The following is a 115,343-nucleotide window of genomic DNA, read 5'->3' on the forward strand; positions in this document are numbered from 1 at the left end:
AGTGGCTTGTACATCAGCTGCTGAATAACTGACATTAGCATTGGCTTGTTCAAAAGCCTGTAGCTCACCCTGTAGCCATGCCAAATTAAAGTCTTCACGACCAGTACTCTTGGGGTGAGGCTGAGCGAAAAATGCATGGGTCAACAGCTGGTGTAATAGTGGCTCAATGATGGTGCCAGATTGTGCCCAAGCGCCTTTTGCATCATAGTCATTATCTGTATGCAACGCCGTCCATGCATCTAACAATAGATTAGCAGGTCCAGTATCATAGCCAATGACATTATCTGCGCTATCTGTGTTGCTATCTAGGTTGCTGTCCACGCCATTAGTTAACGCTGGCAAGACGGTTATATTAGCAATACCGCCCAAATTTAGGAGCACGCGTGTGCTATCAGGTATCGCAAATAAGGCCTGATGAAACGCAGGTACTAGAGGCGCACCTTGACCACCAACTGCCATGTCACGACGACGAAAATCACTGACCACGCTGATGCCTGTACGCTCAGCGATGATATTGGCGTCGACCAGTTGCAAACTAAAGCCCATTTGCGGGCGATGACGGACGGTTTGTCCATGACAGCCAATCGCCAGTACTGATTCGGGGTCGGTATTTGATTGCTGCAATAAGGTATTGACCACTTCGCTTGCGAACTCCGCATACGCGCGGCTTGCCCAGCCAAACCAATCCAATTCACTGTTTGGTTCATTGACCTCCGGTACGAGTTGATTCACACCATTCGGCTGACATAACCCCAGTAGCACTTCACGTAGTCTTGGTGGAAACTCTTGACTATACGTCGCGAGCAGTTGCATTGCTGGTTGGCTATTCTCTTCATCAATAGTGTTTTCTTTGTTGGTATTTTCTTTATCAGCCATGTCGTTATTGAACTGACAAAGAACCGCATCCATCCCATCCAAACTAGTGCCTGACATCATTCCGATATATAAGCCATCATCAAAGCTTTCAAACACCGTTTGCTCAAGAGCGTCGGTCAGTGTGGCGTAGTTCGAACTATCATGGGTTAAGTCGTCGATATCGTCTGAACTATTATCCAAACCATTATTCATAAGCAAGTCGGCAAGGGCATTATGGTCAGTATCAGTAGTTGATGCGGGGTTGGTCATGGCAATTTACCTTAAAAAACGCTAGTATATCCGTCAAATTCTAGCATTTTTTCTTACCTTTTGAGCTTCTAAACGTCATAAGGTATAGAGCCGGTAACCATCACTTATAAAAACCCTAACGAAAGTAATATATAGAGAGTACCATGACCGATAAAACCTACACCCTAGAAGAACAACTGGCCCTCATTCAGCGCGGTACGCAAGAGATACTCTCCGAAGACGATTTGGTGGCTAAGCTAAAGCTTAATCGCCCGCTACGTATCAAGGCAGGCTTTGATCCTACTGCGCCCGACCTGCATTTAGGTCATACAGTACTGATCAATAAGCTCAAGCATTTTCAAGATTTAGGTCATGAGATTTATTTTCTAATCGGTGACTACACGGCCAAGATTGGCGACCCTTCTGGTAAGAACTCTACACGTCCGCCATTGACTGATGAGCAAATCAAAGCCAATGCAACAACCTATGCTGAGCAAGTATTTAAAATCTTAGACAAAGAAAAAACTCGCGTGGTCTTTAACTCTGAGTGGTTCAGTGACATGAGCGCCGCTGACATGATTCAGCTTGCCAGTCAGCAGACGGTCTCGCGTATGCTTGAGCGTGATGATTTCTCTAAACGCTATGCTTCGCAAACGCCTATTTCAATCCATGAGTTTCTGTATCCATTAGTGCAAGGCTATGACTCTATCGCGCTAAAAGCCGATGTTGAGCTCGGTGGTACCGATCAAACCTTCAATTTGCTAATGGGACGTACATTGCAAGGGCGATATGATCAAGAGCAACAAGTCTGCATCACGGTGCCAATCTTAGAAGGATTGGACGGCGTTAATAAAATGTCTAAGTCACTAAATAATTATGTCGCTATCTATGATGCGCCAGGTACCATGTACCAGAAAATCCTATCGATGCCTGATACCTTAATCCATCGTTACTTTGAGTTTTTAAGTTTCAAGCCGATGGAGCAGATCGAAGCCTTGATGGCGGAAATGGAAGCCGGGCGCAACCCACAAGAAATCAAACGTATCCTTGCCGAGGAATTGATTGAGCGTTTCCATGATGCGGATGCTGCTGCCAATGCGCATAAATCTGCTGGTAATGTCTTGGCAGATGGTGAGCTACCGGTTGATTTGCCAGAAGTGACATTAACGCTTGAAGCAGGTCAAGAAGCCTTATTTATCGCGCAAATCCTAAACCAAGCTGAGCTTGCCAAAAACGGTGCAGCTGCTAAAGATATGGTCAAGCGCGGCGCAGTAAAAGTCGACGGTGAAGTGGTTGATGGTGGGTTTAGTCTAACCTCAGGTCAGACGGTCGTGATTCAAGCGGGCAAGAAAGCCTATGCAAAAGTGACTGTTGCTTAAGTGCTTATTGCTCAAGTGCCTGCTCAATCTGTCATAGCGAGTGAATAACAAAATATAAAGAGTAAACTGTAATGATGACAAATCAAGCCACTATAACTCAAGGCATTTACCGCCATTACAAAGGCAGCTTGTATCAAGTATTGCATACCGCGCAGCACTCAGAGACTGAAGAGTCGCTCGTAGTCTATCGTTGTCTGTACGGTGAGTATGGGGTGTGGGTACGACCGCTTGCGATGTTTGCTGAAACAGTCAGCGTTGAAGGTAAAGAGGTACCACGATTTGAGTTGATTCAACCATTGAATGATTAGTACTGAACCACCACGCACGAGAAATTTCACCCAAAAAAAACGACCCGTTGAGGTCGTTTTTTGTTTTATATCTAGGTTTTAGATAGATGCGCCATTAGTTGTTCAAAAATGCAATCAATGCTTTATTGAACTCTTCGCTATGGGTCACATTGATACCGTGTGGACCACCTTCAATGACGTGTAATCTACTGTCTGCAATCATATCGTGAGAGCGTTCACCACTCGCTTCGATCGGTACAATTTGATCCGCATCGCCATGTATGACTAATGTCGGTACATCAAACGCTTTTAAATCATCGCGAAAGTCGGTATAGCTAAAGGATTTAACGCAATCAAGTGTCGCTTTAGCAGAAGCAAATGCAGCAATATCACGATTGTATAGGCGCATTGGCTTGCTGACCAGCAACTTACCATCTTTTGGGGTAAAGAAGTTCTTAGTAAAGTCATTTAAAAAGGCAATACGATCATTGCTAACACCATCCAAAAAACCTTGAATATCTGACTCTTCAAGACCACCATCAGGATTATCATCTGCTTTAAATAAGTACGGTGGGACCGCAGAGGCGAGTACCGCTTTGCTCACACGCTCGGAGCCGTATTTACCCAGATAACGCGCCACTTCACCGCCGCCCATAGAGAAACCAACGATGGTGGCATCTTGCAAATCAAGTGTCTCCATAAGACCTTTTAAGTCTTGGGCTAGGGTATCGTAGTCGTAGCCGTTCCATGGTTTGGATGACTGACCAAAGCCGCGTCTATCATAAGTAATGACTTGATAGCCTGCTGCGACTAGCGCAGGTAGCTGTGCTTCCCAAGCGCGACCACTGAGTGGCCAGCCATGGATGAGTATGATAGGTTTGCCTATACCTTGGGTTTCGTAATAGAGTTCGACGGATTGGTCGTCCTGTGTTGCAACGGTAGCGTAGGGCATGGTTTCATCCTTTTGATATTATTGTAGTCATATATTTTGTTGATGCTTATCAGTGACTGTCACTCGTAGTGAGTTATTAAGGATTTGCATCAGCGTTTAAGTATAGAATCAGCCCAAATGAATTGCTATGACAGGTTGTAAAGCTATAGTAGTGATTATAAAGCGGTTGTGTAAAACTCTAGTTAATCTTGTAGAAATTCTTTTAGGACTTTATAGAAGGCTATAGGTGCATCTAGTGGCACGGCATGACCTGAGTGTGGCAGTATGATTTCACTAGCATTGGGCAGCATTTGGGTGATTCTTTGCTGCCATTTAGGGTCATAGAGCGTTGATTGACCACCGATCAAACTGACGACGGGAATGGTGATGTTTTCTATACCTACCCGAAAATCATAAGGTATGGCGAGATAGGCTTGCAGGCAGCGCATTTTGTGTTTCCATGTTTGGTGATTATAAAATGCCAGTTTATGATCGTTTTGATGAGTGAGCGCTTGCACGATGGCTTTTGAGCGCGGGCGGCTGACAGAGAGTAAAGAAAATAATTTTTCAATGTCTGTCACACGGCGTTTAAGAGAAAAAGGCAAATGCGTAAAGCATTCGACTTGCGCATACGGTAGCGTCATATCAATAATTTCTTGGAAAACTGCAAACATCTCTGTTTGCCGATCACCAAACAATCCACCTTGCCAATCTGGTTGATTGTGAATCACAGGGCTTTGATCGATGTTCAAATAGCGGCTGATGTGAGATGTGCCAAAGTGGGTAAAATAAGACCACATCACCAACGCCCCCATCGAAATCGCAGCAACGGGCAGTGATTCTACGTTACGGTTTATGCAGACATGCTCAATGATGTCATCAATATCTTCAGCGTACTGATTGATAAAATCAAACGGCGTCAGCTCGATATTTTGTGCGGCACCAAACCCCCGAAAATGTGGCAGATAAAATTCGTATTTACCGATCAGTGGCAGTATAAAAGGTAAAAACTCTCGTGCATCCATACCATAAGCATGCAGCATCATGACGGGTTTGCCGTGTCCAATAACCGATACGGGTAGCGCTATACCATCCGCTGATTTGATAGTGATCGTCTGTAACTGATAAGGAGCAGCCAAGGCGCTAAGGTTTTTTTTCATAGAGGGATCACTTTGGGTTATGAAGCCACCTGTTTATTTGTTGAGACAGGTCGCTACAAAATGGGCTTTACCGCTGATAAAAGACTGTTATATTAAACAGTCATCTGACCATAGCACAAAATTTGGCGGGTGGTAAAAGCAGTAGCAATAACTGACAAGGGTAGAAGGGTATGGGCAAATCGATATTATCATTATTGGATAGTAGCTTGTATCCACAAGTCTGGGAGCAGCAGACCTTTACCAGTCCACAAGCACTTTTATTGTCGATGTTAAATAACGAGGTCACGGTTGATGCCAGCGCCTTTACCAAGCAGCTACTGGCGAATAATATTTATAAAGAATGGATCAATACCACGGTATTTGGACGGTACCTGCATCGCAACTTTACCGCCTTTTATCAGCAGACAGAAGACAGTTTCAATATAGATATGCCTTCGTTGTTCCGTCAGGAGCTAATGCGCCATACGCAGTATCTGCCGCTCACACAGGTGCTTTTTTTTGCAGGAGATATGCCAAAAAGTGTGCGACAGACCAAACTGCTTACCACTACTGTCAATCCAGCCACTGCGATCGTCAATGCTCAGAAAACATCCAAGACATCAGTCACCAATGCCTCCAGAGTAGTGATTAACCAAATTACCATCACGGGTAAGCAAGTATTGGGGTTTGCAATACGTCACAACAAACGCACGAGCGAGCGGCTGCGCAATGAAGTGTTGATTATGGACTTTCAGGACCTGCGTCTGGTGGGTGAGGTAACGATTGAAGACATAAAAAAAAGCAATATAGAGGGCTCTATATTGCTTCGGTCGTATGAGTTACGCTAATAAGTATATCGAGGAGCTAGACCTGTCTTAACTGTCTTGCTTGGCAACGGTTAAGCCATTGTAGGTTTGGGCCACTGGCATGACTTCTAAGCGATTGACATTAATATGCGCAGGTGACTCAATCAGCCACAGCAAAATATCGCCAATATCTTCACCCGTCATGGTCTTAAAACCATCATAGACCTTTGCCGCTTTGTCATCATCACCGTGATAGCGTACGTTTGAAAACTCAGTACCCGCAACTACTCCTGGCTCAAGATTGGTCACACGCACTTGCGTACCAAGCAGATCGGCACGTAAGTTTAGGCTGAATTGTTTTACAAATGCTTTGGTTGCGCCGTAAACGTTGCCACCAAAATAAGGCCAGTTACCTGCGATTGAGCCAACATTAATGATATAACCACTATCGCGCGCAACCATCGCTGGCAGGACAGCATGAGTCAACGCCATCAAACCTTTGACATTGGTATCATTCATACGCATCCAGTCATCGAGACTGGCTTTGTGTGCAGGCTCTGTACCGAGCGCTAATCCTGCATTATTTACGAGCACATCGATTTGCTTGAAACCATTAGGCAGATCAGCAAGAATTTGCGGGATAGAGTCTGTTTCACTCACATCCATAACCACGGGCAAAAACGCATCGCCTAGGGTATCTGCCAAAGCATTCAGTTTATCAAGGCGTCTAGCACAACCAATCACGCGATGACCGTTTGCAACCAAACGCTCTGCTAGCGCTTTACCAAACCCTGCGCTTGCCCCTGTAATCAATACGTTCATTATCTGTCCTTATTAGCGATACTGTCTACTTTTGCTATAACCCTAATGACGACTTTGTCTGTTTTGGTACTATTTATTAGATAACTGCTTACCAAAAATCTTATCGCCAGCATCACCCAAACCTGGGATGATATAACCATGCTCATCCAAATGACTGTCTAGCGCAGCGGTATAGATAGTCACGTCAGGATGCGCTTCGTTCACCAAGCGTACGCCTTCAGGTGCCGCCACGAGTACCAATGCTTTGATATTCGTACAACCATTTTTCTTGAGCATCTCGATGGTTGCTACCATTGAGCCACCTGTGGCTAGCATCGGGTCAATGATCAGCGCAGGACGTTTGTCCATATGGCTGACGAATTTTTCAAAAAACGGTACTGGCTGTAGCGTTTCTTCATCACGTTGTAGGCCGACAACAGAAATTTTAGCAGTAGGGATTAGATCGAGCACGCCATCAAGCATGCCAATACCTGCGCGCAGAATAGGTACGATAGTTGCTGTCTTACCGATGATTTGCTCACCAGTAATCTCGCCGCACCAGCCTTGCATTGGAAACGTCTCAATCTCAAAATCGCGACTTGCTTCATACGCCATCAAGCGCGCAAGTTCTTTGGTCAATGTGCGAAACTTATAAGTGCTACAGTCTTTTTCACGCATGAGACTGAGTTTATGACGGACTAGTGGATGATCGATTACCGTAATGTTCAAATCGTTGTTTAAGTCACTCATAGAATCTCTCTTGGTTTCTTGTCTGATGCTTGCGCAGTTGCTGCGGTTGCTATTAGTATAAAAGATACAAACACTTACCGCACTTTAACCCTATTTATCACGCGTAAATAGTAAAATTAACGCCTTCAAAATTGAGACAATCAAATTACTCTCACAGCTTTATGATGATATTGATTTAGCGCAACGACAATATTTACGTTCACAACGGCCATCAAAGCCTAAACAGTTCAGGCTAAGTAAAAGGATATCGCGCCATTTAAGTCAACTGATTGAACCGACTAAATTTGACTATAAGCGTAATGATAAGTGAGGTAGTGTTTAGACCTGCTATGATACCAAAAAAACTGCTTTTCTGATGAAGAATATCATGACTATAAAAACATCAATGACCCAAGATAAAGAGACAACGCTCACATCTACTAAAAACAAAGCTGTAGAAATTGAAACGCATCCTTTCGAGCCTGTGTTGCCACCGAACGCGACTATCATGATGATGGGTACTTTTCCACCGACTGCCGATAAGTGGGCAATGAATTTTCATTACCCTAACTTTTATAACGACATGTGGCGAATATATGGTCGAGTATTCTTTGATGATGCTGATTATTTTAGAGTAGGCGATGAGAAGCGATTTGATCCTGAACGTATCCGTGACTTTATGTTTGAGCGAGGTATCGCTTCATGTCCCACAGTAAAACAAGCCATTCGCGAGACAGGTAATGCGTCGGATAAAAACCTAACGGTAGTTACCCCCGTTGACTTAGATAGTATTTTGCCACAAGTACCAAAGGTAAAAACGTTGTTCACGACAGGAGGTAAGGCAACCGAAGTGCTGATCGAACTATTGAAAGAACCACTTGCCAAGTCGAAGCACCCCAAAACCAACCAAAGTATCAATTATCCTTACGAGTGGCAGAGTACAGATAACCAGAAAACTGATGTCAATAATCTAACCCTACATAGGTTACCGTCGACTTCACGAGCCTATCCGTTATCGCTGGATAAGAAAGTTGCTGCGTATAGAGCGTTTTTTGAGAAAATGGGCAAGTTATAAGGTAAGTAGAGTTATCCTAATACAAAAAAAGATCTGGAAATAGTAAAGGATCTATATCTGTTAAAGCAGAATATTCTTACTAAAAGGGAAGCACGTACCTATTCCTCTACTACATCAACCAATCGACCAATTCATAACCTATTGAAACTATTTATTATTTTTAATAGCTGTAAAATAAGTTTAAAAACATGTATAAAATTGGTTGACACAGTTATTAAACTCTCTATAATACGCCCTCATCGGACGGACTAGCGGCAGCTAATATGTAAATTACATATTAATAACGCAGTTAACCTGGTGAAACAAATTATAAAAAGTCTTGACAAATCAAATCATTATGATAAGATAGTCGGCTCGCTAGATAGCTTAACCGGAGACGGATTGGCTAGATGGCAAAAGAAATACCCTATATATCGATGACTGGACGACAGTGATTGAGACTATTTAAAAGCATAACTAAAGAACAACTTGTGTGGATTTTTGCTGATTCAGAATGCTAAAAAATAAAGTTGACTATCTTTTCTTTTCGGAAAGATTATTAACTATAAAAATTATCATTTAAGACAGCAGAAAAACTCAAAGTTAATTCATTACGAACATAATTTTTAGCGATTTTGCCAGATTAGATGAGCCAAGTTTAGAAGCTTCTTTAAAGAGCTTCATAGCAAGATTAAACTGAAGAGTTTGATCATGGCTCAGATTGAACGCTGGCGGCAGGCTTAACACATGCAAGTCGAGCGGAAACGATGGTAGCTTGCTATCAGGCGTCGAGCGGCGGACGGGTGAGTAATACTTAGGAATCTACCTAGTAGTGGGGGATAGCACGGGGAAACTCGTATTAATACCGCATACGTCCTACGGGAGAAAGGGGGCAACTTGTTGCTCTCGCTATTAGATGAGCCTAAGTCGGATTAGCTAGATGGTGGGGTAAAGGCCTACCATGGCGACGATCTGTAGCTGGTCTGAGAGGATGATCAGCCACACCGGGACTGAGACACGGCCCGGACTCCTACGGGAGGCAGCAGTGGGGAATATTGGACAATGGGGGAAACCCTGATCCAGCCATGCCGCGTGTGTGAAGAAGGCCTTTTGGTTGTAAAGCACTTTAAGCAGTGAAGAAGACTCTTCGGTTAATACCCGGAGACGATGACATTAGCTGCAGAATAAGCACCGGCTAACTCTGTGCCAGCAGCCGCGGTAATACAGAGGGTGCAAGCGTTAATCGGAATTACTGGGCGTAAAGCGAGCGTAGGTGGCTTGATAAGTCAGATGTGAAATCCCCGGGCTTAACCTGGGAACTGCATCTGAAACTGTTAGGCTAGAGTAGGTGAGAGGGAAGTAGAATTTCAGGTGTAGCGGTGAAATGCGTAGAGATCTGAAGGAATACCGATGGCGAAGGCAGCTTCCTGGCATCATACTGACACTGAGGCTCGAAAGCGTGGGTAGCAAACAGGATTAGATACCCTGGTAGTCCACGCCGTAAACGATGTCTACTAGTCGTTGGGTCCCTTGAGGACTTAGTGACGCAGCTAACGCAATAAGTAGACCGCCTGGGGAGTACGGCCGCAAGGTTAAAACTCAAATGAATTGACGGGGGCCCGCACAAGCGGTGGAGCATGTGGTTTAATTCGATGCAACGCGAAGAACCTTACCTGGTCTTGACATATCTAGAATCCTGCAGAGATGCGGGAGTGCCTTCGGGAATTAGAATACAGGTGCTGCATGGCTGTCGTCAGCTCGTGTCGTGAGATGTTGGGTTAAGTCCCGCAACGAGCGCAACCCTTGTCCTTAGTTACCAGCGGGTTAAGCCGGGAACTCTAAGGATACTGCCAGTGACAAACTGGAGGAAGGCGGGGACGACGTCAAGTCATCATGGCCCTTACGACCAGGGCTACACACGTGCTACAATGGTAGGTACAGAGGGCAGCTACACAGCGATGTGATGCGAATCTCAAAAAGCCTATCGTAGTCCAGATTGGAGTCTGCAACTCGACTCCATGAAGTAGGAATCGCTAGTAATCGCGGATCAGAATGCCGCGGTGAATACGTTCCCGGGCCTTGTACACACCGCCCGTCACACCATGGGAGTTGATTGCACCAGAAGTGGATAGCTTAACCTTCGGGGGAGCGTTCACCACGGTGTGGTTGATGACTGGGGTGAAGTCGTAACAAGGTAGCCGTAGGGGAACCTGCGGCTGGATCACCTCCTTATAGACAGCATTCGGTCAGCAAGAATTCACAACAAGTTGTTCTTTAGTTTAAGCTTACGTTTTAGGACGTATTAGGGTCTGTAGCTCAGCTGGTTAGAGCACCGTGTTGATAACGCGGGGGTCAGTGGTTCGAGTCCACTTAGACCCACCATTTATATAATGGGGCCATAGCTCAGTTGGTAGAGCGCCTGCCTTGCACGCAGGAGGTCAACGGTTCGACTCCGTTTGGCTCCACCACTACTTTAGTTAAGCTTAGAGTGCTAAATAAAAATAGGTATCAAATAGAAACAAGTGATTTGAACAAGATTACTTCTTTCTGTTTTATACAGAATCTGTGACTCGACGAGAGCATAGAGACTATTTAAAAACATAGATATGAGTCTGGGTTAGGAGGTGCGTGTTCACGCGCACTTCTTAACCTTAATAACTCACCTCTTAACGACATCAGTTGTTATCCCAGGGGTGAGTTATTAAAAAAGTAAAGAGAACTGAATCAAGCGTATAAACATAGGTGATATCGTTATCATAATTAGAGTGTATGACACTTTGGAGTCGAAAGACTACTTGGGGTTGTATGGTCAAGTAATGAAGCGCACATGGTGGATGCCTTGGCAGTCAGAGGCGATGAAAGACGTGACAGCCTGCGATAAGCTTCGGGGAGGCGGCAATATCCTGTGATCCGGAGATTTCTGAATGGGGAAACCCACTTACCATAAGGTAAGTATCCTAATTTATTAGGAAGCGAACGAGGGGAAGTGAAACATCTCAGTACCCTTAGGAATAGACATCAATTGAGATTCCCCTAGTAGCGGCGAGCGAACGGGGAGAAGCCGATTAGTACTAATGTAGAAGAACAGCGTGGGAAAGCTGACCGTAGTAGGTGATAGTCCTGTATTCGAAACATTAGCATTAACATATTAAGTAGAGCGGGGCACGAGAAATCCTGTTTGAAGATGGGGGGACCATCCTCCAAGGCTAAATACTCCTGACTGACCGATAGTGAACCAGTACCGTGAGGGAAAGGCGAAAAGAACCCCTGTGAGGGGAGTGAAATAGAACCTGAAACCGTGTGCGTACAAGCAGTGGGAGCCTACTTGTTAGGTGACCGCGTACCTTTTGTATAATGGGTCAGCGACTTATGTTCTGTAGCAAGGTTAACCGTTTAGGGGAGCCGTAGGGAAACCGAGTCTTAATAGGGCGATTAGTTGCAGGGCATAGACCCGAAACCGAGTGATCTATCCATGAGCAGGTTGAAAGTGCCGTAACAGGCACCGGAGGACCGAACCCACTGTCGTTGAAAAGCCAGGGGATGACTTGTGGATAGGGGTGAAAGGCTAATCAAACTCGGTGATAGCTGGTTCTCCCCGAAAGCTATTTAGGTAGCGCCTCGGACGAACACCATTGGGGGTAGAGCACTGTTTCGGCTAGGGGGTCATACCGACTTACCAAACCGATGCAAACTCCGAATACCGATGAGTGATATCCGGGAGACACACAGTGGGTGCTAACGTCCATTGTGGAGAGGGAAACAACCCAGACCGCCAGCTAAGGCCCCAAATTCCTAGTTAAGTGGGAAACGAGGTGGGAAGGCATAGACAGCTAGGAGGTTGGCTTAGAAGCAGCCATCCTTTAAAGAAAGCGTAATAGCTCACTAGTCGAGTCGGCCCGCGCGGAAGATGTAACGGGGCTCAAACTAGGAGCCGAAGCTGCGGATTTGAATTTGTTTTCAAGTGGTAGGGGAGCGTTGTGTAAGCCTGTGAAGGTGTGTTGTAAAGCATGCTGGAGGTATCACAAGAGCGAATGCTGACGTGAGTAACGATAATGCGAGTGAAAAGCTCGCACGCCGGAAGATCAAGGGTTCCAGTCCAACGTTAATCGGGGCTGGGTGAGTCGACCCCTAAGGCGAGGCCGAAAGGCGTAGTCGATGGGAAATCGGTTAATATTCCGATACTTGTTTATAATGCGATGGAGGGACGGAGAAGGTTATGTCAGCCTGGCGTTGGTTGTCCAGGTGAAAGGATGTAGGTTTATAGCTTAGGTAAATCCGGGCTATTTTATACCGAGATCTGATAGCAAGCTGTACTTGTACAGCGAAGTGGCAAATACCATGCTTCCAGGAAAAGCTTCTAAGCAATAGTTATAAACGAATCGTACCCTAAACCGACACAGGTGATCAGGTAGAGAATACCAAGGCGCTTGAGAGAACTCTGCTGAAGGAACTAGGCAAAATGGTACCGTAACTTCGGGAGAAGGTACGCTGTTGGTGGTGATAGGACTTGCTCCTTGAGCTGCTGGCAGTCGCAGATACCAGGCTGCTGCAACTGTTTATTAAAAACACAGCACTCTGCAAACACGAAAGTGGACGTATAGGGTGTGATGTCTGCCCGGTGCTGGAAGGTTAATTGATGGGGTTAGCGTAAGCGAAGCTCTTGATCGAAGCCCCAGTAAACGGCGGCCGTAACTATAACGGTCCTAAGGTAGCGAAATTCCTTGTCGGGTAAGTTCCGACCTGCACGAATGACATAATGATGGCAGCGCTGTCTCCAGCAGAGACTCAGTGAAATCGAAATCGCAGTGAAGATGCTGTGTACCCGCGGCTAGACGGAAAGACCCCGTGAACCTTTACTACAGCTTTACATTGAACTTTGACCTGACTTGTGCAGGATAGGTGGGAGGCTTTGAAGCCGAGACGCTAGTCTTGGTGGAGCCAATCTTGAAATACCACCCTGGTCATGTTGGGGTTCTAACTCAGGTATAACAATACCGAGGACAATGTATGGTGGGTAGTTTGACTGGGGCGGTCTCCTCCTAAAGAGTAACGGAGGAGTACGAAGGTGCGCTCAGACCGGTCGGAAATCGGTCGTAGAGTATAAAGGCAAAAGCGCGCTTAACTGCGAGACCCACAAGTCGAGCAGGTACGAAAGTAGGTCTTAGTGATCCGGTGGTTCTGTATGGAAGGGCCATCGCTCAACGGATAAAAGGTACTCTGGGGATAACAGGCTGATACCGCCCAAGAGTTCATATCGACGGCGGTGTTTGGCACCTCGATGTCGGCTCATCTCATCCTAGGGCTGAAGCAGGTCCTAAGGGTATGGCTGTTCGCCATTTAAAGAGGTACGCGAGCTGGGTTTAGAACGTCGTGAGACAGTTCGGTCCCTATCTACCGTGGGCGTTGGAAATTTGAGAGGATCTGCTCCTAGTACGAGAGGACCAGAGTGGACGAACCACTGGTGTTCGGGTTGTCATGCCAATGGCATTGCCCGGTAGCTACGTTCGGATGGGATAACCGCTGAAAGCATCTAAGCGGGAAGCCCACCTCAAGATTAGATTTCCCTAAAGAGCCGTTCAAGACTAGGACGTTGATAGGCAGGGTGTGGAAGCACAGCGATGTGTGTAGCTAACCTGTACTAATTGCTCGTTTGGCTTGACCATACAACACCCAAGTGGTTTGTAACCAAGTCTAATTAATCTGTCATAGACAGAAACATTTCGATATCACCTTTAACCTTGATTCAGTTAGGTTACAAGTTGATCGACCATAAACTAAACATTTATAGTCAAACAATAAAAACAACAGACTCATATCTAACCCCCTTTGCTGACGACAATAGCGCGATGGCCCCACCTGATCCCTTCCCGAACTCAGAAGTGAAACATCGTTGCGCCAATGGTAGTGTGGTTCGCCCATGTGAGAGTAGGTCATCGTCAGCTCTCTATTCTGAAATATCCCCCGACTAGTTATCTAGGCGGGGGATTTTCTTTGTCTAGCGAAAATATATTATACTATTATCTACTATCACTATCGTATCTTGGAGCAATGTATTATGGGCACCGCTATTTATTATACAGCTGAGCGCGCGACGCTTTTGACTGAAAAAGAGCAGGAAGATGTCATTTCTATTGTCGATAAGTACAATGAAAGCTTCAAGTATATAGAAGAGGCAGAATCTTTTGACCTTTATGCATATGATGATAGTGAGTCAGATGTGATACTCGCAGGAGCGACTAAAGTACCCTCTAGTATTGATATCGAAGTCCTAATGTATAGCATAAACCATTGGCTACACTGCTTAACTGAAATTCGTCTCGTAGTAACTGATGCAGAGTGGCATGTGCATGTGGACGATACTGATGCGGTGTGGGTAGACGACAGATGGCATATGGAAAAGTAGATTTACATTGCCTACATTTGTAATTTACTTTAGCCATTTTTAGTTTATTCCTAGCTGACAGAAAATCCCTCAACTTGACGCCGAGTTGAGGGTTTTTTTTATTTTCATTCGACTCATCTACTCGATATTAATTCGGCTGTATCAGTTATAAATAAGTGCCTAGTAGTGCCCCAAAGCTTCAATTCATTATTTAGCATATTATCAAAATGATTTGACTTATATCATTATAGCTGTTAATTTTAGACTATACTTTTCTTACAGGGATGTAAAAGATATATAAAAGCTTGTAAGTAGTTTAATTTAGTTTGAGTCGGATTATTTACTCGTGATGTTCTACTCCCATTCTTATAATTATCAAAAGGAATTGATAATGAAGTTAGCTCCTCTCTTTTCAATTGGCGCTTTGGCCGCTATTAGTCTTTTCGGCTGCTCCAATCAATCTGCTGATACCTCTGATGGTTCATCAGCGACTTCTCAAGAAACTACTGTTTTGCGCTTTTCGCATTTTTGGCCAGCCACTTCATCTATTAGCAAAGAAGTTTTTGAACCGTGGGCTAAGCAAATAGAGACAGATTCTGATGGTCGCCTAAAGGTAGAGTTGTATCCGTCGGCTGGTCTTGCCAAAGCAGATGTAACCTATGAGTCCGCTGCTAAAGGTACGATCGATATCGGCTCACAAGCGCACGGTTATACCAATGGTCGTTTTCCTTTAACTCAGATCACCGAGCTACCAGGACTATCTAACTCAGCCACTCAAATGGGCTGTATGCTTCAAACCCTTTATGATGATGGTACTCTTGCTAGTGAGTATGAAGACTCACATCTATTGTTTATGTATGGTGCGGGACCTGGTTCGCTTCATACCACAGATAAGCTGATTCGCACGCCTGAGGATATGAAAGGTATGCGTATTCGTCGTCCTTCTGCAGTCGCTGGTGATATTATTGAAAGTGCTGGTGCGTCCCCTGTAGGTCTACCTGCAAATGATATGTACACCTCTCTACAGCGTGGTGTCGTTGATGGTTTGAGTTTCCCTTGGGAAGCGGTGACAGCTTTTAAAATTGATGAAATTACTAAATATCATACCAACATTCCTTTTTATAGTTCAGCCCTCATGGTCACTATGAACAAAGATAAGTATGACAATTTACCTGATGACTTAAAGCAAGTCCTAGACAAAAACTCAGGCATGGCCCTAGCCAGTAAAGTTGGTGAAGTCTTTGATAAGCATGATCAGATGGCAATGCAAGCGGCCAAAGATAAGGGTGATGAAATTGTGGATATTCCTGATCCGTTAAATGATCCAAACTGGAAAGGACCGCTCGAAAAAGGCACACAGAAATACTTAAACGATGTTAATGCTTTAGGTCTAGATGCAGATGGCGTCTACGAAAAAGCCAAAGCCGCTAGTGCCGCCTGTAAAGTGGTATAACCCATTGGAGGTGTCACATGGCATTTTTAGTCAAGCTCAGCGTCCTAATCTCTAGATTGTGTCAGTTTATAGGCGGGGTGAGTCTTATCATCATCGTACTGACCACCATGCTAGACGTTACTGCACGCTACATCTTCAAGCTTAGCGGCGGTGAGCTTGGCTTCACCGTCAAGGGCTCCGTCGAGATTGTTTCTTACTTCATGCTATTTGCATTGCTTGCCGCCTTTGCCGCTTTCGTCGAGCGCTCGCAAATTATCGTTGATGTTTTTACCCAAAAGATGCCGCAGTCTATCAAAGGCTACCTTATGGGCATCTTCATGATGGGTTTTTTTGTCATCGGCGTCGTCTTCGCATGGGGGCTCTATGAGAGTGCCATTGACGCTGTCGAGTATGGTAAGGTCACCCAAGATCTTCGACTATCTATGATGCCTATTTATATGATTAGCGCGTTCTTAAGCTTACTACTTGCCATTCGCTCATTGATCGAATCCATTAACATCTTTAAGACAGGCGAATTCTTTGACGCCGAGGAGACAGGCGCATGAGTCCAGAGATTATCGGAGCCATTGGCCTAGTTGTCATGATCCTGCTTGTTATCCTACGCGTACCCGTTGCTCTTGCCATGTTAGGTGTGGGTTTGGTAGGTTTCGGTGCGGTTACCGCGCCAAGTGGGGCCCTACAAATGCTCAAAGATATCCCTGTTGATGTCTTAGCAAAGTATGACTTTAGTGCCATTCCCTTGTTTATTCTCATGGGCGTGTTTGCCACACACTCTGGTATGGCAGGTAAGCTTTTTGAAGCCACTAGAACCATATTTGGTGGAGTGAGAGGTAGTCTGGGTATTGCAGGTATAGGATCGTCTGGTATCTTTGCCTCTATCTCAGGCTCATCACTTGCCACTGCGTCTACTATGACTAAAGTGGCGCTACCGCAAATGGAGAAGTATGGTTATCAGCCGGGATTTGCCTGCGGTATCTTAGCCGCTGGTGGTACTTTAGGTATCATGATTCCACCGAGTATTGCGTTACTCGTCTATGCCATCTTAACCCAGCAGTCGGTTGGCGATATGTTTATCGCAGGTTTTTTACCGGGTATGCTGGGCATGGTAATGTACTCTATCACCGTGATGATCATGGTACGCTGGAAACCGCACTTAGCCCAGCGTGGTGAGAAAACCACGTGGAAAGCCAAGCTACTGTCGCTAACGGGTCTAATACCATTTAGCTTTATCTTTATTGTGATTATTGCCGGTATCTTCTTTGGATTATTTACGCCAACAGAAGGGGCGGCAGTAGGAGCATTTGTCTCTTGGGCTTATGCTTTTGCCAAAGGCATGCGTTTAGACGGTCTCAAGCAGTCATTGATTGAGACGTTAGCACTCTCTGCCGTAGTGTTCTTTATGCTATTAGGTGCAGAGGCATTGGGTTATTTTATCTCAGTGTCGCGTTTATCATATTCGTTAGCATCTTGGATTGGTGGGTTGGCTGTTAGTCCAATGATTGTGCTGATCTGTATCCTGTTCATGTACTTCCTATTAGGACTGTTCATGGATGCGCTAGCAATGCTAGTAATCACCATTCCCGTTGTGTACCCAATTATATTAGCATTAGGGTTTGATCCAGTCTGGTTTGGCATTATTGCAGTATTGACGGTAGAGCTTGGTTTGATCACGCCGCCGATGGGGATGAATATCTTTGTGATCAAGGCGATGGCACCGCACATTAAGTTGTCCGATATGTTCCGCGGGGTGGCTCCATTCATTGTCTCTGACGTGATTCGATTGGTAATCTTGGTGGCATTCCCTGCAATATCGCTGGTGTTGTTGGGGTAAGTCATACATAAAGTAACATAGATACACTGTTGTATACGGGGTATAACGCTAGAATGATTAAGAGACAGAAAGCCAAATGTATATTTTTATCGTTATTCTGTCTTATAAAAATTATTCTAAAATCATATGGATGCGAAAAATATTATGACTATTGCTAAAAATATCGAGATCAGCAGTACTTCTGAAACCAGCTTTGAAGATGCTATTCAACAAGGTATCGCAAGAATCTCTAAGACAGTCAAGAATGTTGAAGGTGCTTGGATAAAAGAGCAAAAAGTAGGCGTTACTGATGGAAAAATCAGCAAATATCATGTCATTATGATTGTAAGCTTTGTCATCGATGATGGTACTGATATCAGCTAAACGTTGATAAAGATAAAAAAGACTGCGATTGCAGTCTTTTTTTTGCACAAAAAAATGGTCATTAGTAGAACTACGATATACACGAGTAGCTACACGGCATACTTTTATATATAGTAAAATAAATCCTCTAATTCTCAATACTTATCATAGAAGCACATATTTATGGCTGTCGATTTTAGTAATACGCTCATTGTCGCAATCTCTGCAACGGCGCTTTTTGATTTAACAGAGTCGGAAAACTACTTATTAGCGTTATTCGAAGAGCGGCCTGAGAGCGCTATAAAAGAGTTTCGAGATTATATGACAGCACGTGAAAACGATACGCTAAATAGTGGTGCAGGCTATCCATTGATCAAAGCGTTGCTAAACTTGAATAAGTATTGTGAAAATAAGCAGGATTTAGAAACGGAAACGCCTTTAGTAGAAGTCGTTATCGTCTCAAAAAGTAGCCCAGATACAGGCATTCAAGTGCTGAATGCAATTTTAGAACGCGGTATCAATATCTCACGCTCGGCGTTTATTTCAGGCAGTCCTGTAGCGCCCTATATAAAAGACTTTAATGTTGATCTGTTTTTGACCACCAACCGTGACGATGCTCAGCAAGTGGCTGATGCCAATATCTGTGCTTGTGCCATACTAGACGCAACGCCTGTCAACACTTATGAATTGGATACTCAGCAGCTACGTATTGCTTTTGATGGGGACGCGGTACTGTTTGATGACTCGGGTGAGCTGCTGTACAAGCAAAAAGGATTGCGAGCCTTTCATGATCGTGAGGTGCAACTGCGTGATCTACCAATCGAAAAAGGCCCTTACGCTGAGTTGTTGATTAAACTATCAAATTTACAAGAGCGTCTACCAGCGGGTCTGAAATATTCTCCAATCAAAATTGCTCTAGTGACAGCTCGTAATGCACCAGCTGACTTACGTGCCATAAAAACCTTGAGAGAGTGGGGCGTCAATGTGGATATGGCGTTTTTTTTGGGAGGGCTTGAGAAGACAGCGGTGCTCAGAACGTTTGCACCGCATATTTTCTTTGATGACTCAATCAAGCATATTGATGCAGCACGTCGTTTCATACCTACGGCACTCGTTCCCTATCATTCAACATCGTTGCTGCATGGGGACAGTTACTTAACCTCCAGTAAGGATGCATCACCGCTGTCGTTCAAGCCTGCTGTACGCCCGTTATTTGCTATAAATCAATAAAGCACATATAGATGCGCAGAATATAAAACATAGGATGGGATATGGATTGGCAGCAGTTGCTCAGCTTGATCGTGACACGAATAAAACAAGTTATCGGCTTATATGCTTTTGTACTCATACCGATGTGGGGAATGTTTTTTCTAAATGAAGTGGTGTTATTTGGTCTGTGGAATATCTTTGGTATTGTACCGCGTACGTTGGATGTAGGCAGTATGATTGGGGTATTTGCGTCATGGACCATGCATGGCAACCTGTCACATTTGACCGGCAATACCGTGACATTATTGCAAATTTTATTTTTATTTGGGTTATTTGAGAAGAATGCTTATCGGACGATTATCAAGCTGATCATTGCTTCGGGGCTGGTCACTTGGGTGATTGGATCACCGTCTTCTATCCATGTCGGCGCATCAGGATTGTGTTTTGCCATGTTCGGTTACATGATAGGCGGCGCTGTGTTTGCTAGGCGCTGGGGTTACCTGATTGCTTGTATTGTGATGGGTGCTGGCTATTGGCTAACCATCAAGCAAGGATTGATGCCGCAGCAAGGCATCTCGTTTGCTGCACACTTCGGTGGTTTATGCGCTGGATTACTATTGGGAGCTAACTCCAAACATACGTATTCAGCAACTGATCGGCGCTAATAAAAGCAACTTACTATCAGCGTTTAATGGATCAGTATCGTCGTACTCAGCGTTATGGAGTCAGACGCTTGCATCAGTACAAACCCTAATAAATAAAAGGTCATTTGTGGTCAGTTCTCGCCATGCGGTAGTTTGTTTGACGTGTTCATCAATCGAAAGGTTACTGTTTTTCTGCGGTATCACATAGTCTGCCCGAGCAGGGGTGTCACAGTCGATCACTTGTAGGATCTTTTGCACACTTCTGCGCCTCTCAAACAGATACAAATTAACCAAATGCATATTTGGGTCATCTACTTGCACGCTAGCATTGCCAGTATCTGCCGCGATAAAACGTAATACTTGCGGCTTAATATAAGACCAGGGGCGAAACCACTCTGTACTTTCAGCAGTTTTGACAACATTGACCCCTTTGGGCAGTTGACTGACTTGCTGGTCATACCAGTTATACTCTTGATGTATTTGAAACCCAAAAATACCAATTGCAGCAAACAAGGGCACCAGCCATTTTGGCGCGCGTTTACCTGACAGTTTACTGAGATGCGCTATGATCAATGCCACCCCAGCCATACCGAATGCGGCAGTTATGGTAGCGATAAACTCAAAAAGCATAAGTATTCCTTAATGCACTAGATACTGGTCGTCAGGTGTGTTCAACAGTATACGCACAGTCTAAAAGTTATTCTAATAAGTAACAGACAAAAAATCACTCACCGGCAGTGACTGCTAGTGAGTGAGACAGAGTAACAGAATGCATGTCATCATTCGTCAAATTAATGATCGACTGCACCGCCAGCACCACGTGGTGAACGAACACTCTCGACCAAATCTTGAATGTGTAGCGGTGGTGCTTTGGTCGCATAAGAGACAATGAATGCGACGATGAAGTTAAGCAATGCGCCAACCGCACCAAATGATAATGGTGAGATACCAAATAGCCAGTACTCTGCAGTATCAGGGAAGTTGGCAGTACCGCTAATAAAGAACCAGCCTTTGAACACAAAGATATAAACCAAGATACTAATCAAACCTGTCAACATACCAGCGATAGCGCCAATATTGTTAATACGTTTTGAGAAGATACCCATCATCAAGGCAGGGAAAAGGGACGCACCAGCGATACCAAATGCGAGTGCGACAACCTGTGCTGCAAACCCTGGCGGATTCATTCCTAGATAGGTAGCGATGACAATCGCGACACCCATAGTGATACGCGCAACTCGTAGCTCTCCCTTATCAGTAATGTTTGGATTCAGGTTTCGTTTGATCAAGTCATGACTGATTGCTGATGAGATAGCAAGTAAGAGACCAGCAGCAGTGGATAGTGCAGCAGCAAGACCACCTGCGGCAATGAGACCGACTACCCAAGGTGGTAGCTGTGCAATTTCTGGATTGGCCAATACCAAGATATCAGCATTAACATCCAGCTCGTTACCAGCCCAGCCTGCATCGGCAAAGCGGCCATCAACTTCTGTATCGTGGGCGAGACGTGCGGTTTCGACAGCAGTCGTCGCAGCAGCTATATCGCCACCTTCGGTTTGGGCGTTGGTCAGTGCAATCTCTGCTGCACCAAGTCCACTATCATTGTACATCTGAATACGACCATCATTATTAAGGTCAGTATATTTGATTAGACCAGTATCTTCCCATGTTCTCATCCAGTCAGGACGTTGATCATAGTTGATAGCAGGCTCTGCAACCCCTTGTGGGTAGATAGTATCAACAAGGTTTAGACGTGCCATCGCACCAACGGCAGGTGCCGTAAAGTACAATAGTGAGATAAATACCAATGTCCAACCAGCTGTCCAGCGAGCATCGGCAACTTTAGGAACGGTAAAAAATCGAATAATAACGTGTGGTAGACCCGCTGTACCAATCATGAGTGATAACGTAAATAGCACCATGTTTAGCTTATTAGGTACGTCAGCGGTATATGCTGTGAAGCCCAAATCAGTGACTACTTGATCAAGCTTGGTCAAGATAGGAACACCAGATTCAATATGGTTTGAAAACAAGCCCAAACCTGGAATCGGATTGCCCGTTAATTCAAGTGAGATAAAGACAGCAGGAATCGTATAAGCAATGATCAGAACCACATACTGCGCAACCTGCGTATAGGTGATCCCTTTCATGCCTCCAAGAACCGCGTAAAAGAAAACAACGACGGCCGCGATAATAAGACCTGTGTCGTTATCGACTTCTAAGAAACGTGAAAATGCAACACCAGCACCTGTCATCTGACCGATAACATACGTGGTAGAGGCGATAATCAAACAAACAACAGCAATCATGGCAGCTGTTTTTGAATAAAAACGATCGCCAATGAAGTCAGGCACGGTAAATTTGCCAAACTTACGCAAATAGGGCGCAAGTAACATGGCTAATAGTACATAACCACCTGTCCAACCCATTAGATAGGTTGAGGCGCCATAACCACCAGCAGCAAGCAAACCTGCCATAGAAATAAAGGAAGCGGCACTCATCCAGTCAGCTGCGGTTGCCATACCGTTCACAACAGGGTGGACACCGCCGCCTGCTACATAAAACTCACTGGTAGATCCTGCACGAGCCCAAATCGCAATACCGAAGTATAGAGCGAATGATAGACCCACAAAAATAATATTAATGACATACTGGCTCATAGTCTATTCCTCGTCTACGCCATATTGTTTATCTAACTTATTCATACGCCAGGCGTAGAAGAAAATTAAAATAATAAACACCACGATGGATCCCTGCTGGGCGAACCAAAAGCCCAAGTCAGTACCACCAACCTTGATGCCAGCTAAGAGAGGACGTAGCAAGATGGCAAAGCCGTAAGAACATAGCGCCCAGATAACTAGGCTACCTGCAATGAGACGGATATTGGCTCGCCAATATCCAGATGGATCATTATGACCTTTCATAGGACAACTCCTTTTGTCTTCTAAAATAACCACTATATAAAAACGCCTTGAGCCATTCTTATGATAAATACCGTCATAAAAATAGACTGAGACCACTTTATATAGTACCAATGACGATGCACCGCCACATATGTATTTATCGGCAATTATTTAGCAAAATAAATACAGTTTCGGGCACGACATTGAACCCTTGAATACAACTATCAAATATAGGATTTATCGAGGAAGACAGAAGGGTAGGACTATCCGATGTCTTTTTCTTAATCTCGTCTTCCTGACAAGAGTTCTAACAATTTTAACGCTCTAAGTGCAAATGCAAACTGCAAATTATAAAATAGCACCAACGAATGTAGGGTTATCTTAGCACGATTAAATAAATATGATTATAAACAACAAATCATATCTAACGTCATTTTTGCCAAAAATTAGTTTGGAAAAGGTAGCGATAAGTAAGTGCATGACTGAAAGTGTACGACAAATATCCAGTATATGCATTTAATTTATTACTCAATATATTCTATATAAGATGATTTACAAAGATTATTTATTTCAAAAATAAAAATAAGGAACCAATAACCAAACGTGATGGTCGCACGCGACTGAATATCTATATCATGCACAGGACATTTTGGTATCGGACAATATGACAGAGTTGTTTAGTTAAGATTTTGATCAATCAAAATACGGTATCAACGCAAAATTAAAATGAATTATATAAAGTGTGAATAAGGAGTCCGCATGAATGAAGGGGTAATCGGTTGGTTTAATAGCATCGTCAATTATGGTGTTGGCATTATTTGGGGTAATAACGATTGGTTGATCGCGAGTAACCCTTGGTATGGGCTACTAATGTTCTTACTGATAGGTGCGGGTCTTTACTTCACCGTTGCTACACGATTTATCCAGTTTCGGCACTTTGGTCATATGTGGAAGTTGCTGCGTGTATCTAACCAAGGACGCAAAGATGGCGGTATCAGCTCATTTGAAGCATTGATGACGTCACTGGCAGCGCGCGTGGGTACTGGTAACTTGGCAGGGGTGGCAATTGCCATCTATTTGGGTGGACCAGGTGCTGTATTCTGGATGTGGATGACGGCGCTTGTCGGTATGTCGACAAGCTTTATCGAATCAACCTTAGCACAGGCGTACAAAGTACCGCACAATGATAATGTGTACCGCGGTGGCCCTGCTTACTATATCGAAAAAGGTCTGGGCAAGCGCTGGCTTGCGGTATTTTTCTCGTTGTGTTTGTTAGTGGCGTTTGGTTTGGCATTCAATGGCGTACAGTCCAATACCATTGCCCAAGCTACCAATGAAGCGTTTGGTATCCCGACGTGGATGACAGGATTGATATTGGTAGTATTGGTAGCGCCAGTGGTATTCGGTGGGTTACGTTCAGTGGCTCGTATCGCAGGCAAGATCGTACCCGTTATGGCGATCTTGTATATTTTGCTAGCACTATTCATTATCGTCACTAACTTTAGCCAATTCCCAGCAGCAATCGTATTGATTGTAAAATCAGCATTTGGTTTTGAACAAGCGGCAGGCGGTGTGATCGGTTATGGTATTGCACAGGCCATGATTAACGGTATCAAACGTGGTCTGTTCTCTAACGAAGCAGGGATGGGCTCAGCACCGAATGCTGCGGCAACGGCAAAGAGTCATCCTGATCACCCAGCAGTACAAGGGTTTATGCAGATGCTGGGCGTGTTTATGGATACGCTTATTATTTGTACCGCAACAGCATCAATCATCATACTATCTGGCGTGGTTGATCCCAATGTCGAGCAAGAAGGTATACAGCTGACTCAGTTAGCGCTATCGCAATATGTGGGTGACCTGGGTGTGATATTCGTCGCTATTGCTATTTTCTTCTTCTCATTTACCTCTATCATTGCCAATTATAGCTATGGTGAATCAAATCTTGAGTTTATCTCTGGCGAGAAGAATGCCAAAGTGATGATTATGATTTTTCGCTTTTTAGTGCTTGGTATGGTGTTTGTTGGTGCTGTTGCCAGTCTACCTGCTATATGGAACTTTGCTGACTTGTCTATGGGTCTGATGGCACTAGTCAACTTGGTGGCTATTTTAATGCTATCTCCTGTGGCGCTGAGAATCTTGCGTGACTATGAGCGTCAGGTGAAAGAAGGTAAGACAGGCGATCAGATTAAATTTAACCCTGATAACTTTGTAAAACTCAAAAATGAAGCCAACCGTGATGCATGGACAGATTAAGTAGCATTGATCAACGAAAGTGGTTTGTTCCAGGCATTAAAAAACCGCCTTTCTCCTACGAAGAGAAGGGCGGTTTTTATTGGAGTGCAGTTTTAATGATCTTAACTGCACCAGCGTGAACCAGAATTTATTCTGATTTACATGTTTGGATAGTTTGGACCACCGCCACCTTCTGGTGTTACCCAAGTGATGTTCTGTGAAGGATCTTTGATATCACAGGTCTTACAATGTACACAGTTCTGCGCATTGATGACAAACTTAGCACCTTCAGCATCTTTGACCACTTCATACACACCCGCTGGGCAGTATAGACGTGCAGGCTCAGCATACAATGGTAAGTTGATCGAAACAGGCACCGTTGGATCAGTCAATTTTAGATGCGTTGGCTGATCTTCTGCATGGTTAGTATTAGAGATAAACACCGACGACAACTTATCAAATACCAGTTTACCATCAGGCTTGAGGTAAGTAGGCTGATAAGCGTGGTTAGCACGCTCTAACTGATCATAGTCCGGAGTGTTATCATGTATGGTTAATGGCATCTTACCTTTTAGCAAATTGTGCTCGATAAAGATAAAAGCACCGCCCATGAACTGCCCCATACGATGCATCGCTGGTGAGAAGTTACGTGACTCATAGTTGTCTTGATATAACCAAGACTCTTTGTACATGGTGCTATAAGCAACCACTTCATCATGTTGACGATCTGCTTGTAGCGCCTCAAAGATCGCTTCGGCTGCGAGCATACCTGACTTCATCGAAGTATGAGTACCTTTGATTTTTGCTGGATTTAAGAAACCTGCATCATCACCCACCAATACGCCGCCTGGGAAAGTAAATTTCGGCAGTGAGTTAAGACCACCTTTGGTCAATGCACGTGCGCCATAAGAGATACGCTTGCCGCCTTCTAAGACATTCTTGATAACAGGATGTGTTTTCAAACGCTGCATTTCATCAAAGGGAGACATGTATGGGTTGTGATAAGACAAATCAGCCACAAGACCAAAACTTACTTGATTGTTTTCATCAAAGTATAACCACCAGCCACCAGTTGAGCCAGTCTCAGTCAATGGCCAGCCAAGACCATGCATGACAACGCCTTGCTCGTGCTTCTCAGGATCGACGTCCCACAGCTCTTTTAGACCAATACCATAGTGCTGAGCATCAGAATCTTTGTCTAGATCAAAACGGCTGATCAAACGCTTACCTAAGTGACCACGGCTACCTTCAGCAAAGATAGTGTATTTGGCAAGCAGCTCGTAACCTGGCTCAAAGCTAGGCTTGGCTTCACCATTGGCGGCCACACCCATATCGCCCGTCAGTACACCTCGTACCGAGCCATCGTCGTTGTACAAAATATCATCGGCAGGGAAGCCTGGGAACATCATGACTTCAAGCTCTTCTGCTTGTACCGCTAACCAGCGAACCACATTACCCAATGATACGATGTAGTTGCCATCATTGTGCATAGGCCCTGGAATCAACGAGTGAGGCACTTTGGTTGAGCGTGTGGCAGAGTTCAGATAATAAAAACGATCTTCTGTCGCTGGCACATTAAGCGGCGCGCCTTTTTCTTTCCAGTCTGGAATCAGCTCATTGAGCGCACGTGGCTCGATAACGGCGCCAGATAACGTATGAGCACCAAACTCTGAGCCTTTTTCGACCACACACACCATAAACTCATCGTTACCTGCTTCAATAGCGAGCTGGCGTAAACGAATAGCAGCAGACAGACCTGCAGGTCCACCACCAACGATGATAACGTCGAATTCCATTGATTCGCGCTCAATTTCAGGTTCCGCTGCCACAGGCTCTACAACTGGAGCTGCTGTCTCTGTTGCTACTGGTGCATCAGCATTCACAGTGTTGTCATCAACAACTGGCGCTTGATTGTCTTGCTCTTGCATACCTACTCCTAAACTTTAGTGGCTTATCTCAGGGCATCATTAGCTTAACAACTGAATAATAGACTTGCGGCGCTAACGTCACTCAGACATATGGCTGCCCGATAAAACTGTCTTTGCGGTATCAGTTAATACGTCGGTGTAGTGAATAATTTATTCAAGGATATCAACACATAACGTAAATTATGTCATTAACATAATAACCGCTTGACCATCTCAATAAAAAATCGTTACTCATTATAAAAGAAAAGTCCTACAAACACGATACGCATTTATGAGTATAGGTGTTAAGGTTATATTGAATAAACGAGTGTGCTTGAACAATATCGTTTCATCATACCCGAAACAAAAATTTATAGTAATAATAGATTTGCCAAACTTTGAATACTAAATAAAGGATTGAGCGATGAGCAATGATAATAACAAGACTAATGAAGATGTAAATCACAGTGCTGAAGCCCCAACTGACAAGGCCTCTAGCATGAATAATGTAGATGCATTAAGTCAATATCTCAAGTCTGCTGCTGGGGCGCGTGAAGGGCGTGCGATACCACCACTCGACAAATGGCATCCTGAAGATATTGCCGATATGGATCTGGTCATAAAAGCAAACGGTGAGTGGTGGCATGAAGGTGGACAAATGACCCGTGAGTCATTGGTCAGTTTGTTTGCGACTATTTTGTGGAAAGAAGAAAATAACGGCGTTACTGAGTATTTTCTGAAGACGCCAGTACAAAAAATACGGATTCAAGTCGAGGATGCCCCGCTTCTAATTAACGATGTTGGTATTGTCCATGAAGACGATGTGAGTTGGCTGGAGTTTACGACGACAACTGGTGATGTAGTGCGTTTGGATGATGAGCATCAAATCACACTACAGACGTATAATCCTAAAAATAATGATAAAGTGGTGCCTGCATATCACTCATCAGACGTTAAGCACAATGACCTTGAGAATGAAAATCTGGGAAGTGAAAGCCTCAAGAGTGAAAATACGGATCACAGTAAAAACGTCACGACCGATGAGCCAGTACGCCCTTATATGTTGGTTAGAAATGGCTTGACCGCGCTTATTGGACGCAATACCTTTTACCATCTGGCAGAGATTGGCGAATTGACAGAGTGCAATGGTGAGACCATATTGACTTTACAGAGTGGTGGACAGGCTTACTCATTATCTATGCCAGCTAATTGAGCTATTAAGCTGCAATAATGTAATAGATAGCAATCAATAGAGAGACGTCTATTGATTGCTATCTGATGGCGAATGTTATAGGTTTATAGCTTTTACAAATTATAGTGGTCTGATAATGGCTTGCTACGGTGAGATTCGCCGTACAATTAGGCTGTCTTTGGATCATGACCAAACACTGGAATCACACAAAGTGTAAGATATTTAATTGAGTGATGAGAACATTAATAACATGAAGATAATCACATGCATACAAAAGTAGCGGTAGAGTAGACATGGATACTACCGCAAATAACATCATGACAGTGGAGCCTGTGCAAGCAAATTCTCTAGCGCGCGTAAACACTTTAGACGGTAATTCTGTTAAAGACGCTAGGATTAATAAAGCTGTTATCAGTAAAAACAATATTGTCAAAAACAGTAACGGTAAAAACAGTATGACTGCCAATCGTAAAGTGCGTCATGCGCCAATAGGATTGTTTGATTCTGGCGTTGGTGGTTTATCTGTTTATCTGCATTTAGCTCAACAACTACCCGCTGAACATTATATATATTACGCTGATACCCTCAATGTCCCCTATGGCAACCGCGATAGCGAGGATATTGAGACGTTGACATTGAATGCGGTGGAATGGCTGTATCAGCAAGGTTGCAAGTTGATCGTTATTGCCTGTAATAGCGCGTCAGCTTACGCTTTAGACAGAGCAAGACGTTGCTACCCAGAGCTGCCTATTGTCGGCTTAGTACCTGCACTAAAGCCTGCTGTATTGGCCAGCAAGAGTGGACATGTTGCAGTGCTGGCTACCAAAGCCACTTTGAATGGCACGTTGCTCAACGATGTCATTAGCAATGTTGCAGACCCTAATGGCACATTGGTTACCAAATATTTTGATCCACAATTAGTGCCTTGGGTAGAGTCTGGTATGCCAGTGCAAGACGAAACCGCGCAGCGATTGCGTCAACGGATACAAGCGTTTGCTGATGATGGCGTGGATCAGCTGGTGTTAGGTTGTACACATTACCCATTTTTCAAAGCGTTTTTGCTTGATGAGATTGCACGACAGCAGCTATCGATACAAGTGGTTGACTCTGGGCAAGCGATTGCTGAGCGAGTCAAGCAGTTATTGGTAGCAAATCAGATGTCTGCAAGCTTAGATAGTGAAACAAAGGATTATCATTCAGAAGTGAGTAGTAAAACAAAAGTTGATATTAGCTATCCATTAACTTTTCATGCTACCAAATATAGTGATAGACTAGGCGCTTTAGTTGTGCGTTTACTTGGTAGAGAGACTGTGCTGCAATACCACACTGAGTAAGTGCTGATAGTACTATTTAAGCTAATCCTTACTCATTTTGTTGATTTATTTGAAACAAGCTGAGTGCAGTTTTGTTAGAATATGCTAGGCTGTGCAGAACAAGATATTTGTGCTCTATTTCATATTACACCTATTTATGCCATCACCTAAGCTCAGAGGTAATTGTGCCAAACCGCCGCTATCACCATATTCATGTTATATGCGCTGACAACGATCAATCGTTAGTCTTGGATAGCTTAGCGATATTTTTTCAAGCACGTGCATTTTTGACTTATGATGTGTCTAGCAAGCTCCCCAAAGCCTCTTTATATGGTCGTCAATGCATAGATTCCTGTGATTATGCGTTGATGATTATTGGAGACAGCTACGGAACTGTGCAGAAGAATGGTGTCAGTCAGATGCATCTGAGTTATCTAAATGCCAAAGCCAAGCTCAAACCATTATTAATCTTGGCAAAGAAACACCATCATGAACTGGATGTTAGCCGGCAACTACAAGAGCTCATCAAAACGGTATCTAAGCAAGACAATCAAATATATTATTATGAATCAGAAGATGATATCGAGCCGCTACTCGTCCAAGCCTACTACAACACATTGGCGAGTAATAGAGTAGAGGGTGGTTGGATAAGAGCCACTGAAGAGATGATCAAATTTAGCAATCAGACTGTTGCTGAAAGATTTGCTGATATTTTGGCAATTAATAAGAATACAAAAAAACAAGCCCCTGTAGAGGATAACTTTGCGGATGACAATGTCAGCCAGCCCATTGTATTGACAGAGACTTTCACTGTGAAATACACCGCTCAAGCCTATGAAGGTGGTAATCTAAAAGACGTGACTCGCGAAATTACTTTATCTTGGCAAGAGATATTGGTTGCTCTAATAAAAATACCTTCTACGTTTTCTAGCTACGGTCTACAAAACGCTATCAACCGTCTAATCGCACCAAAAGCTGAGATAGACATCAAGAATGATATGCCAAATGTTCACGCTGTCTCACGTTGCCAAATCGCTCAAGATGACTTAAACAATTTACAGCGTCAACTGGTAAGCGCAAATTGGATACAGCTGACGACCTATGGTACGCGGTTATCACAAGAGCTTTGGAAGCTCACTTTTTATGCAAAAAATTTACTAGTAAGTAACTCCTCCCAAACACACGAGTAAAGCCTAATCTTGGCATACACTAACCTTGTGACATTCAATAAAACATCCGAAAAAACACCACTTCTGTCTATGGCTACGTTTTGTAATACAAAGCATACGCGTCACTGGTTGTGAATCGACTCAGGACTCGTGATAATAAGAAGCATCAGATAACGATCTTATCTTTATTATAACTTGTAGCAATTAAAAATACATAAAATGCAAAACAACATTGATCTATTAAGGAGAACACATAATGAGTAACGATAAAAATGACAAGCTGTTAAGCGAGATTGATGGTCTAGAAAAAAGCATGCATGACGCAGATCAGTTTCACACGTTAGAAGAGCAAGTGGCAGACATGAAGCGTCGCGGTATTGATCCAAGCGAAGCCTACAAAGATTTGGATAGAAAAGCAGAAGACGAAGACTGGGGCGATGCCACTTGGAAAGAAAATGGTAAGTGGGAACCGAAAACTGCTGCTGATCTAGATGACAATGCTCGTGAAAATTGGGATGGTGATAACGGTAAGCCAAACCCACCACCTATTGTTTAGATCTGTAATGACTGACTTGGTTGATAAAAACATACTGTGATAGACCCACGATAACAGACACAAATTGATACATAAGAAGTGAAAAAAGCCACGCTATGATTAGCGTGGCTTTTTTAGTGCTCTAAGATAAAGCGGTTCAATACGTTATTATAACCCTTCATCAATACGAACCAGCTTAATCGTACCATCGGCACTAGTGGTGCGGCGATAGCGTGCATTGCTAGAGGGTGATGGACTGATCGATGGTTGAGACGAATAGCTATTAGGCGTTGTTTGTTGCTGAATCAGTTGCCCCATACGATCGGCTGGTGCAGGGTTTAATGGTCGACTGTTTATTGGTTGCCCGTACTGAGTTTGGCTTGGTGCTGAACTGCCAACGATAGCGCGATAGAATTTTTGGCCTGCGCGTCCGTCAGCTGGAAAAATACCACGGCTAGATTGATATTGTTGAATAGCGGTACGGGTATTGTCGCCGATGATGCCATCAACGCCACCAATATCATAACCAGTATTGAGCAATGCTTGTTGGATATCTTTTGCCTGCTGGCGACTGATACCAGGATCGTCTGTTGGCCAAGCGGTCATGAAGTCTGTTTTGCTACTATCTTCACGAGTGACCAAGTCTGATAAGTGCGCGATAGCTAGGGCGTAGTTTTCTGAGGCGTTATAAGAGTAAAACGTATCGAAGTTTTTGCCGACCAAAAACGCAGGGCCATCGATACCAGCAGGTAGCAATAAGCCAGCACTATTGAGGTCATAAGGTAGCGGGCTACCGTTGGCGAGGGTCAGCCCTTGATTGCGCCAGTGGCTGATAGATTTTTTATCTTTACGATTTGAGGCTGCCCAAAATCCATCAGGCAACTTGACTTCGTAACCCCAAGGCTCGCCCGTGCGATAGCCACGATTATCCAAGAAGTTTGCGGTAGAAGCGAGTGCATCAGGAACACTATTGACCAAATCTCGGCGCCCGTCACCATCGAAATCTACTGCCAATTCCAAAAAGGTGCTGGGCATAAACTGCGTCTGTCCAAAAGCACCTGCCCATGATCCTGTCATATCACCAGGTGCAATGTCGCCGTTTTGCACAATCTTTAGGGCATTAGCATACTCACCTTGGAAGTAGCTTTGACGACGATCAAAGCAAGACAATGTCGCCAAAGACTCGAACAATGGCTTTTTACCTAATGTCTGACCAAAATTAGACTCTACGCCCCACACACCCAGTACGTGTTCGGCTTTGACACCGTAGCGTGCCTCAATTTGTCGAAGCGTTGAGCCCCACTGACGCTTGGCTCGGATGCCATCTTCGACACGCTCTTTATCTACTAGCGATGACAGATAGTCCCAGACATCTTTTTGAAACTCTGGTTGGTAGTTAAGCGACTGAATAACGCTTGGATCAGGCTGGCTTGGGCGATAATTGTTAAAGGTATAGCTATTCACGCCACTAAATTTACTTGAATTTTTTAGACCATCCAAACACTGCTGAAACTCGCTATTAGATAAATCTGGTGCTGGTGGCTGAGCGGCTTGAGCAGTGCTTGCGAGACTAATGCCAACTGCAACACTAAGCAGTGACATGGTAGAGAAAGGAGTGAAACGCATGAAAATATCCTATAAACGTCAAAGTGGTTACCAAAAGGTAAAACGCGATATTAACGTAGAGTAACCAATCTAAACAGTAAAGAAAAGCTGCCGAAGTACCAAGATTATGAATGGTTACGATAAATTGACGATGGCGTGAGGTTGGGAGAGGGTTTAACTTTAACAGAACGCCAAGAGTCAAATAACATCTAATGGTTTTTGGTAGATATAATTTAACTACTCAGCCAATACACTATCTAATTCATTGATAAATGTACCAATTCGCGCCGCGTTTTTGCCCAAATCGCTACCACCAACCCGCGACTTGCTGCGTATATCTACTAGGCGCGCGCTATCGTTATCAGTCACACGGACGACAACGTCGTCTTTGAAGCCAAACCAAGCAGTCGTATCCGTCGCTTCGACAATACCGCTATCTACATCAATATTGACCAGCTCCCAGCCTAAGTTCTCAACAGCTTGTTTGGTTGCCTCAATCAATTCAGGTTGTGATTGATTATAGTGTAATGTTTTTAGGTCAGGATACGCTTTGCGCTGTTGCTCTGCAGTCTCAGCACCAGCGTAAGCAGCTGGATTAGGCGCGTCAGCACGTAGTGGGGCAATGGCCACAAATGTAGGCGGATTTGCTAAATCGGTAGAGATATCATGAATAGGCGGTACCTTTTTGGCCGTACTCATCATACTTACTGGAATAGCGATGGCAGTGATAGCCAATACTGCTGATATCAATGCGCTGCCAACGCTCGCTGTGTTTCGTTTAAATAAAAGCTGTATAACCAACAATACTAAAGCTGCAATACCCGCAAATACGCCAAACTTAAACCCTGCAAAGGCAGTCGCTAACTCAATCATGCCAAACTTATAGAGTGGGCCTGCGAGCGCGACCAGTAAGACAGCGATTAAACTTATCAGACCAACCAATATTTTCATTCCGCTTTTTCCTTGTGATTTAGTACTGATTAATCGCTGCGCAAACTGATTTATTTATGACTTAATAGCCAAGCATGCTCTGTGACGAGTAAATTAGGTGTAGACCCTATAACAGTAGGCACATTTGCCAGTTCACATATTTGATAGTGACTGCCATAGTACTGCTGTAGCTGTTCTTCACTGATAGAGAATGGCGGTCCATTTTTCTTGCTTTGATCATAATTCAATGTCATTAAAAGCTGCGGTGCGACATTATTGTCAATGCTATCGACGCTGACAGATTTGTTTACATTACCACTAAGCTGTCGTATCTGCTCACTATATTTTGTTCGCATATCAGCTGGTAGGGCAATTAATGCCGCTTTGTCATATACTGCATCGATAGGACCAACATCTGTAGGGGTAAGCGTAAAAATATCGGCAACCCATAATGTAATAGTTCGCCGCTCTTCACCTTCTATCAGTTGACCTTGATAGCATGTGATAGCTGGATTTTCTACATGTTGAGAGATAGTGTACTGGATATTTTGTTCAACAAAAAAATCCTGCACAGCTGTTTTAACCAGTTCAACACCGACCACATCATATCCTTGAGCAGCTAGCCAAACCATATCAATAGATTTACCACACAGCGGAACAAAAATACGGCTACCCGCCGATAAATCCAAATGTTTGATATATTCAACTAACAATGGATTAGCAGCCGATTGATTAAAACCAATGCGTTTTTCTTGCCAGCGTTTACGCCAAAACTCAGGGTTCATATGTGAGGTCTCTAACAGGATAGTGTATGTGGAAGGAGCGTTTACTATAAATATCAGCTATCGATATAGTAAACAATAATAAAAAGCCAAACACCTATCGTATAAGTGTTTGGCTTAGGTATTTCGCTAGCATCGTGTTAATCTTTTTGAATAATACGATGCTCAATTTCTTTAATTAAAATCAGCTTATCATATACTTGCTAAACTCTTTACGCAATTTTGCCAGCTTTGGTGGTATCGCAAAGTTACAGTAAGCCTGTCCTGGATTGCGATTAAAGAAGTCTTGATGCGCGTCTTCTGCTTGGTAAAATTCAACGGCAGGATGTACTTCTGTGACGACGTTGACGCCCATGTCACGTAGCTTATTGATGGTACGGTCGACCGTTGGCTTCTGATCTTCTTCAGTATAAAAGACCACGCTGCGATACTGACTGCCAACGTCATTGCCCTGACGATCCATCGTGGTGGGATCATGCGTGGCAAAGAAGACGTCGAGGATGACTTCTAGAGGAACAGTCGTCTCATCAAACTCGACTTTGATAACTTCGACGTGACCAGTTGTACCGCTACATACTGCTTCATAATTGGCAGACACTGCATCACCGCCCATATAGCCTGAGACAACAGATTGTACGCCTTTCACGGACAAAAATACCGACTCAGTGCACCAAAAGCAGCCGCCGCCTAATACGATTGTTTGCATAGTTTTTTCCTATTATTATAAATATGGATTAAGCACTGTATTTGGTTGTAATGTTCTCATTTTTCAATGCCTCATTAGTCCTAGCGCTATTTATTCAGCTTAGCAGGCAAGCCAAAGGCAATAAGTAACAAACAGTAATGTTATAATGAGCTTTTGCTATCTCGCTTGTTTATCAACTGACAGTGACAAGCGAAACTATCAAGTAAAATACATCAAGTAACGCCTAATATAAGTTCTATTATCAAAAATGAGTCGCCCCATGAGCCAATCGCAGCCTGCTATCAAACATGACACCCTATTTGACAAACCGTTTACCACGCCGCTGGATAAGGCGGCACGCTTTTCATTCGATGAGCAGGTGGTGGCATGTTTCCCTGACATGATTCGCCGTAGTGTCCCTGGTTATGGTCAAGTTTTAGCGATGCTACCAATATTTGCCCGTCGTCATTGCAAGTATCGTCAGCAGAGCGATAGTGGTCAGCGCGTTAGTCGAATTTATGATTTGGGCTGCTCACTGGGTGCCGCAAGTATGACGCTGGCGGGCGAGTTTGAGCCGCAAGACTTGCAGATTAAGGCGATTGATATTTCGCCTGCGATGACGACCGAAGCCACAACGTTATTAAGTGACAATTATCCTGAGCATGACATCGAAGTGATCACTGCGGATATTCGCGACGTGGAGCTGGAACCCTGCGACATGGTTATTCTGAATTTAACGTTACAGTTTTTGCCAGCAGCCGATAGAGTCGCGATATTAGAGAAGATATATGCGGCATTAAGCGCAGGCGGCATACTGGTATTAACCGAAAAAACCCATGCCTTTGATGAGCAGTATGATGCATGGTTGGTTGAGCGTTATTATGACTTTAAACGTGCCAATGGCTATACCGAGATGGAGATCAGTGGCAAACGTAATGCGCTAGAAAACGTGCTGATTACCGATACGCTAGATGAGCATCATGCGCGGTTAGATCAAGTTGGCTTTCAACGTCATTTGACGTGGTTTCAGTTTTTAAACTTTGTCTCTATTGTGGCGTTTAAATAAACCTTACTTTTAACACAGTTATTTCTTAGTCAATACGGTAACCTGTTTTTATGCTCAACGACACAATCACGCACGCCGAACGCGAATTATATTTAACCTTATTAGAGCTGGCTCAGCAGTATCCAAGCGCTTACGAATGGCTGACGCGACTGCCAACATGGTTAAATGCGATCAAAGATAAAGCCAACTACGCTCATGCGCCTGCTTACCAAGCGTCAGTGGCACGTCTGCCACATTTGACGGTCAATCACGTCGATTTAAATAGTGCTACATTGACGATTGATACAAGTTTGAATCAGTCTCAATATAAACAAACCACCGCATTACTAAAGCAGCTCATGCCGTGGCGTAAAGGGCCGTTTCATATTGGTAATGATGAATCAGGTATTAAGATTGATACGGAATGGCATAGTGATTGGAAATGGCAACGGGTCGCACCGCATTTGAGTAGATTAGATGGTCGCCGCGTATTGGATGTCGGCGGAGGCTCGGGTTATCACGGCTGGCGGATGGCTGGCGCAGGGGCAGATACTGTTATTATTATTGATCCCTCTTGCTTGTTTTATCATCAGTTTATGGCGATTCGTCATTTTGTTGGTGGCGCGGATGCTCATGAGACAGGTCGCTACCGCACGCATTATATTCCTGTACCGCTTGAGGCATTGCCTGAGCACAGTCAGTTATTTGACACCGTGTTTAGCATGGGGGTGCTCTATCATCGTCAGTCACCATTCGAGCATTTACAGCAGCTTAGAGGCCAGCTCGTAAAAGGTGGCGAACTGGTGCTTGAGACGTTGGTCATAGAGGGCGATGCCAATACAGTACTGGTACCACATGATCGCTATGCGCAGATGAATAATGTGTACTTTTTACCGTCAGTGGCGGCATTGACAGGCTGGCTAGAAAAAGCAGGATTTGTCGATGTACGCTGCGTGGATGTCGCCGTCACCTCAACTGAGGAACAACGAAAAACGGAGTGGATGACATACCATTCATTAACAGATTTTTTAGACCCTAACGATGCCGCAAAGACTATCGAGGGCTATCCTGCGCCTATGCGTGCGACTTTGATCGCAAAAAGATAGCAGGTACCGTACTGGACAATACTAGGAAAAATAAGGTATTAGTGACTGTTGGAATTGCGCTGTATGGACGTAGAATGGTCAAACGTTTGCTAAGAGCGAAAAGTCGAGTACGGGAATGTGTCGAGGCTTTGCTGGTGGCGCATGGAATCTGCCAACTTACGTGAGTAAGGTCGTAGAAAATAATAGGAATGCTCACTAGATAGCCGTTTAAGACGAATACCTGATATCTTATTGACCATATTGGTTATGCGCTATATGTGTTTGCTGCATAATCAACACATAAAAAATGACCGTTTACATCAGCCATTTTTTGAAAGCGACTTCCATGACTATCTTAAGTATGAATCCCACAGAGCCTGCCCCTAGTGCCAAAAATATCCAGAATGTACCTGCGCGCCCAGCGTCAGATTTTTTGGAGATATCCCACATAATAAAGAATAAAAAAGCGATGAAAATCGGCAGTAAGACGTACAGTCCCCAACTGGTGACCGTACTGGCAGCAATAGCAAACATGGCGTAATCCTATGAAGTAGTAACGCATCTCCTATATTTTAGAAGAGCCGTACAAACCGCTATTATAACGTGGAAGCAGATAGGTATAAACGACTGCCCAGTGTTGGGCAACAGGAACGCTACAATTGAGCGTGCCATTCGCTGAGTTGCTGTATGTGCGTGATATCAACTTTGCGTCGTTAAGTATAAGCGAGTACGTGACCAATTTTTTATTGTCATCAATTATCAGTCGTAGCTGTCATAACAGTAAGATTTTGGTGCTAATTTTAGTGCAAATGGTGCAATACATCGTAAAGATTGTTATATTTACAGGTTACTTATCTTTTTACGTTATTTTATCCCTGCAATGTCGGTCGCTATTACCATAAACCGTTATTAATCGCTCGTATTTGCACCGCTTTTGTTGTCTATTTAATTGAGTTCAGATCCCTATGTCACAAGCCCAAATTGATACGCTTGCATCCCTATTTAACGATGCGATTCAAACCCTACAAGCAGATGGTACGCTACCAAGTGATTGGCAAAATAACAGCCAAATCACCCGTACTAAAGATCTTAGTCATGGCGATTTTGCCAGTAACATCGCGCTCACTGCGGCAAAGGCTGCCAAAGCCAATCCGCGCCAACTCGCTGAAAAAATTGTCAGCGCGCTGCCTGAGAATCAAGATATCCGTCAAGTAGAAATCGCAGGCCCAGGGTTTATCAACGTATTTCTAAATTCAGAGGCTAAATTTTCAGTACTAGACGATATCTTTAGCTTGCAAGATCGTTTTGGTTTGAGTGACCAGTTTGATGGTCAAAAGGTACAAGTCGAGTTTGTATCCGCGAATCCAACCTCAAGCCTGCATGTCGGTCATGGGCGCGGTGCGGCGTTTGGTATGAGCGTATCTAACCTATTAGAAGCTATCGGTTACGACGTCACGCGCGAGTATTACGTCAATGATGCTGGTCGTCAAATGGACATCTTGGCGACCAGTACCTATTTGCGTTATTTGGCTCTCAATGGTGAGCAAATCACGTTCCCAGTCAATGGCTACCAAGGTGACTATGTCAGCGATATCGCGCAGACACTAAAAATGCAACATGGCGATAGTTACGTACATGATTTTACACAAGTTGCCAAGGACGCACCAGAAGATGCTAAGTTTGAGATCAATGCTGATGGCGAAAAAACGCTCATCTCAGGTGATAAAGAAGCGCATATTGATGGTTTGATTGCGAATAGCAAAGCCTTGCTTGCTGACAGCTATGCGCTATTCTTGAATGCGGCATTGAGTAGTATTTTGGCGGATATCAAAGACGACCTAAATGACTTTGGTGTGAGCTATGAGTGCTGGTTCAGTGAGCGCTCTATCGATAGTGAGATTGAGCCTGTACTTCAGATACTTGATGACAAAGGCTACTTATACGAAAAAGACGGCAATATCTGGTTCAAATCGACTGACTTTGGTGATGAGAAAGACCGCGTAGTGCGCCGTGCCAATGGTCAGTCGACGTACTTTGCTTCTGACATCGCTTATCACAAAAACAAGTTTGATCGCGGTTTTGATAAAGTCATTAACGTGTGGGGCGCTGACCACCATGGTTATGTGCCACGCGTAAAAGCGGCGCTGCTCGCGTTAGGTATTGATGCAGAGCGCCTTGATGTCGTATTGGTTCAGTTTGTAGCGTTATGGCGCGGCAGTGAAAAAGTACAAATGTCTTCACGCTCAGGGCAGTTTGTTACCTTACGCGATCTGCGCGCAGAAGTCGGCAATGATGCGGCGCGTTTTTACTATGTTGCCCGTAAGCCTGAAGTGCATATTGATTTTGATCTGGAGCTTGCCAAATCACAGAGTAAAGACAACCAAGTGTATTACATTCAGTATGCTCATGCGCGCGTCTGCCGCGTATTAGAAAAGCTACAAAGCAATGGTCTTGCGGTAGATGATACCGTTGGTTTAGCGCAGCAAGACCTGCTTAATGCGCCCAATGAAGATGAGCTGATTAAGCTATTGGCAGGCTATCCAGCAACGCTATTACGTGCAGCGACAGGCTATGAACCACACGTCTTGACTAATTATCTAAAAGAGCTTGCTGCATTATTCCACGGCTGGTACGACACCAATCGTATCTTGCCGGTCAGTGTCACATCAGGTGAGACGCCAAGTGCTGACGAGCTGGACTTAATGCAAGCGCGTTTGCGTTTGTCCAAAGCTGTTAGACAAGTATTAGCGAACGGCCTTGGTCTGCTAGGCTTGTCTGCACCCTCTGCTATGTAATAACTTTTTACTACGTGAAATAAGTGTAGACAGCTGATAGCATTAATTCGATGATGATAGTTAAATTCAGTAGGGAGAACGAGATCCATGCTAGCCAAAAAACCCAAAGGCGCAACAGAAAAGCGCAAATCAAGTAGCGTATCAGGCTTATTGTGGATGTTTGTTGGGGCCGTATTGACTCTTATGATAGGGGTGTTTATCTACCTCTCACCATTATTTAACTTTAGCCCCGCGGATAGTAGTGCTGAGAACGATCCTGACAGACAAGTACAGCCACGTGTGGATACTGATACTGATAATGGTGATTATGAGTTCTATGATATTTTGCCCAATCAAGAGATGGCAACCATCCCTGATGAAGATATCGCAGAAATCGATAATGATCAAATAGGGGATATCGACGAGTTCGAACCAGATGTTGTGGTGACTCAACCAGAAGGTACGTCGACCAATGGCGTAGACGGTACTGGTAGCTTTGGTAGTGCCGACAATGCTGCAGGTGATAGTGGTAATGATGCCGCGAACGATGATATTGTAATTGTTGAAGAAGATGCGACTTATGACGGAACGCCGCCAGCTAGTAGTAATCCTACAACTCGAAACAACACTGCAGGAGCAGGTACAGCAAGTATCCAAGCGGCTAAGCCTGCTGCGACTTATATCTTGCAGATCAATAGTTTTAGTGATGCAGATGAAGCAGATCGCCGCCGCGCCCAAGTGCTGATGGCAGGTGTTGATGCTAGAGTAATCAAAAACACCACAGGTAATGGCTTACCGATCTATCAGGTAATCTCGCGTCCGTTAAATAACCGTCAAGCAGTGACAACAGCACAGCAGCGCCTACAAAACAATGGTATTGATTCTATTATCGTTGAACAGCGCCGCTAAACGTGTACGTATCAGGTGAGTCTGTAAAGAAAAAAGCGTCATAATGACGCTTTTTTTATCTCTTTATTTTATCAAACCCTCATAACGATTTTATCCAATTGCAACGTTCACAAAGAGTACGGTTATGGCAGTATCTCACCCAGCGGCACCGCAAGTCGGCATTATCAGAGCATTCTTTCAAAAATATTTTATCGACGCCTTTACTGGTATGGCGTTAGGGCTATTTGTCACGTTGATCGCTGGTCTAATTATCTCTCAAATCGGTGGTTGGTTGGATCTGCCAGCACTGGTCGCTGTCGGCAAGCTTGCTTCGATATTGATGGGGGCAGGTATCGGTGTCGGTATCGCTTACTACCTAAAAGCACCAACGCTTGTGATGCTCAGTTGCCTTGTAGCAGGTATGCTGGGTGCGCATTCTGAGGCATTGATGGCAGGGACGCTATTTACGCCGCAAGAGGTTGGGCCTGCCACCTTTGTGGCATTACCGGGTAATCCAATAGGAGCATATTTGACCTCGGTGTTTGCCTATCGTGCGGGTACGTGGATCGCTGGCAAAACCAAGCTTGATATTTTATTGGTGCCTTTAGTAGTGTGCGGTGTTGCGTTATTGGTTTGTGCGCTACTCAACCCACCCATCGTGGCAGGGGTTGCGGCTATCGGACAGGGTATTCATGCGGCAACTGAATTACAGCCATTACTAATGGGTATTGTCATTGCCGTTGTGGTCGGTATCCTATTAACCTTACCGACATCGAGTGCTGCCATTTGTATCGCGATTGGTCTTGGTGGTTTGGCGGGCGGTGCTGCCGTGGTTGGCTGCGCAGCGCATATGATTGGTTTTGCTGTCGCTAGTTTTAAGGATAATGGCGTTAGCGGTGTGATATCTCAGGGTCTGGGCACCAGTATGCTGCAGATTCCCAATGTACTAAAAAAGCCATTAATTCTACTGCCTGCTGTCATTGCGAGTGCCATCGTAGGTCCTATCGCGACTGTCGGTTTTGAGCTGGCTTGTACCGCGACAGGAGCGGGCATGGGTACGGCTGGTTTGGTCGGGGTGTTCGGAGTCATCGAAGCATCACAAGAAATCATGAGTACAGGTCAGCTGTGGACAGCGATTATTCTATTAATGTTTGTATTACCTGCGGTGATTGCAGGTGTGGTTGCTTATATTATGCGCCGTATGGGCTGGTTGGTTGCTGGAGATATGAAGCTGCCTTAATACTCAAAATGTCGAATTAAGATATTACTGACAGTATCAAAACGCCTTGTGGTCTGCAGTTAACAACTCTCAAAAAGCCCAGCTATTATCGCAGCTGGGCTTTTTGTATACAGGGTCGTGCAACTGTCATGTTACAAAGGATGCTTATAGCCTATTACTCAACTGCTTTGGGCTTCTTATGGCGACGCGGCTTTAGCTTAAGAGAGAGCTGATGAAATTCAGTTAGGATTTGACTGTAGTGCGATGGAAATACCCGCTGAATGGCGTCAATCATTTTGGCATCATTACCAATTAAGCAGCGCTGCTGATTGGTCGCTGCTGCATGCAAAATAATCCAAGCGGCTTCACTGGCATCGAATTTTAAGAACTTATTAAAGCTTCTGATGGCTTTGGGTCCAGTGCTCATGCCAATATCATGGATGCTCTCGTTACCGCGCGCACTATTGGCAATATTGGTCTTGATGCCACCTGGGTGAATACAGGTTGCTGATACCCCGCAGCGCTGGATGTTTAACTCTTGGCGTAAGCTCTCTGTGAAGCCACGTACCGCAAACTTACTAGAGTTATAGGCAGATTGTGACGGCTGCGCTGTCAGCCCAAACAGACTTGAGATATTGATAATATGACCATGCTCCCTCAACTGACTCTGCTGCACACTGTTTTTTATCAAAGGTAAAAAGGCTTTAGTACCATAGACCACGCCCCAAAAGTTGATATTCATTACCCATTCAAGCTCACTGATACTGCTACCTTCAACCGTAGAGTAGAGCGCCACACCTGCGTTATTAAAGATAAAATTCACTTTGCCATGATCGCTCATGACACTATCAGCCCACGTTTCTACAGCTTTATTATCTGATACATCGAGTACAGTCATCGTAATGTTGACATCATAACCGCTGAGTAACTGTTTGGTCTCTGCCAGCTGTTCAGGATTGATATCTGATAGCGCGACATGACAGCCCATTTTTGCTAGATGAATCGCCAGCTCACGTCCCATACCAGACCCTGCGCCCGTGATGGCAGCGACATGATTACGATAATAAGCAGCAATATCAGCATCATCTAGTGAGTCTGTGTGGGAGGAAAATGGCAGGTGCTGGCGCAATGATGTCGCCATAGTAGTCACATGAGTGAGCATAATAAACAGTCCTTTGTATTATTAATAACGAGTATTCGCAGATGCTATAAATATTGGAGTGTAGCAATGGAATAAGGATCGAATCCGACTATCTACATTAGCATGATTCATGATGAGGTCTACTTGCGATTGATAAACGCGGCTGTCATTTTGTGAGAGATGGTCCATTATCTCTAAAATATGATGTCGCTACGTCTTATTACGATATGAAGCCCAATTGAGAGTTTTTCAGATAATTCAGATGATAAATAGGCATAAAAAAAGCGCCTCAGCTTATTTAGCTAGGCGCTTTTTTGAATAGCTCATTACTAATAATGAGTTATCTAAGGCTTGATATACATTAAGCAATTTTAGGGATTTTGCCTTCATTGATAACTTCTGCATCAACCATAACGGTTTTGGCGTTTTCCATAGAAGGCAGCTCGTACATGGTCTCAAGCAAAGCGTTTTCTACGATAGAACGTAGACCGCGCGCGCCAGTTTTACGCTCCATGGCTTTTTTAGCAATGGCATCAAGCGCTTCTTGCGTAAAGCTAATATCAGCCCCTTCCATATCGAACAAGTACTTGTACTGTTTGACCAGTGCGTTCTTAGGTTCAGTCAGGATTTGTACCAGTGCTTCTTCATCAAGCTCTTTTAGTGCCGCAAGTACAGGTAGACGACCGATCAGCTCGGGGATAAGACCAAACTTGATCAAATCCTCTGGCTCAACTTCTTGTAGCAAGTCTGAGCTGCGACGACTGTCATCTTTTGAGCTGACATCAGCGTTAAAGCCGATACCGCCTTTTTCGGTACGCTGCTGAATGACTTTATCCAGTCCAGCAAATGCGCCGCCCACGATGATTAGGATGTTGCTAGTATCAACTTGGATCAGCTCTTGCTGTGGGTGCTTGCGACCACCATGCGGTGGAATCGCAGCAACCGTACCTTCGATAAGCTTTAACAGTGCTTGCTGTACGCCTTCACCTGATACATCACGAGTGATCGATGGATTGTCACCTTTTTTACTGATCTTATCGATCTCATCAATATAGATGATACCTTGCTCAGCTTTTGCCACGTCGTAGTCAGAGGCTTGTAACAGCTTTTGTACGATGTTCTCAACGTCCTCGCCGACATAACCAGCTTCAGTCAAGGTCGTGGCATCAGCCATCGCAAATGGCACATCAAGTAGACGAGCTAACGTTTGGGCTAGCAATGTCTTACCAGAACCCGTTGGGCCTATCAGCAAGATGTTACTTTTCGCCAACTCTACCATAGCGTCATCAGCACCAATTTTGGCTTTTTTGCTGTCATTAGCGAGTGTTTGGCTAACTTTTAGACGTTTGTAATGGTTGTAGACCGCAACAGACAAGGCTTTTTTGGCAGCGTCCTGACCGATGACATACTCATCAAGCTTGGCACGCAGCTCCTTTGGCGTTGGTAGCTTTTTGTTGACCCACGAGGTATCCACGTCACTATCGTCATCACTATATTCTGCGCTATCGGCGATTAGATCCGTACATAGTTCAATACATTCATTACAGATATTGGCATCGTCGGCAGCAATCAGCTGCTGTACATCACTTTTGGCTTTGCCGCAAAACGAACACTGCGGGGTATTATCTTCTGCCATAAAAGGCGCTCCTAAAGTTTAAAACTGGTTAGTCTATTTGCGTCACATCGATGGCTATATTGGTTAAACGCTCATACCTGCTTACTATCTATCAGATATGAGCTATCAGGTATGAGCGACATATTGATCTACCATAATACAAACAGACTATAACTATTTTTATGATTGTACCCTCATTTGAGAGGCATAATACTTATCGGTAGATTACAAAGATTCAGGGCGACGCTCTAATACTTCGTCAACCAATCCGTATTCTTTTGCTTCATCAGCATCTAACCAATAATCACGTTCAACATCTTTTTCGATTTTTTCGATTGGCTGACCGGTACGCTCAGCTAAGATTTTATTTAGACGTGCACGAGTTTTGAGGATTTCACGAGCATTAATTTCGATATCAGTCGCTTGACCTTGCGCACCGCCTGATGGCTGGTGAATCATGACACGCGCATTAGCAAGTGAGTAGCGCTTGCCTTTTTGACCAGCGGCCAATAGGAATGAACCCATGCTGTAAGCACCGCCCATACAAATGGTCGATACTTCAGGTTTGATGAAGTTCATGGTATCAAAAATTGCTAGGCCTGCGCTTACTGAGCCGCCTGGTGAGTTGATATATAAATGGATATCTTTGTCAGGGTTTTCAGCTTCTAAGAATAGTAGCTGTGCGACGATAAGATTTGCCATATTGTCTTCGACCTGTCCGGTCAAAAAGATAACGCGCTCACGTAATAGACGTGAAAAAATATCAAACGAGCGTTCACCGCGTGAGGACTGCTCGACCACCATTGGTACTAAAGCGCTTTGAATGTTTTGCGCGCTTTGTACTTCATTGTGCGCACTCATGAGCATATCAAAATGTGGGTTAGCAGTGATGCGATCATAATCTGTCATAGAGAGGTCCTATCGATAAAAGTATAAAATAAAAATGGTTTGAGTAATTTTATTGTCTAGTAGGTTTTGAACTAATGGATAGTTTATAGGGGGTCTGTGCCCACTATTCAAGCCTATAAAAACGGTTTGTGCACAAAATAGAGGAAAAAATAACTATCCTCTGTTTTTATATTTTCTGTATGAACTAAAAAAGAACTTTTTGATAACAAATATGTGAATAAAGTCAGTAGTGGCTTAAGTGTTTTTTACAGCGTTTTTCACAATGTTTGACTCAAATGATTACTATAGTATTTCGCCTTGATACAGATATCCTGAGTCTCATGCCAGCCTACTTTTAACATAGAATACCTGATTAACAGCATGACAATCTACCTATCTTGCTAAGGCGCGTCTCTAATCCAAACTTTTATCACCATTTTTAAAATAGGGACACGCCCTAGTCAATTTTATGAGTGGGGAAATATCTTTATAGTTTTCCGTTCGACTTTGTAATTAAATATGCCTAGTGTGGCGTGAAGAATGAACAGGATATGCCCAAAGAATAGCAACCATGCATATGACATATCGGTCAATAGCTCTGTTGAAAAATGGTGCATATACTCATTAGAGCGCCATGGTTTGGTGCAAGTATAGCTAACTGTCCATGTATAACGAGTCCCAAAATCGGGTAAGAAAATAGCCAAACTGTTGTTGCTGTTTTCTTAAACGAATACAGGAAACAAAAACCAATGCAAAATCACGGTGTTGGATAGACAGACTGATTTTTACAGCACTAGGCCGATACAAGTTGGCACAATGCTTGTATAAATAGTAGTATTGATGGTTTTTTACGTTATGTGACCTAGTTTTTATGTTGACAGCACTCTAGTTGCAACTGCTAAATAATGATGGTTGTGTAAGACGCTAGATCATATTTGATGAGTATATAAGATGAGTTGGGCTTCCTCCTTAGCATTGAGTTTTGACGCTGTTAAACGTACGACTACCCAAGGCGCATCTATTGATAAGACGCGGCTGTATCACCGAAAGCACACAGGCGCGCTTATGGTACAGCGTGCGCTTTATCCTGAACCGAGTGTACAACAAGGTATTTGTCATATATTGATGCTATATCCACCAGCAGGTATTGCAGGCGGTGATACCCTGACGATAGACTTACGTTTAGATCAGGGCAGCCATGCTGTTATCACTACCCCAGGCGCCGGTAAATGGTACGGCAAGGATAGTAAATTGCCAGCTAATACCGTGACAGACGAGATGGCTACCTATGCCAGTCAGAATGTACAGGCCAAACTTGAAGCAGATACTCGTTTGGAGTGGCTGCCACAAGAGAGCATTATTTATAATGAAGCCAATATGCATGCGACGAGTCGCTTTGATTTAGCGGATTCATCTAGCTTGCTAACCTGGGAGATCAGCGTGTTTGGGCGACAAGCGTATGATGAACAGTTCCTACAAGGGCGTTATCATACTGGCTTACGCATTTACCGAGAAGGTAAAGTCGTCGTTGCTGAACGTGTAGATCAGTCTGCCCAAAGTCGTTGGTTTACCTCAAACTTGGGACTAGCGAGCCATCATATTTATGGGTCGTTTTGGGCAGTGCCAAGTTTGAGTGATGTCCATGATAATCCTACATTGTCTGCCTCTCAGCCAACGCAATCAGACGAGACTGCACAAGCAGCTACCAAACAAGCATTAACGCGCTATCTAGACCACACCATAGCAGCATTACGTCAAGTCATTGCTCAAGCTGAACTGCCCGTCTATTGCACTCATAATAGTCAAGCGGTTAATATCCGTTATATTGGCTCAGATGTGCGCGACTGTTTTGAAGCGTTTTATCAGCTCAGAGAGGCTTTACGTGAGCACTGGTGGCAGCTTGAGCGTTGTCGCCCGCGTATTTGGGACACCTAAGCTTGCATTTACTGTCACCAAAGTTGAAGAATACTGAAGCTAATTACTGAGGCTAATTACTGAGGCTAAGTGGTGCTAAGTCTGTTTTGGGCAGTATATAATGTTGGCCAAACTCTAGCCTGCTATAAATAATAATGACAAATATAACAAGGATCTGCCATGCATCTGACCCCAACAGAAAAAGACAAACTCATGCTGTTTACCGCAGGTATGGTGGCTGAGCGCCGCAAAAATCGCGGTGTTAAGCTGAACTATCCAGAAGCCATCGCTTATATCAGTATGCTACTGATGGAAGGGGCTCGAGATGGTAAGCGAGTTGCTGAATTGATGAGTGAAGGGGCAACCTATCTATCTGCCGATGACGTTATGGAAGGGGTGGCAGAGATGGTCGATGAGGTGCAAATCGAGGCGACATTCCCTGATGGTACCAAACTGGTCACCGTGCATCATCCCATCGTGTAGTTCTGTCTATCACTGTCTACCACCGAAATGATTACTCCAAAATAAGGCGGCTCCCATGCAAGCAGGTGAATACAATATAAAAGATGGCGATATTATCTTAAACCAAGGGCGACAGGTGCAGACCATCAGTGTCAGCAACACTGGGGATAGACCTATCCAAATTGGCTCGCATTATCATTTCTACGAGGTCAATGATGCGCTGAGTTTTGATAGAGAGTCGACCCGCGGATATCGCCTAAATATTATCTCTGGGACAGCAGTTCGTTTTGAGCCAGGACAATCGCGAGAAGTAGAATTGGTGGCCTACGCAGGCAAACAGGAAGTCTACGGTTTTGCGGGTCGCATCATGGGTAATGCACAGCCAAATGAAGAATCAGATACGTCTCATGACAAAGCACCAGTAACCACTTCGCAAAAGCGAGTAAGCCGGCAGATTTATGCTGAGCATTTCGGTCCGACCACTGGTGATAAAGTACGCCTTGCTGACACGGAGCTTTGGTTACAGGTTGAGGCGGACTTGACCAGTCACACAGATATGGATCAAACGCAGACGTCGCAAAGCGATGAGGGTATTAGCAAAACCACAGAGATCAAGGGTGAGGAAGTCAAGTTTGGCGGTGGTAAAGTCATCCGTGATGGTATGGGGCAAGGGCAGTTGTTAGGGGCAGAAGTTGCTGACACAGTGATTACCAACGCATTAGTTGTGGACTATACAGGCATTTATAAAGCCGATATCGGTATTAAAGATGGTCGTATCAGTGCTATTGGTAAAGCGGGCAATCCTGACATTCAGCCTGCCATCGATATCCCTATTGGCGGCGCGACTGAGATCATCGCTGGTGAAGGAAAGATTCTCACTGCAGGGGGCGTTGATAGTCATATTCATTTCATCGCGCCCCAGCAGTGTGAGACGGCGCTGATGTCGGGAGTGACCACGATGCTGGGCGGTGGTACAGGCCCTGCCCAAGGAACACTCGCTACCACCTGTACGCCAGGAGCATATCATATTGCCTCAATGCTAAAATCTACTGATAGTATCCCTATGAATATTGGGCTATTGGGTAAAGGCAATGTGAGTGTTCCCAAACCGATTGCTGAGCAAATCGAAGCAGGGGCGGTCGGACTGAAACTCCATGAGGATTGGGGTACGACGCCGCAAGCTATCGATAATTGTTTGAGCGTCGCTGATGATTATGATGTGCAGGTCGCCATCCATACCGATACGCTAAATGAGAGTGGCTATCTTGAGAGCACGCTAGGCGCATTTAAAAACCGCTGTATTCATACCTTTCATACCGAAGGTGCGGGCGGTGGTCATGCACCCGATATTCTAAAGGCGATTGGCGAGTCGCATGTGCTGCCATCCTCAACCAACCCAACGCGTCCATATACCGTCAACACCATTGATGAGCATCTCGATATGCTGATGGTTTGTCATCATTTAAGTCCTGCTATCGCAGAAGACGTGGCCTTTGCCGAAAGCCGTATTCGTCAAGAAACCATCGCGGCTGAAGACATCTTGCACGATTTGGGTGCGATTTCGATGATGAGTAGTGACTCGCAAGCGATGGGGCGGGTGGGCGAAGTGGTCATTCGTACGTGGCAAACGGCGCATAAAATGAAAGTTCAGCGCGGGCATCTTGCTCCAGATGCGACAGCAGAAACCGAGCACCAAAACCAGCGTATCACGCTGACAGACTACGACCAAAACGTGGACAATGATAACTTCCGTATCAAACGCTATATCGCAAAATACACAATCAATCCTGCGATCACGCATGGTATTAGCGATATGGTCGGCTCAATTGAGGTAGGTAAATGGGCAGATATGGTGCTATGGTCACCTAAATTTTTTGGGGTAAAGCCTGAGTGCATCATCAAAGGTGGTCTCATCGCTGCGGTGCCGATGGGTGATATTAATGCCTCTATTCCTACGCCTCAGCCCGTACATTATCGTCCTATGTTCGCGTCGTATCCAAAATCGGTTGCCCAAACCAGTATTACCTTTATGTCGCAAGCCGCCATCGATAAGCAGGTCGATAAACAGCTTGGATTGACCAAAGTCATTCAGCCTGTACATGGAATCCGTCAAATTCGTAAAAGCGATATGCGCTTTAACAGCTACTGCCCTGATATGGATATCAATCCTGAGACCTATGAGGTGCGCGCTGATGGTAAGACACTTACTTGTGAGCCAGCTGAGGTACTACCCATGGCGCAGCGCTACTTTTTATTTTAGGCCTTATGACGCACGTTTTTAGGATTTTTAAAAGAGCGAACCATAGACCATGTATGCCAATGGTTAGGGGGTGTTTTGAGTGTGATCTTGCCTTCATTGCCAACAATTTTACCATTCAAATTATAGACCGATAGTTTGAGCAACAGTAAACAGAGCCTTATATTTATGAAAATATTTAATACCCGTTTAAGCGCACCTAACGACACACAACAAGCGCAGCTAACAGCGCAGTATCAAGCGGATGATTACCTGCTACTGGACTTTGACACGCGCCAGCATACACGCTTTAGAGCAGTTACTGCAGCAGGCACAGCTGTTGGTATTGATCTGCCTCGTACAGGGGTGTTAAAAGGAAATGATGTGCTTAGTAATGCAGCAGGAGACTTGATACAAATCATCGCCAAACCGCAAGCAGTGACTAAAGTGACGGCCAACGATGATTTTTTACTCATGAAAGGCGCTTATCATTTGGGCAATCGTCATGTGCCGTTGATGTTTGAGCACAGTTTTGATCAGGATGATGCAGGCTATGCGCTGTATTTTGAAAACGATCATGTGCTGGCTCAAATGCTCGAAAACTTAGGGTTATATACTGAGTCCACGTCCGTACCGTTCGAGCCTGAGACAGGGGCCTATCAGACAGGACAAGGGCATGCACATAGCCATTCTCACGCGCACTCTCATTCGCATGCAAGCAGCCACTCTCATTCGAGTAGCGACTCACACAGTCATTCCCATAACCATGATGAGGCATCTGTAGGTCATTCACATGATGGTTAATACCAGCACGCAATCTACTCAATCCGTCCAACTGGGACAGCTATTGATGCTGGCATCAAGTAATTTGCCAATCGGGAGCTATACCTATTCGCAAGGTGTAGAGTCAGCGATTGAGTCAGGGGTTATCTCTGACGAAGCCAGTACACTTGCATTTATGCAGGACTATTTAGAGCTTGCAGTGATTGGCTACGAGCTACCACTATTAGGGCTAATAATGTGTGCGCTCGGTGGAGGACATGAGGCGCTGGCAAACGAGGTAGCACATGACTACCATGCCAGCCTCGAGAGTAAAGAGTTTGTGCTTGAGTCCCAACAGTTGGCACAGGCGATGGTATCTTGGCTTAATGAAGTTTTAAATCTGGGCGTACCTACAGAGCTACCTGAAGATGGCTTTTTGCCACTTTTCGCTCATATTGCTCAGCATTGGCAACTACCACTAGCGCAGTCAATGACTACCTATGGATTTGCGCAATTAGAGAATATGGTGCTCGCCGCTGTAAAGACCGTACCGCTAGGACAGATGGCAGGTCAACGTATTTTATGGCAATTACAAAACAATCTCGGCGTTCAAGTTGATGCGTTGAGCGGTGACGTAAAACAAGCCTTTGATGATGTAATCACGTCAGCAAACGCTACCCATGCTTTGGATATGAATGAAGATCAGGTTTGTCAAAAACTGTGTCAAGACCTCTATGAGAGCCTCAACATCTCTAACAACTTGCCCAATCTAGCTATCCTCTCGAGTATGCATGAGGAGCAATACAGCCGGTTATTCCGCTCATAATTTTACATTTGTTTCTATTTACAGTTATTCCTATATGAATCCTCTAAGGAGCTTACGATGTCTCTAACCCCAATAAAACCAAAAAATACTCAAGCCATACCCGACTCAGCTATTGATAGTGAGAGCTCACATCAGCCTGCTTTATCGTGTTTACGCCTTGGTATTGGCGGGCCAGTCGGCAGTGGTAAAACGGCTTTGACCTTGAGACTATGTCAAAACCTGCGTGATACGATCAATATGGCAGTTGTCACTAACGATATTTACACCAAAGAAGATTCACAGTTTTTGACCCGTAATAACGCCATGCCAGCTGAGCGTATCCGCGGCGTTGAGACAGGCGGCTGCCCGCACACAGCCATTCGCGAAGATGCGTCTATCAATCTGACCACCATTGCCGAGCTGCAAGCGACCTTTGACGGCTTGGAGATGATCATCATCGAGTCAGGTGGGGATAACTTGGCCGCGACTTTCAGCCCAGAACTGTCTGATTTGACCTTATATGTCATTGATGTCTCTGCAGGCGACAAGATACCGCGTAAAGGTGGCCCCGGTATTACCAAATCTGATCTACTGATTATCAATAAGACCGATCTTGCACCTATGGTTGGCGCGTCGCTTGAGGTAATGGAACGCGATGCCAAAAAAATGCGCGGTGATAAGCCTTTTGTCTTTAGCAATATGAAAACAGGTGACGGTTTAGATGAGATTATTGACTTTATCAAAGAGCACGGCATGCTTGCGTAGCTTAGGCATATCCTTAGTCCGAATCCTTCACCATCGAAAATACAACATGAATAAAAAGGAACAAACCACATGACAAGATGTACAAAAGAGCTTGATGTCAAAAATGCTAAATTTTCACAGAGGTTGTCTACTCGTAGTCTCGTAGTTGGTTCATCGACATTGGCAACGTTGTCTGTGGTGCCGTCGCTGGCACAAGCACACTCAGGGCATATTCATTCGACTGCTACGCAAGCGCCATCGTTCTTGGGTACGTTGCAAGCGGGACTGATGCATCCAGTGACTGGCCTTGATCATCTATTTTTGGCAGTAGGCATGGGCATGTTGTTTTATGGGTTACAAAAGCAGCGCTTAGGTATGATGTCATTGACGGCAGGGTTGTCGTTAGGTGCAGTATTAGGCACGGTTGGTGTCTTGATCGGTGGTATTGGGTTTGCAGCCTCATCTGGGCTGATCGAAGTCGCCATATCATTATCGGTAGTCGTGTTGGCGATGGTTTTGATGAGTCAAAAAAGCAGACAAGAAGCATTCTCTGCGCAGACCCATACAGCACGTACGCCAAACATCCAGCAGTTGTCACTGTTTGGCTTTGGTGGTCTAGCAGTCTTTCACGGGTTGGCACATGCGCTTGAAGTGCCAGCGAATGTTGGTGTGAGCGGTCAGCTGGGTTTTTATGCAGGGATGATGGTCACGATGCTAGCGCTATATGCAGTTGGTACGCTAGTTAGTCAACAGTTGCAGCAACGATTTAGCGATAGCTTATGGTTACAGCGCGGGGTAGTACTGCTAGGGTTGAGCGCCGTATTTGCGCCTGTTTTGGTATAAGGCGCGTTTTATAGTACAAGTACGATGCTTGTAGGTTCGATAGTTGCGACTAATTTCATCTAGTTAACGAATGCCACAAAAAATGCGCCCCCGATTAAAAGGTCGGGGGCGCATTTTAGTTTTGATAATAGACTACAGCATATCTAAAAAGACAGCTTGTCGTATCAATTACATTGCTTGCTGCTGTTGTTGCTGAGCGGCTAGCAAGTCTTGGTAGCTAACTTCTTTGTCAGTGACTTTACCTTGTTCGATCAAGTAATCTACTACTTGGTCTTCTAGTACTACAGACTCAATGTTAGCACGCTGCTGCTTGTCATTGGTGTAGTACTCGATAACTTCTGCTGGATCTTCGTAGTTTTCAGCGGCTTCTTTGATGAAGGTTTCAACACGCTCTTGATCTACTTCTAGACCTTTGGTATCGATAACACGGGCAACGATGATACCAAGACGGGCAGCACGTAGCGCTTGCTCTTCAAATAGCTCATTTGGTAGCATGTCTTTATCGAAGCTATCAGCATTCGCACCGAACTGCTGAGAAAAACGTTGCATCATCATGTTGCGTTGACGCTCGATTTCTTGCTCTAGCATCGCGTTTGGTACGTCAAATTCGTTCTTTTCTAACAATGCGTCAAAAGTCGCTTGCTTAACTTGGCTACGCGCAGCATTTTTGATTTCGCGTTCCATGTTTTTGCGTACGTCTTCTTTCAACTTCTCAACGCCGCCCTCGGTCACGCCAAATAGCTCTAGGAACTCTTCGTTAATTTCAGGTAGCTTAGATTTTTCAACCAGTTTTACATTGATTTTGAACTGAGCTTCTTTACCAGCTAGGTTCTCAGCTTGGTAGTCTTCTGGGAAAGTCACGTCGATAGTTTTTTCTTCGCCAGCTTTCATGCCTTTAATACCAGCTTCAAAACCTGGGATCATCTGGTTGCTACCGATAACCAATTTGAAGTCCTCGCTAGAGCCGCCTTCGAATTTTTCGCCGTCGATAGAGCCTTCAAAGTCAAAAGTCACTTGGTTGTCTTTTGCCGCCATGCCCTTTTTCTCAACGAATTCTTCACGTTGCTTTTGTAGGTTTTCGATCATGGTGTCAACGTCTTCTTCACTCACTTGTGCAGTGTGACGCTCAACTTCGATCTCATCGATACCTTGTACGTCTACTTCTGGGAAGATTTCAACAGTAGCTTGATATACCAAGAAATCGTCTTCAAGTTTTACGTCGTCGATGTTAGGCATGCCAACAGCGCGGATGTCTTCAGATTTGATCGCTTCAAATACAGTATCACGGATGACATCGTTGATAACTTCTTGTTGAATGCCAGCACCGTACTGAGAGCGGATGTGTGACATAGGGACGTTACCTTTACGGAAACCGTCAATCTTGGCAGTTTTCGCAACTTGGCGAATACGGCCTTCAACTTTGTTTTGAATTTTTTCAACGGGCACTTTAACCGTTAGCTGGGTTTCTTTATTAGATAGCTTGTTAGTTGTGACTTGTAAATCTGTAGCCATGTTAATTACACCTTTAGGATTAAGTAGTACGTTTGATTAATGAAATAGTACTTAGGGTTAAATTGTAATAGACAGACCGCGCCTCAAATTACGGGCATGTACGACGGGCTGCCGTTGGAATAAATAGGGGATAGTGATAAGTTCGCAACCTCAAAATCAGCACCAGTAGCCATCGCCGCTGATACTCATTAAGATAACGCTGTCCAAGTTGCAGACACTATCAAATATCAATCATAAACCGTTAATGCAGCGCATAATAACGCTTTTTGGTGAATTATACAGCCAAATAACGGCTTTCAACAAAATTTTAAAAGTAGAACAGTATAATCTATCTGTTTATTAAAGTAAAAATTATCTCTTTAACGCCATGTTTTCTTATGTTGCTGTTTTTATTAAGCACGCTTATCAAGTCAGTTGGGTAAGTTTAGGCCAGCTGTTTCAATAACTGCTGGATTGCCTGACCACGATGACTGATGCGGTTTTTGTCAGTAGCGCTGAGACTCGCGGCACTGGCTTGAAAGTCAGGTAACCAAAACAATGGATCATAGCCAAAGCCGCCGTCACCATGCAGCGTCTCCAAAATCTCGCCGTGCCATAGACCTTGAGCAATAATCGGCAGCGGGTCATCAGCATGACGTACCATGGCTAGCACACAAACAAACATGCCCTCAATTGGGGTATCAGGTTGGGCTGTGCGTAATGGCTGTAAGTCAGCGATGAGTTTGGCGTTATTCTTGGCATCATTACCGTGCTCACCTGCATAGCGAGCTGAATAGATGCCAGGGGCATTACCTAGTGCCGGCACACACAGTCCTGAGTCGTCAGCAATAGCAGGCAGTCCGCTGATACGGCTGGCGTGACGGGCTTTGATAATGGCGTTCTCTACAAAGCTCAGGCCATCCTCAACCGCATCGTCAATATCGAGCTGACCTTGCGGGACAATCGTTACGTTCAGATTGGCTTCAGCAAATAGTCGTTTAAATTCAGCCAATTTGCCTTTATTATTACTGGCGAGTACCCATTGGTCATCGGAGGTCGACTCAGTAGAAAGTAAAGAGGGGTCAGTGGTGCTCATATAGACATTCCGTTAGGTGAGTAGCGATGATTTGATCGACCTTGATAGCTATGTTGTGACTGTATTACGCTTGATAGCGTATGGCTATACGATGGTGGTGATTATCATTAAATGAATAACCAATTGCTATGCAAATTATGCGGGCTATAACATTTGGTAACTGATATTATTGGCTACTGTTGCTATAATGGTTTCTAAGCTACAGTGAATAAAATTTTATAGCTTGTGAACATTAAGTTAATAAAAGTCTATAGGGTTAGACACTTAGCCTTTAGACAAAGAATAATAGCAATAAGTAATAGCTAGATTAATTTTGGACTCATAATAATACGTGATACTGTGTTAAGCAATAACGTGTATTAAACGATCAAATTCATTTCAAACAATAAACTCAGCCAATTTAGCTCGATATTGTTTATGTCTTTAGTACGCATCTTCTTAGGGTAGTTCTGTTTTTAGGCTTGCCTATCGACAGAAATACTAACTTTGATGATATATTTCCGAGATATAAACAGTATGAGTGGCCAAATAAGCAAGGATAAAATAATTATGTCAAACATTACATTGCCAGACCTACCATATGCAAAAGACGCACTAGAGCCACATATCAGTGCCGAGACGCTAGAATACCATCATGATAAGCATCATGCTGCTTACGTAAATAAGCTAAAAGACTTGCTACCAGGTTCTGGTCTAGAAGACAAAACATTGCCAGAAATTATCAAGGCAGCTTCTGAAAGCGAAAGCACTCAAAACCTATTCAACCAAGCAGCTCAAGTATGGAACCACACGTTCTATTGGAACTGCATGACGCCAACAAACGGCGGCGGCGAACCTACTGGCGATTTAAAAGCAAAAATCGAAGAAGACTTCGGTAGCTATGACAAGTTCCGTGAAGAGTTCAAGAACGCAGCATTGACTCAGTTTGGTTCAGGTTGGGCATGGCTAGTGGCTGATAAAGTCGGTGGCAAATTGTCAATCGCCAAAACTGCCAACGCTGATACGCCACTTGCACATGACCAAGTCGCTGTACTGACTTGTGATGTATGGGAACACGCGTATTATGTAGATTACCGTAACCGTCGTCCTGACTATGTTGATACGTTCTTAGACAAGCTAGTGAACTGGGATTACGCAAACGCAAAATATAAAGGTCAAGATGCTGGCGTTGAAGCATAATCTTTAATAGCTAAGTATTTGATTTATAGAAAAGGACACCGAAAGGTGTCCTTTTTTTGTTTGATCACTTTCAGTAGAAAACGATATTACGCTATACCGCCGTTTGCACCGATATTTTGTCCTGTCACCCAAGCCGCTTCTTCGCTCACTAAAAATGACACTACGCGGGCGATATCGATTGGTTCACCGATACGATTAAATGGTGACATACCAGCGAGATTTTCGATAGTCTCGTCAGCTTTACCTTGATTGAATAGCTCAGTGTCAGTAGGGCCAGGAGAGACTGCGTTGACAGTGATGTTGCGCTCGCCAACTTCTTTAGAAAAGATTCTAGTTAGCTGCTCTACCGCACCTTTGGTTGCACAGTATGTGCCATAGGCAGGCAGCATCATGCGAGTGGTCGTGCTTGAAAGGTTAACGATACGACCGCCATTATTAAGTTTAGTCGCCGCCGCACGTAGCGTGTTAAACGTGCCTTTTACATTGATAGAAAATATACGGTCAAAGTCTTCATCAGTAGTTTCTGCAATGGGTTTATTAATCATTATACCTGCGCTATTGACCAAAATATCTGGTTTGCCAAATTCACTGATGGTGGTGTCGAACAGCGTAGCAACTTGCTGAGTATCACTAACATCAGCTTGCACAGCGATGGCTTCACCGCCTGCTGATTTAATCTGGCTCACGATATCATTCGCTGCTGCATCATCATTTGCGTAATTGATGACCGTTTTGGCACCTGCTTCTGCGAGCAGTATAGCGATCTGTGCGCCGATACCTTTTGATGAACCAGTTACAATCGCGACTTTATTTTTTAGGGTTGTCATTATTATTCTCTCTATTATTGTAGGTGAATATCAGTACGCTTATGTTGCATCTTGACTAATGTCTCTTGATTAGTAGGATATAAGTTACCAGTGTGCAAAACCGATAAGTAGAGCGATTCTGTAGGCTTGTTTTTAGATAAATGTATGAGCTGAGTTTCTATAGGTTTGAAAGATAAAAATTTTGAGTTGCTAAGGGTTTGGATGAAAAAAAGGACACGGTGAGGTGTCCTTTTTTTGGTTTATAGGTTATGGCTGCTGTCAGATTTTTACGGGTTTATTAGTCTCAATTTCTAGATTAGAAAGATAAGAAGGTATTACACAGTAGGCGTTAACAGGTAAAAACCAGAGTAATAATTAGACATTAAGTGAACTTCACCTTTTCGAGTATATGAGAAAGGTAATACTTCTCCATATTTAGTAGTTAAAATACCTGTGACTTTTATAATAAAATCTTTTTTAGGAGCTTCTTTTAGACTTATAGTTTGAGTAGCGAGGATATCTTCATTCAACTACCTTCCATCCGGTACCTCTATCCACAACCGACTCATCAAACACTCTCACAAATCCTTGTTTGACCAATTCAATACGCGACACTTCAGGTTCGCCATCCGTTTTGATAACAGGTGCTTCTATAGGCGTAATCGATTGCCATGGTGCCCCTTGTCCTATTTTATTAGCCAATACAAAACTAAAGAACGCCGTGTCACCTGCCATCATACGTAGGTCATCAACGACCAGCTGAATGTCTTTTTTGTTAGGCTCGGCAGCGTCATTAAGAATCGTTTGAGTTCGGTAGCCTGTCCAGTCACCTGAGAACCAATCAAGACGATCGGCATAAGGTCGGCTTTGCGCTGGCATGTTTGCGCGTAGCGTCTGCGCGTTGTCGTACTGCGTCAGGTAGCGATATTCAGGTAAGCGACTGTCTAAAACGCTACCGCGTACTTCAATCAATCTATTTTTATCGTCTTCAGCGACTGTACGCCACATAAGCACTGTCGGCAGGGCAGGCATGGTTTTGAGGCGCGTGGTATGGATATTAGCCGCTGCCAAAGTTTGCTTAGCTTGAGACTGTGCATGGTATTTTAATCCTAAGCTAAGCAGTAAGTAACTACTACTAAGCAGCAGCATCCATAGAGTAAAGCGTTGACAGTTGATTAGCAGTCCTGCTTTGAATACCGCAAGTTTGCTACCCTTAATAAGTCCCAGAAGTAGTGCTATAAACAATGGCAAGGTATATAGCGGATCAATGATGAACATTGACGCAATGCTAAAAGGTGTCAGCGATAAAGACTCCTGTAGCGGCCACAGTAATTGAGTGCCATAGACGGTAAAGCTGTCTAAAATCGGATGAGTCGTCAGCGCCAATGTCATGGCTAGCATTAAGCGAGCTTTGGAGTAGGGCAATGGCATATCGCGCCATTGATGGTAACGGCTAATTAGCCAAGCGCCCATGATACCCACTGCAGTCAGGACGATCAGTGAGTGGCTAAAACCGCGATGGTAAGTCATGTCACTGATGGGGTCAGGATAATGAACTAGCACATCCAAATCAGGTAGCGTGCCTAGCATAGCCCCGTATAGGTAGGCTTTTCGACCTTGGTATTTTCCCAGTATCGCACCTTGTACACTAGCACCTAAGACAATCTGACTGAGTGAGTCCATAGTTATCTACTTGTTGATTATCGAATAAGGATTGTGCGTTATATCAGTGCGTTTATCAGCACATTTTTATTTAGAGAACCACAAAGTGATGCGTCATCAACGCTTCACGCAGCATCGCAATATTGTAATAAGCATGCGCCTTGACCGTGTTTTGAAAGAAGATATAAAGTGTATCAAAATGCTGACGCTGATTGGCAATCGCTTGTGCCCAGCCCTGCATCTCAGCTTCGCTATAACGATAATCATGACGGTCAGCTGCGCTCATCGCATCCCACCAGCCCGTATTATTGCCATGCATACGCAGATAGCCAGTGCGCTCAGTGAATATCAATCGTGATGGTGGCAACCCACCGACTTTTGGATAGTCGACGCTGCACCAAATGAGACCTTGCTGCTGGAAACTATCGACCACTTGTGGTGTGTGCCAGCCGTTATGGCGGAACTCGATAGCAAGTGGATAATCTTTAAACCAACTGACAAGCTCTGCCAGATAGAGGCGATGCGTGCGGGTACGATCAAAACCGTGTGGGAACTGGAGTAATAACGGTGCTAACGCATCCGCTTCGATAAGCGGTGATAGAGCGTTTAGAAATGCTTGTGCGTGTTCGGCAGTGCCTTTGCGAGCGTGGGTAAAGTCTTGATGCAATTTTACAGAAAATTTTAACTGACTGTCGGCTTGGGCGTAGGCTTTATCAACCATCCCCGCAAAGGCTTTTTGCCCGATGGGTGCATAGAATGTGCTGTTTACCTCTACCGCGCCGTACTGCTTGGCGTATTCACGTAGGAAATCTGTCTTTTTGGTGCCTTTTGGATATAGCGTACCGAGTAAATCAGTATCGCTATAGCCACCAGTGCCAAGATAGATACGCGGGGTAGGGGGACTGTCCATGTTGACCACTCACTGCCGTTTTGGGTAATAAAATGTACTACGATATCTGCTTTCGACTGCTATTCGACAAGCTACTTTTTACGCGACCAGAGCCATTCAATCAACGCCAGTAGAGCATCATTGTTTTTGCCAATGTTGTCTTTGTTACCGCCAAGCTCACGACTGATTGCTGCGCGTCCGTCATTAAAAAGAGATTGCGCGTAGCTGGTCGCATTATCGACACCCATCAGTTTTACATAGGTAGACTTGTCCAGCTTTTCATCGCTACCTGCCGGTTTGCCAAGTGTGTCTGTCGTCATGGTGACGTCCAACACATCATCTTGGACTTGAAAGGCAAGCCCGATGTGTTGTGCGCACTCTTGCAGTGCCATGCGCTGCGGGGCTGTTGCACCAGCACAAACGCCGCCCATAAGCATAGCTGCCTCGATCAACGCCCCTGTCTTGTCGCGGTGAATGGCTTCTAAATCGTCCTGCGCGATACTGGTACTGGCTTCGGCATTAAGATCTAGCATTTGACCCGACACCATGCGCCGTGCGCGCGGAGCAAAAATTGCCAATAGCTGGCTTGCAATGTCCGCATTGAATGGCGCAAAGGTTGGCAGCTCTGCAGTGAGTACTTCAAATGCTAGCGTCTGCAGCACATCTCCTGCCAGCAGCGCCGTCGCTTCATCAAAAGCAATATGAGCCGTTGGTTGGCCGCGGCGTAGCTCATCATCATCCATACAGGGCAGATCATCATGTACTAGCGAGTAGGTATGCAGTAGCTCGACAGCCAGTGCAGCACGGCGCGACATATCATAGTCTGAGTCGTTCTCGAGTAATGAGTCCAGATCAGCATTGAGCATATCGACATCATTGCGCTCGTCTGTACGTTCATTATTACTGCTGTTGATACTGGCAAAAGCACTGGCAACCATGAGCGGTCTTACCAGTTTGCCTTGTCCAGTCATCACATAGCGGCAAGCATCTACCAGTGGACTAGGAAGCCTGGCATAAGCAAACAACACCTCGATGTCTTGCGCCAATTGTTCGCGCACAGCACCATGAAACTGCTCAGTGCTTTGAAAAGAGATAAAGTCAAAAGAGGTGATATCAGAAGAAGTAGTGCCAGAAGTAAGGGAAACAGTCATAATCCAACCATTTATTAGGAGTACAGTAGAGACTTATCAGAGATAAGGTAAAAACAGTATTAGTGTAGCATGATAGGTTATACGGCTTTTGTGAGACACCGTATCAATTGATTGTTTTTTGCATTTTTTTATCACGATTCTCACAGTGGGTGTAGATCCCAAAATAAGACATGCTGAGCTGAAATACAACGACAAGATTTTGTTACGTATGGATGGTGTCACTCACTGGTTGAATATGCTTTGATAAAGGTACAATCTAAGTAAGTCATATTTGTTGAGCACAGCAACGGTTTATCATCCTTGTGGTGGTAGACAGCATAGGCAAGCCAGATAAATTAATACCAAAACAGTAACTCAGTATACAGTCATACACTAAAACACTTTGCGCATAAGGTAAATGCCTACAGGTGATTTAAGAGTGACTTGCGAGTATGGTATTAGCTTGTGACAGCTAGGGGCATAATCCCCTACACTAATTGACGTGAAAATGGTCCGATAGTGATCGTATTGAGTTTTGCTCAGTGTGGTCGATCATCTGTATTGGAGCATGTCTCAGTCAGTATTTTAATATCAGTGGTTGTAACATATAAATGAAGCGCCGTGTGGTGAGGTACAAGCGTCAACACAAGTATCCCATCATGAGCGCTGGATAATAAAGACATCTTCACTCGTGCGTAAGCTATGTGTTTATCTCTAAGACGTAGCATGCGTGGAGTGCTATTACCCATTTTACTAACAATAACTGGCTATTTATTTAATTCAAAACGTAGCTTTCGTTATATAGAAAGGAGTTTCAAATGGTATACCAAGGAAATCGCATCACGGTGACAATGCTAGAGGATGGCATCGCCAACATGCAGTACAACGCCGAAAATGAGAGCGTGAACAAGTTTGATGCTGAGACCAACAAGCAGTTTGGTGAAGCCGTTAGCGCGTTAGAAAAAGCTGACGACGTAAAAGGTCTTATTGTAACTTCAGCCAAAGGTGTGTTTATCGCTGGTGCTGATATCACAGAATTTGTCGGTTCTTTCAAAAAATCAGAAAGCGAGATCAAAGATTGGGTCGTTCATGTCAATGACGCTTTCAACCGTTTTGAAGACCTACCATTCCCGAAAGTTGCTGCCATCAATGGCGCTGCGATGGGCGGTGGTTGTGAGATGACATTGGTCTGTGAATACCGCGTCATGAGCGACAAAGCAATCATCGGTCTACCAGAAACTCAACTTGGTATTTTCCCAGGATTTGGTGGTACAGTTCGTAGTACACGTGTGATCGGTATCGACAATGCGCTTGAGCTTATCGCTACTGGTAGCCCAAAAAAACCACTTGCTGCTCTTAAACTTGGCTTAGTTGATGCAACCGTACCTGCTGATGACTTACAAGATGCTGCAATTGACCTAGTCAAAAAATGTATCTCAGGTGAGCTTGATTGGAAAGCAAAACGTGAAGAAAAACTAGCTCCAGTTAAGCTAAACCAGCTTGAGCAAGCCATGGCGTTCAACAGTGCCAAAGGTGCTATTTTTGCTAAAGCCAACCCTAAACAATACCCAGCGCCAGCGCTAGCAATCGAAGCGATTGAGAAGCACGTCAATCTACCACGTGACAAGGCAATCGAAGTAGAAGCGGCTGGTTTTGCTAAAGCGGCTAAAACCCCACAAGCAGAGAGCTTGGTTGGTCTATTCTTAAATGATCAATTGGTTAAAAAGCTAGCGAAACAACACAGCAAACAAGCACATGAAATCAATGAAGCAGCCGTACTAGGTGCTGGCATCATGGGCGGCGGTATCGCGTATCAAGCAGCCAGCAAAGGCCTGCCAATCATCATGAAAGATATCAAGTCTGAGCAATTAGACCTTGGTATGGGCGAAGCCAGCAAACTGCTTGGCAAAATGGTTGAACGTAAGAAAATGACCCCAGCGAAAATGGGTGAAACGTTGAGCCGTATTCGTCCTACTTTGAACTATGGTGACTTTTCTGAGACTGATATCGTAATCGAAGCGGTCGTAGAAAATCCAAACGTAAAACGTGCGGTACTAAAAGAAGTAGAAGGCCTGGTAAAAGACGATTGCATCCTAGCGTCAAACACCTCGACGATCTCTATTACTTATCTAGCAGAAGCGCTTGAGCGTCCAGAAAACTTCGTGGGTATGCATTTCTTTAACCCAGTACATCGTATGCCACTGGTAGAAGTTATCCGCGGTGAGAAATCATCTGAAGAAGCCGTGGCGACTACCGTTGCACTAGCCTCTAAAATGGGTAAAGTCCCTGTTGTAGTCAATGACTGCCCAGGTTTCCTTGTGAACCGTGTCTTGTTCCCATACTTTGGCGCGTTTGACTTACTACTCAAGCAAGGTGCTGATTTTGCTCATGTCGATAAAGTCATGGAAAAATTCGGTTGGCCAATGGGCCCTGCATACCTAATCGACGTCGTCGGTCTAGATACAGGTGTACATGGCGCAGCAGTAATGGCTGATGGTTTCCCTGATCGTATGAAGCCTGACTACAAAGGTGCCATCCAGCATCTATATGAGAATGAGCGTCTGGGTCAGAAAAACGGCATTGGTTTCTATAAGTATGAAACTGACAAGCGCGGTAAGCCAAAGAAAGTTGCTGACGAAGCTACTTACGAGTTACTCAAAACCACGACTGACAGCGACAAGCAAGAATTTGATGATCAAGCGATCATCGACCGTACTATGATTGCGTTTTGCAACGAAACGGTTCGCTGCCTAGAAGACAACATCGTAAGCACGCCTGCCGAGGCCGACATGGCAATGATTATGGGCGTCGGTTTCCCACCATTCCGCGGTGGCCCTTGCCGTTATGTTGACCAAATGGGTCTAGATAACTATTTAGCACTGTGTGAAAAGTATGCACACCTTGGCAAAGCCTATGAAGCGCCGCAAAAGATTCGCGATATGGCAGCAGCTGGCGAGACTTTTTACTCGGTCGCTTAATGAACATACCGTATTAGGATAAGTGTGGTACGTCTGGCAAAAGAGAGATAACAATGGATTTATTAATACTCTTTGATTGCGGACGTACTGTTTTAGTAGATTTACTTCAGAACTGATGGATGGGATTAATCGTCGACGTACATAGCATACGGTGCTTTGTGCAAGACCAGTAAACCATAGCGCTGAAGTGGACTGCCTACACTGACAATAAAAATTGAAAAGGAAGATAGTATGACAACTTTAAGTCCAAAAGATGTGGTCATCGTAGATGGCGTACGCTCGGCAATGGGCAAAACCAAAAACGGTATGTTCCGCCATGTACGTGCTGACAGCATTTCAGCTGAACTGGTACGTGCTTTGGTAGAACGTAATGACTTTGATACCAATGACATCGAAGATATTATCTGGGGCTGTGTTAACCAGACTCTAGAGCAAGGTTTAAATATCGGTCGTAACATCGGTCTGCTAGCTGGTATTCCAAAAACTGCTGGTGGACAAACGGTCAACCGTCTATGTGGCTCTTCTATGCAAGCGCTACATACTGCTGCTGCGCAAATCATGACCAACCAAGGTGATGTATTCATCATCGGCGGCGTCGAGCACATGGGCCACGTAGGCATGATGCACGGCGTTGATTTAAACCCAGCTGCCTCTAAGCACTATGCAAAAGCCTCAAACATGATGGGCTTGACCGCTGAGATGCTAGGCCGTATGAATGGCATTACACGTGAAGAGCAGGACGCTTTTGGTCTTGAGTCACATCGCCGTGCATGGGCTGCGACTACTGAAGGTCGTTTTGACAATGAAATCATCGGCATTGAAGGTCATGATGCGGCTGGTCGCTTGCAATTATGTACTGTGGATGAAGTGATTCGTCCAGATGCGACGATGGAGCAAATGCGCAACCTACGTCCAGCGTTTGATCCAAAAGGCGGTACGGTTACAGCAGCAACGTCATCTGCATTGTCTGATGGTGCGTCAGCCATGCTAGTCATGAGCGCACAAAAAGCCAAAGATCTTGGTCTAAAACCGCGTGCTCGTATTCGTAGTATGGCCGTTGCTGGTTGTGATGCGGCTATCATGGGCTATGGTCCTGTACCTGCTACCAACAAAGCACTAAAGCGTGCTGGTATGAGCATCGATGACATGCAAACCATCGAGCTAAACGAAGCATTTGCAGCTCAGGGTCTGTCTGTATTGAAAGGACTGAACCTGTCTGACAAGCAAGACATCGTTAACATCAACGGTGGTGCAATCGCTCTAGGTCATCCACTAGGATGTTCAGGTGCTCGTATCACCGTAACTCTGCTAAACGCAATGGAGCAGTCAGATACTGAAATCGGTCTAGCGACGATGTGTATCGGTCTTGGTCAAGGTATTGCTACTGTTATTGAGCGCGTTTAATCTAGTCTATATAAATAAGATTACCTGAACACGCAAAAACAGCTACTTTCTAATAAATAAAACCCCCAGTCATTATGGCTGGGGGTTTTTTATGGCATAAATAAACGAGGCACATGCCCAAAAACAAAACATGTGGTGCGTTTGCAAATTATCTCCATTGACGCATCCAAAAAACTGTGACTAAATAAGAGTGAGATAAACCATGGCACTATTAATGATAATTCTAAAATAGCTTTTGATAATAACTGTCAGCCGTACAAGGAGTGTACTATGTCTACCATGATTAATGATCGCACCTATCGAATCGCTCGTGAGAACACCCAGGCAATGATTATTGATGTACAAGAGCGCCTAACACCGCATATCTATGACCACGAAAACATCGTCAAAAAAACCGTTACTCTAATCAAAGGGCTGCAAGCACTCAATATCCCAATTATGCTGAACGAACAATACAAAAAGGGATTGGGGGATACCTTGCCAGAGTTACGCGACGTGCTTGAAGGTGATAATGCCAAGAGCTTCGAAAAAGCTACCTTTAGCGCTTGTGATAACAATGACACATGGCATCATTTGGCGCAGCAGAACCGTAGTACCGTGCTGCTATTTGGTGCTGAAGCGCATGTCTGTATTATGCAGACAGCATTAGATTTATTAGACAACGGCATGCAACCTGTCATTATTGGCGATGCGGTTGGCTCTCGTTTCCCTTACGATAAAAAACAAGCGATTCGCCGTATCCGCCGTGCGGGTGGAGTGATCAGTACTGTTGAGTCGATATTGTTTGAGCTGTGTCGTAGTAGTGAAGATCCTGCGTTCAAAACCATTATTAATTTGATAAAGTAGACAGTCATATAATAGGGTGCTCAGTCATTTAACTGAAACATTTATAAGAGATAGCGCTTGATAACATCAGCGCTATCTTGCTGTTAGCAACATCATAATTCATAAGATTATCAAAAAATTAGAGAGAAATATGTCCTTAAACACAACTATGTCATTGACCAACCCAAAGTCTGCTGCAAACATCGACATAGATGATGTTACTCACTTCTTATTAGAGCTAGATGCCCTCAAGCGTATCAATCGCCGTAGCTATGTGACACAAACCACTCGCCGCGAAAACTCTGCCGAGCACTCTTGGCACTTGGCTATGGCGTGTTGGTCGATTGCTGAAGCGTTTGAATTAGATGTCAATCATGAGCGACTGCTAAAGATGGCACTGGTACATGATTTAGGTGAGATTGACGCTGGCGATACGTTTTTATTCGCAAACAGTCGTAGCGATGCGCACGTTGAAGAGCGCGCTGGTATTGCTCGACTACAAGCAGAGCGTGGCAATGGTATCGCAGCATTAAGTGAGGTTTGGGAGGCGCAAGAAACGGGTAGCAGCAAAGAAAGCCAGTTGCTTAGAGTGGTTGACCGCTTATTGCCATTTTTACTCAATCTTAATACTGAGGGAAAAACGTGGGTCGAAGCCCAAGTAACACGTTCGCAGGTAGCTTGTGCCCTTGCTTTTATCAAAGACAGCTTTCCACCCATTCATGATTGGCTTAACAAAAATATCGACTATGCAACCCAGCAAGGATGGCTGATCGATGCATAACTCTATATGAGTGACAGGCATAAAAAAGCCCAGTTAAGTATGCATTAACATACCTAACTGGGCTGATATTTTGAGCGTTTTTATACAGTCATATTATTGAGCGTTCGCCATCCCCAACAGTTGACCCATTTGCACGATGCTGTTGGCTTGCATACTATCCAACCAGTCAGCTTTTGCCGCTTTTGGTAGCACCACGATAGCCGTTGAGCCTAAATAAAAACGTCCAAGCTCATCCCCTGCGGCAAACGGCAGGTCATGCTCGGCTTCTTGGATGTCGTCAGTACGAGTGATTTTACCTGTCGCGACGGTTTCGATACCAGCGACGATCATAGCGCCTACCATGACAACGGCTGCTTTGCCGTACTTGGTATCGAACATGCAGACCAGACGCTCATTACGGGCAAACAAATCTGGCACGTTAGCGGCCGTAGTGTTATTAACCGAAAACAACGTGCCAGGTACGTAGCGAGTCTTGGTCAACGTACCTGTAAACGGCATATGGACACGGTGATAATTGCTAGGCGCTAGGTAGATCGTCGCAAAACTGCCATCCGCAAAGTAACTGCCATCTTCGCTATCAGCCAGCAGCTGTCCGACATCATAGTGACGACCCTTGGCTTGCAATAACTTATGGTCTTGGATTTGTCCGAGCTGAGAGATAATACCATCAGCAGGGCTGACGATACCGTTGTCAGTGGTATCGATGGTACGAGCGTCTTCTTTTAATTCACGAGTGAAAAAATCATTGAAGCTCTCGTATGCATTGAGACTCTGGCGCTCATATTCGTCTAGGCTGATGTTATAGGCTTTTGCAAAACTACGAATAAAGGTACGTTTAACATAAGGATGGCGGCTGGCGGCCAAACGTCCAGCGACTTTACTGAGCTGCTGCTGTGGTACCAGCTGTTGTAAGGTGGTAAATACATTCATAATACGGCTACCAAAATAAGAGATGATGTCATTATTGCATGTGCAAGTTAATGACCGTATTTTATCATGGACAGCCCATTATTGTCTGAGCATAATCTGTTAAGGAATGAGTAAATGAAGGCACTTATACAACGAGTCAGGCGGGCTAGTGTGACTATCGATGAGCATTGTGTTGGCAAAATAGATCATGGAATACTGGCTTATATTGGTTTGGGACACGAGGATAGTCTGAGTACGGCTCAGCGAATGATTGATAAAATTCTCACGTATCGTATTTTTGAAAATGATGAAGATCCTACAAAATTTGGTAAACTAGATAAAGATGTCCAGCAGGCAGGCGGTGGTTTGTTATTGGTGTCGCAGTTCACCTTGATGGCAAAAACAGACAAAGGTCGCCGTCCTGATTTTGGTGGTGCAATGGCACCTGATGCGGCTCAAATACTGTTTGAGCAACTTATAGATTATGCAAAAACACAGTACCCAAACGTCGCCACTGGTCAGTTTGGCGCTGACATGCAAGTCGCTAGTGTCAATGACGGACCCCTAAATTTTCTACTGGAGATCTGACACTAGAGTGTCATCAAGCTGTCATAATTAATCCGTTTAATAGATAAAGACTGGTGAGTATTTATCGCCTTTTTACATGCTAAATTTTGCCCTCTAACACTGAGAATGTCATATGTATAACGAGCAAATTTTGATTGTTGAAGATGAACCTGCGATTCGTGAAATGGTTGTGATGACGCTAGAAATGGCTGGATTTGAGAGCCTGCAAGCCGCTGATGTCTCAGAGGCGCACCAGCAAGTGGTCGATCATAGACCGTCGCTGATCTTGTTAGATTGGATGCTACCAGGAGACAAAAGCGGCGTTGATTTTTGTCGTATGCTAAAGAACGATGAGCTGCTCTCTGAGATACCAGTCATTATGTTGACGGCGAAAAGTGAAGAGGACAGCAAGGTTTATGGACTCGATGCGGGTGCAGATGACTATATGACCAAGCCTTTTTCAACCCGTGAGCTGATCTCTAGAATCAAAGCGGTATTGCGCCGTAGTAGTGCGATGAGTAGTGACAAGCCTATTGAAATCGGTCAGTTGAGTCTAGATACCAAAAGTCAGCGTGTGACCGCCGCCGGAAAAGTCATCGATGTGGGTCCGACAGAGTATCGTCTATTGGCGTTTTTTATGAGTCATCCAGAGCGCGCTTATACACGAACGCAGCTCCTCGATCAGGTTTGGGGCGGCAACGTATACATCGAAGATCGCACCATCGACGTACATATTAAGCGTCTGCGTAAACTCTTGCGTCCTCATGACTGCGATACATTGATACAGACGGTACGCGGTACAGGCTATCGATTCTCTAGTCTTATTGAACCAAGCTAGTCTTGCATACATAAGGTCGCTGGAATACTAAAATAGCGGATAGTGGTAAGGATAAGAAATGGACAAGACAGTGCCAGCACAACACAAAAAAACCCGTAACAGCCATCAGCAAGATACCCCAGAAAACACCTCTGCCCAGCATGAAGCAGAGCAGCTACAAAAAATCAGAAGCGCACTGCGAGCACTACGAGACGCGGTGATTTTAATCGATGAGAATGATTGCTTAGGATGGTGGAATCAGGCGGCGCAGGATCTATTGTCTTTGCAGAAAGATGATAAAGGGAAGAGTGTCTTTGATTTTATTATCATACCAGAGTTTCACCAGTATTATGAAGACACCACACTGCCCAATGATGGTATCCACATAGAGTCATGGCGCGACCCTAGCCGTTACCTAAAATTTGAGCTCACGTCTTTTGGTGATGAAAAACTCCTATTTATTTATGATGTGACGCGCTTAAAGCACTTAGAGCAAATGCGCCAAGACTTTGTGGCAAACGTCTCTCATGAGCTACGCACACCATTGACCGTCATGACCGGTTACTTAGAAAACTTTACGGATCAGCCAGATATGCCGCCCCATTGGCGCCGTGGTTTTGAGCTCATGACTCAGCAAACCGCGCGTATGAATAGAATCGTAAATGACTTGCTGCTTTTATCTAGAATTGAGATCGAAGAGACGCACGAAGTCAATGCTATAGATATGACCAAGCTACTCACCAATATCTATGATGATGCGCAAGCCTATAACCAAGCCTATAAGCACATCATTCATCTACATATAGACACCTATGATGGTCTATATGGATCAGAGATGTACTTAAACAGCGCATTGTCCAATCTGGTGATCAACGCGATAAAATACACACCAAAAGGTGGCAATATTACTATCAGTTGGACGCGAACATCAGATGGATGCCGGTTTGCAGTCGAAGACGACGGATTGGGGATAGCACCAGAGCATATTGTTCGTTTGACGGAGCGCTTCTACCGTGTTGATAAAGGTCGCAGCCGTGCCACAGGTGGTACAGGTCTGGGGTTAGCTATCGTAAAACACGTACTGCATCAACACGAAGCGCAGCTACAGATTGAATCAATAGAGGGTGAGGGTTCGACATTTAGTGTGGTATTTCCAGCCACTTATGTGCGTACAGTCACCGCAAACTAGGGCGTGTCCCTAATTCAAACGCTTATCATTGAATGGGCTAAAAATGGCTAAATCTTTGGCAAACGGCGTCAAATAGCTGGTCAATATCTCGATATTGTCTGCACTATTTTCCTTGTTAGCCTGCGATTTATTTCATTTTTATCACCATTTTTAAAATAGGGACACGCCCTAGCACCTCTCTTGATACATGCTATTAGAGCTTTTTATACATTATGCTTAATTCTTTTGTAAAAGCGGGTAGGGGTTCACAGCACTGCCGTTAATATAAATACCATAATGTACATGCGGCGGTGTCCCTTTTGCATTGCCGCTATCACCCACGTAGCCAATAGTATCACCTTTATTGACCCAATCATTGGGAGAGATATCAGCATAGTCCTCTAGATGAGCATAATAATGTCCTGCACCGCCCGGTCCTACTACGACGACCACGAGGCCACCTAAAGTATTTTCGCCAACCTTGCTCACGATACCCTGCGTGGTTGACTGTATGGGTGTTCCTCGTTCTGCAAAGATATCGATACCTTCATGTGAGCGCCCTTGACTGCGTGCTGCGCCCCACGTATCCGTCAGGTTTTGCCCTGGTAGTGGGCTGGGTAAGCTATCTTCTGTCGGCAGTTCTTGCTGCAGCAAACTCATCTGTTGCCATTTGGCGACCACAAATGATTGGGTCTGTTGGCTGATATCGGGCAGCAGCTTATCAAACACAAATAACAGCCCAAGCAATACCACTGCTCTAATCAGTACGCTCAACACGCGCCCAAAAATAGAAGGCTTGGGTTGTTGGTTTTTTTCATCTGCTAGCATTGAGGTCTCTTATTTGTTTTATACGATATAAGACTTTATTATAAAAGCCCTGTATACAAAGGTGTGTATAGCATTGTTATCTATGGATTTTATCCCCATAAATACAGGTGTCATTAAACACAAGCACAGCAAATATAACGTTATCTACTTAACACTGTTGTTGAGCGATGACGGTGCTATGGATGGTTAACTTCTTATGAATGATGCTTTTAACACGGCTGATATCTCTACTATGGCTGAGACGGCGCTTGTCATCGATACTGAAACCGATCAAGGCCGTGATCCGAGGCCGATTCAAGTCGCAACGATCAACGTAGCTACTGGATATGAGTGGATGAAATATTTTAACAGTGGTCGTTCGATATCACCTGTGGTTATCAAGGTGCATGGTATTACGGATGCTGATGTCGCTGGTCTTGAGCGCTTTGAGTTAGATCAATTTGAGCTACCAGAGTATTTGATCGGACATAACGTACGCTTTGATTGGCGAGTAATTGGTAGTCCCTCTGCTAAGCTCATCTGTACCGTGAGACTGGCGCGCGCCGCTTTTCCAGAATGGCGCGCGTATGGTCAGTCCAAGTGCATTGAGCAGTTGTTGGGCAAGAGCGAGGCGGGTTCCATGACGATTGCCGCTCATGACGCGTTAGGTGACGCACGAATGTGCTATCTGCTTTATCAGGCATGCTGTGAGCGACTGGAGATTGCCCCGACAGATTTTGCAGCGGCACATGCGATTTCTAACAAAGCGACTCCTGTGAGTAAGATGCCGTTTGGTAAGCATAAAGGCAAACCAATCAAAGAGGTGCCTATCAGCTATGTAAAATGGATGATAGGCAATATTCATAATATGCAGCCGTCGCTATACTCTGCTCTAAAGAAGCGTATTGAAGCAGAGAAAACCCAAGAAGGTGAATAATTAAAGCCTATTCACCTTTGCTCAGCCAATCTACTGCCATTTGCCAAAGCTCTGGTGCTTTGGCATTGGTTTTACCACTAAAATAGAGCATATGACCGACTTGATTTAGTCCAAAATCATCAGGGTCTAAGAAGCGCTTCTCTACAGGCATCTTGGTAAATACGCGTATCATATCGTCCATGTTTTCACTATTGGCGATATCATCATCACTAAAGCCTAACCACAGTGCTGGCGTGCTGAGCTCATCATAAAAATGCGTGTGAATGCTTTTGCCAAACGCGGTTTTGATATAGCCTGCGCCATTGCACCACTCACGCCATTGGCGCGCAACGCCGCGTGGCAATGGCTCGCCCATACCAATCTTGTCTGCAGGTGTATAGCCCAATGCTAAGTTAGTAGTCGGAATAAAAACATCCATAAACCACATCGCTTTGAGCTTATAGGGCATACCCATGTTTTTGATCTGTCCTGATGAGCAGGCGACATTGAACACTGAAGAGATGGCGTCATGGTTCGGCATTAACCCAATGAGCTGTCCACCCGCGCTGTGACCGATGAGATGGTAAGACGCGTTAGGGAACTGATCTTGTAGCGCATCAAGTACGGCTGGCATATCATGGCGACCCCAGCTGATTAAAGAAGCACTACATTTTGCCAGCTCAGTCGACAATGACTCGCCGATACCTTCATTGTCAAAGGTCAGGACACCAAAGCCACTCTGTGCCAAATATGTCGCAAAGTTATGATAAAAACGGCGCTTGATGCCGGTAGCGGGCGCCATCATAATGGCTTTTGTGGGCGCCTCTTTAGGACGATAGACTGTAGCTGCCAGTACTTGATTGCGATCGGTCATGATGCTTAGCGAGTATATGTCGATATCAGTAGCGCTGTCCGTACTATTAGCGTTGATCAAGTTGTTATCGATGATAGAATTTGGGTGGTCTGTAGTCAAAGAAGCGTCGCGATTATCCATCGTTATACCTTAGTGTTTTTTTATTGGTAGATAATAATTATTAAACTATGATGTGTCACAAATACATGTCTTTAAAGTGTAGTTTTTGCGTAGTGATAAATCCCTGTGACTGTGTGATAGCATTGCTTATGTTAAGATAAATGCTGGTGAGACGGTTGCTCAAATATGACTTCCAAGTTTTATAAACCTTGGCTGAGCGCGTTTTATAAACAATGTGCATGATAATACAAACGAAGGGTGTCGGTGTTTTACCTTCACCAATAACAAGCACTCAATAAAACCTGATATAAAAATTAAGGATGCTGTATGCAAATGAAAATAAATGACGATACTTACGATGTAATTACTAGTAAGGACATCACAGATATAGAAAAAGCAGTGGATAAATCAGCATTGACGATGCCATTGGTCGCGGTATATTGCGGTTCGCGCTTGGGTAACAGTGATATTTATGAGCAGGCGGCGCGTGAGTTAGGTAGTGCGTTGGCAAATAATGGCATGGGATTGGTGTATGGCGGAGCCAGTATCGGTCTTATGGGTGCTGTGGCAGATGAAGTCATCACTGGTGGTGCTGAGGCCGTGGGCGTCATCCCAACTTTCATGCTCAAGCACGAAATTGCTCATGAGCAGCTAACTCGCTTGCATTTGACCGATACGATGCATACTCGAAAGACAGTCATGGCAGAGTACGCGGATGCTTTTATTACCTTGCCGGGCGGGCTAGGCACACTAGAAGAAATCATGGAAATCGCTACATGGCGTCAGTTGTACCAACACGAAAAGCCAATGATTATTTTAAATATCAATGGTTTTTATGACCGTATGATCGAGCATCTAAAATATACGACTGAGCAAGGCTTTATGAAGCAGCAAGATTTAGACCGTCTAGTAGTATGCAATACCATTGATGAGGCAATCGACATGTTACAGACCGTCGTGACTATCAAAGACGATGTCGATACAGAAAAAATGGCGGGCAGTAACCGCTAGGGTTGTCAGTATATAACCTAAATACGCTTATCAATCTGAAATGATGGCAATCATCATTAGTACATTGAAAGCAGGTACATTGAAAGCAAGCACACTGCAAGTGAGCACAAAAAAAGAGCAGATAACCCTATATAGGTTGTCTGCTCTTTTTTCTACGTATGGACAAAGTAACAACTTATCAATAAACGATAACGGCTACGCACCAGCCGGTGACAAATCGTCCAAAACCGCTTCGCGAACACTATGATTGACATCTGCCATCGCTATTGGAAAACCGCGCTGCTCAGCGAGTACGCGAGCCACCTTATCGACAGACACACCATCGTTGTGTGTCAGATATGACCATTCGTGCGCATAACGGCCACGATTCATCGGTGTATCGTTATCTACTAGTCCAAGTTCTGTCAACTCATTGACTATCTGATCAGCAGCGATCAGGGTTGAAGACGCTTTGACATTTTCTGCACGGGCGTAGCGTATATTAGAGTATAGGCTGACATCAGCCACCCGTAAGGTATCATCTTCTCCAGGAATTTGCTGCCCGCCATATAGCGCGTTACCGATGGTACGCGCACTATTGAATGTCGGTACAAACTCAGCCACATATTCAATTGCTTGCTGACTACGCGCTTGTAGCGGTGCTTTGTCCCAGCCATCTTCGATGTAATGTACATACTGCTGTGGTAGCTTGGGCTGAGCACTGTCAGTGTTAGAGGCGACCAAACCATCATCGAATAAAGTGATCGCTTTACTCATCCCATGTATTTGGAAGTAGCCACCAGGGTAAGGGGTTAACTGTGCCATACCTTCGGGCGTACCTCGTTGACCATAAACAATAATCTCGGGTATCTGTCCACCTGCATCGCCCCAATGGGTAACATAGGAAGACTTGAACTCAACCATACGCGTGACTTCTACACCGACCATATCGTCGATGACGCCAGTACGAAAACCGCACGCATTGATTAGGTAATCAACTTCGATAGACTCAGTTTGAGAGGCGTTCTCTTGATCGTAAGCTTGGTTATGAGCTTGTTGATAGTCAATACGCCATTTAGTAACATGATGATCGGCGTTGGTGCAGTTCTCACAATCTACCGGAACTACTTTTTGTACCGTAGTATCAGTGAAGACATGGGCATGGTCATACTCTTCAAGCGCTAACTGCGCAGAGGCCGCCAAACGAAAGATATTCCAGCCGTACTCTTGTACCACAATCAACGGAAATTTTACTTTGTTTAAGTCTAGGTATTTGGCAACAGGTATTACCCATTCATCAACTGTGCTCGGTACGGCAACTTGCTCACGTTTGGAGAGCTCTAGCAGCTGTTCATGACTATAGAGCTGATAGTAGTCTTCAGGCTCGCCCAATACTTTATTGTTAGCGTCTTGCTCGATCAGTTCTTGATAAGCGTCTGTTAACGTGTTCAAGCGCGGTAGCAAGTCTTCAGGAAACCCTTCATCGCGTGTTGGCACCGCAAATACAGTGGGGCGAACATCGATGGTATGAGGATAGAGGCGTAATATATCGATACATTGTTTGAGAAGTGCCACACAATCCTCATCAGGTATCTCACGGTATAAGTTACCACCTGCATGCAAATGGCACATTGGTGGACCATCAATAAGTGATTTTTTCTTTTCAAACAAGTAAGTTTCAAGTCCTAGCGCTGCTAAGCGAATAGCAATCGTTGACCCTGCAGTACCGCCGCCCAAGATACCAACGCGTTTTGTAGGCGATACGTTTTTGCCTCCATGAGACATCAAGTCAAAAGCAGAACCCTGTTTTGCAGAGTCTTGTTTGATAAGGTGAGCGCGATTTTTATTAGAAGACTGAGTCATTGTCGTCGTTGTATCCTTAGTAGCATTTGCATCAGGCTATGCTCGGTGTAATCGTGTAATGTCTTATAACTATTGATATGCGTGCGAAAGGCGCTAAGTTCAACATTTATGTATGAGTTGCAGTGAGCATGTTATCTATCATGTCATAGTCTATTGTGTAGTCATTCTTCACTTCCATAAGACTATTTTACGAAGAACTGTAGATAATATGATGACAAATACGTAAGTAGATGCATGAGTTTTGTCAACGAGGTGCTATAACCGCAGATTGGTTTTTGGCAGAAGGGCAAAGCAGGAAGCAAGATAGTAGAGTTAAGGTGCTAAGTGAAAATGCTCGTACTTAATCATTTTGTAAAGTTCAGCCACTTTTGTAAGTTTGTATATGGATGACCGTTATGGCGAAAAACTGTGTGCTATATTTATTTCGCTCAAGTGAGGTTAAAGCCCAGTTTTTATATCAGAAAATAAAAACGGCTCATAAAATTTATTATTACAATTATCAAAATGACAAGGAAGTTACTATGAAAAATATCATGATGTTATCTGCTCTAACAGGCGTTTTGGCACTGACAGGTTGTACGACGCTAAAGAGCGTCGTCGGTAATGACATGTCAGGTACACATGAGGTGCGAGCCACTAGCAATAATACTGCGCCAGTCGCTAGTAAAAACGGCGTATTGGTCGACGCAACCAATCACATGACACTATATACTTTTGATAAAGATTCAATGAACATGTCAGCTTGCGGCGGCGCCTGCCAAGTTGTGTGGCCAATATTTCAAGCACCAAGCAATGCAAAAGCTTCTGGTCAGTTTGCTGCATTCAAACGTGAAGATGGTAAGTATCAGTGGGCCATGAATGGTAAGCCTTTATACTTCTACGCCAATGACACCAAAATGGGTGATAAAGATGGCGACGATAAGCTTGACGTTTGGCACGTGATCCCAACAAAATAATCTACGATAGTTTGATATAAACATAAAAAAGCAGCGCCTATATAGGTGCTGCTTTTTTGTTACCGTCGACTAAAAATTGATATTTAGGACGAACGTAGATATTCAGCAAAGTCTGTCTTTATTTTTTCTCTACCAGTTCACCGTCGATTTGGATAGGGACGTTGGTCGTAATACCGCTAGCGTAAGCAGTCATACCATAAGCGGCGCGATCGATCGTACCAGTAGCGCGAAAACCAGCAACGGGCTCTTTAGTCAGTGGGCTGTTATCGATTTTATTTAACGTAACATCCAGTGTCAGTGGCTTGGTCTGACCGAGTAAGGTAAAGTCACCGGTTACTTTGGCTTGCTGTGGGTTGATAAATTTAACTTGGGTCGATTTGAACGTCATAGTTGGGTACTTTTCGACATTAAAAAATTCATCGGTTTTTAGATGTTTATCACGAGCATCCCAATTGGTATCGATACTATCAGTTGCAATAGTAAATTCCATGCTGGCTTGATTTGGTGCTTTCATATCATAATTCACCGTGCCCTCGACATCACTAAAATGACCCATTGTGGTCGAGAATCCCATATGGCTCACAGAAAATCCAACACGAGTATGTGAATTATCTAATTCCCACTGAGTTGGTAGTGCCGCACTTGCCATAGTAGTGATAGCAAGCGCTGAGCTGACGAATAACGCTTTAGCAGTAGTTTTCATTGTCATATTTATCATTGAATAGTCCTTATTGAGTATTTGTTTTCCATGCTTGATTATAAATCTAAGCTTGTCTATAAATGAGTAGAGCGATACTTCCTGTAGACCTGATCAATATCGCATAGTTGTGTAGTTTAATATGCTAAGTATAAATGACATAGTCATAGCATATTTATTTAGATAAACTACAGTATTTTATACTACAGATTAATTTTACTAACTAAATAATTGTACTGAATTACATTGCTTATCTCAAGACCGTAGCTATATTATTGACAACTTATCACATATCTCTATCACAACTGCAGCTTGCGTCCGCGTCAAAAAAGCGTTAAAATCGCGGTTTAATTTTCCCGCTGGGGAAAGGCTAAGTGAGCAGAAGCGTGGTATTGGGTGCTGGAATAAGCCAGTGATGCAGTTGCCATACTTGTAATGTCCTTAGTGCCTCAGTTACGTATGTGTTCGCTTGTTTGAGACATCATTTATGATGTTGATTGACACTGCCCTACATACATCGGACCTAGAGAGTATATTATGCGTAAAGATATCCATCCTAACTATCAAGAAGTTTTATTCCACGACACTAACGCTGACGTGTTCTTTTTGACTCGCTCAACGGCTAAGACTAAAGCGACTCGTGAATACGAAGGTAAAGAATACCCATACTACCCACTTGATATCTCAAGTGCGTCGCATCCATTCTATACTGGTGAGCAACGTAAAACGTCTACTGAAGGCCGTGTTGCAAGCTTCAACAAACGCTTTGGTGCATTTGGTGGCCGTAGCAAGAAAGCTGCTGACGCTGCTGAGTAATTTACCCTTATGGTGTAAATATATACTGCCAAGCAATAAAAAACCGCTGACTATTCAGCGGTTTTTTTTGTTTTGAGTCTCTTGTTTTTAGGTGTGCTTAGTAGTCAGTCTAAGCGGTAGATGAGTCTAATAACTGAGTCATCGTCTCTACAATCTGCTGCGCCCAGTAGCCATACATCAGGCTACTGGGATGAAAGCCATCACTCGCGAACATCACAGCGATATCGATAGGGTCACCATTTGCATGCTCCTCTATCATACGGGCAAAGTCAGTTGCCATGTAGTGGACACCATTATGAGCTGCGCATACTTGCTGTAATATCTCATCAAGCAATGAGGCTTTTGCACCCACAAAATTATTGAGCGGGGCAGGGATTGCAGGCATTTGCGCCATTGGTGGTAAACTCAAAAATATTAACTCACGGACACCGAATTTACGCTGTGCAATATTAATAATGTCTTCGATCTGCTGCTGCCATTTTTGTACAGAGACATTAGAAGTCGTATCATTGACGCCGACACTCAACAACATCACATCAATAGGTTGCTCAGGAGCAGGTAAGACATACAATCTGCGCAAAATATCAAAACTGGTATGACCTGTGGTCGCCTGCAATGACCAATTAAGCTGAGCAAAGTTGGCCCGAATAACCTGATGCTGCTCCAATATCGGTATGAGTTTGCCAACCAGCGCCTCTTGCTGGGTTTGGCTGCCGACACCTGCTGCTGCCGAGTCACCGACGACCATTAGGTTAAGTGTAGTATTTATTTCAGATGACGACCCATCTGCTTTCGGCAATTTAACCATACCATGCCTTTCACCGTGTGGCTCAGGCAGACGAACCGTATCACGCTTGATTTTACGACCTTGATAAAAGTATACAGGGGCAAATAGTACGTCTTTTGCAACCGCTGTTAGTTTGTTGGTATCTACCATCCCGCACGTTCCCTAATAGTTGTCAGGCTATCTTCGATTAGTAGTTGACCGTCCACATAGACATCACGTAATAGGTTGTCAGCTGTGGCACTTATGTCTTGTTCTTTTATGGTTTCTATCTGACCGCTTTCGTTTTTTACTAGCGCCAGTCGCCCTTTTTTTGAGCGTTTTGAGCGGCTAGTGACAGGGTCTTTGTAAATGTCTTTCCATACGCCATTGATACAGATGGCGCTAGACTTCATTGCCCAGCTCATAGTGTCGCGATTGACTTGTTGTAGTAGACCGCCGCCCATACCAAAAGTCACGTTTTCGGCGCTAAAGCCTGCTTTCGTCACCACATCAATAATTTTGCTCAAGCTCTGGGCACTGATACCATCCCCTTGGATGATACGCACATAGTCGGGCAGTACTTTGTAGCCTTTGCTGTTTGTCGTCGTACCAAATTTCACAGCCAAACGCTCTAATGCTTCTCGAACGACTTTGGTCGGCTCACCGCTGTCTGGTCGAATGACTAAGGTGCCGCCCATATTTTTGACTTCATCCTTTAAGGTATCACCCCAGATATTGTCGATTGCATTCCACAAGTCATAGCTATCAGATACGACTGAGAACGCTTTATCTTCACCGCCGAACTGCTCAATCATGTTGTGAAAAGCAGCGGTCTCACCATCACGTCCCCATGCGGTCATCGTACTGTGCTCAGCCGCTGGGATAGAGAACGCAGGCATGTCATCACCCATCTGATACCAGCGACTGGCAGCAACCAATGCTGTCATCGAGTCCGTCCCAGCAAAGTTAACCAAATGTGCCAAACTACCCAGCGCAACGGTCTCTTGACTAGAGGCACCGCGTGCGCCAAAGTCATGCAAGCGAAACGGGAGCGACTCTGTGTTGTCCGCTGACTTTTCTAACGCTTGACGGATAATGTCTTTGCAGTAGCGAGAGACACTAGCAACCGTTGACGGGTACCAAATCGCGCGTAATAGTGCCGTTTCAATATAGCTGGGTAGCCAGTAAAACTCAGGGTCGGTATTGATAACCTGACAGACCACGTTAGACACAGGAACGATACTGCCTTCGGGGATGGCCTCGATACGCAGTGGCAAGTAGCCGTTGTGTTTTTCGATCAAGTGCTCCCAGCCAGCACGATTAAAGGTTAGCCCATGTGCTTGAATTACTTTTTCGGCTTCATCGATATCTTGATGGGTGATAGGGGTACTTAGGTATTCTTTGATAAAGGCTTGCAAGCCAAAAAACACCACATCGTAGTCACCTTTGCGCGCTTCAATGTAACTTGACAGATACTCACTACCGCTTGGGTATTGCACCCAATGTGAGGTCTTATAGCTGTCGCTGTTTAAGATTAAATTATTTAGATTGCTGGTGTACATCACAGAACTCCTCTGCTTTGAGATGCCGCAGCTGCTTTAATAAAAAAACAATTAGAAAGCAGTAGCGGCGGTTAAGTGCCGTCTATCGGCACTGGTATAAAATTTTGAGGACGAATGGTGCGCTCGCTAATGATGGTTGAATTAGCAGCTATTCTCTCAACCAGTCACTAAGACAAGCTATGTCTAAAAACAGGCTACAATCCAACCATCTTGGTAATAATCGCATAGTGGTCTTCAAACATCATCTTGGCATCAAGCTCAGCGAGTGGCAACCAAAATGCTTTGGTTGCATCATCGCCGCCTTTTACTTTTGGCAATCCTTTTGGATCGTTTTTGAGTTGAAAATAAAAGGCTTGGGTAATGGTGCGACCACGCGCTGATCGATACGGGTCGTCAAAGGTATGCTGACTGTGGCAAGAGCCGCGCAGTACAGGCTCAGGGACCTTGAGGCGTGTCTCTTCACGCAGCTCGCGGATACACGCATCGAATAGCGTCTCTTTTGGGTCCAAAAACCCGCCCGGCAGTGCCCAAAGCCCACGCCCTGGCATACTGCGCCGCTCAACCAGTAAGATATGTCCCGACTGTACAATCAGCGCGTCAGCCGTCATAAAGGTCGGCGGGTAGGGTGCTGACTCCCATTGTCTTTTGTATTTATCGATGAAGTCTGCTTCTTCGTGCAGCTGCTGATAGTCTTCGGTTTGCTTGAACTTGTCGAGGACGTTACGTGTCGACTCAGGCGTACGCTCGGGCGTCGGCGTAGCACCCATTAGGTAGCTGTCGCGAATCGGCGTGGCAGATAGGTTCTGATAATTGGGCACTGACACAGAGTCCCAGTTAGGGAATAGCGATAGGTAATACGATGAGCTGTCTTTTGAATGACCAATCAAGCCAATATCTGTCTGCAAGTCACCAGTGACAGATTTCACGCCTGCTTGGACATACTGGAGCCAGCGTGTGTCGTTATATAGTGCATCGTCTAGACCAACACAGTGGATACGTGCAGCATCCTCTGCTGAATAAGCGCCTTTGATCATTGCAGCACGCTCAGCGACGCTAAACGGATTACGTAAGCTGCGTGGTAGATTAGCAGAGCCAATCAGCATAATCACATCGTCTGAGCGTTTTAGTGCCTCATCAATAACGGCCTTGTGTCCAGCATGAAACGGCTGGAAACGTCCGATAAAAACCAAATAACGATAGTGTTTATTGCCTTTCTGATCCAGGTTTTGCTTATCTGACTGTTGCTCTGATAATTCACTCATAGACGCCAACTTCCTACGACTTATTTTTATTGATTAAAAATTGATGACGCTAATACTGACACAGCGCATGACTTTATGACAAGTGCAAAGATGTTTAGGGGTGTGTCGTTATCGATATCATCTAATCCGCATATTTGCTTTAACCTGAATGCTTCTCTATCCATGCTGTCACTGTTGGCCAAATCTCTGTGGCTGCGTTGCGACTGATCATAATGCGACTGTGTGTGTAGTCATCTAAATCGCCGTTACTGAGCGAGTATTCTCGAAAGACATTGTACGAATTTTTAAAACCATCAAAAAACAACTGGCAGCCGCGAGTAGGGGAGATAAAATTATCTCCTTTAGCACTGATAGAATAAATAGGGGTCGTGATTTGTGGCATATACTGTCGATAGTCGATAAAGTCGTTACTAGCGTTTTTTGAGTGGTGCATAGGCTCGTTCATACTGTCTGCATGCGCAGCGCCTTGGCTAAAACTTGCCGCATTCAAAAAGCTGCTTTTAAAGTTTTTGTGCAAATTCCAATCATACCACTGGGTCATCGTATGATAGCTTTCATTAAAGGGCCCCATGTTGAGTGATTTGGCAGGAATAAAACCAACTAGCCTGGTAACGAGTTTGGCGGCGAGAATTTTCGCGTAGCTTGTTGAATTTAGCGTCGCCCCAAAAGCTTGGCAGGCAAACATACTGATGCTGTTGACCTTATCGATATAGCTAGGGTTTTGGACAAGAAACATGGTCAAACCAACACCGCCACCGCTATGAGTAACGCAGTGTAGGTTATCAAGTTTTAATTCTTCAAAGAAATAACGAAAAGTCGCTTCGTAGTCGTAAGTGGCAACAGTTTCAAAGTTAAACGACTCTTTTGGCTGTGAGCTGTCACCATGACCACGCCATTCCATGATATAGCAATGATGTCCCAAACCCGCAAAATACTCAGCGATTTTTAGACAGGTTTGTTTGTCTGAAAACGTACCATGTGTCAAAAATACATTTTGTGCGGTAACGTCAGAACCAGTATTGGCTAAACCCTCTGTCGTAGTAGCGCTTGCTGCCGTATCGACCACCTTCCAAACGGCAATTTCTTCATCATCTTTGGTAGTTACTAAGTGCAACGTCCGTGTCATCATAAAAGTGATCCTATCTTAAGCATACGCACGACTGATATACCGCCATCCATGGCTCATAAAAACAGCGCATCAAATGGTTAATAGTACGTCAAAACTAAATTATTTGCTCGGTATAGACTTAATCATTGCGGCGTATGCATTAATTTATTTGCAGGGTAGTTTAATTGATTTATAGAGCAGTGATGAAAACCATACCGATGATTGTATAGCAATGTAGAGTGACAAGAATAAAACCTGTGACCTGCTAGAAAAGCAATGAGTGCTTGATAAGTGACCAGTCTGTCTTTATATATAGGGTAGCGTCTAGATCAGCGTACTAACATGACCCCAATGGATTGTTTTTGCTATTAAAAAAATCAATGTCAACCATTTGTCGTGGTCACTGTCCAATTCACAGTAGCACAGTCGGAATTGTGACTTGTTTCAGGTATAATGACCACCATAAACGGATTGAATTTCACAAACATTGTGGTCCTTTCATAAATATGGTGATCAGTGTCATACAATAATAAACCTCAGTCACTGATGACTTACCAACCAACATAAATGCTAGACATTAAAAATTCAAATTCACGACACAGTAGCCATAATAGATATCGCATTTGTGTCATAACGCATAGGAAATATTATGAGTGAGCTAAACCAACCAGATCAGTCTACCGATTACGAATCAGCATTAGATACCGAGCAAGCTGAAGCGAAAAGTAACATTACGATCACTGAGTCTGCTCAAGGATACTTGGCAGATTTGTTATCCAAGCAGGATACCGATGGTATTGGTGTACGCATCTTTGTTGAGCATCCTGGCACGCCGCGTGCAGAGTGCTGCATGGCTTATAACCAGCCGGGCGAAGAAGACAGCGCTGACTTGCGTTTTACTTACGATGACTTTTCTGCCTTTATTGAGGCGGCGTCAGTACCTTATCTAGAAGATGCGGTCATTGATTACAATAAAGACCGTTTTGGTGGTCAGCTGACTTTCCGCGCGCCAAACTCCAAGGTACCTAAAGTAGGCGCTGATGCTAGCGTCGAAGAGCGCATCAACTATGTACTACAGTCTGAGATTAACCCAGGGTTGGCGGCTCATGGTGGTGATGTACAATTGCTTGAGTTGATTGACGAAGAAGGCATTGGTCTGACGGCGGTATTGAAATTCGGCGGTGGTTGTCAAGGGTGCTCGGCTGTTGATATGACACTGCGTCAAGGCGTTGAAGTGCAGCTCAAGCAGCAAATACCAGAGCTGACGCAAGTGGTTGATGATACTGACCACACGCGCACAGAGAACGCTTATTATAAATAAAAGCTTGTCAACCATATAAAATCTGAATGGTCAAACAATAGCTTTAGTATTATATTTAATAAAAAAGTCGAGTTCTAATGAACTTGGCTTTTTTTATTGATATGATTTGGTAGATAGCTTTTTAAGACCGTATTGAAACGCTGACTTTCGAGCAGTAGTTTTTAATCAGTCATTGTTAAACATTAACTTTTGATCTATACATTTTATGCACACAAGGGAATGTACTATGAGCGACGAACAAGCAGTCCAGCAGCAAGACCTAGAGAGCAACCAGCGTCTGGAGACGCTAGCCATTCATGCTGGCTATAGTGTTGAACAAACAACCAAGGCCGTAGCCGTACCTATCTATCACACCAGCTCATACGCGTTTGATAATACGCAGCATGGTGCTGATCTTTTTGATCTCAAAGTCGCTGGAAATATTTATACGCGTATCATGAATCCGACCAACGCGGTGCTAGAAGAGCGTGTTGCAGCGCTTGAAGGTGGTATCGGTGCGCTTGCAGTCGCTTCTGGTATGGCAGCCATCACTTATGCCATTCAGACTATCTGTGAAGCAGGTGACAATATTGTCGCTGTATCGACGCTATATGGCGGTACTTACAATCTGTTTGCGCACGCACTGCCGCGTCAGGGTATCGAGGTGCGGTTTTTTGATCACAAAGACCCAGAAGCGATTCGGGGTTTGATCGATGATAAGACCAAGATGGTGTTTGCAGAGAGTATCGGTAACCCCCTAGGTAATATCGTAGATATTCAGGCGCTCAGTGATATCGCTCATGAATATGGTGTGCCAGTGGTGATTGATAATACAGTGGCAACGCCTGCGCTATGTCGCCCGTTTGAGTTTGGGGCAGATATTGTGATTCATTCATTGACCAAATATATGAGTGGTACAGGAACATCAATTGGTGGTGCAATTGTCGATAGCGGTACGTTTGCTTGGGGCGACTACCCAGAGCGTTTTCCGTTGTTGAACACCCCAGACCATAGCTATCATGGCGTGAATTTTGTAAAAGACGTGGGCGCACCTGCCTTTATCGCTCGCGCACGTGTCGCGCCATTGCGCAATACGGGCGCCGCGCTTAGCCCACTGAACGCATTTAGTATCTTACAAGGAATGCAGACGTTGAGTCTGCGCATGGAGCGTCATGTACAGAATGCACAAGCTGCCGCAGAATATTTGCGTGATCATGACAAAGTCGCTTGGGTGAAGTACGCAGGTCTGTCTGATCATCCTGAACATGAGCTTGCTAAAAAATATATGAATGGCACACCTTCTGCTATTTTGACCTTTGGGGTAAAAGGCGGTCTTGAAGCAGGCGCGCGTTTTATCGATGCGTTACAGCTGATTACTCGATTAGTCAATATTGGCGACGCCAAATCACTGGCCTGTCATCCAGCAACGACGACTCATCGTCAGTTGAATGGACAAGAGCTTGAGCAAGCTGGCGTGAGTGAAGATATGGTGCGATTGTCGATTGGTATTGAGCATATTGAAGACATCAAAGCGGATCTTGCACAGGCACTGGCTGCTGCATAACATCAGCAACTGCTTGCTTTTTTAAGCAACATAGAAGCAAAAGCAACGTAATTGAATGGTGCTCATTCAAATACAAAAAAGCCCATATCTGTCTGATATGGGCTTTTTTATGTAAATATGTTCAGTGATAAAGTAGAGATGATCAGCTTAGATATACAAAGGCGTGCGCCTGACACTGTATTTTATCAATATAAGGCTGGCTATTATATGCGCTGAACTAAAGTATACGCTGCGCGATGTCTCGATAATCTTGCGAGGTCAGGCGTGGTCCAAACTGTTGAATCACTTGCGCTGATATCTCGCTGGCAAGACGTCCGCATTCTGGTAAGCTAAATTGTTGCGATAAGGCATATAAGAAAGCACCAGCATAGTTATCACCTGCGCCATTGGTATCGATAACATTAGCCACTACTGGCGTTGCAACGTCATAAACCTCAATCTCTGCCTCGTCATTTGGTTTGTGCACGATAATGGCGCCATTAGCACCATCAGTCACAACCGCTGTCTGACAGTACTCAAGTAGGGCACGCGCTGCTGCTTTGACTTGCTTTTTATCTGTAAATAGCTTGGCTTCTTCACTGTTGCAGAATATCACCGCGACTTTATTACCTAGCATATTGAGTAGGCCTTCTTTGGCAAACTTCACCACGGCAGGATCAGCAAAACTCACCGCGATTTTTGCATTATGAATACCTGCTTGCTGACGCAGCTGCGTCATCGCTGGCTGAATGCTCTCAGACATCGCTAGATATCCTTCGAGGTATAGCCAATCCGCTTGCGTCAAGGCATCGAAGTCGACGTTGTCCGCAGCGATCTCGCTTGAGGTGCCAAGATAGGTTTGCATAGTACGCTCACCGTCTTCTGTGACAGCGACCACACATGAGCCAGTCACACCGCCTGCATGGATAGATTTTTTTGAAGTGGAGACGCCTGCTTCGTGCAAATCTCTAAGGTAAAATGCGCCTTGATCGTCATCACCCACGCGGCAGGCATAGAACGGTTTGCCGCCTAGGCTTGCAAAGGCATACATCGTATTGGCTGCTGAACCGCCGCCCGCCTGCTTTGACGGGGCAATGTTGGCAAGCTGGAAGTATGCTAGGAGCTGCTGTTGCTCTTCAAATTCTGCTAGGGTCATATTGCCTTTAGTCAGCTCGGTTTCTTCTAGTGCGGCATCTGATAACACATACTCGTGATCAACCAACGCATTACCTATTGCCATTACGTCGTACATTGCTTACCTCTCTTTAATATGTTTATAACTATGATCGATTTATTACTATGAATTGTATCGTTGAAATTATTCAGCCTATGACTTATTCAGCTTGTAATTCTAGCAAACGCTGATAGAGCGCATTCTTTTTTACCCCAGTGATGTCAGCCGCCAACGCTGCCGCTTTTTTGACTGACAGATCCTCTAGTAACCGCTGCAGTAACTTATCATGAGTACTGATGTCGTCGCTATCTTTTGCTACGTTGACACCCGCAACGACCACGACGATCTCACCGCGTTGTTGATTGTCATCCGCTTTGACAAACTCGACCAACTCGCCAAGGGTGCTTTTGTGTACCGTTTCAAAGGTTTTGGTCAATTCACGACAAAACGTCACCGCGCGATCGGCTCCAAATATCGTTGCCATATCTTCTAGGCTAGATACGATGCGATGCGGTGCTTCATAAAAGATTAAAGTTTCGGTACGTGATACCAGTGCACTCAGTTGTTTTTGACGGCCGTGGGTCTTGGCAGGCAAAAACCCAATAAAGCTAAATCGATCCGATGGCAGACCTGCTACTGACAAGGCACCAATGGCAGCGGATGCACCAACGATAGGTGATACGGTCACGCCCGCATCATGCGCCGCTTGCACCAGCTGATAGCCTGGATCACTAACCAGTGGCGTACCTGCGTCACTAATAAGGGCAACCGAATGACCTTGTTCAATCATCTCAATAATCTTAGGCGTTTGAATCGCGCTATTATGCTCGTGATAGGCCCATAGCTTATTGTGACCTTTTTGCTTGGTGGTCGTGTCATCACTGTCAGCGTTACTTTTAGCAGTATGAGTCTCAGTGTCTTTTGCCTCGTCAGCTTTATTGCCTTTGGTATCAATACCGAAATGCGATAACAGCTTACCTGAGGTGCGTGTGTCTTCACAGGCAATAATAGCGACTTGTTTTAACACATCAATGGCGTGTGGGGTCATGTCAGTCAAGTTACCAATCGGCGTGGCAACGATATAGAGACAAGCCGGCATCGTAGTGAGAGTAGACATGAAAACCTCGGGTCGTTAAAAAGTAATAGTGCGCCATTATGCACAGTCGCTATTTATGGCGCGCTTCAATCAAATAATGAATGAACAAACGTATAGATATCGAGAGTGGGCGGCGCAGAAGTGGCTAGTTTAGCATGTTGTGCTATGATAATTCTCAAATGTTGATTAGACACATTACTCTTATGACCAATCATAAACCGTTGATGCTCACCTCGCCAAGACAACGACAAGGAAGTTGGTTTGAGCAGCGTGCCTGTGAGTTTTTGCAAGAGCAGGGGATGGACTTACTTGCACAGAATTGGCAGCAGCCAGCGGTAGGTGAGCTGGATCTGGTTATGATAGAGGCAGGATCTGCATGGTCGACGCTGGTATTTGTGGAAGTTCGTCAACGCAAGCGCTCGGTTTATGGCGATGCAGCACTCAGTGTGACGCCCAGTAAACAACGCAAAGTGATCAAAACAGCGCAATGTTTTTTGCAGCAGCACCCTGAGTATAGCCATTATGATTGCCGATTTGATGTTATTGCTTATAATACGGTAAAAGAAGATCGTACAAACAGCCAACCTGAGTGGTTAAAAGGCGCTTTTGCGGCTACTGCATGGTAGTTAAGCATAAGCATACAAGCGCTGAATATAAGGCTAGATAATCATAAGCCCAGAGTTTACTGAGCTTGGGCCGTATTTTACGAGCAATACTCGTTACTAAAAACCTAACCGCTCATCATTAAAATTAAGTAAAGTAGCTATGTTAAGTAGGGTAGCTTAAGTAGGGTGCCTACTGAAAAAATTTAGCACATCACCATTAAATATAAATTTATTGAATTTATACCATCAGGTTCTAAGAGGTAAGTAATGACACGGATGCATTTGCGCACGGCTATTTTTGGTTCCTCACGTCGTATCACGACAGGTATTATGGTTGCTGCCTGTGTTGCTAGTACGGGCTGTGCCACAAACTATCTGACCAACAGTACAGAGGGGACCTATGGTGTACCAATGACTGAGCGCACGATTCCGCAGCGGCTACTCGATCGTAGTATCGAACACACCGCCAAGATCAATGTCTATGGTCTAAAAGAAGACTTGCAGCAGAGCAGTCGTATGGGTATCGATAGCTTTAACAGTGAAGTGCTCCTCACGGGTGAAGTACCTACTGAAGCGCTCAAAGTAGAAGTAGAAAAAGTCATCAGCTCTATGCCAGATGTGCGCCGTGTCTATAACGAGATGGAAGTAAGTGCGTCAAAGGGCTACAGCTCAACTGTGCATGATGGTTACATCACCTCAAAGCTACTGGCAAAGGTAGCTGCTAGTGATGGCGTGAAAGCATCGCAGATCAAAGCCGTTACCAATAATGGTGTGGTGTATATCATGGGGCGGATGACACCCACTCAGCAGAGCCATCTGATCGATATTGCCAACAGCACGGTTGGTGTCACCGAACTTGTATTGCTAACGACGGTAGTCGACAACACAGGCGTAAAAATAAATAATGACGATATTATGTATGAAAACAACCTAGCCAATCCTACTACCACACCAGTGATTGTAGATACGGCGGTCAGCACGGCAACGCCTATAGTCGTCACAGAAGATGGGAATACTGTTACTCAACCCTCATCGAGTCCTTATATTGAGCTCTATAAAGAACCATAAAGTATCTCAGCTAATGCGCGACATTTTACCGCATGCTGTTCAGTCATAGCGATGAGTGGCTAAAAACGAACAGATAAAAACAGGTTGTCTGTATCTGTTTTCAATAGCTCTATGTATTGCTGATAACTTCGTATTGCTAATAGATTTTTTAATTTAATCACAATAAGCCTAAATAGAGATAACAGTAAGAGCACGAGAAATATTGGGTCAGTAGGTACTATATTCATAGTAAAAAGTAGCACAGACAGCATATTGGTCGCTGATATATTTAAGTAGCAACGCATTTTTAGACAATGGATAAAACAATAGCTGCAATGACGTTACGCATTATTAATAAATATAATAGGATACTGGCAATGAAGGATTCAAAAAACCACACACAACAGAGTGATAGCACCAGTAGAGATACGTTCAGTGATACAGGTACGTATGGTCATGTCGCTAGCAACAAAGGTCGCACGCTAAAATTCGGTGGGGCGATGATAGTAGTGTTCGGTAGTATTGCGCTAGCCACACAAAATGCACAGGCATTTTCACCGCTGGCTATCGTCAACGGCATTACCTCTAGTGGCGGTGTCAGTGTTAGCAAAGACATCTTATATGGTGATCAGCCATTACAAGACTTGGATATTTATTATCCTAAGCCTTTGGCAAAGGCCATGAAAGAACAAAGCACTATTAGCAATAACTACCCTATGGTGGTGTTTGTGCATGGTGGTTCATGGGAGAGTGGCAACAAAGAGCAATATGCCTTTGTCGGTCAAAGCTTGGCGCAAGCAGGCTATGTCACCGCAGTAATTAATTACCGCAAAGCCCCTGAGCATGTTTATCCTGATTATGTCAAAGATGCAGCCCAAGCAATTGCTTGGAGTGTAAAAAACGCCGAAAGCTTACATGCTGATCCATCACGTGTCGCTGTCATGGGTCACTCTGCTGGCGCGTTCAATGCGGTTGCCGCCATTGCCAATGAAGACTTCTTGGCACCTTACGGTATGAAGCCCACAGACATAGCAGCGGTGGTTGGTATTGCAGGTCCTTATAGCTATGACTTTCGTAAATTCGATAGTGCGACAGCCTTTGCTCCAGATGCCACACCAGATCAAGTGATGCCGGATCGTCAGATTAAAGGTGCTCAGCCGCCATATCTGTTATTGACAGCAGAAAAAGACAAAATAGTCTATGAAAGCAATACGACCAAGATGACAGCAGCACTCAAAGAAGCAGGTGTCACGGTCGAGACTGGTGAAATCGAAGGCGCAAGTCATGCCACCAGTATTGGCGCAATGGCGCCGCCGCTGCGCTGGGTCAATGATGTGCGTGCGCAAGTGTTAGCGTATTTAGACGAAACGCTCAAATAGTCTATATAGACGCAGTCGGTGTCAATAGTTACGTGCAACCTCATCTCTATTGTCTTGCTCGAGCACTGCAATGTACTTGAGCAAGACAGTGCTGTAAGACAGGCAAACTCTTGTTATAATGTCACCACTTTAAATCTACACCCTATTCTAAATTTTAAGGCAGAATATTTATGAGCATGAACGCTGACGATTTGATCGCATTTTTACAGACTCACTTCCCAGACGCTTTTATTCAAGCTGCCAACCAAGGTAATAAGTTTGATGTACGCGTGGTTGATGCCAGCTTTGAAGGCAAACGTGCAGTTCAACGCCAGCAAGCTATCTATGCGCTAGTCAATGATAAGATTGCGAGTGGCGATATTCATGCCCTCAATATCCAAGCGCTAACGCCTGCTGAGTGGGACGCTCAGTCAAAAGGCTAATTAAATAGCTGTATACATGACCAAGTATTATAGAATGCATCTTTTTAATAGACGCTTTTCATAAATTTGGTTTTCATAATTTCTTATACTCATTGCTAGGTTGTCACCTTTATGGATCAATTTTTAATCACTGGTAGTAGTCGTATCGCAGGGGAAGTCACTATCTCAGGCGCCAAAAATGCCGCTTTGCCGTTACTTGCTGCTATGATACTGGCTGAGACGCCAACGACATTGCATAATGTACCGTCACTAAAAGACGTGCGAACATTGATTGAATTGATCGGTGGTATGGGTATCGATATCCAAAAGCAGGATGATACCGTCACTTGCGATACAAAAAGCATTGATAACTTTTATGCGCCGTATGACTTAGTAAAAACCATGCGTGCCTCGATACTGGTGTTAGGTCCATTGCTGGCACGGTTTGGTGAAGCCGAAGTATCACTGCCAGGTGGCTGCGCGATTGGCTCACGTCCTGTTGATCAGCATCTAAAAGCATTTGAAGCGATGGGTGCAGTAATCAGTGTAGAAAACGGTTATGTAAAAGCACAAGCACCTAAAGGCGGCAAGCTTTTGGGCTGTAACTTCTCATTTGACATGGTTACCGTTGGTGGTACTGAGAACGTCATCATGGCAGCGGCACTGGCCAACGGCACAACAGTGCTAGGCAACTGTGCGTTAGAGCCAGAAGTGGTTGATTTGGCCAATATGCTGGTCGCTATGGGCGCTAAGATTAGCGGTATCGGTACTTCAACCATGACCATCGAAGGCGTTGAGCGCCTGCACGGTTGTGAGTATTCAGTCGTACCTGATCGCATTGAGACCGGCTCATACCTTGCTGGTGCGTTAATGACGCGTGGTGATGTATTGACTAAAAATACTACAGCGTCGTTATTACATCCTGTACTTGAGAAGTTTGAAGCGATGGGCGCAGTGATTACGACAGGTGATGACTGGATTCGCGCGCAGATGAAAGGCCGTCCAAAGCCGGTCGATATTCGCACTCAGCCACATCCAGGTTTTCCAACAGATATGCAAGCCCAGTTGATGGCGATTTGCTGTCTGGCTGATGGTACCAGCACCATTATCGAAAACATTTTTGAGAACCGCTACATGCATGTACCTGAGCTTAATCGCTTGGGTGCGTCTATCCAAGTTGATGGTCATACTGCAGTGATAAGAGGTGTCGAGAACTTCACTGCGGCGCCTGTTATGGCAACAGATTTACGTGCTTCTATGTCACTTGTGATGGCGGCTGCAACTGCAGAAGGCGAGAGCTTAATCGACCGTATTTATCATATTGATCGCGGTTATGAGCATGTCGAAGAAAAGCTACGTAGCCTGGGTGTCAATATTCAGCGTGTGAATACCAACGATTAGTATCACTAGATTGATGCTAACTTTTGGGCACATTACGCTATAAATCAAAACCTCCTTACCTTCTTACTACTTTTAATTGGGGGGAGGTATCAACCGTACATGGACATGATGTCATTATGACTGAGACAAGCAAACCTTTACCAGCCAGTGGTTTATTAAACGAAGTAAACGATGAGTTTTCAGGTCTAACCTTAGCGTTGTCAAAAGGCCGTATTCTAGAAGAAACTATGCCACTGTTACGTGCAGCTGGCGTTGACTTACTAGAAGACCCTGAAGCCTCTCGCAAACTTATTTTTCCGACATCAAACCCAAATGTGCGTGTATTAATTTTGCGTGCCAGTGACGTGCCGACCTATGTCGAGCACGGGGCAGCTGATTTTGGTGTGGCGGGTAAAGACGTGTTGCTTGAGCATGGTGCCAATCATGTTTATGAGCTACTTGATCTAAAAATTGCTCAGTGCAAGCTGATGACTGCTGGTGTGAAAGATGCGCCACTACCCAATCGTCGCCTACGCATCGCGACCAAATATGTGAATGTGGCGCGCGCTTATTTTGCAAGCCAAGGTCAGCAAGTCGATGTCATCAAGCTGTATGGCTCGATGGAGCTTGCACCGTTGGTGGGTCTGGGTGATTTGATTGTTGATGTGGTAGATACTGGTAATACGCTACGTGCGAATGGGCTCGAAGCCCGCGACCATATCTGTGATGTCTCATCACGTCTTATTGTTAATCAGGTCAGCTACAAGCGCAAATTTGCCCTGCTAGAACCAATTTTAGATAGCTTTAAAGACAGTATTGCAAATGCCTAATAGACCGGTGTTGATCATTGGTAATATAAAGCACGGTTATACGAATTTTTAAACCAGTTTGGCGCTCTATGATAGATATAGCGTGCTAAACTGGTTTTGTTGTCTTGGCTTGCCAAAAAATAAAATATAAGTAAACTCTACATTAGAAGACAGCGAATAAGCCATAATTTTATAAAAATTAAGCATACATTAGTTATGTTTACCTCATTTATTTTTAGAAGTATTTTATGCTCAGATATAGGATTAGGTCATGCGCCAGTTAAGTACCCAAGATGCCGATTTTGATAGTCAGTTGACACAATTGCTTGCTTTTGAAACGGTTAACGACTCTGAATTATTACATACCGTTGATGACATCATCGCACAAGTACGTGCTGATGGCGATAACGTCGTGTTGGCGTTGACCCAGAAATTTGATCATCACCCAGCAACAGCGATGCAAGAGTTAGAGCTTTCTAAAGAATCGCTGGCTGAGGCATTTGCCAGCCTAGATGATAAAGTAAAGGCAGCACTGACTACAGCTGCGACTCGAGTGCAGACATTTCATGAGCGTCAAGTACAAGAAACGTGGCAGTATGAGGATGAGCTGGGTAACCGTTTGGGCCAGAAGGTTACGTCACTTGATCGTGTTGGCATTTATGTCCCAGGTGGCTTGGCCTCTTATCCTTCGTCGGTATTGATGAATGCTATCCCTGCCAAGGTCGCTGGCGTCAAAGAAGTTATCATGGTCGTGCCAGCACCCAAAGGCGTGCTTAATCCTCTAGTGTTGGCGGCGGCACATTTGTCACAAGTTGACCGTGTTTTTACTATTGGTGGCGCACAAGCGGTAGCAGCGTTGGCTTACGGTACCCAAACCATTCCAGCCGTGGACAAAATCACAGGACCTGGTAATAAATATGTCGCAGCAGCCAAACGCGCGGTATTTGGTCAGGTGGGTATTGATATGATTGCTGGGCCCTCAGAGGTGCTGGTATACGCAGAGGGTGAAGCACAAGATCGTGCCGATTGGCTGGCGATGGATTTATTGTCACAAGCAGAGCATGATCGCATTGCTCAAGCTATCTTTGTGACCACTAGCGAAGATCAGCTTAAAGAAGTGGCAATGGAGATCGAAAAAGCACTGGCTGAGCTGCCAAAAGCAGATATCGCACGCGATTCGTTGCAGAACCGCGGTGCGCTTATTTTAGTAAAAGACCGTAGTGAAGGCATGGCACTGATCAATCGTATTGCTCCTGAGCATTTGGAGCTCTCTGTTGATAACCCTGATGCGCTATTAGATAATATTCGTCATGCCGGTGCTATCTTTATGGGACGTCACACGCCTGAGGCTATCGGAGATTATTGTGCAGGTCCGAACCATGTGTTACCGACGTCTGGTACAGCGCGTTTTTCTTCGCCGTTAGGTGTCTATGACTTTCAAAAGAAATCATCTATTATTTATTGTACCCAAGCTGGCAGCAAGCCATTGGCTGAGACGGCTGATATTTTAGCGCAGCGTGAGGACTTAGAAGCCCATGCACGCTCAGCACGTTATCGTTACCAGTAAAATATATTTGAGCGTTTTCTTATTTACTTTTAATATGTATTTAATAGTCTGTCTGACTAATTAGCAGGATAATTTATGAGTGAGTCAAAGATAGATACCAGACTTTGGTCATCTAAAGCACGCAATTTGTCACCTTACGTACCGGGCGAGCAGCCACAGCATGACAATTTGTGCAAACTGAACACCAATGAAAACCCGTTTCCACCGTCGCCAAAAGTAGGAGAGGCAATTGCCAAGGTATTGACGCAGCAAGCAGAAGAGCTGCGCTTGTATCCAGCGCCCGAGTCTAATGATTTGCGTGCGGCATTGGCACAGTCATATGATCTAGATATCAACCAAGTGTTTGTTGGTAATGGTTCAGATGAGGTGTTGGCACTTATATTTGCCAGCTTCTTCCTAAAAGAGCGTCCACTGTTGTCACCTGATATCAGCTATAGCTTTTATCCTGTCTATGCACAGACCTTTGGTGTACATCTTGTTAAGATACCCCTAGAAGAAGATTTTAGTATCGACCCTGATGCGTACCGCCAGCCTTGTAGCGGTATCATCATCGCCAACCCGAATGCACCAACTGGTTTGCTATTATCGCTTGCTGATATTCGTAAGCTTGCCAGCGAACACTCCAATGCCGTCATTGTCATCGATGAGGCTTATATTGATTTTTCTCAGAGAGAGTCAGAGACTCAAGTATCAGCAGTAAGTCTGATCAATGAATGTGACAATATCATCGTGACACAAACCTTCTCAAAGTCACGCTCATTAGCTGGTTTACGTGTCGGCATGGCTTTTGCCAATGCGTCATTGATTGAAGCATTGACGCGTATGAAGAACAGTTTTAATAGTTATCCGTTAGATAAGCTGGCACAAGCTGGAGCGACGGCGAGTGTGCTAGACGTGGACTACTTCGAGCAGACTCGTCAACAAGTCATCGACCTGCGTACGTCATTGACAGAAGCGCTGATAGCATTGGGCTATGACGTATTGCCGTCACATGCCAACTTTGTCTTTGTCCGCCCAAAAGGCGGTGATGCTAGTGGAGTGGCAAGTGCGTTACGTGAGCAAGGAATTATCGTTCGTCATTTTGACAAACCGCGTATCAATGAGTACTTGCGTATTACAATTGGTACAGCAGAGCAGAACAGCCGTTTGATTGAGGCTTTGACAGTGTTGCATGCCGATAACAGCGTTACTAGTGATTAATACAGTGTTTTCAATACTTATATCAACGCGCACATCGTAATGATTAGACAGATGTACTAAGAAGTAATAGATGTATTAAGAAGTATTGAAAAAGCCTGCTAACGCAACGTGAGCAGGCTTTTTTGGGTCATAAGAAAAAGCGCAGTACAATTATTTATATTTTTTAGCCAGCACCGCTAGCAGATTACCTACCTTGTCCAAGCACTCTTGGTATTCGGCATCGCAATCTGATGCAACCGTGATGCCGCCACCAGCCCATAGGTTGAGATGTCTTTCGCTGACAGCCTCATCATTCCACGATGCATTGGCCTGTAGCGTACGAATGAGCACATTCCATTGACCACTACCATCAAAATTCATATAACCCATCGTGCCGCAATAGGCACCGCGAGCTGAGGTCTCTAGTTCAGAGATGATTTCAACAGCGCGTTTTTTGGGTGTACCTGTGATGGAGCCAGCAGGCAAACTACCGAACAACACTGCCAGCGGATGAGTATTCGCTTTTAGCTCAGCGATGATCGTGCTGACCATATGATGAACATTACTAAAGCTCTCAATCGCGAATAGCTGTGGTACTTTTACACTGCCGATCTTGGCATACTTGCCCAAATCATTACGCAGTAAATCCACGATCATGACGTTTTCGGCACGATCTTTCTCACTATCGATCAGCTGTTGTTTGTGAGCGTCATCTTGATCTTGATCGAGGCTACGCGGCATGGTGCCTTTAATAGGCTTGGTTAAGATATGATGTTTGCCAGTATCGCTGTCTTTTGTAAAGGTAAAAAATAATTCAGGTGAGCAGCTTAGTAATTCAAATCGGTTATCACCTGTGGCATCGCTGCCACTTTCACTTAAGTGTTTGGCAGTATAGTCATCAACGCTCAGGTAACCTGCAAAAGGGGCTTTTGTATTGTAATGCAGCGCAGGGAGATAATCGATAAGCGCGACTGTTGGTTGGTTAGTATCATTGTTATACGGTAGTTTGCCAGACCACTTTTGCGTCAGATTGATCTGATAGCAGTCGCCTTGCTGTAGGTAGTCTTGAGTACGATCAAATGCTTGCTGATAGTCACGCTTGCTCCATTGTGCAGTTAGAACAATAGGCTCTACCTTGGATGCGGTTTCAGATAGTGTTTGAGAAAGGTGTTTCTCAACCAACTTGTGATCTAACTCGTTTAGAGAAGATATAAGAGCAGTCAAAAGCTTCTGCTGTGCTTCACTGTCGGTAGTGTCATCCGAATACTTATTGGTTTGATGACTAGTGAGCTCCCAACCTGTATCAGCTATATGGGTGAGATAAATATCATAATGACCTAATGAGGCACAAGGCTGCTGTGCCAATTCGATACTATCTGTAGGGCTTAATTCATGAGCGGCAATATCGTAACCAATAAAACCTATTAGACCGTGATGATAACCGGGATTTGCATTTTCTAAATTCGCATTTTCTACATTTATGTTTTTTGAATTGTCACTATTGGTATCATAAATTTTGCTGTAAGCAATCAGCTCATCTTGCCAGTCTAGATAGCTTATATAAGACGCCGTGATAGATTTGCTAGTGTTAGGGCCATCGCCACGCCAGATTTTAACCACTTTGTAGAGATTGCTAGAGCGCTGTTTATCAGTAGGATACACAGACCAGCTGACTTTCGGTAACAGACCAATGACTGGTTGCTTATGGTTATTTAGCCAAACAAGCTGCCAATTTGCTTCATTATCTTGATTGAGCAAATGGTGTTGTAGATGGGTCATCAACTCGGCAGCAGATAAATCACCAAAACGCCAGCTAGAGTTAATAGCTGGCGATGGGGCAGAGTCTATCTGGCTGGTTATATTTTGATTTGGTACAGGCATCATTTAACCGTCGAATTTTTTTATGATTAGCGTAGCATTAGTACCACCAAAGCCAAAGCTATTACTCATCAAGGTATCAAGGTCAGTTTCACGCATCTGGGTGACAATATCGAAGCCTTCAGCTGCAGGATCTAGGTTATCGACATTGATACTTGGTGCGATAAAGCTCTCTTGTAGCATCAATAAGCAATAAATAAGTTCTTGAGCACCGACAGCACCTAAGCTGTGACCTGTCATGGATTTGGTAGAGCTGATAGCAGGTACTTTACTGATGTCATTATCAAAGACTTTGGCAATTGCTTTTAGTTCTGTGATATCGCCTAGCGGTGTGCTCGTACCGTGGCTGTTGATATAATCAACGCTTTCTAGACCAGCTTCGGCTAGGGCTTGTTGCATACAGCGCACGGCACCTTCACCACTTGGGGCAACCATTTCTGCACCATCAGAGCTAGCACCGTAGCCGACGATTTCAGCTAATATATTAGCACCGCGTGCTTGTGCGTGCTCTAAACTCTCAACTACTACCATTGCACCGCCAGCAGCAATGACAAAACCATCACGATCTTTGTCATAAGCTCTTGAAGCAAGTGTTGGCGTGTCGTTGTATTGCGTACTGACTGCACCCATCGCATCAAACATACAAGACTGCGTCCAGTGTTCAGCTTCGCTACCACCAGCCAGTATGACGTCAGCTTTGCCCAATTGAATAAGTTCGGCAGCATGACCGATACAGTGGGTCGAGGTCGCGCAAGCAGAAGAAAGCGAGTAGGAGACCCCTTGGATTTTTAGACCTGTGGCTAAGGCTGCTGATACTGAGCTACCCATAGTTTTGGGTACGGCCATCGCACCGACACCGCGTAAACCTTTTTCGCGCATAGCATCTACGGCGTTTACGATATTTTCTGTTGATGCGCCACCTGAGCTGGCGACAACGCCTACGCGTGGGTTATTATTAATGGTCTCAAGTGATAACCCTGAATGCTCAATAGCATTCAAGGCACTAACATAAGCATACAAACTGGCATCGCTAAAGAAGCGTTTGAGTTTGCGGTCGATACCGCTGGTATCTAAGTCTGATTGGTTGATACTACCACTCACGTGTGACTTGAATTCATGCTCGGCATGAGCCTCATTAAATGTAATGCCAGACTGTCCTTCTTTGAGAGCAGTGGTAACGGTGGCTAAATCATGTCCGATACAAGAGACAATCCCTGCTCCAGTGATAACGACGCGGCGCATATGCTATTCCTTATAAGTAACGACTTGCTAGCAGTTGGTTGCAATAATCGTTGCAAATCTATATATGATATTTAACGATGAATTAATGTGAGCATTATAGTAAAAAGTAGTTCATGTAGAAGAGATAACGATAGCACGAATTTAGGTAACTAGACTCTATTAACAGTCTATTAAAGGTAATATTAACTCAGTGTACAATTATGCTCTCAATTACGGCACATGATAACGTATCAAGCGCTGAAAATCTTTGAGCAAATGTAAAAAAACGACTAACCGCCCCTTGTCGTTAAGGCTTATTAACAAATACATGTTCACAGACGGTCTTTGCTAAATAGATTTATTGGCGTTAGATAGAAATCAGCGAAAATATTGTAAATGAATTAAAAGCCATGGATAAGTGATAAAAAATTCAATTATACTTTTAGATACAAAATTTGTGACCGTGATAACATTGTTCGCACTGACAAAGGTTACAGCGGCTGGCTAGAATGACAGCTTGACTATTATTAAAACAAAACCAATTACCATATTCATCACATTAAGGACATCACGATGGCAAAGCGTAGTACTCTTTCTAAAAGCATCAATACTATTGGCTCTTTTGCTCGGAACAACCTAGAGCGTATGGGCGCTATGATTGATAACGTCAATGCCAAAACAGGCAAGCCGCGTCAATACAAAGCGGTAGATTTAGGGGATGAAGACTATCAACAAGACTTGTTTCGTGAACAGACGCTAAAAGCAACGCAACAGTTATTAGGACCACGCTTTGCTATGTATGGCAAGTACGCCAAAAAAGTGGTACCAAATAGTTTTTTTCAGTCGACAGTTGATAGTGCATTTGCCCAAGTAGCTAACCTTGCATCGAGCTGGAGTCAGTTAGATTTACCGGATGAGCACCGATTTGCCAATATCGCAACCTTAGATGACGAAGAGCGCTATGCGCTAGCGACAGATATCGCCAACCAAAACCGTGCGCTTGCAGCAATTGGCGGCATAACTGGTCTGGCTGGATTGCCAGGATTGCTTGCTGATACATTATGGTTATTATTGGTCTCGTTACGTACGATTTATCAAATCGCATCTGTGTACAATAAGCCATTAACAGGTAAGCAAGGCGTAAAAATGGCTTATGAGCTACTTTCCAGTGCAGACCTGAGCAAAATGCAAGAAAAACAAGCATTGTTAGCAGGTATGGGTATTGGTAAAGGTTTACTTGACAATGCTCAAAGCAGTGGATTACATAGTGAGCTCAAAAACTTAGGTCTAAAAAATAAAAATGTGAACTATTATGCCGAGCAAATAGATAGCATTGCCAGTCAAGTAGGCATTGATCTTGACCAGATCGATCTATCATGGGTTCGCCGCTTTATCCCTATCACTGCAGTAGCGGTAGGGGTGCATTACAATAGTCAATTAATCGACGAGGTTATCGGCGTTGCTCAAGCGACTTTTGCACCAGAAGCGAAAATGGTCAATCGCGCCATTACTGATGATAGCAGTAGCGAAGCTGAAGTAAAAAAAGCAAGCGATAGTGACAACACTGCAGAGCAAAATACGAAGGGTGAAAATGAAACAGATAGTGATAAAGACAATAGTGATGATAAGCTATCGGATAAGCAAACATCTGATAAAAAGACCAAATAAGTATCAATATCCATGCTGATATTGGTTACATACCCAGTCAGCATGGAATCATCACTATAGTATCCATAACGTATTATCTATAATAAGCAATCTGCTTGCATAAATATCAGTATTCACATTGGTACTTGTTTAGATTTCATAAAAAGCTTGAAAACTAGAGCAACCATCACAACATATGCATTATCGAGCAGTTTTTAATATCTTCTGTAAATCCAGCTTGAGACTGACCTATCTGCTTTATTTATTGAGTTATTTTTTAGTTAAAAATTTATAAAACGGCATAGCGTCAGGCTGGATGCATATCATCAAATGTTGTAAAGTTAAACCATAGATAAGTGGTTGAAATAGCAGCAACAACTCTTTATAATACACTGTCCTAAAAATGGGTGCCCCGAAATCTGCAAATATTGTCAGATAGATGGTGCATTGGCCCATTTTTTTGTTTTATACCAAACGGGAGAAGGATGCCTTATGGCAACAACTAACCAATTGATTCGTAAAGGTCGCAAAACCATCAAGGAAAAGTCAAAAGTTCCTGCGTTGGAAGCGTGCCCACAGCGTCGCGGTGTATGTACTCGTGTATATACTACCACGCCAAAAAAACCTAACTCTGCCATGCGTAAAGTATGTCGTGTACGTTTGACTTCAGGCTATGAAGTATCAAGCTACATCGGCGGCGAAGGTCATAACCTACAAGAGCACAGTGTTGTTCTTATCCGCGGTGGTCGTGTAAAAGATCTACCAGGTGTACGTTATCACACTGTTCGCGGTGCACTAGATTGCGCAGGCGTTAAAGACCGTAAGCAAGGTCGCTCTAAATACGGTGCTAAGAAGCCTAAAGTTTAATAACTAAACGTTATTGAATAAGCTTTTTGCACTACCCAATAACTGTGCATGGGTTTGGTGTCAGTAGTCACATTACTTTTATATAAGTCGTGTATGCTCGAAACATACCACCATGCAGTAAGGCTAACTGATAACTTGCTATTTTTTATTAAGAAACATAGTTGATGTTATGAATGTTAGACACTCCTGAAGACAAGGAAATTTATTATGCCAAGACGTCGCGTCGTTGCTGCCCGTGAGATCCTACCGGATCCTAAGTTTGGTAGCCAAACTGTTGCAAAATTCATCAACCATGTAATGAGTGATGGTAAAAAATCTACTGCTGAGCGTATCGTTTATGGTGCACTTGAGACAGTAAGTGAGAAGCGTAAAGTTGAAGATCCAGTATCTTTCTTCGAAGAAGTGCTTGAAAATGTACGCCCAATGGTAGAAGTAAAAGCTCGCCGCGTCGGCGGTGCAACCTATCAAGTACCAATGGAAGTACGCCCCTCCCGTCGTACTGCCTTGGCTATGCGTTGGTTAGCTGAAGCTGCTGCTAAGCGTTCTGAAAAATCAATGGCTTTGCGTTTAGCTGGCGAATTGAATGACGCCGCTGATGGTAAAGGCGCTGCTATGAAGAAGCGTGACGAAGTTCACCGCATGGCAGATGCCAACAAAGCATTCTCGCATTACCGTTTCTAAGCTACTTTTTAACAGTAGCTTGAGACTAATGGTTTAGGCCAACTAGTCTTACATTGTTGTTTATTCTATTGATTGCCGCCATCATTTATCCAGTTGTATAGTAAGTTCATTTATTAACTGAGATGGCGGAAATCTATCAAGATGTTTCTTTTGAAAATAAAATTTTTATTAGAGAGCATCCCGAATTTGATGCCACACTATTCTTAGTATTTGCTCTGTTTTTGTCCGCATTAGGCTCAATAATCAGTAAGTAATATTACGAAGCTGAACGCTTTGTCATAGAGTATGAGGTAGAGACACAATACATTATTATATACACGACTTTTCCTAGGAAAACACTATGGCTCGTAAAACTCCCCTAAAACGCTATCGCAATATTGGTATCTCAGCGCATATCGATGCTGGTAAGACAACCACTACTGAGCGTGTTTTATTCTATACCGGTGTTAGCCACAAAATTGGCGAAGTACATGATGGCGCAGCCACCATGGACTGGATGGAGCAAGAACAAGAGCGTGGTATTACTATTACCTCAGCCGCAACAACTTGTTTTTGGTCAGGTATGGCCAAGCAGTTTGACGAACACCGTATTAACATCATCGATACCCCAGGTCACGTTGACTTCACGATCGAAGTTGAACGTTCTATGCGTGTACTTGATGGCGCTTGCATGGTTTACTGTGCAGTAGGCGGCGTTCAGCCACAGTCTGAGACCGTATGGCGTCAGGCAAACAAATATAAAGTACCACGTCTTGCATTTGTAAACAAAATGGATCGTGTTGGTGCTGATTTCTATCGTGTTATTGAACAGATCAAAACTCGTTTGGGTGGTAACCCGGTACCATTGGTTATCCCAATTGGTAAAGAAGATGACTTCGAAGGTGTTGTTGACCTAGTTACTATGAAAGCCATCTATTGGGATGAAGCGTCTCAAGGTATGAACTACGAAGAGCGTGATATCCCAACTGAACTACAAGACAAAGCGGACGAGTACCGTGAACATCTTGTAGAAAGCGCTGCTGAAGCCAACGAAGAGTTGATGAACGAATATCTAGAAAACGGTGAATTGAGCGTAGAGCAAATTCATACCGCTATTCGTCAGTTGACTATCGATAACGAAATCATCCCACTTCTTTGTGGTACTGCCTTTAAAAACAAAGGTGTACAGAAGATGTTGGATGCTGTTATTCAGTATCTACCAGCACCAATCGACGTACCTGCTATTAAAGGTATTCTTGATGACAAAGACGAAAGCGAAGGCAGCCGTGAAGCATCAGATGAAGCACCTTTCTCAGCACTAGCATTCAAAATCATGAATGACAAATTCGTTGGTAACTTAACCTTCGTACGTGTTTATTCTGGTGTGATGAAGCAGGGTAGCAGTGTTTATAACCCAGTTAAAATGAAGCGTGAGCGTGTTGGCCGTATCGTACAGATGATGGCAAACTCTCAAGAAGAGCTTCCAGAAATCCGTACTGGTGATATCGCAGCTCTAGTCGGCATGAAAGATGTGACTACTGGTGATACGCTATGTGATGAGCAAAACGTGATCACACTTGAGCGTATGGAATTCCCAGATCCAGTTATCTCTCTAGCAGTTGAGCCAAAGACCAAAGCTGACCAAGAAAAAATGTCAATCGCGCTTGGCCGTTTGGCAAAAGAAGATCCTTCGTTCCGTGTACACACTGACGAAGAATCTGGCCAGACGATCATCAGTGGTATGGGTGAGCTACATCTAGAGATTCTAGTTGACCGTATGAAGCGTGAGTTCAACGTTGAAGCAAACATCGGTGCGCCGCAGGTTGCTTATCGTGAGACGATTCGTAACACGGTTGAACAAGAAGGTAAATTTGTACGTCAGACTGGTGGTCGTGGTAAGTTCGGTCATGTTTGGCTACGTCTTGAACCACTTGATCCAGCTGGTGACACTGAATACGAATTCGCTGAAGAAGTTGTTGGTGGTACAGTACCAAAAGAATTCCACGGTGCCGTTGATAAAGGTATCCAAGAGCGCATGAAAAACGGCGTACTTGCTGGTTACCCAGTAGTTGGCGTAAAAGCGACCTTGTATGATGGTTCTTACCATGACGTCGATTCTGATGAATTGTCGTTCAAAATGGCAGGTTCTATGGCCTTTAGAAAAGGTTTCATGGCAGCTGACCCAGCTCTACTTGAGCCAGTAATGAAAGTAGAAGTTGAAACGCCTGAAGATTACATGGGCGACATCATGGGCGATCTTAACCGTCGTCGTGGTTTGGTACAGGGTATGGAAGATCTACCTGGCGGTACTAAACAGATTCGTGCTGAAGTACCATTAGCGGAAATGTTTGGCTATGCCACTCAAATGCGCTCTATGTCACAAGGCCGTGCAACTTACTCTATGGAATTCCAAAAGTACGCTGAAATTCCAAAATCAGTTGCTGCTGAGATCATCTCTAAGTTCAACTCTAAAGATGATGACGAGTAAATAAAGCTTACTGAAGGTGACAATATAGAGTATATCTGTGTATTGTCACTAAAGAATAGACCAATAACTTGTTAAAAGACTTGTTATTGGTCGCAATTTTCTTATAATATCTGCACATTAGTATGTGCACCCTTTTAACAATTATCTTAATGTGGTCAAGAACACCTCAATTATCATATTTATATGAGTTGAGCCTTGGACCCCAAAAAAAGAGGAAATACCCATGGCAAAGGCCAAGTTTGAACGTAACAAGCCACACGTCAACGTCGGAACCATCGGACACGTTGACCATGGTAAAACCACCCTTACCGCTGCAATCGCAACCGTAGCTGCAATCACCTCTGGCGGCGAAGCAAAAGACTACGCGTCTATTGACTCAGCACCAGAAGAAAAAGCACGTGGTATCACCATCAACACCTCACACGTAGAATATGACACAGACAGCCGTCACTATGCCCACGTAGATTGCCCAGGTCACGCCGATTATGTTAAAAACATGATCACTGGTGCCGCTCAGATGGACGGCGCAATCCTAGTTGTATCTGCAACTGACGGCCCTATGCCACAAACTCGTGAGCACATTCTGCTTTCACGTCAGGTTGGCGTACCGTACATCATCGTATTCATGAACAAATGTGACATGGTTGATGACGAAGAACTACTAGAACTAGTAGAAATGGAAGTTCGTGAACTATTGAACGACTACGACTTCCCAGGTGATGACACGCCTATCGTTAAAGGTTCAGCTACTGAAGCCCTAAAAGGCTCAGAAGACAAATATGGCCAACCAGCCGTAGTAGAACTACTAAACGTACTAGACACCTACATCCCAGAGCCAGAGCGTGACATCGACAAAGCATTCCTAATGCCAATCGAAGATGTATTCTCAATCTCAGGTCGTGGTACCGTAGTAACTGGCCGTGTTGAATCTGGTATCGTTAAAGTTGGTGACGAGATCGAAATCGTTGGTATCCGTGACACTCAAAAAACTACCTGTACTGGTGTAGAGATGTTCCGTAAACTGCTTGACGAAGGTCGTGCAGGCGAAAACTGTGGCGTACTACTACGTGGTACTAAGCGTGAAGACGTACAACGTGGCCAAGTACTAGCTAAGCCAGGTTCAATCACGCCTCACACTAAGTTTGACGCTGAAGTATATGTATTGTCAAAAGAAGAGGGTGGTCGTCACACACCATTCTTAAACGGCTATCGTCCACAGTTCTACTTCCGTACTACTGACGTAACTGGCGCAATCCAATTACAAGACGGTACTGAAATGGTAATGCCTGGTGATAACGTTGAGATGGGCGTAGAGCTTATCCACCCAATCGCTATGGACAAAGGTCTTCGCTTCGCTATTCGTGAAGGTGGCCGTACTGTAGGCGCTGGTGTTGTTGCTAACGTATTGAACTAATCATTAAGTCTCAGTAATGAGCTTATGAGCTAGTCATAAAAAAGCCACCCTATTTAGGGTGGCTTTTTTTGTGGGTTGCGTTGTGTGTGATGTCGTAGTTGAATGAAGTAATAGCTTAGCTGAGATATAGAATCGTTAGTTTAGCCGATGAGACCAGTCACTTATTTACTATACAATGTATTGTAATCTATCTCATAGATTGTTATATTAGCGCTGCACTTAAAACGAGTATCTACTTTTAGCGAAAGTTAAAACACTGTTAGTACGATAACTCTGTTAGTTAAGTGACAAATCAGGTAAAACTAATAATTTTACCGCTAAAGGCTTGCATTCTATGCTAAATATTGTATAATGCTGTCCTTTACACCCATAGGCGATTGGCTCAATTGGTAGAGCATCGGTCTCCAAAACCGAGGGTTGTAGGTTCGAGTCCTACATCGCCTGCCATCTTCTTATCTCATCTTTGTTGTACCCCACCATCTCCGAAGCGAGTTCTTTATGAGCAATGATCAAGATAACCTCGAGACTAAGTTATCTGATGCCAAGGCGGTTGCTGGTGGAATGCTGTCTAAAGATAAGCACGTCTCAGCGAGCGGTACTACTGCTGTTGAAGTGGCTAAGACTGGTTCAATAAAAGATTTGATTTTGTGGCTACTTGCTGCAGCTGTTTTGATCGGTGCGACTCTCGTTAATCAATACTTACCAGGCTATTGGCAACCAGCTAATGATGTTTGGGTACGTATTGGTATTATTGTTGCACTTATTGTATTTGCATTAGTATGCTTGGCATTGACGCATCAAGGTCGCGCTTTTAAAATATTATTAAAAGATGCGGCTGTTGAGCTTCGCCGAGTGACATGGCCAGGTAAAGACGAAACCTTTCAATACACATGGCAAGTGATTGTCGTGATCGGGATTGTTGGGTTTTTTATTTGGTTATTAGATAATTTCTTTAATTGGTTCGTTGGTATCTTTATCGGTTAATGGCGCGTATTGGTGACCATTAGCGAGACATTTACTTACAACAACTTATTTATAACGATCAGGAGCGTGATATGCGTTGGTATATTGTCCAAGCGTTTTCAGGATATGAAAAACAAGTACAACGTTCATTAACTGATCGTATTAACCGTAGTGACTTTACAGAGTCATTCGGTGATGTATTGGTTCCTACTGAAGAAGTCGTCGAAATGAAAGACGGCAAAAAACGTAAAAGTGAGCGTAAGTTCTTTCCAGGATATGTATTGATCCAGATGGAAATGAACGATAATACGTGGCACATCGTAAAAGACTGTCCTCGTATTATGGGCTTCATCGGTGGTACGCCTGAGATGCCTGCACCGATTACGCAAGTAGAAGCTGACCGCATTTTAAACCGTTTGAACCAGACTGAAACTGACCCACGTCCTAAGACGCTATTTGAGCCGGGCGAAGAGTTATTGGTTATCGACGGTCCATTCACTGATTTCAAAGGAATGGTCGAAAAGGTCGATTACGAAAAGTCTAAGCTACATCTAACGGTAAACGTATTTAATCGACCTACACAGGTTGAGCTTGAGTTTAGTAAAGTTGAAAAACTAGACTAATTCAGCAAAAATTTCATCAACCGGGGAGCCTCCCGTCACATCAGATAATGATTTGGCTTGGCGTTATTACCCATTTAGGAGAGTATCATGGCTAAGAAGATTGATGGTTACATCAAACTGCAAGTGCCTGCAGGCAAAGCTAATCCTTCACCACCTATTGGTCCAGCTTTGGGTCAAAAAGGCGTGAACATCATGGCGTTCTGTAAAGAATTTAACGCTGCGACCTCAGGCCAAGAGCCAGGTCTACCGATCCCAACTGAGATCACGGTATACAGCGATAAGTCTTTTACCTTCATCATGAAGTCACCACCTGCTGCATACTTACTACGTAAGGCTGCTGGTATTGCTAAAGGTTCAGGTACACCGAACACAGCTAAAGTTGGTAAAGTTGACCGTGCCCAACTAGAAGAAATCGTTAAGACCAAAAATGCAGATTTAACTGCTGCTGATCTTGATGCTGCTGTCCGTACCATCGCTGGTACTGCACGTTCAATGGGTATTACCGTGGAGGGTGTGTAAATGAGCAAGCTAACCAAACGTCAAAAAGAAATTCAAAGCCGTATTGATAACGAAAAGCAATACACGCTTGAAGAAGCGGTTCAAATCCTAAATGATTTGCCAGCGCTAAAATTCAAAGAATCTATTGATATCGCAGTAAACTTGGGCGTTGACCCACGTAAATCTGATCAAGTGGTTCGTGGCGCAACTAATCTACCTGCTGGTACTGGTAAAACCAAACGCGTTGCTGTATTCGCTCAAGGTGCTGCTGCTGAAGCCGCTAAAGAAGCTGGTGCAGACATCGTTGGTTTTGAAGACCTAGCAGAAGAAATCAAAGCCGGTAACATGGACTTTGATGTTGTTATCGCCGCTCCTGATGCAATGCGTGTTGTTGGACAATTGGGTACGATCCTAGGTCCACGTGGCCTAATGCCTAACCCAAAAGTTGGTACGGTAACGCCAAATGTTGCTGAAGCTGTGACTAACGCAAAAGCGGGACAAGCGCAGTATCGTGTTGATAAAGCTGGTATCATCCACACCACTATCGGTCAAGTAGGTTTCACTGCTGAGCAAGTTATCCAAAATGCTCAAGCACTAATCTCAGATCTTAAGCGTGCTAAGCCTGCTACGTCTAAAGGTACTTTCATCAAGAAAATTACTTTGTCTAGCACTATGGGTCCAGGTCTAACGATCGATCCAGTACCTTATCGCACTGCAAAATAATTAGAGTCTCTATCTTCTAATATTTGCACGTCGAATATTTTGAATGATGAGCATAAAGAATTTTTAAAGAATTAGGTCAGCGTAGCATTTGCTACGCTGTCTAAGACCGTAGGTAGAGAGTGGTTTAACGTCATGAGTAATGATCTTCGGATAGTTGCTTATGACTATGAGTCACTTTTGTTAATCGATGACAGATGAAAATCTTAGTTGTCCTACGCAGACGGTGGCCCACACAGTTTAAGACACGAGGCAATAGGGCGGTATGATTGTTTATACGATCTCCAAACTATTACTTAACGTCATTCTGATAACGGTGCCGTAATCAGTCGTTACCAGTTGATACTTTTTTTATTAATCGAATCATCTGGTAATGTGTCGTATCAAGTCAGTCGTAGCTTTTAGTCCAAAGGCAGATAAACTTCGGTTTTTAGCATTTTTACTATTAGTAGATTGATAAGATTAAAGGAGTCAACTTATGGCATTAACGCTAGAACAAAAACAACAAGTTGTGGCTGAAGTGTCTGAAGTTGCTGCTAATGCTTACTCAGCAGTAGCTGCCGAGTATCATGGAATTGGTGTTGCACAGCTTACTAAGCTGCGCGAACAAGCCCGTGATAAAGGCGTTGTTTTGAAAGTGGTGAAAAATACACTAGCAAAACGCGCTTTTGAAGGCACTAAGTTTGAGAGCATGTCAGACCGTATGACTGGTCCACTACTTTTGGCTTTCTCTATGGAAGATTTGGGATCTGCCGCTCGAGTCGTTTTCGACTTTAGCAAAGATAACAAAGCTTTAGAGACCAAATTAGTATCAGTCGGTGGTGAAGTTTATGGTCCAGAAGAGCTAGAGCGCGTATCGAAGCTACCAACTCGCGACGAAGCAATCTCTATCTTGATGGCTACTATGAATGCACCAGTGACCAAGCTTGTCCAGACTATGAACGCTGTTCCTGGCAAGTTCGTTCGCACTGTAGCGGCAATCAAAGACGCAAAAGAAGCTGCTTAATTGCTTGTTTTAACGTAACTTTAACATCGCTAACCTTGATTGCACTTTATTGCCACACCTATTTGAAATCGTGGCAAGCGGTCAAAGCGATATTAGAATCAATTAATTTTTATCAGATAACGGAGAGTTCTCATGGCACTATCTAAAGATGACGTGTTAAATGCAATCGCTGAAATGTCAGTAATGGATATCGTTGAGCTAATCAGCGACATGGAAGAAAAATTCGGCGTAACAGCTGCTGTTGCCGCTGCTGCACCTGCTGCTGCTGGTCCTGCTGCTGCTGCTGAAGAAAAAGACGAGTTTGACGTAGTTCTTGCTAGCTTTGGTGAGAAGAAAGTAGCTGTAATTAAAGCTGTACGTGAAGCGACTGGCCTTGGCTTGAAAGAAGCAAAAGATTTGGTTGAAAGCGCTCCAGCTCCAATCAAAGAAGCTGCATCTAAAGCTGAAGCTGAAGAGTTGAAGAAGAAGCTTGAAGAAGCTGGTGCAACTGTTGAACTAAAATAAGTTTAACACTGTACTAAAAAAAGCTGGTAATGCCTTGCATTGCCAGCTTTTTTTTATTATAATTCGTAGCTTGACCTTTTGTGTCTGCCAACATACGTATGCAACATCACGGTGGATACCCATCAAAAGGACAGACGATATACATGCAAGCACACATACCAGTTTTTGAAATCAGTTAATATGAGCTAAACGTCCGTAGATGTTTGGCATTTTTTTGTGTCTGCATGCTTTCCTATCAACACTATAGTTTATACTGATTCTAAAAGTTATAGTTACCCCGATTCTTAATTCTGAAAAAAGCTGTTGATCTTAAGGTGCCTACTTGGTGTGGCATTATTGTCGGCATTTAGATTCATAGACCGCTTATACGTGTAGGGTCATGGTTTGGTAGTAAGTAGCTTATTTAGAAGTAGTTTAGATGGCAAGTAGTTTATATGCAATCTCAGCTGACTCTATTTCTAGCAAAGTATTTGTAAGTTTAGCCTGATAGGCAAGATATTATATGATGTTGAATTTCTTGGTCGCAACAGTCATATAGACTGATTCACCTACCATGAATATAGCAATCAACAATGATATTAAGTGAAATGTGCTAGGTAAGCACTGATGAGTAAAGTAGTAATTGACAGAAAAGACATGAACTGAACACGAAGACCCGTTTTATATTATCGTTTACGTCGCTAAGTGTGCATCTTATTTATGCATGCTAGCCGCGCTTTTAATTTGTTTCCACGTTTACTGTAAGGACTCTCGATGGCATATTCTTATACTGAAAAAAAGCGTATTCGCAAAAGTTTTGCTGAATTGCCCACTGTAATGGACGTTCCCTATTTACTGTCTATTCAAGTAGATTCTTACGAGCAATTTTTGCAAGAGCACAAAAAGCCAAAAGCTCGTGAGAATACTGGTTTGCAAGCTGCGTATTCCTCTATTTTCCCAATTGAGAGTCACTCTGGTAACGCTGAGTTGCAATTTGTTGAGTACTATTTAGGCACGCCTGAATTTGATGAGCGTGAGTGTATCTTACGTGGTTCAACGTTTGCTGCGCCAATGCGTGTCAAAATCCGTTTGATCATCAAAGACAAAGACAGCAAAGACAAAGATAGCAAAGCCGCTATCAAAGATATCCGTGAGCAAAGCGTCTATATGGGCGAGATGCCTTTGATGACTGCGAACGGTACCTTTATTATCAATGGTACTGAGCGTGTTATCGTCTCTCAGCTACATCGTTCACCTGGCGTCTTCTTTGATCATGATAAAGGTAAGTCGCATTCAAGTGGTAAAGTGCTTTATAACGCACGTATCATCCCTTACCGTGGTTCATGGTTAGATTTTGAATTTGATGCAAAGGACTTAGTATTTGCTCGTATTGACCGTCGCCGTAAGCTGCTTGCATCGATCATTCTGCGTGCACTTGGTCTGACCACTTCTGAAATCTTAGATTTATTCTTTGATAAAGTTGCTGTTTATAAAGCCGAAGAGACGTTCGAAATTGATCTAGTTGCTGATCGCTTGCGTGGCGAAATGGCGCAGTTTGATATCGTATCACCTGAAGGTGACGTTATCGTAGAGCAGGGCAAACGTATCAATGCACGCCGCATTCGTCAGCTTGAAGAAGCAGGTATGACGAAAATCGCTGTGCCTGATGAGTATCTATATGAGCGTATCTTAGCCGAAGATATCGTTGTTAATGACGAAATTATCGCTAAAGCAAACACGCCAATTGACCATGAGTTATTGGTTAAATTGAACTCATTTGAAGCCAGTGGTGCCATCAAAGAGTTCAGTATCCTATTCACGAACGATATCGATCAAGGTAGTTATATCGCTGATACGCTACGTGCGGATAGCACGTCGAGCCGTGAAGAAGCGTTGATCGAAATCTATAAAGTCATGCGCCCAGGTGAGCCACCAACAGTTGAAACTGCCGAAAAGTTATTTGAAAGCATGTTCTTCAACGCTGATCGTTATGACTTGTCAAACGTTGGCCGTATGAAGTTCAACCGTCGTCTCGGTTTAGAGTTTGATAACACTGATGATCCTGATGTACAGCGTGAACGCAGTGTATTGACCAACGACGATATCGTTAACGTTCTAAAAGAGCTTATCGAGATTCGTAATGGTCGCGGCGATGTCGATGATATCGATCACTTAGGTAACCGTCGTATTCGTTCAGTTGGCGAAATGGCAGAAAACCAGTTCCGTGTTGGTCTAGTACGTGTTGAGCGTGCGGTAAAAGAGCGTTTAAGCTCAGCGGAATCTGATAACTTGTCACCACAAGATTTGATCAACTCTAAGCCAGTTGCGGCTGCAGTGAAAGAATTCTTTGGTTCAAGCCAGTTGTCACAGTTTATGGATCAGAACAACCCGTTGTCTGAAGTTACTCATAAGCGCCGTGTATCAGCATTAGGACCTGGTGGTCTTACTCGTGAACGTGCAGGCTTTGAAGTACGTGACGTACATGATACCCATTATGGCCGTGTATGTCCTATTGAGACTCCTGAAGGTCCAAACATTGGTCTGATCAACTCACTAGCGACCTTTGCTAAAACCAACAGCTTTGGTTTCCTAGAGACACCTTATCGCCGTGTGGTTGATGGTAAAGTGACTGACGTTATTGAGTATCTATCAGCTATTGAAGAAGTCGGTACGGTCATTGCACAGGCTGATTCACCAATAACTCCAGAAGGCGCGTTATCTGACGAGATGGTCAGTGTACGTAGCTATGGTGAATTTGTTCGTATGCCTCCAGAAAAAGTGACGCATATGGATGTGTCGCCAAGTCAGGTCGTATCGGTTGCAGCAGGTTTGATTCCGTTCCTAGAGCATGATGATGCTAACCGTGCCTTGATGGGCTCGAACATGCAGCGTCAGGCAGTTCCTACGCTACGTGCTGATAAGCCGCTAGTGGGTACCGGTATGGAGCGTCATGTTGCTCGTGACTCTGGTGTTTGTGTTATTGCTAAGCGTGGCGGTGTGATTGAAGATGTTGATGCCTCACGTATCGTGGTTCGTGTGAACGAAGACGAGATGACTGCTGGTGAAGCGGGTATCGATATCTATAACTTGATCAAATACACGCGCTCTAACCAGAACACCTGTATCAACCAACGTATTATCGTTAACCAAGGTGATGAGATTGCTTTGGGTGATATCTTGGCTGATGGTCCTTCAACGGATCTTGGTGA

The 115,343-nt window shown here is 44.3% G+C and carries 99 protein-coding genes, 3 tRNA genes and 3 rRNA genes (2 of these 105 cut by a window edge); 68 read left to right on the top strand and 37 right to left on the bottom strand.

The genetic code is table 11. The features are described from left to right. On the bottom strand, positions 1 to 1,125 hold the 5' portion of the coding sequence (locus tag AC5JPO_RS09870) for an anhydro-N-acetylmuramic acid kinase (protein ID WP_443526651.1). Its footprint begins 306 nt before the window's first position; the window shows 1,125 of its 1,431 coding nt (coding positions 1-1,125); it begins with the start codon at positions 1,123 to 1,125; its stop codon lies off the left edge, out of view. Positions 1,126 to 1,268: 143 nt separating this feature from the next. Between AC5JPO_RS09870 and tyrS the strand changes: the two genes are divergently transcribed. After that, positions 1,269 to 2,483, top strand: coding sequence for a tyrosine--tRNA ligase (gene tyrS, locus AC5JPO_RS09875; RefSeq protein WP_443526650.1), 1,215 nt, complete (start codon positions 1,269 to 1,271; stop codon positions 2,481 to 2,483). A 71-nt stretch (positions 2,484 to 2,554) separates the two neighbouring features. Next, on the top strand, positions 2,555 to 2,791 hold the full coding sequence (locus AC5JPO_RS09880; RefSeq protein ID WP_443526648.1) for a DUF1653 domain-containing protein: 237 nt from the start codon (positions 2,555 to 2,557) through the stop codon (positions 2,789 to 2,791). A 94-nt stretch (positions 2,792 to 2,885) separates the two neighbouring features. On the opposite strand, the gene AC5JPO_RS09885 is transcribed toward AC5JPO_RS09880, so the two are convergent. Both AC5JPO_RS09885 and AC5JPO_RS09890 read right to left on the bottom strand, forming a co-directional pair. After that, entirely contained in the window at positions 2,886 to 3,722 is an 837-nt protein-coding gene (locus AC5JPO_RS09885; protein ID WP_443526646.1) for an alpha/beta fold hydrolase, read from the bottom strand. A 182-nt stretch (positions 3,723 to 3,904) separates the two neighbouring features. Next, positions 3,905 to 4,861 (bottom strand): alpha/beta fold hydrolase, encoded by a 957-nt coding sequence (locus AC5JPO_RS09890; RefSeq protein ID WP_443526645.1) that lies wholly within the window; start codon positions 4,859 to 4,861, stop codon positions 3,905 to 3,907. A 170-nt stretch (positions 4,862 to 5,031) separates the two neighbouring features. On the opposite strand from AC5JPO_RS09890, the gene AC5JPO_RS09895 reads away from it, so the two are divergent. Next, entirely contained in the window at positions 5,032 to 5,688 is a 657-nt protein-coding gene (locus AC5JPO_RS09895; protein WP_443526644.1) for a hypothetical protein, read from the top strand. A gap of 27 nt (positions 5,689 to 5,715) precedes the next feature. On the opposite strand, the gene AC5JPO_RS09900 is transcribed toward AC5JPO_RS09895, so the two are convergent. After that, the gene (locus AC5JPO_RS09900; RefSeq protein ID WP_443526643.1) at positions 5,716 to 6,468 is read right to left on the bottom strand and encodes an SDR family NAD(P)-dependent oxidoreductase; all 753 of its coding nucleotides are present in this window, start codon (positions 6,466 to 6,468) and stop codon (positions 5,716 to 5,718) included. A 69-nt stretch (positions 6,469 to 6,537) separates the two neighbouring features. Beyond that, positions 6,538 to 7,197, bottom strand: a complete 660-nt coding sequence (upp, locus tag AC5JPO_RS09905) for a uracil phosphoribosyltransferase (RefSeq protein ID WP_443526642.1) — start codon at positions 7,195 to 7,197, stop codon at positions 6,538 to 6,540. A 385-nt stretch (positions 7,198 to 7,582) separates the two neighbouring features. Between upp and AC5JPO_RS09910 the strand changes: the two genes are divergently transcribed. From AC5JPO_RS09910 to AC5JPO_RS09970, 13 genes are all read left to right on the top strand, one after another. After that, positions 7,583 to 8,251 (top strand): DNA glycosylase, encoded by a 669-nt coding sequence (locus tag AC5JPO_RS09910; RefSeq protein ID WP_443526811.1) that lies wholly within the window; start codon positions 7,583 to 7,585, stop codon positions 8,249 to 8,251. A 672-nt stretch (positions 8,252 to 8,923) separates the two neighbouring features. Next, positions 8,924 to 10,462, top strand: a 16S ribosomal RNA gene (locus AC5JPO_RS09915). A 73-nt stretch (positions 10,463 to 10,535) separates the two neighbouring features. Further along, positions 10,536 to 10,612, top strand: a tRNA-Ile gene (locus AC5JPO_RS09920). A gap of 10 nt (positions 10,613 to 10,622) precedes the next feature. After that, positions 10,623 to 10,698: transfer RNA gene (locus AC5JPO_RS09925), tRNA-Ala, on the top strand. A 339-nt stretch (positions 10,699 to 11,037) separates the two neighbouring features. After that, a 23S ribosomal RNA gene (locus tag AC5JPO_RS09930) occupies positions 11,038 to 13,893 on the top strand. A 165-nt stretch (positions 13,894 to 14,058) separates the two neighbouring features. Next, positions 14,059 to 14,172: ribosomal RNA gene (gene rrf, locus AC5JPO_RS09935) — 5S ribosomal RNA — on the top strand. Together the 16S, 23S and 5S rRNA genes with 2 tRNA genes alongside form the textbook arrangement of a ribosomal RNA operon. A 113-nt stretch (positions 14,173 to 14,285) precedes the next feature. Beyond that, entirely contained in the window at positions 14,286 to 14,633 is a 348-nt protein-coding gene (locus AC5JPO_RS09940; RefSeq protein WP_443527042.1) for a hypothetical protein, read from the top strand. A gap of 370 nt (positions 14,634 to 15,003) precedes the next feature. Continuing rightward, positions 15,004 to 16,065, top strand: a complete 1,062-nt coding sequence (locus AC5JPO_RS09945; RefSeq protein ID WP_443527041.1) for a TRAP transporter substrate-binding protein — start codon at positions 15,004 to 15,006, stop codon at positions 16,063 to 16,065. 17 nt (positions 16,066 to 16,082) lie between these two features. Then, positions 16,083 to 16,610: a TRAP transporter small permease gene (locus tag AC5JPO_RS09950; protein WP_443527040.1), complete on the top strand. Its 528-nt coding sequence runs from the start codon at positions 16,083 to 16,085 to the stop codon at positions 16,608 to 16,610. Beyond that, on the top strand, positions 16,607 to 17,896 hold the full coding sequence (locus AC5JPO_RS09955) for a TRAP transporter large permease (RefSeq protein ID WP_443527039.1): 1,290 nt from the start codon (positions 16,607 to 16,609) through the stop codon (positions 17,894 to 17,896). The genes AC5JPO_RS09950 and AC5JPO_RS09955 overlap by 4 nt, the downstream gene beginning before the upstream one ends. 144 nt (positions 17,897 to 18,040) lie before the next feature. Next, positions 18,041 to 18,259 carry a dodecin family protein gene (locus tag AC5JPO_RS09960; protein WP_057761866.1) on the top strand — a complete coding sequence of 73 codons (219 nt, stop codon included), beginning with the start codon at positions 18,041 to 18,043 and terminating at the stop codon, positions 18,257 to 18,259. A gap of 162 nt (positions 18,260 to 18,421) precedes the next feature. After that, entirely contained in the window at positions 18,422 to 19,468 is a 1,047-nt protein-coding gene (locus tag AC5JPO_RS09965) for a 5'-nucleotidase (protein ID WP_443527038.1), read from the top strand. 41 nt (positions 19,469 to 19,509) lie between these two features. After that, positions 19,510 to 20,112 carry a rhomboid family intramembrane serine protease gene (locus AC5JPO_RS09970; protein ID WP_443527037.1) on the top strand — a complete coding sequence of 201 codons (603 nt, stop codon included), beginning with the start codon at positions 19,510 to 19,512 and terminating at the stop codon, positions 20,110 to 20,112. 60 nt (positions 20,113 to 20,172) lie between these two features. Here the strand turns inward: AC5JPO_RS09970 and AC5JPO_RS09975 are convergent, their stop codons facing one another. The 3 genes from AC5JPO_RS09975 to AC5JPO_RS09985 form a co-directional block, all read right to left on the bottom strand. Then, the gene (locus AC5JPO_RS09975; protein ID WP_443527036.1) at positions 20,173 to 20,721 is read right to left on the bottom strand and encodes a hypothetical protein; all 549 of its coding nucleotides are present in this window, start codon (positions 20,719 to 20,721) and stop codon (positions 20,173 to 20,175) included. A gap of 161 nt (positions 20,722 to 20,882) precedes the next feature. Then, positions 20,883 to 22,751: a sodium:solute symporter family protein gene (locus AC5JPO_RS09980; protein WP_319051065.1), complete on the bottom strand. Its 1,869-nt coding sequence runs from the start codon at positions 22,749 to 22,751 to the stop codon at positions 20,883 to 20,885. Between the two features lie 3 nt (positions 22,752 to 22,754). Beyond that, complete coding sequence (locus AC5JPO_RS09985) at positions 22,755 to 23,015, bottom strand: DUF4212 domain-containing protein (RefSeq protein WP_319051064.1); 261 nt, start codon at positions 23,013 to 23,015, stop codon at positions 22,755 to 22,757. Positions 23,016 to 23,753: 738 nt separating this feature from the next. On the opposite strand from AC5JPO_RS09985, the gene AC5JPO_RS09990 reads away from it, so the two are divergent. After that, the gene (locus tag AC5JPO_RS09990; protein ID WP_443527035.1) at positions 23,754 to 25,250 is read left to right on the top strand and encodes an alanine/glycine:cation symporter family protein; all 1,497 of its coding nucleotides are present in this window, start codon (positions 23,754 to 23,756) and stop codon (positions 25,248 to 25,250) included. A 137-nt stretch (positions 25,251 to 25,387) separates the two neighbouring features. Here the strand turns inward: AC5JPO_RS09990 and AC5JPO_RS09995 are convergent, their stop codons facing one another. After that, positions 25,388 to 27,025 (bottom strand): electron transfer flavoprotein-ubiquinone oxidoreductase, encoded by a 1,638-nt coding sequence (locus AC5JPO_RS09995; protein ID WP_319051073.1) that lies wholly within the window; start codon positions 27,023 to 27,025, stop codon positions 25,388 to 25,390. Positions 27,026 to 27,560: 535 nt separating this feature from the next. Here AC5JPO_RS09995 and AC5JPO_RS10000 point away from each other — a divergent pair. The 4 genes from AC5JPO_RS10000 to AC5JPO_RS10015 all read left to right on the top strand — a co-directional run bounded on the left by AC5JPO_RS10000 (position 27,561) and on the right by AC5JPO_RS10015 (position 31,366). Further along, positions 27,561 to 28,349 (top strand): DUF1285 domain-containing protein, encoded by a 789-nt coding sequence (locus AC5JPO_RS10000; protein ID WP_443527034.1) that lies wholly within the window; start codon positions 27,561 to 27,563, stop codon positions 28,347 to 28,349. Positions 28,350 to 28,783: 434 nt separating this feature from the next. Then, positions 28,784 to 29,662 carry a glutamate racemase gene (gene murI, locus AC5JPO_RS10005; RefSeq protein ID WP_443527045.1) on the top strand — a complete coding sequence of 293 codons (879 nt, stop codon included), beginning with the start codon at positions 28,784 to 28,786 and terminating at the stop codon, positions 29,660 to 29,662. 164 nt (positions 29,663 to 29,826) lie between these two features. After that, positions 29,827 to 30,831 (top strand): DUF4062 domain-containing protein, encoded by a 1,005-nt coding sequence (locus tag AC5JPO_RS10010; RefSeq protein WP_443527033.1) that lies wholly within the window; start codon positions 29,827 to 29,829, stop codon positions 30,829 to 30,831. 235 nt (positions 30,832 to 31,066) lie between these two features. After that, positions 31,067 to 31,366, top strand: a complete 300-nt coding sequence (locus AC5JPO_RS10015) for a hypothetical protein (RefSeq protein ID WP_319051061.1) — start codon at positions 31,067 to 31,069, stop codon at positions 31,364 to 31,366. Between the two features lie 147 nt (positions 31,367 to 31,513). Here the strand turns inward: AC5JPO_RS10015 and AC5JPO_RS10020 are convergent, their stop codons facing one another. From AC5JPO_RS10020 to msrA, 4 genes are all read right to left on the bottom strand, one after another. Next, positions 31,514 to 32,971 carry a lytic murein transglycosylase gene (locus AC5JPO_RS10020; RefSeq protein ID WP_443527032.1) on the bottom strand — a complete coding sequence of 486 codons (1,458 nt, stop codon included), beginning with the start codon at positions 32,969 to 32,971 and terminating at the stop codon, positions 31,514 to 31,516. Between the two features lie 216 nt (positions 32,972 to 33,187). After that, on the bottom strand, positions 33,188 to 33,901 hold the full coding sequence (locus AC5JPO_RS10025; RefSeq protein WP_443527031.1) for a DUF1499 domain-containing protein: 714 nt from the start codon (positions 33,899 to 33,901) through the stop codon (positions 33,188 to 33,190). Positions 33,902 to 33,951: 50 nt separating this feature from the next. Further along, complete coding sequence (gene tmpT, locus AC5JPO_RS10030; protein ID WP_443527030.1) at positions 33,952 to 34,665, bottom strand: thiopurine S-methyltransferase; 714 nt, start codon at positions 34,663 to 34,665, stop codon at positions 33,952 to 33,954. A gap of 181 nt (positions 34,666 to 34,846) precedes the next feature. After that, the gene (msrA, locus tag AC5JPO_RS10035) at positions 34,847 to 35,368 is read right to left on the bottom strand and encodes a peptide-methionine (S)-S-oxide reductase MsrA (protein WP_319051057.1); all 522 of its coding nucleotides are present in this window, start codon (positions 35,366 to 35,368) and stop codon (positions 34,847 to 34,849) included. Between the two features lie 247 nt (positions 35,369 to 35,615). On the opposite strand from msrA, the gene cmoA reads away from it, so the two are divergent. Both cmoA and cmoB read left to right on the top strand, forming a co-directional pair. Beyond that, positions 35,616 to 36,413 carry a carboxy-S-adenosyl-L-methionine synthase CmoA gene (gene cmoA, locus AC5JPO_RS10040; protein ID WP_443527029.1) on the top strand — a complete coding sequence of 266 codons (798 nt, stop codon included), beginning with the start codon at positions 35,616 to 35,618 and terminating at the stop codon, positions 36,411 to 36,413. A 50-nt stretch (positions 36,414 to 36,463) separates the two neighbouring features. Further along, the gene (cmoB, locus tag AC5JPO_RS10045) at positions 36,464 to 37,498 is read left to right on the top strand and encodes a tRNA 5-methoxyuridine(34)/uridine 5-oxyacetic acid(34) synthase CmoB (RefSeq protein ID WP_443527028.1); all 1,035 of its coding nucleotides are present in this window, start codon (positions 36,464 to 36,466) and stop codon (positions 37,496 to 37,498) included. A gap of 294 nt (positions 37,499 to 37,792) precedes the next feature. On the opposite strand, the gene AC5JPO_RS10050 is transcribed toward cmoB, so the two are convergent. Next, on the bottom strand, positions 37,793 to 38,011 hold the full coding sequence (locus tag AC5JPO_RS10050; protein ID WP_319051053.1) for a DUF2788 domain-containing protein: 219 nt from the start codon (positions 38,009 to 38,011) through the stop codon (positions 37,793 to 37,795). Between the two features lie 431 nt (positions 38,012 to 38,442). Here AC5JPO_RS10050 and argS point away from each other — a divergent pair, with 431 nt between their 5' ends. From argS to AC5JPO_RS10065, 3 genes are all read left to right on the top strand, one after another. Beyond that, positions 38,443 to 40,272, top strand: a complete 1,830-nt coding sequence (gene argS, locus AC5JPO_RS10055) for an arginine--tRNA ligase (RefSeq protein WP_443527027.1) — start codon at positions 38,443 to 38,445, stop codon at positions 40,270 to 40,272. An 87-nt stretch (positions 40,273 to 40,359) separates the two neighbouring features. Beyond that, a complete protein-coding gene (locus AC5JPO_RS10060; RefSeq protein ID WP_319051051.1) occupies positions 40,360 to 41,160 on the top strand; it encodes an SPOR domain-containing protein in 801 nt (266 codons plus the stop codon). A gap of 124 nt (positions 41,161 to 41,284) precedes the next feature. Beyond that, a complete protein-coding gene (locus AC5JPO_RS10065; protein WP_443527026.1) occupies positions 41,285 to 42,379 on the top strand; it encodes a PTS sugar transporter subunit IIC in 1,095 nt (364 codons plus the stop codon). Positions 42,380 to 42,533: 154 nt separating this feature from the next. Here AC5JPO_RS10065 and AC5JPO_RS10070 read toward each other — a convergent pair whose 3' ends face one another. The 3 genes from AC5JPO_RS10070 to clpP form a co-directional block, all read right to left on the bottom strand. After that, positions 42,534 to 43,520 carry an SDR family NAD(P)-dependent oxidoreductase gene (locus AC5JPO_RS10070; RefSeq protein WP_443527025.1) on the bottom strand — a complete coding sequence of 329 codons (987 nt, stop codon included), beginning with the start codon at positions 43,518 to 43,520 and terminating at the stop codon, positions 42,534 to 42,536. Between the two features lie 340 nt (positions 43,521 to 43,860). Further along, positions 43,861 to 45,135, bottom strand: a complete 1,275-nt coding sequence (clpX, locus tag AC5JPO_RS10075) for an ATP-dependent protease ATP-binding subunit ClpX (RefSeq protein WP_319051048.1) — start codon at positions 45,133 to 45,135, stop codon at positions 43,861 to 43,863. Positions 45,136 to 45,339: 204 nt separating this feature from the next. Next, the gene (gene clpP, locus AC5JPO_RS10080) at positions 45,340 to 45,975 is read right to left on the bottom strand and encodes an ATP-dependent Clp endopeptidase proteolytic subunit ClpP (protein ID WP_319051071.1); all 636 of its coding nucleotides are present in this window, start codon (positions 45,973 to 45,975) and stop codon (positions 45,340 to 45,342) included. A 978-nt stretch (positions 45,976 to 46,953) separates the two neighbouring features. On the opposite strand from clpP, the gene AC5JPO_RS10085 reads away from it, so the two are divergent. From AC5JPO_RS10085 to AC5JPO_RS10115, 7 genes are all read left to right on the top strand, one after another. Beyond that, complete coding sequence (locus AC5JPO_RS10085; RefSeq protein WP_443527024.1) at positions 46,954 to 47,937, top strand: urease accessory protein UreD; 984 nt, start codon at positions 46,954 to 46,956, stop codon at positions 47,935 to 47,937. A 159-nt stretch (positions 47,938 to 48,096) separates the two neighbouring features. Beyond that, positions 48,097 to 48,399 (top strand): urease subunit gamma, encoded by a 303-nt coding sequence (ureA, locus tag AC5JPO_RS10090; RefSeq protein ID WP_443527023.1) that lies wholly within the window; start codon positions 48,097 to 48,099, stop codon positions 48,397 to 48,399. A gap of 55 nt (positions 48,400 to 48,454) precedes the next feature. Continuing rightward, complete coding sequence (ureC, locus tag AC5JPO_RS10095; protein ID WP_443527022.1) at positions 48,455 to 50,638, top strand: urease subunit alpha; 2,184 nt, start codon at positions 48,455 to 48,457, stop codon at positions 50,636 to 50,638. Positions 50,639 to 50,803: 165 nt separating this feature from the next. Further along, positions 50,804 to 51,418: an urease accessory protein UreE gene (gene ureE / locus AC5JPO_RS10100; RefSeq protein WP_319051045.1), complete on the top strand. Its 615-nt coding sequence runs from the start codon at positions 50,804 to 50,806 to the stop codon at positions 51,416 to 51,418. Continuing rightward, positions 51,408 to 52,202: an urease accessory protein UreF gene (locus AC5JPO_RS10105; RefSeq protein ID WP_443527021.1), complete on the top strand. Its 795-nt coding sequence runs from the start codon at positions 51,408 to 51,410 to the stop codon at positions 52,200 to 52,202. Before ureE ends, AC5JPO_RS10105 begins: the two co-directional genes overlap by 11 nt. Positions 52,203 to 52,259: 57 nt before the next feature. After that, complete coding sequence (gene ureG / locus AC5JPO_RS10110; RefSeq protein WP_443527020.1) at positions 52,260 to 52,946, top strand: urease accessory protein UreG; 687 nt, start codon at positions 52,260 to 52,262, stop codon at positions 52,944 to 52,946. A gap of 69 nt (positions 52,947 to 53,015) precedes the next feature. Beyond that, a complete protein-coding gene (locus tag AC5JPO_RS10115; protein ID WP_443527019.1) occupies positions 53,016 to 53,768 on the top strand; it encodes a HupE/UreJ family protein in 753 nt (250 codons plus the stop codon). A gap of 168 nt (positions 53,769 to 53,936) precedes the next feature. Here AC5JPO_RS10115 and tig read toward each other — a convergent pair whose 3' ends face one another. Then, positions 53,937 to 55,280 (bottom strand): trigger factor, encoded by a 1,344-nt coding sequence (gene tig, locus AC5JPO_RS10120; RefSeq protein WP_319051041.1) that lies wholly within the window; start codon positions 55,278 to 55,280, stop codon positions 53,937 to 53,939. Between the two features lie 424 nt (positions 55,281 to 55,704). Beyond that, complete coding sequence (rdgB, locus tag AC5JPO_RS10125; RefSeq protein WP_443527018.1) at positions 55,705 to 56,355, bottom strand: RdgB/HAM1 family non-canonical purine NTP pyrophosphatase; 651 nt, start codon at positions 56,353 to 56,355, stop codon at positions 55,705 to 55,707. A 549-nt stretch (positions 56,356 to 56,904) separates the two neighbouring features. Between rdgB and sodB the strand changes: the two genes are divergently transcribed. After that, on the top strand, positions 56,905 to 57,534 hold the full coding sequence (gene sodB, locus AC5JPO_RS10130) for a superoxide dismutase SodB (RefSeq protein WP_319051038.1): 630 nt from the start codon (positions 56,905 to 56,907) through the stop codon (positions 57,532 to 57,534). Between the two features lie 86 nt (positions 57,535 to 57,620). Here the strand turns inward: sodB and AC5JPO_RS10135 are convergent, their stop codons facing one another. The 5 genes from AC5JPO_RS10135 to AC5JPO_RS10155 all read right to left on the bottom strand — a co-directional run bounded on the left by AC5JPO_RS10135 (position 57,621) and on the right by AC5JPO_RS10155 (position 62,042). After that, positions 57,621 to 58,361: an SDR family oxidoreductase gene (locus tag AC5JPO_RS10135; protein WP_443527017.1), complete on the bottom strand. Its 741-nt coding sequence runs from the start codon at positions 58,359 to 58,361 to the stop codon at positions 57,621 to 57,623. Between the two features lie 314 nt (positions 58,362 to 58,675). After that, the gene (locus AC5JPO_RS10140; protein WP_443527016.1) at positions 58,676 to 58,870 is read right to left on the bottom strand and encodes a hypothetical protein; all 195 of its coding nucleotides are present in this window, start codon (positions 58,868 to 58,870) and stop codon (positions 58,676 to 58,678) included. Continuing rightward, complete coding sequence (locus AC5JPO_RS10145; RefSeq protein ID WP_443527015.1) at positions 58,863 to 60,023, bottom strand: metal-dependent hydrolase; 1,161 nt, start codon at positions 60,021 to 60,023, stop codon at positions 58,863 to 58,865. The genes AC5JPO_RS10140 and AC5JPO_RS10145 overlap by 8 nt, the downstream gene beginning before the upstream one ends. Positions 60,024 to 60,093: 70 nt before the next feature. Next, complete coding sequence (locus AC5JPO_RS10150; protein ID WP_443527014.1) at positions 60,094 to 60,912, bottom strand: DUF72 domain-containing protein; 819 nt, start codon at positions 60,910 to 60,912, stop codon at positions 60,094 to 60,096. A gap of 71 nt (positions 60,913 to 60,983) precedes the next feature. Next, positions 60,984 to 62,042, bottom strand: a complete 1,059-nt coding sequence (locus tag AC5JPO_RS10155) for a polyprenyl synthetase family protein (protein WP_443527013.1) — start codon at positions 62,040 to 62,042, stop codon at positions 60,984 to 60,986. Between the two features lie 797 nt (positions 62,043 to 62,839). Between AC5JPO_RS10155 and fadB the strand changes: the two genes are divergently transcribed. The 4 genes from fadB (at position 62,840) to AC5JPO_RS10175 (ending at position 68,009) form a co-directional block, all read left to right on the top strand. After that, positions 62,840 to 64,999, top strand: coding sequence for a fatty acid oxidation complex subunit alpha FadB (gene fadB, locus AC5JPO_RS10160; RefSeq protein WP_443527012.1), 2,160 nt, complete (start codon positions 62,840 to 62,842; stop codon positions 64,997 to 64,999). A 231-nt stretch (positions 65,000 to 65,230) separates the two neighbouring features. Continuing rightward, positions 65,231 to 66,403 carry an acetyl-CoA C-acyltransferase FadA gene (fadA, locus tag AC5JPO_RS10165; RefSeq protein ID WP_443527011.1) on the top strand — a complete coding sequence of 391 codons (1,173 nt, stop codon included), beginning with the start codon at positions 65,231 to 65,233 and terminating at the stop codon, positions 66,401 to 66,403. 270 nt (positions 66,404 to 66,673) lie between these two features. Then, complete coding sequence (locus tag AC5JPO_RS10170) at positions 66,674 to 67,249, top strand: isochorismatase family protein (protein ID WP_443527010.1); 576 nt, start codon at positions 66,674 to 66,676, stop codon at positions 67,247 to 67,249. Between the two features lie 130 nt (positions 67,250 to 67,379). Next, on the top strand, positions 67,380 to 68,009 hold the full coding sequence (locus tag AC5JPO_RS10175) for an HD domain-containing protein (protein ID WP_443527009.1): 630 nt from the start codon (positions 67,380 to 67,382) through the stop codon (positions 68,007 to 68,009). A 93-nt stretch (positions 68,010 to 68,102) separates the two neighbouring features. Here AC5JPO_RS10175 and asd read toward each other — a convergent pair whose 3' ends face one another. After that, positions 68,103 to 68,939, bottom strand: a complete 837-nt coding sequence (asd, locus tag AC5JPO_RS10180; protein ID WP_443527008.1) for an archaetidylserine decarboxylase — start codon at positions 68,937 to 68,939, stop codon at positions 68,103 to 68,105. Positions 68,940 to 69,053: 114 nt separating this feature from the next. On the opposite strand from asd, the gene dtd reads away from it, so the two are divergent. The 3 genes from dtd to phoR all read left to right on the top strand — a co-directional run bounded on the left by dtd (position 69,054) and on the right by phoR (position 71,491). After that, positions 69,054 to 69,506, top strand: a complete 453-nt coding sequence (gene dtd / locus AC5JPO_RS10185) for a D-aminoacyl-tRNA deacylase (protein ID WP_443527007.1) — start codon at positions 69,054 to 69,056, stop codon at positions 69,504 to 69,506. Positions 69,507 to 69,618: 112 nt separating this feature from the next. Continuing rightward, complete coding sequence (phoB, locus tag AC5JPO_RS10190) at positions 69,619 to 70,323, top strand: phosphate regulon transcriptional regulator PhoB (protein ID WP_319051026.1); 705 nt, start codon at positions 69,619 to 69,621, stop codon at positions 70,321 to 70,323. A 58-nt stretch (positions 70,324 to 70,381) separates the two neighbouring features. Beyond that, positions 70,382 to 71,491: a phosphate regulon sensor histidine kinase PhoR gene (phoR, locus tag AC5JPO_RS10195; RefSeq protein WP_443527006.1), complete on the top strand. Its 1,110-nt coding sequence runs from the start codon at positions 70,382 to 70,384 to the stop codon at positions 71,489 to 71,491. 216 nt (positions 71,492 to 71,707) lie between these two features. On the opposite strand, the gene AC5JPO_RS10200 is transcribed toward phoR, so the two are convergent. Continuing rightward, positions 71,708 to 72,298, bottom strand: a complete 591-nt coding sequence (locus AC5JPO_RS10200) for a M23 family metallopeptidase (protein WP_443527005.1) — start codon at positions 72,296 to 72,298, stop codon at positions 71,708 to 71,710. A gap of 196 nt (positions 72,299 to 72,494) precedes the next feature. Here AC5JPO_RS10200 and AC5JPO_RS10205 point away from each other — a divergent pair, with 196 nt between their 5' ends. After that, entirely contained in the window at positions 72,495 to 73,214 is a 720-nt protein-coding gene (locus tag AC5JPO_RS10205; RefSeq protein WP_443527004.1) for a 3'-5' exonuclease, read from the top strand. Positions 73,215 to 73,221: 7 nt separating this feature from the next. Here the strand turns inward: AC5JPO_RS10205 and AC5JPO_RS10210 are convergent, their stop codons facing one another. Then, the gene (locus AC5JPO_RS10210; protein ID WP_443527003.1) at positions 73,222 to 74,187 is read right to left on the bottom strand and encodes an alpha/beta hydrolase family protein; all 966 of its coding nucleotides are present in this window, start codon (positions 74,185 to 74,187) and stop codon (positions 73,222 to 73,224) included. 306 nt (positions 74,188 to 74,493) lie between these two features. On the opposite strand from AC5JPO_RS10210, the gene AC5JPO_RS10215 reads away from it, so the two are divergent. After that, positions 74,494 to 75,177 carry an LOG family protein gene (locus AC5JPO_RS10215; RefSeq protein ID WP_443527002.1) on the top strand — a complete coding sequence of 228 codons (684 nt, stop codon included), beginning with the start codon at positions 74,494 to 74,496 and terminating at the stop codon, positions 75,175 to 75,177. A 195-nt stretch (positions 75,178 to 75,372) separates the two neighbouring features. On the opposite strand, the gene AC5JPO_RS10220 is transcribed toward AC5JPO_RS10215, so the two are convergent. Then, positions 75,373 to 76,941, bottom strand: a complete 1,569-nt coding sequence (locus AC5JPO_RS10220) for an FAD-dependent oxidoreductase (RefSeq protein ID WP_443527044.1) — start codon at positions 76,939 to 76,941, stop codon at positions 75,373 to 75,375. A 599-nt stretch (positions 76,942 to 77,540) separates the two neighbouring features. Here AC5JPO_RS10220 and AC5JPO_RS10225 point away from each other — a divergent pair. Further along, on the top strand, positions 77,541 to 77,975 hold the full coding sequence (locus tag AC5JPO_RS10225) for a COG4315 family predicted lipoprotein (protein WP_443527001.1): 435 nt from the start codon (positions 77,541 to 77,543) through the stop codon (positions 77,973 to 77,975). Between the two features lie 118 nt (positions 77,976 to 78,093). On the opposite strand, the gene AC5JPO_RS10230 is transcribed toward AC5JPO_RS10225, so the two are convergent. Next, a complete protein-coding gene (locus AC5JPO_RS10230) occupies positions 78,094 to 78,693 on the bottom strand; it encodes a YceI family protein (protein WP_443527000.1) in 600 nt (199 codons plus the stop codon). A 516-nt stretch (positions 78,694 to 79,209) separates the two neighbouring features. On the opposite strand from AC5JPO_RS10230, the gene AC5JPO_RS10235 reads away from it, so the two are divergent. Further along, positions 79,210 to 79,488 (top strand): type B 50S ribosomal protein L31, encoded by a 279-nt coding sequence (locus AC5JPO_RS10235; protein WP_057761772.1) that lies wholly within the window; start codon positions 79,210 to 79,212, stop codon positions 79,486 to 79,488. A 109-nt stretch (positions 79,489 to 79,597) separates the two neighbouring features. On the opposite strand, the gene AC5JPO_RS10240 is transcribed toward AC5JPO_RS10235, so the two are convergent. The 4 genes from AC5JPO_RS10240 to AC5JPO_RS10255 form a co-directional block, all read right to left on the bottom strand. Beyond that, the gene (locus AC5JPO_RS10240) at positions 79,598 to 80,425 is read right to left on the bottom strand and encodes an SGNH/GDSL hydrolase family protein (protein WP_443526999.1); all 828 of its coding nucleotides are present in this window, start codon (positions 80,423 to 80,425) and stop codon (positions 79,598 to 79,600) included. Continuing rightward, positions 80,419 to 81,816, bottom strand: coding sequence for a nicotinate phosphoribosyltransferase (locus AC5JPO_RS10245; RefSeq protein ID WP_443526998.1), 1,398 nt, complete (start codon positions 81,814 to 81,816; stop codon positions 80,419 to 80,421). The genes AC5JPO_RS10240 and AC5JPO_RS10245 overlap by 7 nt, the downstream gene beginning before the upstream one ends. A gap of 194 nt (positions 81,817 to 82,010) precedes the next feature. Then, positions 82,011 to 83,078 carry a bifunctional nicotinamide-nucleotide adenylyltransferase/Nudix hydroxylase gene (locus AC5JPO_RS10250; protein ID WP_443526997.1) on the bottom strand — a complete coding sequence of 356 codons (1,068 nt, stop codon included), beginning with the start codon at positions 83,076 to 83,078 and terminating at the stop codon, positions 82,011 to 82,013. Between the two features lie 139 nt (positions 83,079 to 83,217). Next, a complete protein-coding gene (locus AC5JPO_RS10255; RefSeq protein ID WP_443526996.1) occupies positions 83,218 to 84,207 on the bottom strand; it encodes an alpha/beta fold hydrolase in 990 nt (329 codons plus the stop codon). Between the two features lie 628 nt (positions 84,208 to 84,835). Here AC5JPO_RS10255 and nfuA point away from each other — a divergent pair. Both nfuA and AC5JPO_RS10265 read left to right on the top strand, forming a co-directional pair. Further along, positions 84,836 to 85,507 carry a Fe-S biogenesis protein NfuA gene (gene nfuA, locus AC5JPO_RS10260; RefSeq protein WP_443526995.1) on the top strand — a complete coding sequence of 224 codons (672 nt, stop codon included), beginning with the start codon at positions 84,836 to 84,838 and terminating at the stop codon, positions 85,505 to 85,507. Between the two features lie 226 nt (positions 85,508 to 85,733). After that, positions 85,734 to 87,050, top strand: coding sequence for an O-acetylhomoserine aminocarboxypropyltransferase/cysteine synthase family protein (locus AC5JPO_RS10265; RefSeq protein ID WP_443526994.1), 1,317 nt, complete (start codon positions 85,734 to 85,736; stop codon positions 87,048 to 87,050). 217 nt (positions 87,051 to 87,267) lie between these two features. On the opposite strand, the gene AC5JPO_RS10270 is transcribed toward AC5JPO_RS10265, so the two are convergent. Then, positions 87,268 to 88,281: an adenosine kinase gene (locus AC5JPO_RS10270; protein WP_443526993.1), complete on the bottom strand. Its 1,014-nt coding sequence runs from the start codon at positions 88,279 to 88,281 to the stop codon at positions 87,268 to 87,270. A gap of 82 nt (positions 88,282 to 88,363) precedes the next feature. Further along, on the bottom strand, positions 88,364 to 89,320 hold the full coding sequence (gene rsmI, locus AC5JPO_RS10275; protein ID WP_443526992.1) for a 16S rRNA (cytidine(1402)-2'-O)-methyltransferase: 957 nt from the start codon (positions 89,318 to 89,320) through the stop codon (positions 88,364 to 88,366). A gap of 134 nt (positions 89,321 to 89,454) precedes the next feature. Between rsmI and AC5JPO_RS10280 the strand changes: the two genes are divergently transcribed. From AC5JPO_RS10280 to hisC, 8 genes are all read left to right on the top strand, one after another. After that, positions 89,455 to 89,925 (top strand): YraN family protein, encoded by a 471-nt coding sequence (locus AC5JPO_RS10280; RefSeq protein ID WP_443526991.1) that lies wholly within the window; start codon positions 89,455 to 89,457, stop codon positions 89,923 to 89,925. Positions 89,926 to 90,171: 246 nt separating this feature from the next. After that, on the top strand, positions 90,172 to 90,972 hold the full coding sequence (locus AC5JPO_RS10285) for a BON domain-containing protein (RefSeq protein ID WP_443526990.1): 801 nt from the start codon (positions 90,172 to 90,174) through the stop codon (positions 90,970 to 90,972). 356 nt (positions 90,973 to 91,328) lie between these two features. Then, on the top strand, positions 91,329 to 92,330 hold the full coding sequence (locus tag AC5JPO_RS10290) for an alpha/beta hydrolase (RefSeq protein ID WP_443526989.1): 1,002 nt from the start codon (positions 91,329 to 91,331) through the stop codon (positions 92,328 to 92,330). Positions 92,331 to 92,500: 170 nt separating this feature from the next. Then, entirely contained in the window at positions 92,501 to 92,752 is a 252-nt protein-coding gene (locus tag AC5JPO_RS10295) for a BolA family protein (protein ID WP_058025509.1), read from the top strand. A 111-nt stretch (positions 92,753 to 92,863) separates the two neighbouring features. Further along, on the top strand, positions 92,864 to 94,132 hold the full coding sequence (gene murA / locus AC5JPO_RS10300; RefSeq protein ID WP_443526988.1) for a UDP-N-acetylglucosamine 1-carboxyvinyltransferase: 1,269 nt from the start codon (positions 92,864 to 92,866) through the stop codon (positions 94,130 to 94,132). Between the two features lie 116 nt (positions 94,133 to 94,248). Beyond that, positions 94,249 to 94,941, top strand: a complete 693-nt coding sequence (gene hisG / locus AC5JPO_RS10305) for an ATP phosphoribosyltransferase (protein ID WP_319051004.1) — start codon at positions 94,249 to 94,251, stop codon at positions 94,939 to 94,941. Positions 94,942 to 95,191: 250 nt separating this feature from the next. Beyond that, entirely contained in the window at positions 95,192 to 96,487 is a 1,296-nt protein-coding gene (gene hisD, locus AC5JPO_RS10310) for a histidinol dehydrogenase (protein WP_443526987.1), read from the top strand. Between the two features lie 75 nt (positions 96,488 to 96,562). Further along, the gene (gene hisC / locus AC5JPO_RS10315) at positions 96,563 to 97,687 is read left to right on the top strand and encodes a histidinol-phosphate transaminase (protein WP_443526986.1); all 1,125 of its coding nucleotides are present in this window, start codon (positions 96,563 to 96,565) and stop codon (positions 97,685 to 97,687) included. 150 nt (positions 97,688 to 97,837) lie between these two features. On the opposite strand, the gene AC5JPO_RS10320 is transcribed toward hisC, so the two are convergent. After that, the gene (locus tag AC5JPO_RS10320) at positions 97,838 to 99,547 is read right to left on the bottom strand and encodes an anthranilate synthase component I family protein (RefSeq protein WP_443527043.1); all 1,710 of its coding nucleotides are present in this window, start codon (positions 99,545 to 99,547) and stop codon (positions 97,838 to 97,840) included. A 3-nt stretch (positions 99,548 to 99,550) separates the two neighbouring features. Further along, positions 99,551 to 100,786, bottom strand: coding sequence for a beta-ketoacyl-ACP synthase II (locus AC5JPO_RS10325; RefSeq protein WP_443526985.1), 1,236 nt, complete (start codon positions 100,784 to 100,786; stop codon positions 99,551 to 99,553). Between the two features lie 552 nt (positions 100,787 to 101,338). Between AC5JPO_RS10325 and AC5JPO_RS10330 the strand changes: the two genes are divergently transcribed. The 13 genes from AC5JPO_RS10330 to rpoB all read left to right on the top strand — a co-directional run. Continuing rightward, complete coding sequence (locus AC5JPO_RS10330; RefSeq protein WP_443526984.1) at positions 101,339 to 102,433, top strand: EcsC family protein; 1,095 nt, start codon at positions 101,339 to 101,341, stop codon at positions 102,431 to 102,433. Positions 102,434 to 102,904: 471 nt separating this feature from the next. After that, a complete protein-coding gene (rpsL, locus tag AC5JPO_RS10335; protein ID WP_011281154.1) occupies positions 102,905 to 103,279 on the top strand; it encodes a 30S ribosomal protein S12 in 375 nt (124 codons plus the stop codon). A 207-nt stretch (positions 103,280 to 103,486) separates the two neighbouring features. Further along, positions 103,487 to 103,960, top strand: a complete 474-nt coding sequence (gene rpsG / locus AC5JPO_RS10340) for a 30S ribosomal protein S7 (protein WP_057761735.1) — start codon at positions 103,487 to 103,489, stop codon at positions 103,958 to 103,960. Positions 103,961 to 104,300: 340 nt separating this feature from the next. Beyond that, positions 104,301 to 106,427 carry an elongation factor G gene (gene fusA, locus AC5JPO_RS10345; RefSeq protein WP_319050998.1) on the top strand — a complete coding sequence of 709 codons (2,127 nt, stop codon included), beginning with the start codon at positions 104,301 to 104,303 and terminating at the stop codon, positions 106,425 to 106,427. Between the two features lie 223 nt (positions 106,428 to 106,650). Next, positions 106,651 to 107,841 (top strand): elongation factor Tu, encoded by a 1,191-nt coding sequence (tuf, locus tag AC5JPO_RS10350; RefSeq protein ID WP_319050997.1) that lies wholly within the window; start codon positions 106,651 to 106,653, stop codon positions 107,839 to 107,841. A gap of 371 nt (positions 107,842 to 108,212) precedes the next feature. After that, positions 108,213 to 108,288, top strand: a tRNA-Trp gene (locus tag AC5JPO_RS10355). A gap of 51 nt (positions 108,289 to 108,339) precedes the next feature. Beyond that, positions 108,340 to 108,825 carry a preprotein translocase subunit SecE gene (secE, locus tag AC5JPO_RS10360; protein WP_443525565.1) on the top strand — a complete coding sequence of 162 codons (486 nt, stop codon included), beginning with the start codon at positions 108,340 to 108,342 and terminating at the stop codon, positions 108,823 to 108,825. Between the two features lie 71 nt (positions 108,826 to 108,896). Continuing rightward, positions 108,897 to 109,427, top strand: coding sequence for a transcription termination/antitermination protein NusG (nusG, locus tag AC5JPO_RS10365; protein WP_319050994.1), 531 nt, complete (start codon positions 108,897 to 108,899; stop codon positions 109,425 to 109,427). Positions 109,428 to 109,514: 87 nt separating this feature from the next. Then, a complete protein-coding gene (rplK, locus tag AC5JPO_RS10370) occupies positions 109,515 to 109,946 on the top strand; it encodes a 50S ribosomal protein L11 (RefSeq protein WP_058025423.1) in 432 nt (143 codons plus the stop codon). Then, positions 109,947 to 110,648: a 50S ribosomal protein L1 gene (gene rplA / locus AC5JPO_RS10375; RefSeq protein WP_319050993.1), complete on the top strand. Its 702-nt coding sequence runs from the start codon at positions 109,947 to 109,949 to the stop codon at positions 110,646 to 110,648. Positions 110,649 to 111,123: 475 nt separating this feature from the next. Continuing rightward, the gene (rplJ, locus tag AC5JPO_RS10380) at positions 111,124 to 111,651 is read left to right on the top strand and encodes a 50S ribosomal protein L10 (protein ID WP_057761724.1); all 528 of its coding nucleotides are present in this window, start codon (positions 111,124 to 111,126) and stop codon (positions 111,649 to 111,651) included. 132 nt (positions 111,652 to 111,783) lie between these two features. Beyond that, the gene (gene rplL, locus AC5JPO_RS10385; protein ID WP_319050992.1) at positions 111,784 to 112,155 is read left to right on the top strand and encodes a 50S ribosomal protein L7/L12; all 372 of its coding nucleotides are present in this window, start codon (positions 111,784 to 111,786) and stop codon (positions 112,153 to 112,155) included. 753 nt (positions 112,156 to 112,908) lie between these two features. Continuing rightward, positions 112,909 to 115,343, top strand: the 5' portion of a protein-coding gene (gene rpoB / locus AC5JPO_RS10390; protein ID WP_443525566.1) for a DNA-directed RNA polymerase subunit beta. The gene runs 1,684 nt beyond the window's last position; only the first 2,435 of its 4,119 coding nucleotides appear in the window; it begins with the start codon at positions 112,909 to 112,911; its stop codon lies beyond the right edge, outside the window.

The organism is Psychrobacter sp. H25 (genome assembly GCF_059076335.1).

Excerpts from the sequence above, each read along its gene's own strand:
- tyrS (WP_443526650.1), top strand. The coding sequence starts at position 1,269 with ATGACCGATAAAACCTACACCCTAGAAGAACAACTGGCCCTCATTCAG.
- AC5JPO_RS09880 (WP_443526648.1), top strand. The coding sequence starts at position 2,555 with ATGATGACAAATCAAGCCACTATAACTCAAGGCATTTACCGCCATTAC.
- AC5JPO_RS09885 (WP_443526646.1), bottom strand. The coding sequence starts at position 3,722 with ATGCCCTACGCTACCGTTGCAACACAGGACGACCAATCCGTCGAACTC.
- AC5JPO_RS09890 (WP_443526645.1), bottom strand. The coding sequence starts at position 4,861 with ATGAAAAAAAACCTTAGCGCCTTGGCTGCTCCTTATCAGTTACAGACG.
- AC5JPO_RS09895 (WP_443526644.1), top strand. The coding sequence starts at position 5,032 with ATGGGCAAATCGATATTATCATTATTGGATAGTAGCTTGTATCCACAA.
- AC5JPO_RS09900 (WP_443526643.1), bottom strand. The coding sequence starts at position 6,468 with ATGAACGTATTGATTACAGGGGCAAGCGCAGGGTTTGGTAAAGCGCTA.
- upp (WP_443526642.1), bottom strand. The coding sequence starts at position 7,197 with ATGAGTGACTTAAACAACGATTTGAACATTACGGTAATCGATCATCCA.
- AC5JPO_RS09910 (WP_443526811.1), top strand. The coding sequence starts at position 7,583 with ATGACCCAAGATAAAGAGACAACGCTCACATCTACTAAAAACAAAGCT.
- AC5JPO_RS09940 (WP_443527042.1), top strand. The coding sequence starts at position 14,286 with ATGGGCACCGCTATTTATTATACAGCTGAGCGCGCGACGCTTTTGACT.
- AC5JPO_RS09945 (WP_443527041.1), top strand. The coding sequence starts at position 15,004 with ATGAAGTTAGCTCCTCTCTTTTCAATTGGCGCTTTGGCCGCTATTAGT.
- AC5JPO_RS09950 (WP_443527040.1), top strand. The coding sequence starts at position 16,083 with ATGGCATTTTTAGTCAAGCTCAGCGTCCTAATCTCTAGATTGTGTCAG.
- AC5JPO_RS09955 (WP_443527039.1), top strand. The coding sequence starts at position 16,607 with ATGAGTCCAGAGATTATCGGAGCCATTGGCCTAGTTGTCATGATCCTG.
- AC5JPO_RS09960 (WP_057761866.1), top strand. The coding sequence starts at position 18,041 with ATGACTATTGCTAAAAATATCGAGATCAGCAGTACTTCTGAAACCAGC.
- AC5JPO_RS09965 (WP_443527038.1), top strand. The coding sequence starts at position 18,422 with ATGGCTGTCGATTTTAGTAATACGCTCATTGTCGCAATCTCTGCAACG.
- AC5JPO_RS09970 (WP_443527037.1), top strand. The coding sequence starts at position 19,510 with ATGGATTGGCAGCAGTTGCTCAGCTTGATCGTGACACGAATAAAACAA.
- AC5JPO_RS09975 (WP_443527036.1), bottom strand. The coding sequence starts at position 20,721 with ATGCTTTTTGAGTTTATCGCTACCATAACTGCCGCATTCGGTATGGCT.
- AC5JPO_RS09980 (WP_319051065.1), bottom strand. The coding sequence starts at position 22,751 with ATGAGCCAGTATGTCATTAATATTATTTTTGTGGGTCTATCATTCGCT.
- AC5JPO_RS09985 (WP_319051064.1), bottom strand. The coding sequence starts at position 23,015 with ATGAAAGGTCATAATGATCCATCTGGATATTGGCGAGCCAATATCCGT.
- AC5JPO_RS09990 (WP_443527035.1), top strand. The coding sequence starts at position 23,754 with ATGAATGAAGGGGTAATCGGTTGGTTTAATAGCATCGTCAATTATGGT.
- AC5JPO_RS09995 (WP_319051073.1), bottom strand. The coding sequence starts at position 27,025 with ATGGAATTCGACGTTATCATCGTTGGTGGTGGACCTGCAGGTCTGTCT.
- AC5JPO_RS10000 (WP_443527034.1), top strand. The coding sequence starts at position 27,561 with ATGAGCAATGATAATAACAAGACTAATGAAGATGTAAATCACAGTGCT.
- murI (WP_443527045.1), top strand. The coding sequence starts at position 28,784 with ATGACTGCCAATCGTAAAGTGCGTCATGCGCCAATAGGATTGTTTGAT.
- AC5JPO_RS10015 (WP_319051061.1), top strand. The coding sequence starts at position 31,067 with ATGAGTAACGATAAAAATGACAAGCTGTTAAGCGAGATTGATGGTCTA.
- AC5JPO_RS10020 (WP_443527032.1), bottom strand. The coding sequence starts at position 32,971 with ATGCGTTTCACTCCTTTCTCTACCATGTCACTGCTTAGTGTTGCAGTT.
- AC5JPO_RS10025 (WP_443527031.1), bottom strand. The coding sequence starts at position 33,901 with ATGAAAATATTGGTTGGTCTGATAAGTTTAATCGCTGTCTTACTGGTC.
- tmpT (WP_443527030.1), bottom strand. The coding sequence starts at position 34,665 with ATGAACCCTGAGTTTTGGCGTAAACGCTGGCAAGAAAAACGCATTGGT.
- msrA (WP_319051057.1), bottom strand. The coding sequence starts at position 35,368 with ATGCAAACAATCGTATTAGGCGGCGGCTGCTTTTGGTGCACTGAGTCG.
- cmoA (WP_443527029.1), top strand. The coding sequence starts at position 35,616 with ATGAGTCGCCCCATGAGCCAATCGCAGCCTGCTATCAAACATGACACC.
- cmoB (WP_443527028.1), top strand. The coding sequence starts at position 36,464 with ATGCTCAACGACACAATCACGCACGCCGAACGCGAATTATATTTAACC.
- AC5JPO_RS10050 (WP_319051053.1), bottom strand. The coding sequence starts at position 38,011 with ATGTTTGCTATTGCTGCCAGTACGGTCACCAGTTGGGGACTGTACGTC.
- argS (WP_443527027.1), top strand. The coding sequence starts at position 38,443 with ATGTCACAAGCCCAAATTGATACGCTTGCATCCCTATTTAACGATGCG.
- AC5JPO_RS10060 (WP_319051051.1), top strand. The coding sequence starts at position 40,360 with ATGCTAGCCAAAAAACCCAAAGGCGCAACAGAAAAGCGCAAATCAAGT.
- AC5JPO_RS10065 (WP_443527026.1), top strand. The coding sequence starts at position 41,285 with ATGGCAGTATCTCACCCAGCGGCACCGCAAGTCGGCATTATCAGAGCA.
- AC5JPO_RS10070 (WP_443527025.1), bottom strand. The coding sequence starts at position 43,520 with ATGCTCACTCATGTGACTACTATGGCGACATCATTGCGCCAGCACCTG.
- clpX (WP_319051048.1), bottom strand. The coding sequence starts at position 45,135 with ATGGCAGAAGATAATACCCCGCAGTGTTCGTTTTGCGGCAAAGCCAAA.
- clpP (WP_319051071.1), bottom strand. The coding sequence starts at position 45,975 with ATGAGTGCGCACAATGAAGTACAAAGCGCGCAAAACATTCAAAGCGCT.
- AC5JPO_RS10085 (WP_443527024.1), top strand. The coding sequence starts at position 46,954 with ATGAGTTGGGCTTCCTCCTTAGCATTGAGTTTTGACGCTGTTAAACGT.
- ureA (WP_443527023.1), top strand. The coding sequence starts at position 48,097 with ATGCATCTGACCCCAACAGAAAAAGACAAACTCATGCTGTTTACCGCA.
- ureC (WP_443527022.1), top strand. The coding sequence starts at position 48,455 with ATGCAAGCAGGTGAATACAATATAAAAGATGGCGATATTATCTTAAAC.
- ureE (WP_319051045.1), top strand. The coding sequence starts at position 50,804 with ATGAAAATATTTAATACCCGTTTAAGCGCACCTAACGACACACAACAA.
- AC5JPO_RS10105 (WP_443527021.1), top strand. The coding sequence starts at position 51,408 with ATGATGGTTAATACCAGCACGCAATCTACTCAATCCGTCCAACTGGGA.
- ureG (WP_443527020.1), top strand. The coding sequence starts at position 52,260 with ATGTCTCTAACCCCAATAAAACCAAAAAATACTCAAGCCATACCCGAC.
- AC5JPO_RS10115 (WP_443527019.1), top strand. The coding sequence starts at position 53,016 with ATGACAAGATGTACAAAAGAGCTTGATGTCAAAAATGCTAAATTTTCA.
- tig (WP_319051041.1), bottom strand. The coding sequence starts at position 55,280 with ATGGCTACAGATTTACAAGTCACAACTAACAAGCTATCTAATAAAGAA.
- rdgB (WP_443527018.1), bottom strand. The coding sequence starts at position 56,355 with ATGAGCACCACTGACCCCTCTTTACTTTCTACTGAGTCGACCTCCGAT.
- sodB (WP_319051038.1), top strand. The coding sequence starts at position 56,905 with ATGTCAAACATTACATTGCCAGACCTACCATATGCAAAAGACGCACTA.
- AC5JPO_RS10135 (WP_443527017.1), bottom strand. The coding sequence starts at position 58,361 with ATGACAACCCTAAAAAATAAAGTCGCGATTGTAACTGGTTCATCAAAA.
- AC5JPO_RS10145 (WP_443527015.1), bottom strand. The coding sequence starts at position 60,023 with ATGGACTCACTCAGTCAGATTGTCTTAGGTGCTAGTGTACAAGGTGCG.
- AC5JPO_RS10150 (WP_443527014.1), bottom strand. The coding sequence starts at position 60,912 with ATGGACAGTCCCCCTACCCCGCGTATCTATCTTGGCACTGGTGGCTAT.
- AC5JPO_RS10155 (WP_443527013.1), bottom strand. The coding sequence starts at position 62,042 with ATGACTGTTTCCCTTACTTCTGGCACTACTTCTTCTGATATCACCTCT.
- fadB (WP_443527012.1), top strand. The coding sequence starts at position 62,840 with ATGGTATACCAAGGAAATCGCATCACGGTGACAATGCTAGAGGATGGC.
- fadA (WP_443527011.1), top strand. The coding sequence starts at position 65,231 with ATGACAACTTTAAGTCCAAAAGATGTGGTCATCGTAGATGGCGTACGC.
- AC5JPO_RS10170 (WP_443527010.1), top strand. The coding sequence starts at position 66,674 with ATGTCTACCATGATTAATGATCGCACCTATCGAATCGCTCGTGAGAAC.
- AC5JPO_RS10175 (WP_443527009.1), top strand. The coding sequence starts at position 67,380 with ATGTCCTTAAACACAACTATGTCATTGACCAACCCAAAGTCTGCTGCA.
- asd (WP_443527008.1), bottom strand. The coding sequence starts at position 68,939 with ATGAATGTATTTACCACCTTACAACAGCTGGTACCACAGCAGCAGCTC.
- dtd (WP_443527007.1), top strand. The coding sequence starts at position 69,054 with ATGAAGGCACTTATACAACGAGTCAGGCGGGCTAGTGTGACTATCGAT.
- phoB (WP_319051026.1), top strand. The coding sequence starts at position 69,619 with ATGTATAACGAGCAAATTTTGATTGTTGAAGATGAACCTGCGATTCGT.
- phoR (WP_443527006.1), top strand. The coding sequence starts at position 70,382 with ATGGACAAGACAGTGCCAGCACAACACAAAAAAACCCGTAACAGCCAT.
- AC5JPO_RS10200 (WP_443527005.1), bottom strand. The coding sequence starts at position 72,298 with ATGCTAGCAGATGAAAAAAACCAACAACCCAAGCCTTCTATTTTTGGG.
- AC5JPO_RS10205 (WP_443527004.1), top strand. The coding sequence starts at position 72,495 with ATGAATGATGCTTTTAACACGGCTGATATCTCTACTATGGCTGAGACG.
- AC5JPO_RS10210 (WP_443527003.1), bottom strand. The coding sequence starts at position 74,187 with ATGGATAATCGCGACGCTTCTTTGACTACAGACCACCCAAATTCTATC.
- AC5JPO_RS10215 (WP_443527002.1), top strand. The coding sequence starts at position 74,494 with ATGCAAATGAAAATAAATGACGATACTTACGATGTAATTACTAGTAAG.
- AC5JPO_RS10220 (WP_443527044.1), bottom strand. The coding sequence starts at position 76,941 with ATGTCTCATGGAGGCAAAAACGTATCGCCTACAAAACGCGTTGGTATC.
- AC5JPO_RS10225 (WP_443527001.1), top strand. The coding sequence starts at position 77,541 with ATGAAAAATATCATGATGTTATCTGCTCTAACAGGCGTTTTGGCACTG.
- AC5JPO_RS10230 (WP_443527000.1), bottom strand. The coding sequence starts at position 78,693 with ATGATAAATATGACAATGAAAACTACTGCTAAAGCGTTATTCGTCAGC.
- AC5JPO_RS10235 (WP_057761772.1), top strand. The coding sequence starts at position 79,210 with ATGCGTAAAGATATCCATCCTAACTATCAAGAAGTTTTATTCCACGAC.
- AC5JPO_RS10240 (WP_443526999.1), bottom strand. The coding sequence starts at position 80,425 with ATGGTAGATACCAACAAACTAACAGCGGTTGCAAAAGACGTACTATTT.
- AC5JPO_RS10245 (WP_443526998.1), bottom strand. The coding sequence starts at position 81,816 with ATGTACACCAGCAATCTAAATAATTTAATCTTAAACAGCGACAGCTAT.
- AC5JPO_RS10250 (WP_443526997.1), bottom strand. The coding sequence starts at position 83,078 with ATGAGTGAATTATCAGAGCAACAGTCAGATAAGCAAAACCTGGATCAG.
- AC5JPO_RS10255 (WP_443526996.1), bottom strand. The coding sequence starts at position 84,207 with ATGATGACACGGACGTTGCACTTAGTAACTACCAAAGATGATGAAGAA.
- nfuA (WP_443526995.1), top strand. The coding sequence starts at position 84,836 with ATGAGTGAGCTAAACCAACCAGATCAGTCTACCGATTACGAATCAGCA.
- AC5JPO_RS10265 (WP_443526994.1), top strand. The coding sequence starts at position 85,734 with ATGAGCGACGAACAAGCAGTCCAGCAGCAAGACCTAGAGAGCAACCAG.
- AC5JPO_RS10270 (WP_443526993.1), bottom strand. The coding sequence starts at position 88,281 with ATGTACGACGTAATGGCAATAGGTAATGCGTTGGTTGATCACGAGTAT.
- rsmI (WP_443526992.1), bottom strand. The coding sequence starts at position 89,320 with ATGTCTACTCTCACTACGATGCCGGCTTGTCTCTATATCGTTGCCACG.
- AC5JPO_RS10280 (WP_443526991.1), top strand. The coding sequence starts at position 89,455 with ATGTTGTGCTATGATAATTCTCAAATGTTGATTAGACACATTACTCTT.
- AC5JPO_RS10285 (WP_443526990.1), top strand. The coding sequence starts at position 90,172 with ATGACACGGATGCATTTGCGCACGGCTATTTTTGGTTCCTCACGTCGT.
- AC5JPO_RS10290 (WP_443526989.1), top strand. The coding sequence starts at position 91,329 with ATGAAGGATTCAAAAAACCACACACAACAGAGTGATAGCACCAGTAGA.
- AC5JPO_RS10295 (WP_058025509.1), top strand. The coding sequence starts at position 92,501 with ATGAGCATGAACGCTGACGATTTGATCGCATTTTTACAGACTCACTTC.
- murA (WP_443526988.1), top strand. The coding sequence starts at position 92,864 with ATGGATCAATTTTTAATCACTGGTAGTAGTCGTATCGCAGGGGAAGTC.
- hisG (WP_319051004.1), top strand. The coding sequence starts at position 94,249 with ATGACTGAGACAAGCAAACCTTTACCAGCCAGTGGTTTATTAAACGAA.
- hisD (WP_443526987.1), top strand. The coding sequence starts at position 95,192 with ATGCGCCAGTTAAGTACCCAAGATGCCGATTTTGATAGTCAGTTGACA.
- hisC (WP_443526986.1), top strand. The coding sequence starts at position 96,563 with ATGAGTGAGTCAAAGATAGATACCAGACTTTGGTCATCTAAAGCACGC.
- AC5JPO_RS10320 (WP_443527043.1), bottom strand. The coding sequence starts at position 99,547 with ATGCCTGTACCAAATCAAAATATAACCAGCCAGATAGACTCTGCCCCA.
- AC5JPO_RS10325 (WP_443526985.1), bottom strand. The coding sequence starts at position 100,786 with ATGCGCCGCGTCGTTATCACTGGAGCAGGGATTGTCTCTTGTATCGGA.
- AC5JPO_RS10330 (WP_443526984.1), top strand. The coding sequence starts at position 101,339 with ATGGCAAAGCGTAGTACTCTTTCTAAAAGCATCAATACTATTGGCTCT.
- rpsL (WP_011281154.1), top strand. The coding sequence starts at position 102,905 with ATGGCAACAACTAACCAATTGATTCGTAAAGGTCGCAAAACCATCAAG.
- rpsG (WP_057761735.1), top strand. The coding sequence starts at position 103,487 with ATGCCAAGACGTCGCGTCGTTGCTGCCCGTGAGATCCTACCGGATCCT.
- fusA (WP_319050998.1), top strand. The coding sequence starts at position 104,301 with ATGGCTCGTAAAACTCCCCTAAAACGCTATCGCAATATTGGTATCTCA.
- tuf (WP_319050997.1), top strand. The coding sequence starts at position 106,651 with ATGGCAAAGGCCAAGTTTGAACGTAACAAGCCACACGTCAACGTCGGA.
- secE (WP_443525565.1), top strand. The coding sequence starts at position 108,340 with ATGAGCAATGATCAAGATAACCTCGAGACTAAGTTATCTGATGCCAAG.
- nusG (WP_319050994.1), top strand. The coding sequence starts at position 108,897 with ATGCGTTGGTATATTGTCCAAGCGTTTTCAGGATATGAAAAACAAGTA.
- rplK (WP_058025423.1), top strand. The coding sequence starts at position 109,515 with ATGGCTAAGAAGATTGATGGTTACATCAAACTGCAAGTGCCTGCAGGC.
- rplA (WP_319050993.1), top strand. The coding sequence starts at position 109,947 with ATGAGCAAGCTAACCAAACGTCAAAAAGAAATTCAAAGCCGTATTGAT.
- rplJ (WP_057761724.1), top strand. The coding sequence starts at position 111,124 with ATGGCATTAACGCTAGAACAAAAACAACAAGTTGTGGCTGAAGTGTCT.
- rplL (WP_319050992.1), top strand. The coding sequence starts at position 111,784 with ATGGCACTATCTAAAGATGACGTGTTAAATGCAATCGCTGAAATGTCA.